Source organism: Peptoniphilus stercorisuis (genome assembly GCF_017874395.1).
GTDB classification, from domain to species: Bacteria; Bacillota; Clostridia; order Tissierellales; family Peptoniphilaceae; genus Anaerosphaera; species Anaerosphaera stercorisuis.
Map to the genome: position 1 here is coordinate 1 of NZ_JAGGLJ010000005.1, position 115,343 is coordinate 115,343.

At 26.8% G+C, this 115,343-nt stretch carries 109 protein-coding genes, 5 tRNA genes and 1 CRISPR repeat array (1 of these 115 running past the window's edge); of the genes, 103 read left to right on the forward strand and 11 right to left on the reverse strand.

What is annotated here, in order from left to right; all coding sequences use genetic code 11:
• Nucleotides 1-112 precede the first annotated feature (112 nt).
• Nucleotides 113-838: a peptidoglycan editing factor PgeF gene (gene pgeF / locus J2Z71_RS03155; protein WP_210060408.1), complete on the reverse strand. Its 726-nt coding sequence runs from the start codon at nucleotides 836-838 to the stop codon at nucleotides 113-115.
• Nucleotides 839-915: 77 nt separating this feature from the next.
• On the opposite strand from pgeF, the gene J2Z71_RS03160 reads away from it, so the two are divergent.
• Nucleotides 916-991 (forward strand) — tRNA-Arg (locus tag J2Z71_RS03160).
• A 22-nt stretch (nucleotides 992-1,013) separates the two neighbouring features.
• Nucleotides 1,014-2,048 (forward strand): 3-hydroxyisobutyryl-CoA hydrolase, encoded by a 1,035-nt coding sequence (locus J2Z71_RS03165; RefSeq protein WP_210060409.1) that lies wholly within the window; start codon nucleotides 1,014-1,016, stop codon nucleotides 2,046-2,048.
• 23 nt (nucleotides 2,049-2,071) lie between these two features.
• Here the strand turns inward: J2Z71_RS03165 and J2Z71_RS03170 are convergent, their stop codons facing one another.
• Both J2Z71_RS03170 and J2Z71_RS03175 read right to left on the reverse strand, forming a co-directional pair.
• A complete protein-coding gene (locus J2Z71_RS03170) occupies nucleotides 2,072-2,959 on the reverse strand; it encodes an NAD(P)-dependent oxidoreductase (protein WP_210060410.1) in 888 nt (295 codons plus the stop codon).
• 18 nt (nucleotides 2,960-2,977) lie between these two features.
• A complete protein-coding gene (locus J2Z71_RS03175; RefSeq protein ID WP_210060411.1) occupies nucleotides 2,978-4,405 on the reverse strand; it encodes an aldehyde dehydrogenase family protein in 1,428 nt (475 codons plus the stop codon).
• Nucleotides 4,406-4,845: 440 nt separating this feature from the next.
• Here J2Z71_RS03175 and cas6 point away from each other — a divergent pair, with 440 nt between their 5' ends.
• The 8 genes from cas6 to cas2 are packed head-to-tail and all read left to right on the forward strand — an operon-like array spanning nucleotide 4,846 to nucleotide 13,012.
• Entirely contained in the window at nucleotides 4,846-5,574 is a 729-nt protein-coding gene (gene cas6 / locus J2Z71_RS03180) for a CRISPR-associated endoribonuclease Cas6 (protein ID WP_210060412.1), read from the forward strand.
• Nucleotides 5,575-5,595: 21 nt separating this feature from the next.
• The gene (locus J2Z71_RS03185) at nucleotides 5,596-7,290 is read left to right on the forward strand and encodes a Cas8a1 family CRISPR/Cas system-associated protein (protein WP_210060413.1); all 1,695 of its coding nucleotides are present in this window, start codon (nucleotides 5,596-5,598) and stop codon (nucleotides 7,288-7,290) included.
• On the forward strand, nucleotides 7,290-8,159 hold the full coding sequence (cas7i, locus tag J2Z71_RS03190) for a type I-B CRISPR-associated protein Cas7/Cst2/DevR (RefSeq protein ID WP_210060414.1): 870 nt from the start codon (nucleotides 7,290-7,292) through the stop codon (nucleotides 8,157-8,159). Before J2Z71_RS03185 ends, cas7i begins: the two co-directional genes overlap by 1 nt.
• Entirely contained in the window at nucleotides 8,146-8,877 is a 732-nt protein-coding gene (cas5b, locus tag J2Z71_RS03195; RefSeq protein ID WP_210060415.1) for a type I-B CRISPR-associated protein Cas5b, read from the forward strand. Before cas7i ends, cas5b begins: the two co-directional genes overlap by 14 nt.
• 42 nt (nucleotides 8,878-8,919) lie before the next feature.
• Nucleotides 8,920-11,220 (forward strand): CRISPR-associated helicase Cas3', encoded by a 2,301-nt coding sequence (gene cas3 / locus J2Z71_RS03200; protein WP_245311159.1) that lies wholly within the window; start codon nucleotides 8,920-8,922, stop codon nucleotides 11,218-11,220.
• A 10-nt stretch (nucleotides 11,221-11,230) separates the two neighbouring features.
• A complete protein-coding gene (gene cas4, locus J2Z71_RS03205) occupies nucleotides 11,231-11,719 on the forward strand; it encodes a CRISPR-associated protein Cas4 (RefSeq protein ID WP_245311160.1) in 489 nt (162 codons plus the stop codon).
• Between the two features lie 9 nt (nucleotides 11,720-11,728).
• On the forward strand, nucleotides 11,729-12,718 hold the full coding sequence (cas1b, locus tag J2Z71_RS03210; RefSeq protein ID WP_210060417.1) for a type I-B CRISPR-associated endonuclease Cas1b: 990 nt from the start codon (nucleotides 11,729-11,731) through the stop codon (nucleotides 12,716-12,718).
• Between the two features lie 15 nt (nucleotides 12,719-12,733).
• Nucleotides 12,734-13,012, forward strand: coding sequence for a CRISPR-associated endonuclease Cas2 (gene cas2 / locus J2Z71_RS03215; protein WP_210060418.1), 279 nt, complete (start codon nucleotides 12,734-12,736; stop codon nucleotides 13,010-13,012).
• A gap of 176 nt (nucleotides 13,013-13,188) precedes the next feature.
• A CRISPR array of direct repeats spans nucleotides 13,189-21,048; the repeat unit is 30 nt; unit sequence CATTTAATAGAACTAAACTAGAATGTAAAG.
• 91 nt (nucleotides 21,049-21,139) lie between these two features.
• Here the strand turns inward: cas2 and J2Z71_RS03220 are convergent.
• The gene (locus tag J2Z71_RS03220; protein WP_210060419.1) at nucleotides 21,140-21,334 is read right to left on the reverse strand and encodes a hypothetical protein; all 195 of its coding nucleotides are present in this window, start codon (nucleotides 21,332-21,334) and stop codon (nucleotides 21,140-21,142) included.
• Between the two features lie 186 nt (nucleotides 21,335-21,520).
• On the opposite strand from J2Z71_RS03220, the gene J2Z71_RS03225 reads away from it, so the two are divergent.
• Genes J2Z71_RS03225 through J2Z71_RS03245 form a run of 5 tightly spaced genes read left to right on the forward strand, consistent with a single transcriptional unit; the run spans nucleotide 21,521 to nucleotide 25,023 of the window.
• Nucleotides 21,521-22,261: a YebC/PmpR family DNA-binding transcriptional regulator gene (locus tag J2Z71_RS03225; protein ID WP_210060420.1), complete on the forward strand. Its 741-nt coding sequence runs from the start codon at nucleotides 21,521-21,523 to the stop codon at nucleotides 22,259-22,261.
• Nucleotides 22,262-22,263: 2 nt separating this feature from the next.
• Nucleotides 22,264-22,869, forward strand: coding sequence for a flavodoxin family protein (locus J2Z71_RS03230; protein WP_245311161.1), 606 nt, complete (start codon nucleotides 22,264-22,266; stop codon nucleotides 22,867-22,869).
• Nucleotides 22,856-23,512: a deoxyribose-phosphate aldolase gene (gene deoC, locus J2Z71_RS03235; protein ID WP_210060421.1), complete on the forward strand. Its 657-nt coding sequence runs from the start codon at nucleotides 22,856-22,858 to the stop codon at nucleotides 23,510-23,512. Before J2Z71_RS03230 ends, deoC begins: the two co-directional genes overlap by 14 nt.
• Nucleotides 23,502-24,251 (forward strand): prolipoprotein diacylglyceryl transferase, encoded by a 750-nt coding sequence (gene lgt / locus J2Z71_RS03240; RefSeq protein WP_210060422.1) that lies wholly within the window; start codon nucleotides 23,502-23,504, stop codon nucleotides 24,249-24,251. Before deoC ends, lgt begins: the two co-directional genes overlap by 11 nt.
• A 28-nt stretch (nucleotides 24,252-24,279) precedes the next feature.
• Nucleotides 24,280-25,023, forward strand: coding sequence for a metallophosphoesterase (locus tag J2Z71_RS03245; protein ID WP_210060423.1), 744 nt, complete (start codon nucleotides 24,280-24,282; stop codon nucleotides 25,021-25,023).
• 13 nt (nucleotides 25,024-25,036) lie between these two features.
• On the opposite strand, the gene J2Z71_RS03250 is transcribed toward J2Z71_RS03245, so the two are convergent.
• The gene (locus tag J2Z71_RS03250) at nucleotides 25,037-26,269 is read right to left on the reverse strand and encodes an aminopeptidase (RefSeq protein WP_210060424.1); all 1,233 of its coding nucleotides are present in this window, start codon (nucleotides 26,267-26,269) and stop codon (nucleotides 25,037-25,039) included.
• Nucleotides 26,270-26,364: 95 nt separating this feature from the next.
• Here J2Z71_RS03250 and deoD point away from each other — a divergent pair, with 95 nt between their 5' ends.
• The 6 genes from deoD to panF all read left to right on the forward strand — a co-directional run bounded on the left by deoD (nucleotide 26,365) and on the right by panF (nucleotide 29,754).
• Nucleotides 26,365-27,063, forward strand: coding sequence for a purine-nucleoside phosphorylase (deoD, locus tag J2Z71_RS03255; RefSeq protein WP_210060425.1), 699 nt, complete (start codon nucleotides 26,365-26,367; stop codon nucleotides 27,061-27,063).
• A gap of 9 nt (nucleotides 27,064-27,072) precedes the next feature.
• Nucleotides 27,073-27,678 (forward strand): DUF655 domain-containing protein, encoded by a 606-nt coding sequence (locus tag J2Z71_RS03260; RefSeq protein WP_210060426.1) that lies wholly within the window; start codon nucleotides 27,073-27,075, stop codon nucleotides 27,676-27,678.
• A 52-nt stretch (nucleotides 27,679-27,730) separates the two neighbouring features.
• Nucleotides 27,731-27,806: transfer RNA gene (locus J2Z71_RS03265), tRNA-Trp, on the forward strand.
• 15 nt (nucleotides 27,807-27,821) lie between these two features.
• Nucleotides 27,822-27,898: transfer RNA gene (locus tag J2Z71_RS03270), tRNA-Ile, on the forward strand.
• A gap of 96 nt (nucleotides 27,899-27,994) precedes the next feature.
• Complete coding sequence (locus J2Z71_RS03275) at nucleotides 27,995-28,264, forward strand: YhdT family protein (protein WP_210060427.1); 270 nt, start codon at nucleotides 27,995-27,997, stop codon at nucleotides 28,262-28,264.
• 8 nt (nucleotides 28,265-28,272) lie between these two features.
• Nucleotides 28,273-29,754 (forward strand): sodium/pantothenate symporter, encoded by a 1,482-nt coding sequence (gene panF, locus J2Z71_RS03280; protein ID WP_210060428.1) that lies wholly within the window; start codon nucleotides 28,273-28,275, stop codon nucleotides 29,752-29,754.
• Here panF and J2Z71_RS03285 read toward each other — a convergent pair.
• The gene (locus J2Z71_RS03285; RefSeq protein ID WP_210060429.1) at nucleotides 29,737-30,660 is read right to left on the reverse strand and encodes a ribonuclease H-like domain-containing protein; all 924 of its coding nucleotides are present in this window, start codon (nucleotides 30,658-30,660) and stop codon (nucleotides 29,737-29,739) included. The two genes, panF and J2Z71_RS03285, sit on opposite strands and share 18 nt — an antisense overlap.
• A 124-nt stretch (nucleotides 30,661-30,784) precedes the next feature.
• Between J2Z71_RS03285 and J2Z71_RS03290 the strand changes: the two genes are divergently transcribed.
• The 22 genes from J2Z71_RS03290 (at nucleotide 30,785) to J2Z71_RS03395 (ending at nucleotide 54,093) form a co-directional block, all read left to right on the forward strand.
• Complete coding sequence (locus J2Z71_RS03290; protein WP_210060430.1) at nucleotides 30,785-31,933, forward strand: cysteine desulfurase family protein; 1,149 nt, start codon at nucleotides 30,785-30,787, stop codon at nucleotides 31,931-31,933.
• A 4-nt stretch (nucleotides 31,934-31,937) separates the two neighbouring features.
• Nucleotides 31,938-33,131 carry a tRNA uracil 4-sulfurtransferase ThiI gene (gene thiI, locus J2Z71_RS03295; RefSeq protein WP_210060431.1) on the forward strand — a complete coding sequence of 398 codons (1,194 nt, stop codon included), beginning with the start codon at nucleotides 31,938-31,940 and terminating at the stop codon, nucleotides 33,129-33,131.
• Complete coding sequence (locus J2Z71_RS03300; RefSeq protein WP_210060432.1) at nucleotides 33,118-33,678, forward strand: LemA family protein; 561 nt, start codon at nucleotides 33,118-33,120, stop codon at nucleotides 33,676-33,678. Before thiI ends, J2Z71_RS03300 begins: the two co-directional genes overlap by 14 nt.
• An 8-nt stretch (nucleotides 33,679-33,686) precedes the next feature.
• Nucleotides 33,687-34,499 carry a TPM domain-containing protein gene (locus J2Z71_RS03305; protein WP_210060433.1) on the forward strand — a complete coding sequence of 271 codons (813 nt, stop codon included), beginning with the start codon at nucleotides 33,687-33,689 and terminating at the stop codon, nucleotides 34,497-34,499.
• 192 nt (nucleotides 34,500-34,691) lie between these two features.
• Nucleotides 34,692-35,228 carry a helix-turn-helix domain-containing protein gene (locus J2Z71_RS03310; RefSeq protein ID WP_210060434.1) on the forward strand — a complete coding sequence of 179 codons (537 nt, stop codon included), beginning with the start codon at nucleotides 34,692-34,694 and terminating at the stop codon, nucleotides 35,226-35,228.
• A 10-nt stretch (nucleotides 35,229-35,238) separates the two neighbouring features.
• Entirely contained in the window at nucleotides 35,239-36,279 is a 1,041-nt protein-coding gene (gene potA / locus J2Z71_RS03315) for a spermidine/putrescine ABC transporter ATP-binding protein (protein ID WP_210060435.1), read from the forward strand.
• The gene (locus J2Z71_RS03320; RefSeq protein ID WP_210060436.1) at nucleotides 36,276-37,124 is read left to right on the forward strand and encodes an ABC transporter permease; all 849 of its coding nucleotides are present in this window, start codon (nucleotides 36,276-36,278) and stop codon (nucleotides 37,122-37,124) included. Before potA ends, J2Z71_RS03320 begins: the two co-directional genes overlap by 4 nt.
• Nucleotides 37,118-37,903 (forward strand): ABC transporter permease, encoded by a 786-nt coding sequence (locus J2Z71_RS03325; protein WP_210060437.1) that lies wholly within the window; start codon nucleotides 37,118-37,120, stop codon nucleotides 37,901-37,903. The genes J2Z71_RS03320 and J2Z71_RS03325 overlap by 7 nt, the downstream gene beginning before the upstream one ends.
• Nucleotides 37,903-38,961 carry an ABC transporter substrate-binding protein gene (locus J2Z71_RS03330; protein WP_210060438.1) on the forward strand — a complete coding sequence of 353 codons (1,059 nt, stop codon included), beginning with the start codon at nucleotides 37,903-37,905 and terminating at the stop codon, nucleotides 38,959-38,961. Before J2Z71_RS03325 ends, J2Z71_RS03330 begins: the two co-directional genes overlap by 1 nt.
• A gap of 124 nt (nucleotides 38,962-39,085) precedes the next feature.
• Nucleotides 39,086-40,105, forward strand: a complete 1,020-nt coding sequence (locus J2Z71_RS03335) for a hypothetical protein (protein ID WP_210060439.1) — start codon at nucleotides 39,086-39,088, stop codon at nucleotides 40,103-40,105.
• 144 nt (nucleotides 40,106-40,249) lie between these two features.
• Entirely contained in the window at nucleotides 40,250-41,332 is a 1,083-nt protein-coding gene (locus J2Z71_RS03340; RefSeq protein ID WP_210060440.1) for a BMP family ABC transporter substrate-binding protein, read from the forward strand.
• A gap of 121 nt (nucleotides 41,333-41,453) precedes the next feature.
• Nucleotides 41,454-42,983, forward strand: a complete 1,530-nt coding sequence (locus J2Z71_RS03345) for an ABC transporter ATP-binding protein (RefSeq protein ID WP_210060520.1) — start codon at nucleotides 41,454-41,456, stop codon at nucleotides 42,981-42,983.
• On the forward strand, nucleotides 42,973-44,091 hold the full coding sequence (locus tag J2Z71_RS03350) for an ABC transporter permease (protein ID WP_210060441.1): 1,119 nt from the start codon (nucleotides 42,973-42,975) through the stop codon (nucleotides 44,089-44,091). The genes J2Z71_RS03345 and J2Z71_RS03350 overlap by 11 nt, the downstream gene beginning before the upstream one ends.
• Nucleotides 44,084-45,034 (forward strand): ABC transporter permease, encoded by a 951-nt coding sequence (locus tag J2Z71_RS03355; protein ID WP_210060442.1) that lies wholly within the window; start codon nucleotides 44,084-44,086, stop codon nucleotides 45,032-45,034. The genes J2Z71_RS03350 and J2Z71_RS03355 overlap by 8 nt, the downstream gene beginning before the upstream one ends.
• Nucleotides 45,035-45,123: 89 nt before the next feature.
• Nucleotides 45,124-45,969, forward strand: coding sequence for an HAD-IIB family hydrolase (locus J2Z71_RS03360; RefSeq protein ID WP_210060443.1), 846 nt, complete (start codon nucleotides 45,124-45,126; stop codon nucleotides 45,967-45,969).
• Complete coding sequence (ylqF, locus tag J2Z71_RS03365) at nucleotides 45,966-46,805, forward strand: ribosome biogenesis GTPase YlqF (RefSeq protein WP_210060444.1); 840 nt, start codon at nucleotides 45,966-45,968, stop codon at nucleotides 46,803-46,805. Before J2Z71_RS03360 ends, ylqF begins: the two co-directional genes overlap by 4 nt.
• Nucleotides 46,805-47,422 carry a ribonuclease HII gene (locus J2Z71_RS03370; protein ID WP_210060445.1) on the forward strand — a complete coding sequence of 206 codons (618 nt, stop codon included), beginning with the start codon at nucleotides 46,805-46,807 and terminating at the stop codon, nucleotides 47,420-47,422. Before ylqF ends, J2Z71_RS03370 begins: the two co-directional genes overlap by 1 nt.
• A 117-nt stretch (nucleotides 47,423-47,539) precedes the next feature.
• Complete coding sequence (locus J2Z71_RS03375; RefSeq protein ID WP_210060446.1) at nucleotides 47,540-47,893, forward strand: YraN family protein; 354 nt, start codon at nucleotides 47,540-47,542, stop codon at nucleotides 47,891-47,893.
• An 11-nt stretch (nucleotides 47,894-47,904) separates the two neighbouring features.
• Nucleotides 47,905-49,425 (forward strand): YifB family Mg chelatase-like AAA ATPase, encoded by a 1,521-nt coding sequence (locus J2Z71_RS03380; protein WP_210060447.1) that lies wholly within the window; start codon nucleotides 47,905-47,907, stop codon nucleotides 49,423-49,425.
• Between the two features lies 1 nt (nucleotide 49,426).
• A complete protein-coding gene (gene dprA / locus J2Z71_RS03385) occupies nucleotides 49,427-50,533 on the forward strand; it encodes a DNA-processing protein DprA (RefSeq protein WP_210060448.1) in 1,107 nt (368 codons plus the stop codon).
• A gap of 12 nt (nucleotides 50,534-50,545) precedes the next feature.
• On the forward strand, nucleotides 50,546-52,621 hold the full coding sequence (gene topA, locus J2Z71_RS03390; protein ID WP_210060449.1) for a type I DNA topoisomerase: 2,076 nt from the start codon (nucleotides 50,546-50,548) through the stop codon (nucleotides 52,619-52,621).
• 71 nt (nucleotides 52,622-52,692) lie between these two features.
• Nucleotides 52,693-54,093, forward strand: a complete 1,401-nt coding sequence (locus J2Z71_RS03395; RefSeq protein WP_210060450.1) for a GspE/PulE family protein — start codon at nucleotides 52,693-52,695, stop codon at nucleotides 54,091-54,093.
• Nucleotides 54,094-54,141: 48 nt separating this feature from the next.
• On the opposite strand, the gene J2Z71_RS03400 is transcribed toward J2Z71_RS03395, so the two are convergent.
• Together J2Z71_RS03400 and J2Z71_RS03405 are read right to left on the reverse strand one after the other, a co-directional pair.
• Complete coding sequence (locus J2Z71_RS03400) at nucleotides 54,142-55,575, reverse strand: aldehyde dehydrogenase family protein (RefSeq protein WP_210060451.1); 1,434 nt, start codon at nucleotides 55,573-55,575, stop codon at nucleotides 54,142-54,144.
• Between the two features lie 12 nt (nucleotides 55,576-55,587).
• Entirely contained in the window at nucleotides 55,588-56,754 is a 1,167-nt protein-coding gene (locus J2Z71_RS03405; RefSeq protein WP_210060452.1) for an FIST signal transduction protein, read from the reverse strand.
• A gap of 166 nt (nucleotides 56,755-56,920) precedes the next feature.
• Between J2Z71_RS03405 and J2Z71_RS03410 the strand changes: the two genes are divergently transcribed.
• The 50 genes from J2Z71_RS03410 to J2Z71_RS03650 all read left to right on the forward strand — a co-directional run bounded on the left by J2Z71_RS03410 (nucleotide 56,921) and on the right by J2Z71_RS03650 (nucleotide 105,422).
• Complete coding sequence (locus J2Z71_RS03410) at nucleotides 56,921-58,087, forward strand: type II secretion system F family protein (protein WP_210060453.1); 1,167 nt, start codon at nucleotides 56,921-56,923, stop codon at nucleotides 58,085-58,087.
• 187 nt (nucleotides 58,088-58,274) lie between these two features.
• Nucleotides 58,275-59,525, forward strand: coding sequence for a sodium/glutamate symporter (locus J2Z71_RS03415; RefSeq protein WP_210060454.1), 1,251 nt, complete (start codon nucleotides 58,275-58,277; stop codon nucleotides 59,523-59,525).
• A 96-nt stretch (nucleotides 59,526-59,621) separates the two neighbouring features.
• Nucleotides 59,622-60,683: a sodium ion-translocating decarboxylase subunit beta gene (locus tag J2Z71_RS03420; protein ID WP_210060521.1), complete on the forward strand. Its 1,062-nt coding sequence runs from the start codon at nucleotides 59,622-59,624 to the stop codon at nucleotides 60,681-60,683.
• Nucleotides 60,684-60,693: 10 nt separating this feature from the next.
• Complete coding sequence (locus J2Z71_RS08980) at nucleotides 60,694-60,822, forward strand: OadG-related small transporter subunit (protein WP_280954004.1); 129 nt, start codon at nucleotides 60,694-60,696, stop codon at nucleotides 60,820-60,822.
• Nucleotides 60,823-60,947: 125 nt separating this feature from the next.
• A complete protein-coding gene (locus tag J2Z71_RS03425) occupies nucleotides 60,948-61,310 on the forward strand; it encodes a prepilin-type N-terminal cleavage/methylation domain-containing protein (protein WP_210060455.1) in 363 nt (120 codons plus the stop codon).
• A gap of 1 nt (nucleotide 61,311) precedes the next feature.
• Nucleotides 61,312-62,010 (forward strand): prepilin peptidase, encoded by a 699-nt coding sequence (locus J2Z71_RS03430; RefSeq protein ID WP_210060456.1) that lies wholly within the window; start codon nucleotides 61,312-61,314, stop codon nucleotides 62,008-62,010.
• 9 nt (nucleotides 62,011-62,019) lie between these two features.
• Complete coding sequence (locus J2Z71_RS03435; RefSeq protein WP_210060457.1) at nucleotides 62,020-63,399, forward strand: type IV pilus biogenesis protein PilM; 1,380 nt, start codon at nucleotides 62,020-62,022, stop codon at nucleotides 63,397-63,399.
• On the forward strand, nucleotides 63,400-64,386 hold the full coding sequence (locus J2Z71_RS03440) for an AIR synthase family protein (RefSeq protein ID WP_210060458.1): 987 nt from the start codon (nucleotides 63,400-63,402) through the stop codon (nucleotides 64,384-64,386). It abuts the gene before it with no gap.
• An 11-nt stretch (nucleotides 64,387-64,397) separates the two neighbouring features.
• Nucleotides 64,398-65,669 (forward strand): N-acetylmuramoyl-L-alanine amidase, encoded by a 1,272-nt coding sequence (locus tag J2Z71_RS03445; protein ID WP_210060459.1) that lies wholly within the window; start codon nucleotides 64,398-64,400, stop codon nucleotides 65,667-65,669.
• Between the two features lie 40 nt (nucleotides 65,670-65,709).
• Nucleotides 65,710-67,005, forward strand: coding sequence for a ribonuclease PH (gene rph, locus J2Z71_RS08985; RefSeq protein WP_210060460.1), 1,296 nt, complete (start codon nucleotides 65,710-65,712; stop codon nucleotides 67,003-67,005).
• Between the two features lie 73 nt (nucleotides 67,006-67,078).
• The gene (locus J2Z71_RS03455) at nucleotides 67,079-67,801 is read left to right on the forward strand and encodes a hypothetical protein (protein ID WP_210060461.1); all 723 of its coding nucleotides are present in this window, start codon (nucleotides 67,079-67,081) and stop codon (nucleotides 67,799-67,801) included.
• 76 nt (nucleotides 67,802-67,877) lie between these two features.
• Nucleotides 67,878-67,954 (forward strand) — tRNA-His (locus tag J2Z71_RS03460).
• 84 nt (nucleotides 67,955-68,038) lie between these two features.
• Nucleotides 68,039-68,115: transfer RNA gene (locus tag J2Z71_RS03465), tRNA-His, on the forward strand.
• 114 nt (nucleotides 68,116-68,229) lie between these two features.
• Complete coding sequence (plsX, locus tag J2Z71_RS03470; RefSeq protein ID WP_210060462.1) at nucleotides 68,230-69,219, forward strand: phosphate acyltransferase PlsX; 990 nt, start codon at nucleotides 68,230-68,232, stop codon at nucleotides 69,217-69,219.
• Entirely contained in the window at nucleotides 69,216-69,437 is a 222-nt protein-coding gene (acpP, locus tag J2Z71_RS03475; RefSeq protein WP_210060463.1) for an acyl carrier protein, read from the forward strand. Before plsX ends, acpP begins: the two co-directional genes overlap by 4 nt.
• Before the next feature lie 21 nt (nucleotides 69,438-69,458).
• A complete protein-coding gene (gene rnc, locus J2Z71_RS03480; RefSeq protein ID WP_210060464.1) occupies nucleotides 69,459-70,163 on the forward strand; it encodes a ribonuclease III in 705 nt (234 codons plus the stop codon).
• Nucleotides 70,156-71,202 (forward strand): elongator complex protein 3, encoded by a 1,047-nt coding sequence (locus J2Z71_RS03485; RefSeq protein WP_210060465.1) that lies wholly within the window; start codon nucleotides 70,156-70,158, stop codon nucleotides 71,200-71,202. The genes rnc and J2Z71_RS03485 overlap by 8 nt, the downstream gene beginning before the upstream one ends.
• Nucleotides 71,203-71,212: 10 nt before the next feature.
• The gene (gene smc / locus J2Z71_RS03490) at nucleotides 71,213-74,761 is read left to right on the forward strand and encodes a chromosome segregation protein SMC (protein ID WP_210060466.1); all 3,549 of its coding nucleotides are present in this window, start codon (nucleotides 71,213-71,215) and stop codon (nucleotides 74,759-74,761) included.
• 9 nt (nucleotides 74,762-74,770) lie between these two features.
• Nucleotides 74,771-76,069, forward strand: a complete 1,299-nt coding sequence (gene ftsY / locus J2Z71_RS03495) for a signal recognition particle-docking protein FtsY (RefSeq protein WP_210060467.1) — start codon at nucleotides 74,771-74,773, stop codon at nucleotides 76,067-76,069.
• A 14-nt stretch (nucleotides 76,070-76,083) separates the two neighbouring features.
• Nucleotides 76,084-77,247 carry an alanine racemase gene (gene alr, locus J2Z71_RS03500; protein ID WP_210060468.1) on the forward strand — a complete coding sequence of 388 codons (1,164 nt, stop codon included), beginning with the start codon at nucleotides 76,084-76,086 and terminating at the stop codon, nucleotides 77,245-77,247.
• A gap of 116 nt (nucleotides 77,248-77,363) precedes the next feature.
• Complete coding sequence (gene ylxM / locus J2Z71_RS03505; RefSeq protein WP_210060469.1) at nucleotides 77,364-77,714, forward strand: YlxM family DNA-binding protein; 351 nt, start codon at nucleotides 77,364-77,366, stop codon at nucleotides 77,712-77,714.
• A complete protein-coding gene (gene ffh / locus J2Z71_RS03510; protein WP_210060470.1) occupies nucleotides 77,714-79,051 on the forward strand; it encodes a signal recognition particle protein in 1,338 nt (445 codons plus the stop codon). The genes ylxM and ffh overlap by 1 nt, the downstream gene beginning before the upstream one ends.
• Before the next feature lie 58 nt (nucleotides 79,052-79,109).
• A complete protein-coding gene (rpsP, locus tag J2Z71_RS03515) occupies nucleotides 79,110-79,403 on the forward strand; it encodes a 30S ribosomal protein S16 (RefSeq protein WP_210060471.1) in 294 nt (97 codons plus the stop codon).
• Between the two features lie 24 nt (nucleotides 79,404-79,427).
• Nucleotides 79,428-79,664, forward strand: coding sequence for a KH domain-containing protein (locus J2Z71_RS03520; protein ID WP_210060472.1), 237 nt, complete (start codon nucleotides 79,428-79,430; stop codon nucleotides 79,662-79,664).
• A complete protein-coding gene (rimM, locus tag J2Z71_RS03525; RefSeq protein WP_210060473.1) occupies nucleotides 79,648-80,166 on the forward strand; it encodes a ribosome maturation factor RimM in 519 nt (172 codons plus the stop codon). The genes J2Z71_RS03520 and rimM overlap by 17 nt, the downstream gene beginning before the upstream one ends.
• On the forward strand, nucleotides 80,156-80,884 hold the full coding sequence (gene trmD / locus J2Z71_RS03530) for a tRNA (guanosine(37)-N1)-methyltransferase TrmD (protein WP_210060474.1): 729 nt from the start codon (nucleotides 80,156-80,158) through the stop codon (nucleotides 80,882-80,884). Before rimM ends, trmD begins: the two co-directional genes overlap by 11 nt.
• 5 nt (nucleotides 80,885-80,889) lie before the next feature.
• On the forward strand, nucleotides 80,890-81,237 hold the full coding sequence (rplS, locus tag J2Z71_RS03535; RefSeq protein ID WP_210060475.1) for a 50S ribosomal protein L19: 348 nt from the start codon (nucleotides 80,890-80,892) through the stop codon (nucleotides 81,235-81,237).
• A 108-nt stretch (nucleotides 81,238-81,345) separates the two neighbouring features.
• Nucleotides 81,346-82,992 (forward strand): glycosyl hydrolase family 18 protein, encoded by a 1,647-nt coding sequence (locus tag J2Z71_RS03540; protein ID WP_210060476.1) that lies wholly within the window; start codon nucleotides 81,346-81,348, stop codon nucleotides 82,990-82,992.
• Nucleotides 82,993-83,065: 73 nt separating this feature from the next.
• The gene (locus J2Z71_RS03545; RefSeq protein ID WP_210060477.1) at nucleotides 83,066-83,704 is read left to right on the forward strand and encodes a zinc dependent phospholipase C family protein; all 639 of its coding nucleotides are present in this window, start codon (nucleotides 83,066-83,068) and stop codon (nucleotides 83,702-83,704) included.
• A gap of 61 nt (nucleotides 83,705-83,765) precedes the next feature.
• Nucleotides 83,766-84,764: an aspartate--ammonia ligase gene (gene asnA, locus J2Z71_RS03550; protein WP_210060478.1), complete on the forward strand. Its 999-nt coding sequence runs from the start codon at nucleotides 83,766-83,768 to the stop codon at nucleotides 84,762-84,764.
• A 95-nt stretch (nucleotides 84,765-84,859) separates the two neighbouring features.
• Nucleotides 84,860-85,621 carry a hypothetical protein gene (locus J2Z71_RS03555; protein WP_210060479.1) on the forward strand — a complete coding sequence of 254 codons (762 nt, stop codon included), beginning with the start codon at nucleotides 84,860-84,862 and terminating at the stop codon, nucleotides 85,619-85,621.
• A 46-nt stretch (nucleotides 85,622-85,667) separates the two neighbouring features.
• The gene (ruvC, locus tag J2Z71_RS03560; protein ID WP_210060480.1) at nucleotides 85,668-86,159 is read left to right on the forward strand and encodes a crossover junction endodeoxyribonuclease RuvC; all 492 of its coding nucleotides are present in this window, start codon (nucleotides 85,668-85,670) and stop codon (nucleotides 86,157-86,159) included.
• Nucleotides 86,160-86,161: 2 nt separating this feature from the next.
• The gene (gene ruvA / locus J2Z71_RS03565) at nucleotides 86,162-86,752 is read left to right on the forward strand and encodes a Holliday junction branch migration protein RuvA (RefSeq protein ID WP_210060481.1); all 591 of its coding nucleotides are present in this window, start codon (nucleotides 86,162-86,164) and stop codon (nucleotides 86,750-86,752) included.
• Nucleotides 86,753-86,757: 5 nt separating this feature from the next.
• Nucleotides 86,758-87,774 (forward strand): Holliday junction branch migration DNA helicase RuvB, encoded by a 1,017-nt coding sequence (gene ruvB, locus J2Z71_RS03570; protein ID WP_210060482.1) that lies wholly within the window; start codon nucleotides 86,758-86,760, stop codon nucleotides 87,772-87,774.
• Nucleotides 87,771-88,904: a SpoIID/LytB domain-containing protein gene (locus J2Z71_RS03575; RefSeq protein WP_210060483.1), complete on the forward strand. Its 1,134-nt coding sequence runs from the start codon at nucleotides 87,771-87,773 to the stop codon at nucleotides 88,902-88,904. Before ruvB ends, J2Z71_RS03575 begins: the two co-directional genes overlap by 4 nt.
• A gap of 15 nt (nucleotides 88,905-88,919) precedes the next feature.
• On the forward strand, nucleotides 88,920-89,942 hold the full coding sequence (gene queA / locus J2Z71_RS03580) for a tRNA preQ1(34) S-adenosylmethionine ribosyltransferase-isomerase QueA (RefSeq protein ID WP_210060484.1): 1,023 nt from the start codon (nucleotides 88,920-88,922) through the stop codon (nucleotides 89,940-89,942).
• Between the two features lie 8 nt (nucleotides 89,943-89,950).
• Entirely contained in the window at nucleotides 89,951-91,066 is a 1,116-nt protein-coding gene (gene tgt, locus J2Z71_RS03585) for a tRNA guanosine(34) transglycosylase Tgt (protein ID WP_210060485.1), read from the forward strand.
• A gap of 15 nt (nucleotides 91,067-91,081) precedes the next feature.
• Nucleotides 91,082-91,381 (forward strand): preprotein translocase subunit YajC, encoded by a 300-nt coding sequence (yajC, locus tag J2Z71_RS03590; RefSeq protein ID WP_210060486.1) that lies wholly within the window; start codon nucleotides 91,082-91,084, stop codon nucleotides 91,379-91,381.
• Nucleotides 91,382-91,392: 11 nt separating this feature from the next.
• The gene (gene scfA, locus J2Z71_RS03595) at nucleotides 91,393-91,542 is read left to right on the forward strand and encodes a six-cysteine ranthipeptide SCIFF (RefSeq protein WP_210060487.1); all 150 of its coding nucleotides are present in this window, start codon (nucleotides 91,393-91,395) and stop codon (nucleotides 91,540-91,542) included.
• A gap of 65 nt (nucleotides 91,543-91,607) precedes the next feature.
• A complete protein-coding gene (gene scfB, locus J2Z71_RS03600) occupies nucleotides 91,608-92,957 on the forward strand; it encodes a thioether cross-link-forming SCIFF peptide maturase (protein WP_210060488.1) in 1,350 nt (449 codons plus the stop codon).
• A gap of 108 nt (nucleotides 92,958-93,065) precedes the next feature.
• Nucleotides 93,066-94,838: a single-stranded-DNA-specific exonuclease RecJ gene (recJ, locus tag J2Z71_RS03605; protein ID WP_210060489.1), complete on the forward strand. Its 1,773-nt coding sequence runs from the start codon at nucleotides 93,066-93,068 to the stop codon at nucleotides 94,836-94,838.
• Nucleotides 94,832-96,976, forward strand: coding sequence for a RelA/SpoT family protein (locus J2Z71_RS03610; protein WP_210060490.1), 2,145 nt, complete (start codon nucleotides 94,832-94,834; stop codon nucleotides 96,974-96,976). The genes recJ and J2Z71_RS03610 overlap by 7 nt, the downstream gene beginning before the upstream one ends.
• 14 nt (nucleotides 96,977-96,990) lie before the next feature.
• The gene (dtd, locus tag J2Z71_RS03615) at nucleotides 96,991-97,440 is read left to right on the forward strand and encodes a D-aminoacyl-tRNA deacylase (RefSeq protein WP_210060491.1); all 450 of its coding nucleotides are present in this window, start codon (nucleotides 96,991-96,993) and stop codon (nucleotides 97,438-97,440) included.
• An 8-nt stretch (nucleotides 97,441-97,448) separates the two neighbouring features.
• Nucleotides 97,449-98,078 (forward strand): MBL fold metallo-hydrolase, encoded by a 630-nt coding sequence (locus tag J2Z71_RS03620; protein WP_210060492.1) that lies wholly within the window; start codon nucleotides 97,449-97,451, stop codon nucleotides 98,076-98,078.
• On the forward strand, nucleotides 98,075-99,460 hold the full coding sequence (gene hemZ, locus J2Z71_RS03625; protein WP_210060493.1) for a coproporphyrinogen dehydrogenase HemZ: 1,386 nt from the start codon (nucleotides 98,075-98,077) through the stop codon (nucleotides 99,458-99,460). The genes J2Z71_RS03620 and hemZ overlap by 4 nt, the downstream gene beginning before the upstream one ends.
• A gap of 11 nt (nucleotides 99,461-99,471) precedes the next feature.
• On the forward strand, nucleotides 99,472-101,007 hold the full coding sequence (locus J2Z71_RS03630; RefSeq protein WP_210060494.1) for a Mur ligase family protein: 1,536 nt from the start codon (nucleotides 99,472-99,474) through the stop codon (nucleotides 101,005-101,007).
• 204 nt (nucleotides 101,008-101,211) lie between these two features.
• Nucleotides 101,212-102,990, forward strand: coding sequence for an aspartate--tRNA ligase (aspS, locus tag J2Z71_RS03635; RefSeq protein ID WP_210060495.1), 1,779 nt, complete (start codon nucleotides 101,212-101,214; stop codon nucleotides 102,988-102,990).
• Nucleotides 102,991-103,000: 10 nt separating this feature from the next.
• Complete coding sequence (locus J2Z71_RS03640) at nucleotides 103,001-103,423, forward strand: SoxR reducing system RseC family protein (RefSeq protein WP_210060496.1); 423 nt, start codon at nucleotides 103,001-103,003, stop codon at nucleotides 103,421-103,423.
• Nucleotides 103,424-103,432: 9 nt separating this feature from the next.
• On the forward strand, nucleotides 103,433-104,281 hold the full coding sequence (locus J2Z71_RS03645) for a hypothetical protein (protein WP_210060497.1): 849 nt from the start codon (nucleotides 103,433-103,435) through the stop codon (nucleotides 104,279-104,281).
• Nucleotides 104,265-105,422, forward strand: a complete 1,158-nt coding sequence (locus J2Z71_RS03650) for a hypothetical protein (RefSeq protein WP_210060498.1) — start codon at nucleotides 104,265-104,267, stop codon at nucleotides 105,420-105,422. The genes J2Z71_RS03645 and J2Z71_RS03650 overlap by 17 nt, the downstream gene beginning before the upstream one ends.
• 4 nt (nucleotides 105,423-105,426) lie before the next feature.
• On the opposite strand, the gene J2Z71_RS03655 is transcribed toward J2Z71_RS03650, so the two are convergent.
• Both J2Z71_RS03655 and J2Z71_RS03660 read right to left on the reverse strand, forming a co-directional pair.
• The gene (locus J2Z71_RS03655) at nucleotides 105,427-105,879 is read right to left on the reverse strand and encodes a threonine/serine exporter family protein (protein ID WP_210060499.1); all 453 of its coding nucleotides are present in this window, start codon (nucleotides 105,877-105,879) and stop codon (nucleotides 105,427-105,429) included.
• A 7-nt stretch (nucleotides 105,880-105,886) separates the two neighbouring features.
• Nucleotides 105,887-106,663: a threonine/serine exporter family protein gene (locus J2Z71_RS03660; protein ID WP_210060500.1), complete on the reverse strand. Its 777-nt coding sequence runs from the start codon at nucleotides 106,661-106,663 to the stop codon at nucleotides 105,887-105,889.
• 122 nt (nucleotides 106,664-106,785) lie between these two features.
• On the opposite strand from J2Z71_RS03660, the gene der reads away from it, so the two are divergent.
• Genes der through pyrR form a run of 10 tightly spaced genes read left to right on the forward strand, consistent with a single transcriptional unit; the run spans nucleotide 106,786 to nucleotide 114,881 of the window.
• A complete protein-coding gene (gene der / locus J2Z71_RS03665; RefSeq protein WP_210060501.1) occupies nucleotides 106,786-108,102 on the forward strand; it encodes a ribosome biogenesis GTPase Der in 1,317 nt (438 codons plus the stop codon).
• Nucleotides 108,102-108,704 carry a glycerol-3-phosphate 1-O-acyltransferase PlsY gene (gene plsY, locus J2Z71_RS03670; protein ID WP_210060502.1) on the forward strand — a complete coding sequence of 201 codons (603 nt, stop codon included), beginning with the start codon at nucleotides 108,102-108,104 and terminating at the stop codon, nucleotides 108,702-108,704. Before der ends, plsY begins: the two co-directional genes overlap by 1 nt.
• A complete protein-coding gene (locus J2Z71_RS03675) occupies nucleotides 108,701-109,705 on the forward strand; it encodes an NAD(P)H-dependent glycerol-3-phosphate dehydrogenase (protein ID WP_210060503.1) in 1,005 nt (334 codons plus the stop codon). The genes plsY and J2Z71_RS03675 overlap by 4 nt, the downstream gene beginning before the upstream one ends.
• A 54-nt stretch (nucleotides 109,706-109,759) precedes the next feature.
• The gene (locus J2Z71_RS03680; RefSeq protein WP_425351658.1) at nucleotides 109,760-111,016 is read left to right on the forward strand and encodes a biotin/lipoyl attachment domain-containing protein; all 1,257 of its coding nucleotides are present in this window, start codon (nucleotides 109,760-109,762) and stop codon (nucleotides 111,014-111,016) included.
• A gap of 10 nt (nucleotides 111,017-111,026) precedes the next feature.
• A complete protein-coding gene (locus J2Z71_RS03685) occupies nucleotides 111,027-111,722 on the forward strand; it encodes a YggS family pyridoxal phosphate-dependent enzyme (RefSeq protein WP_210060505.1) in 696 nt (231 codons plus the stop codon).
• A 16-nt stretch (nucleotides 111,723-111,738) separates the two neighbouring features.
• Complete coding sequence (locus tag J2Z71_RS03690; protein WP_210060506.1) at nucleotides 111,739-112,182, forward strand: cell division protein SepF; 444 nt, start codon at nucleotides 111,739-111,741, stop codon at nucleotides 112,180-112,182.
• Nucleotides 112,176-112,955, forward strand: a complete 780-nt coding sequence (locus J2Z71_RS03695; protein WP_245311163.1) for a YlmH family RNA-binding protein — start codon at nucleotides 112,176-112,178, stop codon at nucleotides 112,953-112,955. Before J2Z71_RS03690 ends, J2Z71_RS03695 begins: the two co-directional genes overlap by 7 nt.
• A gap of 31 nt (nucleotides 112,956-112,986) precedes the next feature.
• Nucleotides 112,987-113,448 carry a signal peptidase II gene (gene lspA / locus J2Z71_RS03700; RefSeq protein ID WP_210060507.1) on the forward strand — a complete coding sequence of 154 codons (462 nt, stop codon included), beginning with the start codon at nucleotides 112,987-112,989 and terminating at the stop codon, nucleotides 113,446-113,448.
• 12 nt (nucleotides 113,449-113,460) lie between these two features.
• Nucleotides 113,461-114,363, forward strand: coding sequence for an RluA family pseudouridine synthase (locus J2Z71_RS03705; RefSeq protein WP_210060508.1), 903 nt, complete (start codon nucleotides 113,461-113,463; stop codon nucleotides 114,361-114,363).
• Entirely contained in the window at nucleotides 114,360-114,881 is a 522-nt protein-coding gene (pyrR, locus tag J2Z71_RS03710) for a bifunctional pyr operon transcriptional regulator/uracil phosphoribosyltransferase PyrR (protein WP_210060509.1), read from the forward strand. Before J2Z71_RS03705 ends, pyrR begins: the two co-directional genes overlap by 4 nt.
• 173 nt (nucleotides 114,882-115,054) lie before the next feature.
• On the opposite strand, the gene J2Z71_RS03715 is transcribed toward pyrR, so the two are convergent.
• Nucleotides 115,055-115,343 carry the 3' portion of an MTAP family purine nucleoside phosphorylase gene (locus tag J2Z71_RS03715; protein WP_210060510.1) on the reverse strand. The gene runs 464 nt beyond the window's last position, so 289 of the gene's 753 nt are visible here — the last part of the coding sequence; its start codon lies off the right edge, out of view — the gene reads right to left on this strand; it ends in the stop codon at nucleotides 115,055-115,057.

A 115,343-nucleotide genomic window follows, 5' to 3' on the forward strand; every position in this document is an offset into this window, starting at 1 on the left:
GTAAGAAATAGCAAGTGACAGGCTCATTTTTTACGCCTTTTGAGGCGTAGCAAGTAAAAAAGGGCCTTGTGCCCGTAAATTAAAAACCACCGGCTAGGCCGGTGGATATTTATTACTTAATTATAGAAATTATCATATTAAGTCCATAATTTGGACTATCACGCCTAGCTGAATGAAGTTTATTATTAGTAAAAGTATTATAATCAGATACTTCTATATTTTTTTCAATGATTCCATTATCTAATAAAATCTCTTTATTTATTCCCTTCATATCGAGTATAAATTTATTATTTTCTTTAGGAGTAAAAAACTTATCTCTATTTCTAAAGTCAGAAAACTCTTCATATACATCATTTCCAACTTCATATAAAGAAGAATCAATAGATGGTCCAATAAAAGCATAGATGTTTTCAGATTTACAATTAAAATCATTTTTCATTTTATTTATTGCTACTTCTGAAATTTTTTTAGAAGTACCTCTCCAGCCTGAGTGAACTGAGGCTTGAACTTTATTAATAGGATCAAATAATATAATTGGCGTGCAATCTGCAAACTTAGTAACTAATGCAATATTTTTTTCATTAGTAATAAGTCCATCAGTATCTAAAATAATTTTTCCATAAACAAAATCTTGGAAACTTTCATTATTAATATTTTCTACTCTATTAGAATGAATTTGATAACAAGAATATATTTCATTGGGAATAATATTAGATTCTTTTAAAATTTCATCCATATATATATTAACTTTCTCTCCAACTGTTTTATATCTAAAGTTGTAATTAGTACCAGCTGTATAGTTAAATAGGCCAATACTATTTAATAATTTTGAATTCATTTATATCACCAAGATGAGTATAACATAAGAATACAGTATAGTTTACAATTTTATAAAAAAAGTATAAGATATATTATGCATCTATAGATCATTGGATAGAGTGCTAGTTTCCGAAACTATAGGTAGTGGGTTCGAATCCCACTAGATGCACCATTTTAAGTTTGGGAGTGATATATTGATAAAACATAAAATAGTAAATAATATTGGAATTATAACTCTTGCAGATAAGAAAAATTTAAATGTTTTAAATCAGAATTTTATGGATGAGTTAAATAAAAGGTTTGATGAATTTATTGAAAATGATCTAATTAAATTAATAATAATAGACTCTGAAGGTCGTGCATTTTCTGCAGGAGGAGATATGAGATATTTATATTATGAAATACTTCAAAAAAAAATTTCTCCAAAAGATTTTTTTAATAGTGAATATGAATTATTAAAAAGATATCATAATTCTAAAAAGCCAATTATATCATTTATAAGTGGTATAGTAATGGGTGGAGGAATTGGAATAACAATAGATTCGGATATAAGAGTAGTTGATGAAACTACAAATTGGTCTATGCCTGAAGCTAGAATTGGATTTATTCCTGATATAGGAATAGGTTATTATTTTTCTAAAATGGAAAAACATATAGGCTTATATTATTCTCTTTTAGGAGAGAGTATAGATGGTTCTGATTTAACTAGACTTAATTTAGCAGAACATTTTATAGAAAATAAATATTTTAAAAATGCAAAAGAAGATCTTAAAAAACTTAATATTGAAAATGATAGTAGATATGAAATAATAAAAAAATCTAATGAAATATTAAATAAATATAGAAGTAAGTTAGAAAAATCAAAAATTGAAGAAAAGGAAGAAGATTTATTAAAATATTTTAATAAAGATTCCTTAGAAGAAATTTTTGATGAATTAGATAAAGATAAAAATAAAAATGAATTTGCTAAATTAACTTTATTAGAATTAAATAAAAGATGTCCAGTATCACTACAAATTATATTTTTAAAATACTTTGCTGGTAAAAATTGGGATAGAGAAGAAACAATAAATTATGATTTAAAACTTATTGAATATTGTTATAAAACTGGAAATATGATAGAGGGGTTAAGAGCATTTTTTATAGATAAAGATAATCTTCCGAAATGGAGCCCTGATAATATATATAAAGTTGATAAAGATGAAATAAAAAAGATATTAGCCTTTTAATAAGCTAATATCTTTTTTATTTATTATTTGATTTTTTGATTAGCTAAATCTTCAAGTATTATTGCTACAGCTGATTGATCCTTAGGTCCAAGACCTTGGTTCATAGCAGCATTGAAGAATTGATAAGTTGTATTTGCAATAATAGATGGCATTTGTAAATCGTCAGTTAATTTTGAATATAAATTTATATCTTTGTGCATATGACTAAGAGCAAATATAGTATTATCAAAATTACCATTTATTAGATTATCTCCAAATAAATCTAAAGTACCACTTTTTGCAACACTTACTTTATAAATATCAGCAAGTTTTTGAGGATCCATTCCAGATTTAACTCCAGTAATAAAAGATTCTGTAAGAGCTACTGTAGTTACAGCTAAAATCATATTATGACAAATTTTAACGATTTGACCAGATCCAGACTCACCAATATAGAAAATATTTTCTCCAATAGCATTAAAAACTTCATTTGCTTTTTCAAAAACATCCTTATCTCCACCAACCATAATAGATAGAGTTCCATTATTAGATCCAGTTGGTCCACCACTTACAGGACAATCTAAATATCCTATTCCTTTTTCTTTAGCTAATGAATATAATTTCTTTTCAAGAGCTACATCAGTTGTACTCATATCACATATTATAGTATTTTCTTTTAAAGTACTTAAAGCACCATCTTTTCCTGAAACAGCATTTTCAACAGCTTCAGAAGTAGGCAATGATGCAAGAACAATATCTGAATGTTTTCCTAAATCTGCTGGACTATTACAAGGAATAGCTCCAAGCTCTTTTGCGTTTTCTAATGCTCCACTAAAAGGATCATAAGCATAAACAGTAAAATTATTTTTTATTAAATTTTTAATCATGCCTTTTCCCATAGCGCCAGCACCTAAAATTCCAATATTTTTCATAATTATACCTCCATATATTTATGCGTTTTTATTTAAAAACTTTGCTCCAAATAACTCTTCATCAGTAGGTTCAGTAGATGGAATTGGAAAAGAAACATAAGTGTAATTTAATAAATCTTTCCAGTTTACATTATGAGAAACAGAGTTTCCACCCCAAGTACTACAACCAACAGTCATTGACATTGGCATACCATTAGTCCAAGAACCACTATTTCCTAAACTTTGTGCTTGATTAACAAGCATTCTAGAAGCTTTAACTTTCTCAGCCATTTCTAAAACATGATAGTCTAAAGAAGTGTGGATTCCACAGGAGTGTCCACTACCTTGGTACTTAAGAATTTCAGAAACCTTATCTACTGCTTCACTAAAATCATCATACTTATGAATTGTAGTAACAACAGAAAGTTTTTCTCCAGAAAATGGATATCCTTTTCCTACACCAGATTCCTCAACCATAATAAATTCTTTTTCCTTTGGAATATTAATACCAGCTGCTTCTGCAATTACATTTAAAGGTCTTGCTATAATATCTTTATTTAAACCATTGTTTTTTGGAAAATTAGGCCATAGTGCTTTTTGTAGCATTTCTTTTTCTTTGGAATTATCCTTAATTAAATATCCACCTTCATTTTCCATAGCTTCAATAAATTCATCATATACTTTTTTATTTATAATACAGTTATTTTCAGAAGAACAACTTGTAGCATAATCAAAAGTTTTTGATCTTTTAATCATATTAGCAACATTTTTTAAATCAGTAGTTCCATCTACAATAGTTGTTGAATTTCCAACACCAACACCAATAGCTGGAGTACCTGAACTATATGCAGCTTTTACTAAATCAGAACTACCAGTAGCTAAAATAAAATCAACATTTTGCATAAGTGCATCAATTGCTTCTAAAGATACATATTCAGGGTCAATCGAAATAACTAAATCTTCAGGAGCACCGTATTCTTTTAGAACTTCTCTAATTTTATTTACTGCCATCATATTTGTCTGTCTAGTCTTTGGATGAGGTGCAAGTATAATGGAGTTTCTTGATTTAATTGCAAATAAAGACTTTACAAAAGGAGTAGCTTCAGGGTTTGTAGATGGAACAATTCCAGCAATAACTCCCATAGGTTTAGCTATTTTCATAATTCCTTTTTTATTGTCAATATCTATAACTCCTACAGATTTTTCACCCTTCATATCTCTATAAGCACCTTTAATTTTTGTAAACATTTTTGCTTTTTTATCTTCAGCTCGTCCAAATTCTCCTTCTTTTACAGCAAATTCACCTATATTTTTAGCGAAATCTTCACGTGTACCATAATAGGCAATAGCAGCTGTAAGTTCATCAACATCTTCTTGAGAATATGTCTCTAAAATTGCTTGAGCCAATCTAGACTTTTCAACTACTTCTAAAACATAATCATTAATTTCTTTTATATCCTTACTCATAATATTACCTCCTGTTTGTATATACTAAAAATAATTTAGTTAAATATTCTAAATAGCTTTGTATTATACATATACCTATAAAATACAATATTATACTAAATTAGTACAAATAAGTCATAATCTTAAAAAAGTTTAAATAGCAATAATGAATAATAGAAGATTATTGTAGGTAATTATTTTAAATAAATATGTGATATAATTAACTTTTAATAGAATTAAATTAAAATGTAAAAATGTGATTTAAAATTATAATTAAGACATTAAATTAATAGAACTATATTAGATAAGAAATTAGATACCAGAAGGTATCTTTTTTATTTTATAAAAACATCCAATGTGATTTAAAATTATTGAATTTTGAAAATCACTTGATTTTTTTAATTAATGTGATAACGTATAGATATAAGAATAGTAAATTTATTAATATATGGAGGTGAATTATGAGATTTACAGTAGAACTTTTGTTAAACGAAAATACAATACCAAAGGATAAAAATAGAATTATTTTATCATTACTTAAAAATGTAATAGAAAGTTATGATGAAGAGATTTATAGAGATATGTATATAGATAATAAAACTAAAAGAAAAAATATGACTTTTTCTATATATATGAAAAATGCTAAATTTTTAAGAGATACAATAGAAATCCCAGATAAGAGGATAATATTAAATATTTCTTCATCAGACTTAGAACTTGCCATTACAATTTATAATTCCTTTATGCTTAGTAAAAATAAAGAAATAAAATTAAAAGATGGACTTATAATAATTCCAACAAAAATTCAAATGAAGAAAAAAGAGATAATAAGTGATAATTATATTTTAGTAAGGACATTATCACCAATTTGTATTAGAGATCATAATGGAAATAATAAAGATACTTGGTACTATAGTTTAGATGAAACTAAGGGCAAAGAAATATTTTTAAGAAATTTAAGATATCAACTTTTAGAAGAGTTTGGAGAGACAAGAAAAATAGATATTGATAATTTAAGATTTGAAGTACTTGAAAATAAAAATATTAAAATAAAATATTATGATATTGTAATACCTTCAAATAAAGCTATTTTGAAATTATCGGGAAAACCTTATCTCTTAGAATATATGCTTGATTCAGGTATTTTAAATTTGAAATCATCAGGTTTCGGAATGTTAGAGAGATTATAAAAATTATAAGGAGGTGATATTTTGGAATATTTAGAATTTAGACTAGATGATTGGCGTAGTAATGTTAGTATTATAGGCCTTATGAATATTTTAGATAATGATAAAGAAGGTCAATATGAAATAGTAAAAAATGGCTTTGATGAATATTTAAAAGTTTCAATTAAGTCATTAGAAAACTTTGAAGAAAAGTATTTTAAATATTTTATAGATACTTATGAAAAAAATCTTCCTTGGTATAGAATGATATCTTATAAAAATGAAGTAGAGAAATTTATTAAAACTGATTTATCTGAATTTAAGAAAGATGATTTTGAAAAATTAAATAACCAGATTGATCTAGTAAAAGATTATCTTAAAAGACCTAACTATACTAAAGTCTTTGAATATATTGAAAGTGATATAGAAATAACAAAATTAATTAAAGATATAAAAAAAATAAAGCTTAGAAAAAAAGAAGAAATATCAGATAGAAAAGAAGAAATATTAGAAAACTTAAAAATAATGCAAGAAATAATTAATTATTGTAATACTGAAACAGGTAGAAAATATCTAGGTGCAAAAGGAGCTATTTTTACTTTTATAAATAAAGGTATAGGTGGTGTTAGTTTTTTAAATAAGCAAACAAAAGAGAAAGATATATACAAAGATTATAAGGAATATTTTTTAGATACTTTAAATAATTATTTAGAAGAAGATAAGAAAAAATATAAATATAATTGTTTTAATTGTGATAACAAAATTAAAAATTTAAATACTGGTATTGGAATATTAAATGATACAGGATTTGACCTTACAAGAAAACCAACACATGTGTGGTTTGAAGAAAATGATGTTGGGATTTGTGATATTTGTAGTTTTTTATATTCATGTTTTCCTGCAGGATTTAATTATTCTTCGTATGAAGGGATATTTGTAAATGCAAATAGTAGTATTAAAGAATTAAAAAGAGTAAATAGTCAAATCTCTATGGAAGTAAATAAGGTAAAAGATACTAGAGGAATAAGTTATAGGGCACTTGTAAATACAATTTCTAAAAAAAGTATAGAAGAACTTAAATATGAACTTGATGATGTTCAAGTAATAAGATATAAAAATGAAAAATATAATTTTAATATCTTATCAAAATATTCTTTAAGTATAATAAATGATTCAATAGAAGATTTAGAGAGTCTTTCAAATGCTGGATACAAAATAGGAAATGATTATATAAGTATATATGATGAGGTCTTAGATAGACTTTTTAACAATCAAAATATGTATACATTAATATATAAATTATTTAGCTATAAACTTACAAATACAAGTTTCGTAAATGCTTATTATAATACTTCACATATTTATAGAATAATTAGAATAAATACTAGAAAGCTTAAGGAGGTAATAGATTTGGGTAATGAAAGTGCAAATGCATTTGTAGAAAAATATAGAAAATATGGATATTTTTTAGCTTTAGAATATAAGAAAAAAGATTCTAATTATGAAAATAAAATTAGAGGAATATCTTATAGAATGTTAAATGCTTTAAAAACAAGAAACGCAGAAAATTTTATGCATAATTTAATAAATAGCTATATGTATATGTCAATATCTATTCCAAAGGGAATGGTAAAAGCATTAGAAAATGATGATAATTTAGGAACTATAGGATATGCATTTGTTGCAGGATTAAATAGTTATGGTATATCAGATGATAATAAAACTAAGGAGGAAGATTAATGAAACCAATGGGACTAACTATATCAGTAATATTTCAAGCATCTAGCTTAAACTATGGAGAAAGTATAGGAAATGTTGCATCACTTAAAAAAATCTCAAGAGGTAAAGGAGATCAATATACCTATATTTCAAGACAAGCACTAAGATATAATATTGTAAATCAAATGGGCGTAGATAATACTCCAATAGGATTAGATGGATCTGTTTTACAATTTGATAAAGAAGCAAAAATAGATAAATATCCTGAAATAGACTTGTTTGGATATATGAAAACGTCAAAAGATTCTAAAATTCGTTCTGCTATAGCTAGACTTTCTAATGCAGTTTCTCTTGAAACTTTTAAGGGAGATGTGGATTTTTTAACTAACAAAGGGCTTTTAGATAGATATAAAAAAGACAACAAAAAAGATGGAGGAAATATTTCTCAATCAGAAATACATTCTTCTTTTTATACTTACACACTTGCAGTTGATTTAGATAGAGTAGGAATTGATGAAAATGACAATATAGAAATAGAAAATAGTGAAAAAGCAAAAAGAGTAAATAGTTTGCTTGATTCTATAAGATACTTATATAGAGATATAAAAGGTAGACGTGAAGATTTAAGTCCAATATTTATAATAGGTGGAGTTTATGATATTAAAAATCCGATATTTATGAATGCAATTGGAGTTGAAGAAAATAGGCTAAATGTAAATAGAATAGAAGATAAAATATCAAAAGAAATAGAAAAAGATACAATATCAGCATTAGTAAAAGGAATATTTGAAAATGATGAGGAAATAGAAAATTCATTAAAATCAAAAAATATGAATGAATTCTTTGAAGAACTAAAAAATAAAGTAAGTGATTACTATGAAGGCAATTAGATTAAAGTTATATCAAAATATGCCAAATTATAAAAAACCTAATTCTTTTCAGCTAAAAGAGAGTTATCCATTACCACCACCATCTACAATTATAGGAATGGTACATTATCTATGTGGATTTACAGAATATAAAGAAATGGATATTTCTATAGCGGGAAATTATAATTCAAAAATAAATGATTTATACACAAGATATGAATTTAAATCTGAAACAAAATTTGAAGAAGGAAGACATCAACTAAATGTTGGAGGATATGGTATAAGTAGAGGAGTGGCTACTCAAGAGCTTCTAGTAGATGTGAATTTAATAATTCATATAGTTCCACAAGATGAGAGTCTAATAGAAGAAATATATAAATCATTAAAATATCCAAGAGAATATCCATCATTAGGAAGAAGAGAAGACATAGCATTAATAGAAGAAGTAAATATAGTGGAATTAGAAGAAAAAGATTTAGAAGATATAGAAGATCCAAAAGAATATATTAATTATTATATTCCTATTAAAAAAATAAATGAATTTGATTTTCATGGGAATTATACAAATATTCCTGGAACTAGATTTAAACTTACAAAGGATTATAAACTAGAAAAAGTAGCAAAAAATAAAGTTTTTAGGAAATGGAATAAAGTAGATGTTCTATATACTAGTGGATTTGGATATTATGATGTAAATGCTTTAGTAGATGAAGAAGATAATGCAGTATTTTTAATATAAGTATAGGGCATAAGCTCTATACTTAATACATAGGTGATAAAAATGAAATATTATGCAAAAAGCAATCCGAAGGAAACTATACAAGAACATACTGATAATTTACTTAAAGAATATAATAAATTGAAAGATATATATCCTAGTATAAATGTTAATTGGGATCTGTTAAAACTTGCTTGTATATATCATGATTTTGGAAAAATAAATAAAAAATTTCAATATAAAATTGGAAATGACTTAGTAAAACTATCAACTGAAGAAAAAAATGAAAAGGAGATACCTCATGGAATATTAAGTATAGCATTTATTAATACAAAATTTCTAAAAGAGAAAGGATATACAAGTGCTGATTTAAAGATTTTAATAAACACAATTGCATACCATCATGAAAGAAAATTTAATATAGGAGAAGAAAAGGAACTTATAAATAAAGAAATTGAAAGTATAAAAGATTTTAGTAAAGATTTTTCTTATTTAAAAAGAGATGATTATTATAAAGACATTAACAATAAATCCTTAAGAAGAATTAATAAATCAAGAGTTCAAAGAAGTGATGGATTAGAAAATTATGATCAATATATTATGATAAAGGGTCTTCTAAATAAAATAGATTATGCAGCAAGTTCCTATGAAGATGTAGAAATCAAAAATGATTATTTAATGAATTCTCTAAATGAAATGGTAGAAGAAGTGTGGAGTACAGAAAATAAAAAAGCAGAATTTAATAAACTTCAAAAATATGCTATTAAAAATCAAGAAGAAAATTTAATATTAATTGCAGAAACAGGAATGGGAAAAACAGAGGCAGGATTATTATGGATAGGAGATAATAAAGGTTTTTTTACATTGCCATTAAAATCTGCGATAAATGCAATATATGACAGAATAAGATTAGATATTATAAAAGATGATATTGAAAATAAATTAGGATTATTGCATTCAGATGCAGTAGGAGAAATATTATACAGACAAGAATTAGATAGTAACAAACTTGAATTAAAAAATATGACAATAGATAAATATAATACAAAAACTAGAAATTTATCTATGCCACTTACTATCTCAACAATAGACCAAATATTTGATTTTGTATATCAATACGGAGGATCAGAAATAAAACTTGCAACATTATCTTATTCAAAAATAGTAATTGATGAAATACAAATGTATTCTTCTGATTTAATATCATATTTAGTCTTAGGTCTTAATGAAATAAATAGACTTGGTGGCCAATTTGCAATAATAACAGCAACATTTCCGCCTTTTATAGGAGAATTATTAGAAAAAGAAGGAATTAAGTTTGAAAAGCCAGAACCTTTTTTAGATAAAAATAGAATAAGACATAGTTATAAAATAATAGAAGAAGAAATAAATGCAAAATTTATATATGAAAAATATAATAAGAATAAAGTACTTGTAATAGCAAATACAGTTAAAGAAGCTCAAAGATTATATGAAGAGATAAAAGAAAAATATGATTTATATGAAGAAGAAATAAACTTATTCCATAGTGGTTTTATAAAAAAAGACAGAAAAGATAAAGAAAATAGAATTATGGAATTTGGGAAGAAAAGTGATGAAAATAATAGAAATTATAATACTGGAATTTGGATATGTACGCAAGTTGCAGAAGCATCTCTAGATATAGATTTTGATATATTAGTTACAGAACTTTCAGATATAAATGGTTTATTTCAAAGAATGGGAAGATGTTATAGATCTAGATCATTAGATAAGGATTACAATATATTTGTTTTTGACGGTGGTGAAAATAAAACTAGTGGAATAGGCCATGTAATAGATAGTGATATATTTATATATTCTAAAGAAGAGCTAAGGAAGCAGGGAAATGGAAAAATTTCTGAAAAAGATAAAATTGATATGATAAATAGAATATATACAAGTGAAAAACTAAAAGATACAAAGTATTTAAAAGATATTAAAGAAACTATAAATTATATTAATAATATTAGAAGTTATGAAATGAAAAAAAGTGATGCAAAACAATTATTTAGAGATATTAATTCAATCACTGTAATACCTGAAATAGTATATGAAGAAAATCTTGAAGAAATAGAAAGTGCTATAGAAAAATTACAAGAAAAAACAAATTCTAAATTAGAAAAAAAAGAAGTAGAAAAATTAAGAATTGAAAAAATAAAAGCTAGAAATACAATTAATAATTATTCTATTTCAATACCTTTTTATAAAGTGAATAGTAAAAACACAGACTATAAAAAAATCAATGATTATGAAGAAATAATTATATACAAATGCGAGTATGACAAATTTATAGGGATAAATCACGTAGAGATAGATATTGAGAAAAGAGATAATTTCTTTTAGGTGATAAATTATGATAATAACAGGAACAATGATTCATTATTATTTTGTGTGTGAGAAAAAATTATGGTATTTTTTGAATGGAATAAATCTTGAGAAATATGATGAAAATATTAAAATAGGAACTTTAATAGATAAATATTCCTACGAGAGAGAAAATAAAAATTTAATGATTGACGAAAATATAAATATTGATTTTATTAGAGATTGGAAAATAATTCATGAAATTAAAAAATCTGATAAATTAGAAGAATTATTTATTTGGCAAGTTAAATATTATATATATATTTTAAGAAAGTATGGAGTAAATATAGAAAGTGGACTATTAGATTATCCAAAGCAGAAAAAAAGAACAAAAGTCTTTTTAGATGAAGAGGATGAAGAAAAACTTGAAAATGTATTTAAAGAGATAGAAAAAATAAAAAATCAGAAAAATATACCAATAGTAAAATATAAAAACTATTGTAAGAAATGTGCTTATTATGAGTTTTGTTATATATAGGTGAATAAAATGAATGAAAAATTTTATATATTTAGCAATTGTAGGTTAAAAAGAAAAGATAATAATCTAAGATTAGAGACAAAAGAACTTAAAAAAGATTTGAAGGTAGAAATAATAGATGAAATATATATATTTGGTGAAGTTGATTTAAATACAAAAGTATTAAATTTTTTAGCTCAAAATGATATATCTCTACATATTTTTAATTATTATGGTTTCTATAGTGGAAGTTTCTTTCCAAGAGATAAAAATATAAATGGGGACTTATTAGTAAAACAAGTAAAAAACTATTTAAATAAAAGTGAAAGACTTGCAATAGCTAAAGAAATTGAAAAAGGTGCAGCTTTTAATATATTTAGAAATTTAAGATATTATAATTCCAGAGATAAAAATGTAAAAGAAAGTATGAATTATATAAAAATACTTTCAGAAAAAATAGATAGTGCAGAAAGCATAGAACAATTAATGGGATATGAAGGAAATATAAGAAGGGAATACTATTCGTGTTGGGAAGAGATAATAGATCAAGAAATTGACTTTAAAAAAAGGGTGAAAAGACCACCTGATAATATGATTAATAGTTTAATATCTTATTTGAATTCAATGATGTATACAACAGTTCTTTCAGAAATATATAAAACACAACTAGATCCAACAATTAGTTATTTGCATGAACCAGGAACAAAAAGATTTTCATTGTCTTTAGACCTAGCAGAATTATTTAAACCATTAATTGTTGATAGATTAATATTTAGTTTGCTTAATAAAAATCAAATAACAGAAGATGATTTTGTAGAAGAATCAAATTTCACCTATTTAAAAGAAAATTCAAGGCAAAAAATAATATTAGAATATAATTCTTATTTAGAAAGAGTAGTAAAACATAAAGAATTAAATAGATATGTGTCATATACTTACTTAATAAGATTAGAATGTTATAAATTAATAAAACATATAATTGGTGAAAAAGAATATGAAAGTTTTAAGTTTTGGTGGTAAATAAGAGGTGTAAACATGTATATATTATTGATATATGATATAATTTCAGATGAAAAAGGTCCATATGTATCAAGAAATATTTTTAAAACTTGTAAAAAATATTTAACGAATATACAAAAATCTGTATTTGAAGGAAACTTAACTATATCTCAGTATTTAGAGTTGAAATTTGAACTTAATGAGTATATTAGAAAAAATAAAGATTCAGTAGTTGTATTTAAAAGTAGATCAGAAAAATGGACTGAAAAAGAATTTTTAGGAAAAACAGATGACAAAACATCAAACTTTTTTTAATTGTCGACTTCTAATATAGTAAAATGTATAAGGAATCGACAAATGGCTTAAAATTAACATTATATACGAATATTTTAGAGAAATACTTTTTATAAAACTAAATTTATTAAAAATATTCATAGGTAGACAAAGTATGAAGAAACAAGCCTGTAAAATCAACTCTTATAAGAGACAGGCATTTAATAGAACTAAACTAGAATGTAAAGATTGAACTTGCTAAGTCTGTTAAATTAATACCTAACTCATTTAATAGAACTAAACTAGAATGTAAAGCAGCTTGGGCATTTATATAATTTGGTATTTGTATTTTTCATTTAATAGAACTAAACTAGAATGTAAAGATATGTCTAACTATCTTACAATACTAATATAAGCCTTCATTTAATAGAACTAAACTAGAATGTAAAGCGTATACCATTGGTGTGTTTAATAAGTTATCAGTTTCATTTAATAGAACTAAACTAGAATGTAAAGTAACTCCCTTAAAGTTTTTAATTATAAGTCTATCTACATTTAATAGAACTAAACTAGAATGTAAAGAAGAAGAAGAAAAAGATGTATATAAAAAATTTGAAGACATTTAATAGAACTAAACTAGAATGTAAAGTTTTTCAATTCTTTGATACCGTCACGGTCATAAATGACATTTAATAGAACTAAACTAGAATGTAAAGAAAACTTTCCACTTGATCCAAAGCCTGTTATTCCTCCATTTAATAGAACTAAACTAGAATGTAAAGTAATATCCTTGAATATTGCTCATCAGCATCTTGAATTCATTTAATAGAACTAAACTAGAATGTAAAGGCAAATTCTTGTTGCCTAACGAATAAATATAACTATCCATTTAATAGAACTAAACTAGAATGTAAAGTCACTTGCCATATGCTCACCCCCTTATAGGTTACTTACATTTAATAGAACTAAACTAGAATGTAAAGTGTGTTATAGGCTGTCCTACATCTTTCGCCATGACCCATTTAATAGAACTAAACTAGAATGTAAAGAGCTGTGCAGGAAATAAAATCTGCTGTTGGTTGATTTCATTTAATAGAACTAAACTAGAATGTAAAGCTGTGAAGTCCACTATTACTATTTCTCTTGTTGCATCTCATTTAATAGAACTAAACTAGAATGTAAAGCTTTCTATAAGCTTTCTTATATTCTGTCTTTCCTGCCATTTAATAGAACTAAACTAGAATGTAAAGTTTACTCTGGAAATGCTTTTAGAGGACTTTTCAGAACATTTAATAGAACTAAACTAGAATGTAAAGTATTGGAGAGAAGAAAGAATAATGTGTACAATGCCGGCATTTAATAGAACTAAACTAGAATGTAAAGTTTTTCATGTAGTTCGCTATAAGTTCTGCTGTTTTATTCCCATTTAATAGAACTAAACTAGAATGTAAAGTTCTTTTAGTGTCATTGGGATATTAAGTTCTTCTTTAACATTTAATAGAACTAAACTAGAATGTAAAGAGTGTAGCAGCTGTTGCAATAGCTGCATCTATAGCATTTCATTTAATAGAACTAAACTAGAATGTAAAGTGTAGTCGTTCTTTGATACTGTTGTCTTTGCTTGCACATTTAATAGAACTAAACTAGAATGTAAAACTCGTAAGAAGTTTCAAATTCTTCTCCTATTTCCATTCATTTAATAGAACTAAACTAGAATGTAAAGAGGCTAGTTGGTAGTCCACTTTCAAACGCTCTATTGGTCATTTAATAGAACTAAACTAGAATGTAAAGAGTAGTCCGCGTAAATGATAAATGCAAATTGATACTGCATTTAATAGAACTAAACTAGAATGTAAAGCATCATCTGCGTCAATTCCTGCTAAGGCTATATAATTCATTTAATAGAACTAAACTAGAATGTAAAGATAATTTCGTTGTCAATTATTCCTGCTAAATCTTCGTCATTTAATAGAACTAAACTAGAATGTAAAGATGCCTCATATCTTCGCTTCCATAGTCGGCTGTGTCCATTTAATAGAACTAAACTAGAATGTAAAGGTTATTTCCGATTTAAGTTCTAATGTCGCAGTTCTTCATTTAATAGAACTAAACTAGAATGTAAAGACCTATAAAATCTTCTTAATATTGTATAACTGAAGTACATTTAATAGAACTAAACTAGAATGTAAAGTGATATACCAACGCTTGAACGTATTTCTCTTCTTTCCACATTTAATAGAACTAAACTAGAATGTAAAGTTTGTTCTTGTTCTGTTATGCCTTTTCTGAAATGTATCATTTAATAGAACTAAACTAGAATGTAAAGCGTTATGTCCTTGTAGGTAGTTTTCCAGTCTAGACCCCATTTAATAGAACTAAACTAGAATGTAAAGACATTACACACATACAGCCTAGTACTGTCTTAAGTGTCATTTAATAGAACTAAACTAGAATGTAAAGAGTACAAAATGATAAGGTACAATAGCAGCAGTCGAACCATTTAATAGAACTAAACTAGAATGTAAAGTTGCTAACTTATAATGATAATTTCTTCTATTGTTGCCATTTAATAGAACTAAACTAGAATGTAAAGATTTCTATCTCAGAATATTACAAAGAATTTATAAAGCATTTAATAGAACTAAACTAGAATGTAAAGATCCTTGGACGTGGGTTATCATAGGCTTAAGTGTAGCCATTTAATAGAACTAAACTAGAATGTAAAGGTTGGTTACTAAATGAATTTGATTTTTTGAGATATGGCATTTAATAGAACTAAACTAGAATGTAAAGAAACTTTTATTTTTCGTATTGTATTACTCAAAGTTTTCATTTAATAGAACTAAACTAGAATGTAAAGTTCTTTCTACTTATCTCGTTTACTTCTCGTTCATCATTTAATAGAACTAAACTAGAATGTAAAGACGATTTAATACTATGATTACTCGTAAATATCAAACTCATTTAATAGAACTAAACTAGAATGTAAAGAAACCTTTTGGGACATATTTGCTAAAATCTAATCAATCATTTAATAGAACTAAACTAGAATGTAAAGATTTCTAACGCTAAAATATAAACAAGTGTCATACTTCATTTAATAGAACTAAACTAGAATGTAAAGCATCATTAATAGTAACTACTGCTTTAACAGTTGCTACATTTAATAGAACTAAACTAGAATGTAAAGACCCACTTTCGTGAATAGCTTGCGCAAGGCTCACCATTTAATAGAACTAAACTAGAATGTAAAGGCATTACAAGGACTACAAAGTATAATTCAAGCTATTGCATTTAATAGAACTAAACTAGAATGTAAAGCTAAATCCTGTTGGTTTTTTAAAATATAAATGAACTCCATTTAATAGAACTAAACTAGAATGTAAAGTCATCTTGTCTTTTCTTAAACAGTTCGAAATTTCCATCATTTAATAGAACTAAACTAGAATGTAAAGAGACTTTCAATAATGATGGAAAACAAAGTACAACTTACATTTAATAGAACTAAACTAGAATGTAAAGTCTGTTTATATACTTCATCTACGTACCTTGTTTTTTCATTTAATAGAACTAAACTAGAATGTAAAGCCTTCACAGAAGTTGTAACCATATTCCCTCTGGTTGGCATTTAATAGAACTAAACTAGAATGTAAAGTGCATGAATTGCATACAAAGAGATCTATATTGTCATACATTTAATAGAACTAAACTAGAATGTAAAGCTATCTTTTTTAATCCCGGTCTTGAAACATCTATTTGTCATTTAATAGAACTAAACTAGAATGTAAAGATTCTATGAAGAATTTAAGGACCAACCTTACGAAGACATTTAATAGAACTAAACTAGAATGTAAAGCACAATATAGTTTTTCTTCACCTGAAAAGTCTTTAGCATTTAATAGAACTAAACTAGAATGTAAAGATATTCCATAGTTAAGTAATAATGTTGCAATCTCTTCCATTTAATAGAACTAAACTAGAATGTAAAGCATATTGAAATAAGATACACTCTGCTACTAACATTTCCATTTAATAGAACTAAACTAGAATGTAAAGTTTCTTTTCTTCTAGTTCTTCTCTATCTCTTATCTTCATTTAATAGAACTAAACTAGAATGTAAAGAAGGTTAAGTTAGATGATTTTGAATACTCAGAAGATGCATTTAATAGAACTAAACTAGAATGTAAAGCTCTTGATACACCTCCTAAATGGTTTGGGTCTATACTTGGACATTTAATAGAACTAAACTAGAATGTAAAGAGCATTCAAAGTATGATAGTTAAGTTTGGGGCATTAGCATTTAATAGAACTAAACTAGAATGTAAAGATTGCTGGTACTGGCGGTAGTGCGTTTGTAACTAAACATTTAATAGAACTAAACTAGAATGTAAAGGCTTGTTCTCCTATCTTGTCTAGATAGTAAGCTATGCATTTAATAGAACTAAACTAGAATGTAAAGCGGAACGGTAGACAATGGTTATAGGGGCGATATAACACATTTAATAGAACTAAACTAGAATGTAAAGTATTTAAAACTCCAATCCGATATTTTTAAATTCCTTTTCATTTAATAGAACTAAACTAGAATGTAAAGTATAATGCACAAGTCTTTCATATCTATGGCAGGAATCATTTAATAGAACTAAACTAGAATGTAAAGAACTAGAGAGTCTAATCGTAATGAACAAGGACATTTTCATTTAATAGAACTAAACTAGAATGTAAAGACTTCTCCACTCTTTGATGCTGTAGTCATTTCTTAGACATTTAATAGAACTAAACTAGAATGTAAAGCCATTTAAAAATGGAGCGGAGCATCTATTAAAAGCCACATTTAATAGAACTAAACTAGAATGTAAAGTGTCATTATGATTATTTGTTTATTAAGTCCTTCTAGCATTTAATAGAACTAAACTAGAATGTAAAGACTGCCCATTTTTAACTATTTTTAAATCGTTAAGATCTTCCATTTAATAGAACTAAACTAGAATGTAAAGTCTGCTATCCCGGATTCGTTAGCTAAGCCAACTTCTGCATTTAATAGAACTAAACTAGAATGTAAAGAGTGCATATAATGATATTTGTTTCCTGATGTACCAGGCATTTAATAGAACTAAACTAGAATGTAAAGAGGAACTAAAGAAGATTTAGATAATGCAGGCGGAGACGCATTTAATAGAACTAAACTAGAATGTAAAGCAATATGTCTTTGCAGGAATAGTCTCATCTTCAATTGCATTTAATAGAACTAAACTAGAATGTAAAGATGAATTTTGAGTATATGAATACTCCCACATCAAACATTTAATAGAACTAAACTAGAATGTAAAGACTATTTCACTTGCACTTTTGTTTATATCTTCCATATCATTTAATAGAACTAAACTAGAATGTAAAGATTCTTGCCCGTATGACGCACCGTTGTAAGGAACATATCATTTAATAGAACTAAACTAGAATGTAAAGAACAAATAGCGGCAGAGTTTAACAAAAGGTTTAATCTCATTTAATAGAACTAAACTAGAATGTAAAGTTTTCAACTACTTCTGCTTTATCATCTTTCATTTGAACATTTAATAGAACTAAACTAGAATGTAAAGAAAAACATTACTAAAAACATTAGAGGGAGTATTCCTACATTTAATAGAACTAAACTAGAATGTAAAGTTTCAATAGTCTTTAGAACTTGTCTAGAATGGATTACCATTTAATAGAACTAAACTAGAATGTAAAGAGTGCAGGAAAAGGGGATTTAATATCTTCATTCCTGCCATTTAATAGAACTAAACTAGAATGTAAAGTTTATTACAAGATACAAAATGTAAAGGCAGATACACCATTTAATAGAACTAAACTAGAATGTAAAGAACTGTTTAGGATTTGACCTCATAGCAGATGATGTAACATTTAATAGAACTAAACTAGAATGTAAAGGTTGTATCAAGACCTGCCGCTCTCATACTTCTTAACATTTAATAGAACTAAACTAGAATGTAAAGTATCATATTGAAATAGGTTCTACACTAGATATTCCTGCATTTAATAGAACTAAACTAGAATGTAAAGATTTTTTTAAACGTTCTGCACACAATCTGCACATGTTCATTTAATAGAACTAAACTAGAATGTAAAGGAATACGTTAAACATTAGTAAGAAACAGCCTACTACCACATTTAATAGAACTAAACTAGAATGTAAAGTGATTCAAAATATGTATGATGAAAGATATCTATTGAGTCATTTAATAGAACTAAACTAGAATGTAAAGGCTAATGGGGTGATAAATAGATGGGAAACACGTTTGTAACATTTAATAGAACTAAACTAGAATGTAAAGCTGAAAAACTATCAAGAAGCTATGTTAGATATGTATCATTTAATAGAACTAAACTAGAATGTAAAGTAATAAAGGAGGTTATCTCTATGAATGTAACATATACATTTAATAGAACTAAACTAGAATGTAAAGTTTTATATAAGAACTTTAATCTCTCATAATATTCTCCCATTTAATAGAACTAAACTAGAATGTAAAGAGTAGTGATTATTATTTTCTAGAAAGTAGTGATGTTACATTTAATAGAACTAAACTAGAATGTAAAGTTTGTAGTCACTGTTTCAGGTGATGAATGAGAAAACATTTAATAGAACTAAACTAGAATGTAAAGTAATTTGAAGTCAAACTTAACAATTCTAATTGCTTTGTCATTTAATAGAACTAAACTAGAATGTAAAGTACTCTATCAAGCAGTTTTCAAGCAAGTTTCAATTCCCATTTAATAGAACTAAACTAGAATGTAAAGTTTATAAGTTTATTCGGTGGCGGAGTCGGAAATCAAATCATTTAATAGAACTAAACTAGAATGTAAAGTGATAAGATTTCACTCTCACTGATCGTACAGATTCTTCCATTTAATAGAACTAAACTAGAATGTAAAGTTGTAAGTTTTCATCACTACATTACCTTCAGAGTCTCTTCATTTAATAGAACTAAACTAGAATGTAAAGGCTCTTTTTTATATATTAGGAAGAGGTGAGCAATGGACATTTAATAGAACTAAACTAGAATGTAAAGAACTCTTTACATACTGAACTAGCAATAGATGAGCAACATTTAATAGAACTAAACTAGAATGTAAAGCTGGAACTCAATTAATAGTAACAGTAGATGAAAATGCATTTAATAGAACTAAACTAGAATGTAAAGACTCTATCAAGCAGTTTTCAAGCAAGTTTCAATTCCCATTTAATAGAACTAAACTAGAATGTAAAGTTCTCATCTTCTGCATAGATTTTAATTGTGTTTATTTCATTTAATAGAACTAAACTAGAATGTAAAGACGTTCTGCTAGTTGTTTAGTAGTTAAAATATGTTCACATTTAATAGAACTAAACTAGAATGTAAAGTTTAGGCTGATTTCCTGCTGCAGCAGTGCCAAGACGGCATTTAATAGAACTAAACTAGAATGTAAAGAGTAAATCAGAATTAGTAGAATATAAATATAGCGATAAACATTTAATAGAACTAAACTAGAATGTAAAGAAAAGTTATCACAAATGATTGAGTTGTTAAGTAAACCATTTAATAGAACTAAACTAGAATGTAAAGGATAAAACACAAGGACTTATAGATTTCGGTCTGACACCATTTAATAGAACTAAACTAGAATGTAAAGTTTTGTAAGGCAATTTAAGGCACTTATTAAGGCTTATTCATTTAATAGAACTAAACTAGAATGTAAAGAGACTTTTCCAATTCTGAGCAAATAGCAAATATGTTACATTTAATAGAACTAAACTAGAATGTAAAGTGATAAACAAGGTAGAAATTATTTACTTAAGTGTGCATTTAATAGAACTAAACTAGAATGTAAAGGGCACTTAGTAGAGAGTGGCACAATAGAGTACACCAACCATTTAATAGAACTAAACTAGAATGTAAAGATTTTTCTAAACTATATTGTTGACTTAGATAGTCAACATTTAATAGAACTAAACTAGAATGTAAAGAAGACAGGCATAGATTGTTCAGGCTTTGTTATGTGGTCATTTAATAGAACTAAACTAGAATGTAAAGTTGCGAGACAAAACTTATCTCACTCGGTCGCCTCGCTCATTTAACAAAACTTAATTAGAGCAAATAAAAAAGCTACTCAAAAGGGTAGCTTTTAATATTCTATTTCATTAAATTTTAAGTCTTCTAATTTCATAACTCCTACTACATGATGTGGATAACAGAAGTTTGGACCTCGTGATGTATTTGATTCAAATCTTATTTTATTTTGATTCCAATAGGATATTTCAAGTAATCCATGGTCTGTTTTAATAATATATCCTTTGTTGTGTTCTAATTTTTCTTTCATATTTCACCTCGTTTATGTATTTTTAAATTATATCATAAAAGTGTAGTTTAATTAAGTTTTTTGTAATTAATTAATTTTAGTTAAAATCCTTTATAATATTGCTCATAGTGATTATAATAGAATATGCATATAAACCTATTTTGTGATAAAATAAAGGTTCAAAATTATAGAAAGGTGCGTGAACTAATGTCAGGTCACTCAAAGTGGAATAACATTAAAAATAAAAAAGGTAAAGAAGATGCTAGAAGAGGTAGAGTCTTTACAAAACTTGGTAGATATATAATGGTTGCTGTTAAAGAAGGTGGACCTGATCCGGAATACAATCCATCATTAAAGGCTGCAATTGATAAGGCTAAGGCTGAAAATATGCCTAATGACAATATTGAAAGAGCTATTAAGAAGGGTTCAGGAGAAGGTGCTGATTCAGTATTTGAAGAAATTATCTATGAAGGTTATGGCCCATCTGGTACTGCTGTTATGGTTCATTGCTTAACTGATAATAGAAATAGAACTGCTCCAGATGTTAGACATGCTTTTGATAAATATGGTGGAAATTTAGGTCAATCTGGTTGTGTTGCTTTTATGTTTGACAAAAAAGGCCAACTTGGTATTGAAAAGACTGATTCTATTGATGAAGATGAGTTAATGCTAGGAGCTATTGATCTTGGAGCTGATGATGTCATTGATAGAGGAGAGGCTTTTGAAATTTTAACTCCACCAGAGCTATATGCTGAGGTGCGTAATGGTCTTGAAGATCAAGGATATGATTTCATTAAGTCTGAAATAACTTATATTCCTCAAAATTATACTGAATTAACTGATGAAAAAGATCTTATAAATATGGAGAAATTAATTGATGCTCTTGAAGATAATGATGATGTTCAAGAAGTTTATACTAATTGGGAAATGCCTGAAGAGGATGAATAATATTGAAGATTTTAGCTATTGCAGGAAGTTCTAGAAAAAATTCAAATACGGATAATTTTCTGGATTTATTTCTTGAAAACTTTAATCTAAAAAATGAGGATATAACTTATCTTACTTTAAAAGATTTAGATTATTCTTATTGTATATCTTGTTATGGATGTGCAAAGGTTCCAAGGTGCATTTTAAAAGATGATTTAACAGATATTTATCCTATTATTGAAGAGTCAGATATGATTATTTTTTCTACTCCAATATATTTTAATTCTGTGTCTTCTATTTCGAAGAGTTTTATAGATAGAATGCAAGTTTATTGGTCTAGAAAGTTTCTTTTAAAACTTCCTCCAATTAAGGAGAAATTTGGAATTTGTCTTATTAATGGTGGTGCAAAATATACTGAAGAACAATTTTTAGGTTCAGAACTTGTTTTTGATCATTTTTTAAAGGTGACAAGTTGTAAAAATCATTTAACTCTTAAGGTATCTAATACTGATGAAAATCCTATTAATAGTGAGAATGAAGATTTTATAAGATTTTTAAATAGTATTAATTTAGATTTTAATGCTAGGAAGTCTTATGTATTAAAGGAGAAGAATTATGGAAATAAATAGAATGATTGATCACACTTTATTAAAGCCTGAGTCAACTAGAGAACAAATTAAAAGTCTTTGTGATGAAGCTTTAGAGTATAATTTTAAGTCTGTTTGTATAAATCCTTTTTGGGTTTCTTATGCAAATGATATTTTAAAAGATAGTGAAGTTTCTGTATGTACTGTTATTGGATTTCCACTAGGTGCAAATACTACTTCTATGAAAGCTACAGAGGCTAGAGAAGCTATTTTAAATGGCGCTGATGAAGTTGATATGGTTATTAATGTTGGACTTTTAAAGTCTAAGGAATATGATCTTGTAGAAGAAGATATAAAAGCTGTTGTAGAAGAATCTAAAGATAAAATTGTGAAAGTTATTATTGAAACTTGTCTTTTATCTGATGAGGAAATTGTAAAGGCTTGTGAAATATCAATGAAATCAGGTGCTGATTTTGTAAAGACTTCTACTGGATTTAATTCAGCTGGTGCAAAGGCACAAGATGTTAATTTAATGAGAAAAACAGTAGGAGATACATTAGGAGTAAAGGCTTCTGGTGGTATTAGAGATTTAAAAACAGCTAGAGAAATGATTGAAAATGGAGCTGCTAGACTTGGTGTAAGTGCTGGTATTGAAATTATTAAGGAACTAGAAAATGAAAATTGATCCTGTTGCTTTTACTCTTTTTGGTATAGATGTAAAGTGGTATGGGGTATTAATTGCAATGGGAGCTTTGCTTGCAATATTTTTTGCTGAAAAACTTGCTAAGAAAAAAGGTCTTTATGATGAATTAGTAACAGATTTTTCATTTTTTGTTATTATTTTTGGAATAATTGGTGCAAGATTATATTATGTCCTATTTGAATGGGAATATTATAGTTTGCATAAAGATGAGATTTTTTCTATTAGAAATGGTGGTCTTGCTATTTATGGAGGCATCATTGCAGGAATAATAGTTGCAATTGTATTTTCAAAGATTAAGAAAGTTGAGTTTTGGGATATTGCTGATATAGCAGCTCCTGGACTTGCTTTGGCACAGGGAATAGGACGCTGGGGCAATTTTATTAATGGAGAGGCTCATGGTGGAGTTACGAATTTACCTTGGGCAATTCTTGTAAATGGTCAAAGAGTTCATCCTACTTTTTTATATGAATCAATACTTGATATTGGAATTTTCTTTTTTCTATACTTTTATTTATCTAAAAATCAAAAGTTTAAAGGTCAACTTTTTACAACTTATATGATAATTTATGGAATTGGAAGATTTTTTATTGAAGGACTAAGAACAGATTCTCTTTATATAGGTATTTTTAGAGTTTCACAACTTGTAAGTCTTTTAATGGTATTAGTTGGAGTAATAGTAACAATTAGAAATAAAAAAATATTAAAGGAAAAAGAGGACTAATAAGTCCTTTTTCTTTTTATGGAGATATATGAAAATTTTAATAATAGTATTTTTATTGATTTATAATTTTTATGAGTTGTCTTGTTTTAAAGTTGAAAAATTAATTTTAAAGAGCAATAAAATTAATAATTTAAAAATCACACAAATATCTGATTTTCATAATAATATATTTATTAATGAGAGAAGGTTAGTAAAATCAATTAAAAAATTTAATCCAGATTTTATATTTATTACAGGAGATTTAATTAGTAGAAATACAAAGGATTTTTCTAAAGTGGAAAATTTATTACAAAATCTATCAAATTTTAAAATATATTTTGTTGAGGGAAATCATGAAAGAGAAAATATTAATAATAAAAAGTTCTATAATATTTTAGACAAGTATAATGTAATTAATCTTTCTGGAGATTTTAAGAGGATAGAAAATGTAAATATATATGGAAATAAGTTTGGAACATCTTATGATTATACATCTGATTTAGATTTAAATTTTTATAATATTTTGCTAACACATGATCCAATAGATTTTCTTGGAAATATTAAAAAATATGATTTGGTATTATCTGGACACAAACATGGAGGACAGCTTAGACTTCCATATATAGGTCAAATAATAGATCATGGTCCTAAGTTTTTTCCTAAGTATAGTAAGGGTTTGTATAATATAGAGGATATAAACTTTTATATTAGTTCAGGACTTGGACAAAGTATTTGTTTGAGATTTTTAAATAGGGTTTCTTATACTAATATAGAAATAAAAAATGGAGGATAAGTCCTCCATTTTTTTATATTACAAAATCTCCATTTTCAAAGATTTGAATTTCTTTATTATCATATGTTATACCTTTAATATTAGTAGTTTCATCACCAATCATAAAGTCAACATGAATAACAGAGTCATTTACACCATGTTCTAATAATTCTTCATCACTCATATCTTCTCCACCTTTAATGCAAGTTGGATAAGCTTTACCAAGTGCTAAATGGCATGATGCATTTTCATCATAAAGTGTTTCATAAAATAATATTTTAGTATCTGAAATAGGTGAATGGTATGGAACAAGAGCTACTTCTCCAAGTCTTCTAGCACCTTCATCAGAATCTAGCATATTTTTTAATGTGTCATAGCCTGTTTTTGCATCAAAATCAACTACTACACCATCTTTAAATTTAAGGTAGAAATCATCTATTAAATTTCCATTATAATTAAGTGGTTTTGTATTATAAACAATTCCATTAGCTCCATCTCTATGTGGCATTGAAAAAACTTCTTCTGTTGGCATATTTGCTATAAATTCTTCTCCGTGACGATTGAATTCTGAACCACCAGCAAAAATATAGTTTTTAGGAAGTCTAATTTTAAGATCAGTTCCTTTTTCTGATTTATATTCTAAATATTCGAATTGATGTTTATTTAAAAATTCATACCATCTTTCTAAGTTGGTTGTATGTTTTTCCCATTCTAAAACAGGATCTTCTTTATCAACTCTAACTGTATAGAATATTAAATTCCAAAGTTTTTCCATAGCTTCATCTATTGGAAGTTCTGGAAATACAACTTTTGCCCAACTAGGAACAGCAGCTCCTATAACACACCATGAAGTTTCGTTATTCATCATTTTTGCGCTAAAGTCTTTTAAAGCTTTAGAATTTGCAAGAACAGATGCTTTGATTTTATCAGGATTTACATCTGATAGTAGATTTGGATCATTTCCAACAATACTTAGTATTTTAGCTTTTTTATTTATATATGAATTTTGTTCGTCTATAAAATATTGTGGAACTTCTTCTAATGTTTCAATACTTGCATTTTGAAATCTCATTTTAGAAATATATTCATCTCTAAAATTTATTTTTACATCTTTAGCTCCAAGTTCGAAAGCAGTTTCAGTAAGAAGTCTTATAAAATCAATCATTTCTACTTGAGCTCTAATAACTAAAAGATCATCTTTTTTTATTTTTAAACCTTCTTTTAAAACAAGGTTTGCGTATTTTTTTAAATTATCATTTAATGTCATCAAATCACCTCTTAAGCATTATAACATATCTTGAATCTAATTTATTTATATTATAAGATTAAAGTATTAAATGATTATTATAAGGAGGTATTTAAATGACACCACATATTAGAGCTGAAAAGAGAGATTTTGCAAAAACTGTTCTTATGCCAGGAGATCCTTTAAGAGCTAAGTTTATTGCCGAGAATTTTTTAGAAGATGTAAAACTTGTAACTGATGTTAGGAATATGCTTGGATTTACTGGAAAGTATAATGGCAAGGAAGTTTCTGTAATGGGAAGTGGTATGGGTATGCCGTCAATGGGAATATACTCATATGAATTAATAAACTTCTATGATGTTGAAAATATAATAAGAGTTGGATCATGTGGAGCATATGGTAAGGATCTTGATTTATATGATGTTATTTTAGCTCAAGGTGCTTGTACTAATTCAAGTTATATAAATTCATTTGATTTAAATGGAATATATTCTGCTATTTCTGATTTTGAATTATTAAATGAAGCTTTTAATGTAGCAAAAAAACTTAATATACACACTAAAGTTGGAAATGTGCTATCTTCTGATGTTTTTTATCAAAGTGATATGGAAGATTATAAAAAATGGCAATCTTTAAATGTACTTGCTACAGAAATGGAAACTTATGCGCTTTATTTAAATGCTGCAAGATATAATGCAAATGCTCTTTCTATATTAACTGTTTCTGATTTAATTGGAACTGATAAAGAAACTACAGCAAAGGAAAGAGAAGTTGCTTTTACAAATATGATGAAAATAGCTCTTGAATTAGTATAGGAGGAAATTTTGGATAAAATCACAAAAAGGGAGAAGATGATTGTAGCTTTAATTATGCTGATAGTTTTAGTGTTTTTTATGAGTAAGAAGAAGTCTAAAGAAAATATAAACCTTAGTGATTCTAACAATATTAATCAAGAAGTAAATATTAAAAATAATGAGATATTAGAAGTTGAAAATGATAATTTTAATGAAGAGATCTATGTTCACATATGTGGAAGAGTTAAAAATCCAGGACTGATTAAACTCAGTAGTGATTCTAGAGTTATTGATGCAGTAGAAGCATCTGGAGGAGTATTTGAAGATGCAGATCTTGATAAAATAAATTTGGCTAAGAAACTTAAAGATGAAGAGAGAGTTTATATTCCAAAAATAGAAGAACAAACTAGCTCAGTAGATATAGGTGATGGAAATTTAGAAGGTGGACAAATTAATATAAATACTGCAGAAAAATCAGAACTGGAAACTTTACCTGGAATAGGTCCTAAAATGGCAGATAAAATTATTGAACATAGACAAAATGAAGAATTTAGTTCAATTGAGGATATTAAGAGTGTTTCAGGCATTGGAGATAAGAAGTTTGAAGAAATAAAAAAATTAATTTGTATAAATTAGTATTTTCTATTGATATTTATGTAAAACTTTGGTAATATATATATTGTTGTTAAGGGGTATAGTTCAGTTGGTAGAACACTGGTCTCCAAAACCAGGTGTCGTGGGTTCGAGTCCTGCTACCCCTGCCAATTAATTTTATATTAGGACCTGTAGCTCAGCTGGTTAGAGCGCACGCCTGATAAGCGTGAGGTCGGAGGTTCGAGTCCCCCCAGGTCCACCAGAGTAACTGCATTTAGATGCAGTTTTTTTTATGCTTAAAACTTTTGATTATTAAAATAAATTTGATATAATTATTAAGATAAAAAGGAGGAGAAGTGTGAATTCATTAAAGACAATAGAAGAAAAAAATAGACAAATAAATAAAGAGACTAAAATATCTATATTTCTTTATATTCTTTATTTTTTGTGGTGGTACTTAACGGGATATGGTCTTTCTAATACAGATCCAAGTGAATATAAATATATACTTGGCTTGCCACTTTGGTTCTTTTTAAGTTGTGTTGTTGGATATATATGGTTTTGTATAGCTACTATAATAGTTACAAAATTCTTTTTTAAAAATTTTAATTTAGAAGATGAAGATTAGGGGTTAATATGAGTTATAATTTTATACTTATAAGTGTTTTAGTTGCATATATGTTGTTAAACTTATATATAGGTTTAAGAATAAGTAGAAAACAAAATAATAAAGATAAAGAAAAGGGAACAAGTTTTATAAATAACTATTTTATAGGTGGAAGATCTATGGGAGGATTTGTACTTGCTATGACTTTAGTTGCAACATTTACAAGTGCTTCTAGTTTTATAGGTGGTCCTGGAATAGCTTATTCAAAAGGATTGTCATGGGTATTTTTATCTATGATTCAAGTTCCTACAGCATTTATAATACTTGCAGTTCTAGGCAAAAAGTTTGCAATAATAGCAAGAAGAACAGATTCAGTTACAGTTACAGATTTTTTAAGACATAGATATGATTCACCAATTGCAGTTATAATACTTTCAATATGGCTTATAGTTTTTTCAATAGCTCAAATGATGGCTCAATTTGTAGGAGGAGCAGTGTTATTTCAAAGTGTAACAGGACTTCCCTATGTAGTTGGACTTTTATTATTTGGAATAGTTGTAATTGTATATACAAGTTTTGGTGGATTTAAAGCAGTAGTTACAACAGACACTATTCAAGGTGTAGTAATGCTTATTGGATCAATAATATTTCTTGGAACAATTATAAAAGTCGGCGGAGGACTTGATAATATAGTTCTTAAATTAAATGAAGTAAATCCTGGTTGGAATACTCCTGATGCAGGAGGAGAAGCACCAAAACAATTTATAATGAGTTTTTGGATACTAGTAGGTATTGCAACAATAGGTCTTCCTCAAACAGCAGTAAGAGCAATGGGTTTTAAAGACACAAAGTCTTTACATGATGCAATGGTATATGGAACAATAGTACTAGGAGCTTTAATGCTTATAATGCATATTAGCGGAGTGTTTGCTCCTGCTGTAATATCTCCAAGTGAGTTTCAAAATACTGATTATATTGTGCCAAATATTGTTTTGAAATATTTAAATCCCTTTATTGCAGGAATATTTATAGCAGCGCCAATTGCAGCTGTTATGTCCACAGTGTCATCACTTTTGATTATGACATCAGCTGCAATAGTTAAGGATTTATATTTAAATTATATTGTAAAAGATGTAGAAAATATAAGTGAAAAGAAAATAAGTAACTTAAGTATGATTACTACATTTCTAATAGGAACATTAGTATTTATTCTAACGATAAACCCACCAGAACTAATAGTTTGGATAAATTTATTTGCAATGGGTGGAATGGAATGTGCATTTTTAGCATCTATAATATTGGGATTATATTGGAAGGGTGCTAATTCAACAGGAGCAATATTATCAAGTTTATTTGGACCTATAATATTTATTTTATTAAAACAATTTAAATTTGATTTCTTTGGATTTGATCCAATAGTCCCATCTATTATAATAACTCTTATATTATTTGTAGTAGGAAGTTTACTTGGCAAAAAAACAAGTAAAGAAAAATTAGAAGTTTTCTTCTAAAATTCTCTTTACTATTTCATAGACATTTTTAAATAATATTCCATCTAACTTTAGAATTAAAATTTCTTTAGGAGATGGAATTTTTATTTTGTTTTGGACATTTGGAAATTCGCTTTTTAAAACAAAGTTACAAAATCTATTATTATCATATTTTGCTCTATGTGTTGGAATGGTGATTGTAAAATATTTATTTTTGCTAATTAAAGAGTAGTTAAAATAATTGAAATAAGAAGTAGTTTTAAAATTTGTTTTTCCATTAATAATTAAAGTATTTTTATCAAAATTAATTGTATTTATAATAAAAAGTTTTTCTTTAATTTCAATTGAATTGATTTCTTCTATTTCCTCTACAACTTTTAAAGAATTTGTAAGTCCGATTATATCGTCACGATTGTGTACTATTACATCTTTAAAGTTTTCGTAATCTTTATTTATAAGATAATCTCTATAACTACTTACAACCTCAGCCCCAGATATAAATTCATCACGATTAATATTTAAATATTCCTCTAGAGATTTTTGTTTATAATTTTTAAGATTTAGTATATGTTTGTAATTTTTAATATATCTATATAAATCAAAGCCTTCAACTTGTGGAAAATCCATATTATAAAAATCATATTTTTCTTTAATAAAGGGAATATCAAAGGAATTTCCATTAAAAGTAATTATGTTTTTGTCTAAGTAGGGTTTTATTTCTTTTAAAATATCATATTCTTCCCCTAAATCTTCTGCAAAGAAAAGTTCTACGGAAGAATTTTTTTTGATTTCACAAAGTCCAATTAAAAAAATATTATTATATTTTCTTGAAAGTCCTGTAGTTTCTATATCAAGAACTACTGAATTTTGAAATTTATTTAAAATAAAGTCGTCATTTATATTAAAATCATAATTTAATTTTTTCATTTTTTTTAAATCGCCACCTTTAAATTATTCTAATTGTACTCTATAATAATATTATTGACAATAATTGAACTTGCTGTATATTAGTATAGTTAGTTATTTTATGAAAGTTATAAAAGGTGATAAAATGATTTATTTAGACAATTGTGCTACAACAAAACCAAGGGAAGAAGTTGTAGATGTAATGATTCAAGCATTAAAGGAAGATTTTGCAAATCCTTCTTCATTACATTCACTTGGATTTAGCGCAGAAAAAAAGGTAGAAGAATCTAGAAAGAATATAGCGAAACTAATAAATGCAGCACCAGATGAGTTATATTTTACATCTGGAGGTACAGAAAGTAACAATATTGCATTACATGGTCTTATTAAGAAAAACAAAAGACTTGGAAATAAAATAATAACAACAAAAATAGAACATGCTTCAGTTATAGATCAACTTAGAAGTTATAAAGAAAAGGGATTTGATATAGTTGAAATACCTGTTGATCGTTATGGAAATTTAAATACTGAAGAATTATATAATGAAATAGATGGTAAAACTATTGTCTTAAGTCTTTTTCATGTAAATAATGAAGTTGGATCTATTAATGATATTGAAAATATTATAAAAAAAGTAAAAAGTATAAATAAAAATGTATTAATACATGTAGATGGAGTTCAAGCCTTTGGAAAAATTCCAGTAGATGTTAAAACTTTAGGTTGTGATACATATTCTATGAGTGGACATAAAATTTATGGTCCAAAGGGAATTGGAGTATTATATCTAAAAAATTCTTTAAAAATCAGTTCTCTAGTAATTGGTGGAGGGCAAGAAAGTGGATTAAGATCTGGAACTGAAAATGTTCCTGGTATTTTAGGGCTTGGAAAGGCTTGTGAGATTACTTATAAAGAGTTTAATAAAGAATATGAACATGCTCAAAAGATAAAGAAGTATTTAATTGAAAAAATAAATGAAAAATTTGGTGATTATGAATTTAATAGTACTGATTATTCTTCTCCATATATAGTTTCAGTTTCATTTAAAGATGTAAGAGCAGAAGTGCTACTTCACTTTTTAGAGCAAGATGAAATATACATTTCAACAGCATCTGCTTGTACTTCAAATGGAACTCATAAGTCACATGTTTTAGAGGCAATAGGAATTAACGAAAAGCTATCAGAGGGAACTATTAGAATTTGTATATCTAAAGATATAGATGAAGAACAAATAGATGAATTTATAAAGGCATTAGAAAAATATGTATCTGAAATAAGAGAAATAATGAAAAGGTGATTTAGTGGAAAGAGTTATAAGTTTAAGTTTAGGCGAAGTAGTATTAAAAGGAAAAAATAGAAAACATTTTGAAAATAAATTAATTGGTCAAGTTAAAAAATCAATTGCTGATATAGGATTTAAATCAGTATATAAAGATATGGGAAAAGTTTATATTGCAGCGGATTATGAAAATTTTGATCAAATTATAGAAAGAGTTAAACATGTTTTTGGAATAGTTTATATTAGTCCATGTATAAAAATAAATAGAGATATTGAAGAGATTGAAGAAGGAGTTAAACTTATAACAAAAGAAGCTCTTGAAGATAATCCTTCAATTAAAACATTTAAAGGTGTAGCAAAAAGAGCAGATAAAAATTATCCATTAGTTTCAATGGAAATAAATAATAGAATTGGTGGAGCTGTACTTAAAAACTTCCCAATAAAAGTAGATGTTCACAATCCTGATTTATATATTTATTGTGATATTAAAAAAGAAGCTTATTTATACACTAAAAGATATAAAGCTTATGGTGGTCTTCCAATGGGTACAAATGGTAGAGGACTTCTTTTATTATCAGGAGGAATAGATTCACCAGTAGCAGGATTTTTAATGGCAAAACGTGGAGTGCAAATAGATTCTGTGCATTTTCATTCATATCCTTTCACATCTGAAAGAGCTGAAGAAAAAATGTTTAAACTTGCAGAAATACTATCTGCTTTTACAGGTAATATGACAATTTATTCTATAAATTTACTTCCTATACAAAAGGAAATAAATAAAAATTGTCCAGAAGATGAAATGACAATTATATCTAGAAGATTTATGATGAGAATTGCTGAGAGATTATCTGAAAAAAATGAGTATAAATCTATTATTACAGGTGAAAATTTAGGACAAGTTGCAAGTCAAACAATTGATGGACTTACTGTAACAAGTGCAATACCAAATAGACCAGTATTTAGACCATTAATAGGAATGGATAAGGTAAATATTATTGATTGGGCTAAGAAAATTGGAACTTATGAAACTTCAATACTTCCTTTTGAAGATTGTTGTACAGTATTTTTACCAAAACATCCATCACTTAGACCTAGACTTAAGGATATAGAAAAATCTGAAGAACCTCTTGATATAGAAGAACTTGTAGAAAGTGCTATAGCAAATATGAAAATCATAAAAGTAAAAGAGGGTGAAGTTCAAAATGAAGAAGAATAAAGGACTTATTATAGTTCTTGCAGTAGTTGTTTTAATTATTGCTATGATAGTTCCGAAATACAATAAGTTAGTTGCTTTAGACAATGATGTAGATGCAGCTTACTCACAAGTACAAATTGTAGTAAAAAGAAGAGCTGATTTAATTCCTAATCTTGTAAATGTTGTAAAAGGATATGCAACACATGAAGAAGAAACTTTTACAAAAGTAACTGAAGCAAGAAGTAATGTAGAAAAAGCTAAAAATGCTGAAGAACTTGCTAATGCAAATAATGAATTATCAAGTGCTATTAATGGATTAAATGTAGTAGTAGAAAGATATCCAGAACTAAAAGCAAATACAAACTTCTTAGATCTTCAAGCACAACTTGAAGGAACTGAAAATAGAATATCTACAGAAAGACAAAGATATAATGAAAAAGTAAAAGAATATAATAAAGAAGTTAGATCATTTCCTATGAATATTTTTGCAAAAATGTTTGGATTTGAAAAGAAAGCTTATTTTGAAATAAGTGCAGAAGATGAAAAAGTTCCAGAAGTTAAGTTCTAGGTGATAGTATGAAAAAAAAGAATTTCATCATATTGTTTTTATGTTTTATACTAAGTTTTACTACAGTTTTTGCAGACGATTTAAATAGTATAATTCCAAAACCTGAAGATGCAGATCATTATGTCTATGATGAACTCGATATACTATCTAGCGAAAGTAAAAAATATATAAATAATACAAATAGAGATCTAGAAAATAAAACTAAAGGGCAAGTTGTAGTTGCAATAGTAAATTCTTTAGAAGGATATACTATTGAAGAATATGCAACTAGAATCTTTGAAACATGGCAAATAGGAGATAAAGAAGAAGACAATGGAGTTCTTTTACTTCTAGCAATGGAAGATGGAAAAGTAAAAATTGAAACAGGATATGGATCAGAAGGTTATATTCCAGATGTAATAAGTGCAAGAATAATTAGAAATATGGTTATGTATTTTCCAGAAGGAGATAGAACTGGAAAAGATAAAAAAGCCTATGAATATGGAATGGTAGAAGGCTATAATGAATTACTTGAATTTATTTCTAATGAATATGGAGTTGAAATATCTGATAAGATAGATCCTGAAGAATCCTATGAAAATAACAATGGAATGAGTTTAGGCGAAATAATAATGATTATTATTTTACTTATAATTATTTCTAATATGTTTAATAGAAGACCACCTACTAGAAGAAGAAATTATTATGGTGGATATAGAGGACCTTATGGAGGCGGAAGTTTTGGAGGATTTGGTGGTGGATCATCAGGTCGTTCAGGAGGCGGAGGCTTTTCAGGAGGTGGAGGCTCTTCTGGAGGAGGAGGCTCATCAGGAAGTTGGTAAAAATAGGCGATTCGCCTATTTTTTTTACAAAGATTTAAATTAGGTAATTTTAATTTTAAGAGGAAGTTTAAAATATAAAACAAAAAGTAAAATTTTTTAAATATTATTGACAAAAAATAACAAAAAAATTATAATATCTTTGAAGTTTAATAAAGTAAATAATAAGTTTAATATATATTTAAAGGAGGAACTATGGATATTGGTTATAAATTGAAAAACTTAAGAGTTCAACAAAATTTAACTCAAGAAGAATTAGCAGATCGATCAGAACTTACAAAGGGTTTTATATCACAAGTTGAGAGGAATTTAACATCGCCTTCTATAGCGACTCTAATTGATATTTTAGAAGCTCTAGGTATTACTCCTCTTGAATTTTTTAAAGATGACACAGAAGAAAAAATAGTATTTACTGAAAATGATTATGTAGAAAGTATAAAAGAGGATTCTTATACTATAAACTGGATTGTTCCCAATGCTCAAAAAAATATAATGGAACCTACTATTATAGAAATTGAGCCAAAAGGCATGTCAAAAGAGGTTTTGCCTTTTGAAGGAGAGATAATGGGATATATTATAGATGAGGAGATAATTTTAAATTATGGAAATAAGAAGTTTGAGGTCAAAAAGGGCGAAACTTTTTATTTTAGAGCTGATAAGCTTAGTTATATAGAAAATGTTAAAAATAAAAAGGCAAGGGTGATTTGGATTAGTTCACCACCTAATTTTTAAGGGGGTTAATATGCAAAACGTAATAGAACTTAAAAACATTAATAAGGCATATGATGATGATATTATTTTAAATGATTTTAATTTAACTGTAAAAAAGAATGAGTTTTTAACTCTTTTAGGACCAAGTGGATGTGGAAAGACAACTACACTTAGAATTATGGCAGGTTTTGAGACTCCTGATTCTGGTCGTGTAATATTCGAAGATAAAGATATTACTGAACTTGAACCCTATGAAAGACAACTTAATACAGTTTTTCAAAAATATGCTCTATTTCCTCATTTAAATGTTTTTGACAATATAGCATTTGGATTAAAAATAAAAAAGGTAAATCCAAGAGAAATTGAAACTCGTGTAAAAGAAGCGCTAAGACTTGTAAATTTAAAAAACTTTGAAAAAAGAGAAATTGAATCACTTAGTGGTGGTCAGCAACAAAGAATTGCAATAGCAAGAGCTATTGTAAATGAGCCAAAGGTTATACTTTTAGACGAACCTTTAGGAGCTTTAGATTTAAAATTAAGACAAGTTATGCAATTAGAACTTAAAAAGATACAACAAAGTTTAGGTATAACTTTTATATATGTAACTCATGATCAAGAAGAAGCTCTATCAATGTCAGATACAATAGTTGTTATGAATAATGGAAAAATTCAACAAATTGGAAGTCCTATGGATGTATATAATGAGCCTAAAAATGCTTTTGTAGCAGATTTTATTGGGGAGAGTAATATTATTCCAGGCATAATGCATGAAGATTACTTAGTTGAATTTTTAGATACTAATTTTAAATGTGTAGATAAGGGATTTTCAAAAAATGAAAAGGTAGATATTGTAGTAAGACCAGAAGATGTTGAGCTTGTAAATGAAGATGGAATGTTATCTGGAATTGTAAAGTCTGAAATATTTAAAGGCGTACATTATGAAATGACAGTTGATGTAAATGGATACAATATGATTGTTCAATCAACTGTAAATAAAGATGTTGGTTCAAAGGTTGGAATAAATATTAAACCAGACCTTATTCATGTAATGAAAGCAGGTGAGAAGAGTTGAAAAAATATTCCTATATCTATGTATTGTGGGCAATGATTTTTTTAGTATTTCCTTTAATTTTAATTCTAGTATATGCATTTAATGGAAACACAGGTATGGGACTTGAAAATTATAGTTTTTCCTTTAGTAATTTTCAAAGATTTTTTGAACCTCTTTATTTAAAAATATTATTTGTTTCTTTAGGAGTTGCATTACTTTCAACTATAGTTTGTCTTTTAGTTGGATATCCTGTTGCATATATTATTTCAAGATTATCAAGTAAATGGAGAGATAGTTTAATTTTATTATTTGTAATACCAATGTGGATGAACTTTTTATTAAGAACATATGCATGGCTTACATTATTAGGAAACAATGGATTAATAAATAAATTTCTAGCGCTTTTTGGAGTAGCTCCATTAAATATTATGTACAATATGAAAGCTATAATGATTGGAATGGTATATAACTTTTTACCATTTATGGTTCTTCCAATATATACAAACTTATTGAAAATGGATAAGTCTTTAATAGATGCAGCAAAAGACTTAGGAGCAAATGATTTTAAAGTATTTTTAAAAGTAATACTTCCTTTATCTCTACCAGGAGTATATACCGGTATTACAATGGTATTTATACCAGCTATATCAACATTTATAATACCAAACTTACTTGGTGGAAATAAATTTTATTTAATTGGAAACTTAATAGAACAACAATTTACCTTTACTGGAAACTGGGCCTTTGGTTCAGCAATTTCAATGGTATTAATAGTGATTATGATTATATTCTTAGCAGGATCAAATAAATCTAGTAAAGAAAAAAATAAAGTTAAAAGTGGCTCAAGTGGAGGTGGATTATGGTAAGAAAAATTATTGATAAATTATATTTAGCTTTAGTATTTATCTTTCTATATGCACCTATTGCAGTATTAATTGTTTTTTCATTTAATGATTCTAAACTTAGAGGTTCTTGGGCAGGATTTACATTAAAATGGTATAAGGAATTATTAGATGATCCAACAATATTAAAAAGTTTATATAATACAATTTTAATTGCAGTAATTGCAACAATTGTATCTACAATACTTGGAACAATAGCGGCAATTGGAATAAATGATTTAAAAGGTCATAAGAAAAACTTAATATTAGATGTGAATTATTTGCCAGTATTAAATCCAGATATAGTAACAGCAGTTTCTCTAATGGGACTTTTTGGATTTATGGGACTTGAGTTTGGATATTTGACTATGATAATATCTCATATAGTATTTTGTACACCATATGTTATATTATCAGTACTTCCAAAATTAAAACAAATGGATAAACATACACTAGAAGCTGCAATGGATCTTGGAGCAACTCCTTTTTATGCAATTAAAAATGTAGTTATTCCTCAAATAAGACCAGCTATATTTACAGGTGCATTAATGGCTTTTACACTTTCTGTAGATGATTTTGTAATAAGTTTTTTCAATACAGGTCATGGTGTTACAAATTTATCTATTACAATTTATTCAATGGCAAAAAAGGGAATAAATCCATCAATTAATGCCATATCTGCATTGATGTTTACATTTTTACTAGTACTTCTTTTAATTATTAATAAAAGAAAAGACACTCAAGTACAAAAGAAGGTGAAATAATGAAAAAGAAAATTTCGTTACTTATAATATTAGTTATTTTACTTTTCACTACTTCATTTTTATCTTCATGTAAAAAAACTGATAGTGCAAATTCAATTAATGTATATAACTGGGGAGAATATATAGATCCAGAAACTATTAAACTTTTTGAAGAGGAAACTGGGATAAAAGTAAATTATGAAACTTATGCATCAAATGAAGATTTATATGTAAAATTAGTTCAAAATTCTGATTCTTATGACATAGTAGTACCATCAGATTATATGATTGAAAGACTTATAAAAGAAGGATTAGTTCAAAAGATTGATTTTAATAATATTCCAAATTTTGCTGGAGTTGAAGAAAATATAAAAAATCCAGGCTTTGATCCAACAAATGAGTATTCAGTACCTTATTTTTGGGGAACTCTTGGCATTGTATATAATGATTCTATGATAAAAAATGAAATTACTAGTTGGAGTGATTTATGGAATGAAAAATATAAAAATCAAATAATTATGTATAATTCACAAAGAGATTCAATAGCAATAGCTCTTAGAAAACTAGGATATTCTATGAATAGTGTAGATATTAATGAGCTACAAAGTGCAAAAAAAGAATTAATAAAACAAAAACCACTAGTATATGCATATCTTACTGATGATGGTCGTGATGTTTTAGTTCAAGCAGATGCAGCAATGGGAGTAATGTATTCTGGTGATGCTCTTTTAATGATGAGTGAAAATAAAAATTTAAAATATGTCGTTCCAAAAGAAGGTTCTAATATTTGGTATGACTCCTTTGTAATACCAAATAGTGCTAAGAATAAAAAAGGAGCAGAAGAATTTATTAATTTTATGTCTAGACCAGATATAGCTGCTATAAATGCAGAGTATTGTGTAGGATATACATCACCTGTAGTAAAAGCTAAAGATTTACTTCCAGATGAAATTAGGAATTCTTATGTAGCATATCCTAATATGGAAGACCTACCTAATTTAGAAGTCTATAGAGATTTAGATAAAATGGTCGCAGTATATGATAGAATCTGGACTGAGGTAATAGCAACAATGAAATGATAGAAGGTTTTAACCTTCTATTTTTTTATATTAATATATTATCTTATACATATTTGTTTATTATTTCTTTAGCATATGATATCATTATATTATAAAATGTTTTCATAACTATGGAGGTTAACTAATGAGTAAAAAATTAAAAAATTTTATATTATTTGGAATTTTTATTGCAATTTTATTTATCTCCACATTAAGCTCTCAATTTGGAACAGAAATTTTATGGTCTAATGAGAATAAAGATGGTGACGGATTTAATGGATTATTATTTAAAAATCCAGTAGAAATTTCTGATTTAGTAGTTTCAAGAAGTATAGAAAATAAAAACTCAAAAGAACTAGTTAGATATGATGTTGAGTTTGATTTTTCGGGCGAGGAATCTAGTCTTAGAATTTTAGGAACACCTGTAAGACAAATATTTTTTGATGAGAACATAACACCAAGTCATAGTATAGTAAAACTAAAAGGTGATTATGATAAAGTTAATGATCAATTATTTAATGAAAAGCTAAAGCATTCACAACTTTATAAAAATGTAAGCAATTATAAATTTAAAGCAAATTCAGAAATAAGAGTTCCATTATCAAAAGACATTGAAAGATATTCTTTTTCAATTTATTATGAACCAAGAAACTTAGTTTATAAAGGAAAAGAAGATGTTGCTAAAAATACTGTATTTATTACAAATGCTAGAGTAGATAAATTTGTGAATTCAGAAAAAAACATTGAAGGAGAAAATCCATACTTTAATCAATCAGGATTTTATGTAAATGCACAAGAAATATTAAACAAAAGCGCAATATCCAGAATTTCAATTATAAATAATGTATCTTCAGTGGTATTTGTAGCATCTATAATTATTGTACTTATAATAACTTGGTTAGATAAAAAGAAATTAAAAAGTTTATATACATTACTATTAATGTTTATATTATTGACATTTTATAGATTCTTAGGACTTGGAGAGTCCACTTTGGCAATACTTACTATTTATCCAATACTTGCATTTATTGGAGCTTGTATTGCAAAATTAATGGCAAAAAATGAACTTAAACTTTCTAAAAAAGATTTAAAACAAAATTTAGGTTATACAATTTTATTCTTTGTTGTAACTTTAATTGTTTGTATAATACCAAGAGCTATGTAATAAAGCCTGATATATCAGGCTTTATTTTTTTATGTGTTATTATATAAAACTCTGTAAACGTTTTATTTTAAAGACAAATTATTTGAAAATATATAGGGTATATTATATAATGTACTAGAGATTAAAAGTAAATAGGAGGATACTATGAAAAAGAGAAATTCATTAATTGCTCTTACATTAGTTATGGCATTAGGTTTAGTTGGTTGTGGAAAGTCTGCACCAAATAATGCTGCAAATGCTAATGAAGGCAATAACGCAACAACAGAAGCTGCAGCTTCTGATTTAAAAGTAGGATTTGTTACAGATGAGGGTGGAATTAATGACCAATCATTTAACCAAGGTGTTTGGGAAGGACTTGAAAAAGCACAAAAAGATTTTGGAGTAAGTGTTGAATACTTAGAATCAAAAGATGCTAATGCTTATAAACCAAACCTTGAAACATTACTTGACAATGAAGACGATCTAATTGTAGGTGCAGGATTTAAAATGGGAGATGCAATCTCTGAAGAAGCTAAAGCTAATCCTGATGTTAAATATGCAATTGTAGACGTTGCACCAGAAGATGCACCAGATAACTTACTTGGAATTATGTTCAAACAAGAAGAACCTTCTTTCTTAGTTGGTTATATTGCAGGACTTACTACAGAAACTGACAAAGTTGGATTTGTTGGTGGACAAGAAAGTACTATTATCTGGGGATTTGAATATGGTTACAAAGCTGGAGTAGATTATGCAGCTAAAGAACTAGGAAAAGAAATTGAAACTAAAAGCCAATACATTGGTGGATTCTCAGACGTTCAAAAAGCTAAAGCTATAGCTACTCAAATGTATCAACAAGGATGTGACGTAGTATTCCATGCAGCTGGAGGCGGTGGAGACGGCGTTATTGAAGCAGCTAAAGAACAAGGTAAATGGGCTATTGGTGTAGATAGAGACCAATACGAAATGGCACCAGAAAATGTTTTAACATCAGCTATGAAAAATGCAAATGTTGCAGTTCATAATTTAGTTAAAGATTTAGCTGAAGGAAAAGAGTTTGAAGGTGGAACTACAATTTCACTTGGACTTAAAGATGAAGGAGCAGTAGGAATTGCACCAACATCAGATAAGAATGTTAAAAAAGAAATTTTAGACAAAATGCCTGAAATTGAAAAGAAAATAGTTGAAGAAGAAATTAAAGTTCCATATGATAAAGAATCATATGAAGAATACAAAGCTAATTTATAATCAACTTAGATTCTAAAAAAAGTGTGTGTAAGCAATTGTTTACACACACTTTTTTATGTGTATTTATATAAAAAGTATAGTATAATAGAATTTGAGAAAGGGAGATGAGAAAGTGAGCGGAATGGAAAGTACTAAACTGGCAGTTGAAATGAAAAATATTACAAAAAAGTTTGGAGACTTCACAGCCAATAGTAACATTGATTTAGATGTAAAACAGGGCGAAATTCACGCGCTTTTAGGGGAAAATGGTGCGGGTAAATCCACACTAATGAATATTTTATATGGACTATATACTCCTACTGAAGGAGAAATTTTTATAAATGGTGAAAAAAAAGATATAAAAGATCCTAATGACGCAATAGACTGTGGACTTGGAATGGTACATCAACATTTTATGTTAGTGGAACCATTTACAGTAGTAGAAAATATAATATTAGGAATGGAACCTACTAAAAGTGGTGGAGTAATCAATATTAAAGCTGCACGAAAAAATGTTTTAGATATTTCAGAAAAGTATGGGCTAAAAATTGACTTAGACGAAAAGGTTGAAAATATTTCTGTAGGTATGCAACAAAGAGTGGAAATCTTAAAGGCTTTATATCGTGGAGCTGATATACTTATTTTTGATGAGCCAACAGCAGTGCTAACACCACAAGAAATTGATGAACTTATTAATATAATAAGAGGTCTTGCAGAACAAGGTAAGACTATTATAATAATAACTCATAAACTAAAAGAGATTAAGGCAATGGCTAATAGATGTACTATTATTCGTCGTGGTGAAAAAATTGAAACTGTTGATGTGTCTAAGGTCAGTGAATCTGATCTTGCAGATATGATGGTTGGTAGACAAGTAGAACTTAAAGTAACTAAAAAAGAGCAAGAACCAGGAGATACAACACTAGATATTAAAGATTTAGTTGTAAAAGACATTAGAAAAATCAATAAAGTAAATGGACTAAATCTAGAAGTAAAAGCTGGTGAAATTCTAGGTATTGCTGGTGTTGATGGAAATGGTCAATCAGAGTTATTAGAAGCTATTACTGGTTTAAGACATACTGAATCTGGAAATATTACTATGAATGGGGTAGATATTACAAATAAAACTCCAAAAGAAATTCAAGAATCAGGATTAAATAATATTCCAGAGGATAGACAAAGAAGAGGACTTGTACTTGAGTTTACAATTGCTGAAAACTTAATACTAGAAAACTTCAATAAAGATGAATTTTCAAAAAGGGGAATTCTTAAAAAAGACAATATAGATAAATTTGCAGAAGAACTTTCTGAAAAATTTGATATTAGACCTAGAAATATAAACTATCTTGCAGGAGATTTATCTGGTGGAAATCAACAAAAAGTAATTATTGCGAGAGAAATTACTAATAATCCAGATTTATTAATTGCAGCTCAACCAACAAGAGGACTTGATGTTGGTGCTATTGAGTATGTTCATAAATATTTAGTTGAACAAAGAAATAAAGGAAAAGCTGTACTTTTAATTTCTTTTGAACTTGATGAAATTTTAAAACTATCAGACAGAATTTCTGTAATTTATGAAGGTAAGATAGTTAAGACAATGAAAAGAAAAGATACAAATGAAAGAGAGATAGGACTACTTATGGCAGGAGGTAGAGATAGTGAAATCTAAGGGGAAAAGTAGGTTCTTTTATACCTTTATTTCTATTTTATTCGGTCTTATTTTTGGATCAATAATTCTAAAAATAAGTGGAACTAGTCCAATAGAAGCTTATAAAGTAATTTTTAAAGGAATCTTTGGTAAACCAAGTTATATAGCTTGGACAATGATAAATGCAGTTCCAATAATATTAACAGGTATATCAGTAGCCTTTGCATTTAATACAGGGCTTTTTAATATAGGAGCAGAAGGACAATATATAGTAGGATCAATAGGAGCAATTTTAGCAGGTTATCTACTAGAATTACCACCTATAATTCATCCAATAGTAGCACTTTTAGCTGGTGCACTTTGTGGAGGAATCTGGGGAGGTATTGTAGGGTTTTTAAAAAGTAGATTTAATGTAAATGAAGTTATTTCATCAATAATGATGAACTGGATAGGTTTTTATCTAAGCAATTATTTATTAAGCTTTTCATTTTTAAGAAAACCTGCAAGTGATAACTCTTTTACAATAAGACCAACTGCAAGTATTGAAATATTAAAAGAATGGAAAGTTTCAAAAGAGGGACTTGCATTTTTAAAAGAGCATGCTTTTTTAAAACAGTTTTTAAGACCTAATGTAAACTGGGGATTTATTATAGCAATAGCTATGGCATTTCTTATTTGGTATATATTAAAAAAGACAACTTTAGGATATCAACTAAAAGCTGTTGGATTTAATAAAGATGCTGCTGAATATGCAGGTATAGATATTAAAAGAAATCAAATTATTTCTATGACTATAGCAGGAGCATTATCAGGACTTGCAGGAGCTATAACTGTATTAGGTGTTGCTGGAAATATTGGTATGATGGCTACACAAGAAGGATATGGATTTGATGGAATGGCAGTTTCATTAATTGCAGGAAATAATCCTCTTGGATGTATATTAGCAGGACTTTTATATGCAGGACTTATGTATGGTGGAGGAAAACTTACAATCCTTGGAACATACTCTGAAATAATAAATATTGTAATAGGTGTAATAATTTTATTTATTGCTATGCCTAGAATTTTAGATTTGATTTATGATAAAGTATCAAGAAATAAGAAAAAGGATGGTGCAAAAGATGAATAATATTTTGGGAATAATAAGTACAACTCTTTTATATTCTGCACCTCTTATATATGCAGCTCTTGGTGGAGTAATTAGTGAAAATGGTGGTGTTGTAAATATAGGTCTTGAAGGAATGATGACTTTAGGAGCTCTTGTAGGTGCAACAGTTGGTTTTTATACGGGAAACCCATGGTTTGCATTCTTATGCGGTGGACTTGCGGGAATGGCCCTTGCACTTCTTCATGCAATAGCAACTATAAATTTTGCAGCTGATCATATAGTTTCAGGTATTGCAATAAATTTAATTGGTCCTGGTATGGCACTTTTCTTATCTAGATTATTCTTTGAAGGTGCTGCTATGACTAAGCCAATTCCTTTTGACAACAAACTTCCTCAACTATTTAAGGGATTTTTTACAAGAGAAAGAGTTGCAGCTTATCCATTTTTAAATGGTTTTAAAATAGTTTTTCAACAATATATAGTTGTATATATTGCTCTTATACTTGTTTTTGTAATGTGGTTTGTACTATACAAAACAAAACTAGGACTTAGAATTAGAGCAGTAGGAGAACATCCAAAAGCAGCGGAAACACTTGGTGTAAATGTATATAAAATAAAATATATATGTGTTTTAACATCAGGATTTTTAGCAGGACTTGGTGGAGCAAGTATGAGTCTTGCTATAGTATCAAATTTCAGAGAAACACTTATCTCTGGACAAGGATATATAGCTCTTGCAGCTATGATATTTGGTGGTTGGAAACCACAAGGTGCATTATTTGCTTGTTTATTATTTGGAGCAGCTCAAGGATTATCAGTAACACTTGGTAATATAGGAGTACAAGTAGATCCTAATTTACTTGCTATGCTTCCATATATTATTACAATAGTTGTTTTAGTAGCTTTTGTAAAAGGTGTAAGAGCTCCAGCAGCAAGTGGTAAGCCATATGAAAAAAATCAATAATTAAAAGCATCTGAAAAGATGCTTTTTTTAATATATAGAACTATTGTAAAAATAAAGTTTATTATGATATTATTTTAGGTGGTGAGATAGTGTATAAATTAGTTGGATTTGATTTAGATGGGACATTACTTACAGATAGTAAAGAAATAAGTAATAAATCCTATGAAAATTTATATGAATTATTAGATAGTAAAATTATTACTCCAGTTATTATAACTGGTAGAGGATATAGATCTGCTAATAAGTTTTTTAAAGATAAAGATATTAATATAGATATTATTTCAAATAATGGAAATATTATAAGAAACTCTATTAGTGATGAAATTTTATATATAAATGAAATTAAAAAAGATTTTGCCTTAGATATAGTTTCAAATTGTAATAATAAGAATATATATCCTTTATTTCACATAAATAGCTATGAAGATGGATATGATATAGCAACGATTAAAAAAGATGCTTCTAAGCATGTTAGAACTTACCCAGAGGGCTTTGGAGATAGAGCATTATATCTAGATAACTTAAATAATGTAGATAGTTCTATTCTTTCTATTGTTTTTGCAGGAGAATATAGTGATTTATTAGAGTTTAAAAAAATTATTGAAAAAAAATACAGTAAAAATTTCAATATTCATTTACTAGAAGTAAAGACTAAGGGACTTTATATTTTAGAGGTTTTGCAAAAGACTGGCGATAAATGGCATGGCTTAAAAAGATATTTAGAATTAAACAATATTTATTCAGATGAAACTATTACAATAGGTGATGATTCTAATGATATTTTAATGATTAAAAATTCAAAAGTTGGAATAGCAATGAAAAATGCAATTTGTGATGTTAAAAAAAGTGCAGATATAATTTCTAAGTATAATAATAATGAAGATGGTGCAACTAAAGAAGTTTTAGAAATAATAAGAAACAAGGTGATATATTGAATATAAATTGGTACCCAGGTCATATGAAAAAGACCATAGAAGAAATAGAGAAAAAATTAAAGTTAGTTGATTTTGTAATAGAAATAGTAGATGCGAGAATTCCTATTGCAAGTAGAAATCCATTATTAAATGATGTGTTGAAAAATAAAAAAAGACTTATTTTATTGAATAAATCTGATCTTTCAGAAGATGAACAAAATAAAAAATGGATTGAAAAATTAAGTACAGAAAATAATAATGCAATACTTTATTCAGCAGCAAATCCAAATTCAAATTTAATTATTAAAGAGTCTTTAAAATTAATGGATGAAGAAATAAATAGATTTAAGGAAAAAGGTGTAAATCATGGTCCTTTAAGAGCAATGATAGTTGGAATTCCAAACTCTGGTAAATCTACTTTTATAAATGGAATTTCAAAGAGAAAATCAGCAAGAGTTGGAAATAGACCAGGAATAACTACATCTAATCAATGGATTAAATTAAATCCTAAATTACATCTTTTAGATACTCCAGGAGTATTATGGCCTAAATTTGAAGATAAAAATATAGGGCTTAATCTTGCTTTTACAGGTGCTATTAAAGATGAAATATTAGACACAGAAACACTTTGTTTAAAGTTAATTGAACTTTTAGATAATTTAGATCCTAAAATTTTAGAAAGTAGATATAAAATTGAATCTAATAATAAAGCTCCAATTGAAATAATGGAAGAAATAGGATTAAAAAGAGGAGCAAAATTAAGAGGAAATGAAATTGATTATACAAAAGTGGCTAATATAGTTCTTGATGAATTTAGAAAAGGAACTCTTGGAAAGATAACATTGGAGAGATTATAATGCACGAAAATTTTGAGGAGCAATATAGTGAAAAAGGATATAAATTTATAGCTGGAATTGATGAAGTTGGAAGGGGCGCTCTTTTTGGAGATGTCTTAGCTTGTGCTATAATTATGCCAGTAGATGAAGAACATATTGATGGAATAAAAGATTCTAAAAAACTTTCTGAGAAAAAAAGAGAGAGGTTTTATGAGGAAATATTAAATGAATCAGTTGCAATAGGTATAGGACGAGTTGAACCTGAAATAATTGATCAAATAAATATTAAAGAGGCAACTCATCTTGCAATGTTAAGAGCTATTGAAAACTTAAGAGATTCAGATGGCAATAAAATAGTTCCTGATATTTTGTTAATAGACGCTGAAACTATTAATACAGATATAGAACAAGTTCCAATAATTAAAGGTGATGATAAATGCTACACTATATCTTGTGCATCTATTGTTGCAAAAGTATATCGTGATAGACTTTGTCAAAAATGGGCTAAAAGATATGAAAATTATGGTATAGAAAAGCATAAGGGATATGGAACTAAACTTCATAGAGATGCAATAAAAGCCTATGGACCATCAGAAATGCATAGACTTAGTTTTTTAAAAAACAGAAAAGAATGGTAGATTTTATAAAAAAATACAAGGTACTAAGATATTAGTGCCTTTTATTTTGAAAAAAATTTTTTATAGTGTATTATATTATTAGGTTAATTTAAAAAATATTAAATAATAGGTGATTTATTGAACAATAAAGAAGTTGGAAATATAGGGGAGTTATTAGCAGAAAAATATTTAAGAGAGAAAAATTATGAGATTTTAGAAAATAATTATAGAAATTTATATGGTGAGATAGATATTATTGCTAAAAAAGATGATATTATTATATTTATTGAAGTTAAAAGTAGAAATTCTAATAAATACGGATATCCAAGAGAAGCTGTAAATAATGTAAAGATTGAAAAAATCTATAATACTTCTTTAGTTTATATATCAAAAAATAATTTTAGTGATATTCAATTTAGATATGATGTAATAGAAGTATATTTAAATAAAAATGAAATAAATCATATAGAGAATGCTTTTTATATTTCATAGGAGGTGCTAAATTGTATTCTTGTATTAATACTTGTACGTTACAAGGCCTTGATGGAGATATTGTAAATATAGAGGCAGATCTTAGTAATGGTCTTCCAAAGTTTCTTATAGTAGGACTTCCTGATGCCGCAATTAAAGAATCTATTGAAAGGGTGAGAGCTGCAATTAAAAATAGTGGATTTGAATTTCCACTAAAGAGAATTACAATAAATCTTGCTCCTGCAAATCTTCAAAAAGATGGATCACAAATGGATCTTGGAATTGCCATTGCAATACTTAGTGCTAATGGAATAATTGATTTTAAAGAAGATGAATACATAATACTTGGAGAATTATCTCTAGATGGAAGTATAAACTCTATTAAAGGAGCTCTTCCCATGATAATTTCTCTTAGGGAAAAAGGATTTAAAAAATTTATAGTTCCAGAAAAAAACAAAGTTGAATGTGCAGTTATATCTGATGTTTTAATATATCCTGTAAAAACTTTGTCAGAAACTATTGACTTTCTTCGAGGAAATAGTAATATAGAAAAATATACAGGAGAATATATAAATGAAGAAATTGATTATGATATAGATTTTTCTGATATAAAGGGACAACGATTTCTAAAAAGAGCTTTAGAGGTTTCAGCAGCAGGAATGCATAATTTACTTATGATTGGAGTTCCAGGAAGTGGGAAGTCAATGGCAGCAAAAAGATTTCCTACAATTCTTCCAAGTCTTGATTTTGAAGAGGCGATTGAGGTTACAAAAATATACAGTATTGCAGGACTTCTTGAGAATAATACATTGGTGACAATTCCTCCTTTTAGGTCTCCTCATCATACTGCTTCAGCAGTATCTTTAATAGGTGGAGGACGTATTCCAAAACCTGGAGAAATTTCTCTTGCTCACAATGGTGTATTATTTTTAGATGAACTTCCAGAGTTTTCAAAAAACGTTTTAGAAGTTTTAAGACAGCCTTTAGAAGATAAGAAAATAAATATAGCAAGAGCAAATGCAACATTATCTTATCCTGCAAAATTTATGTTTCTTGCAAGTATGAATCCTTGTCCTTGTGGATATTATGGATCTGAAAATCATGATTGTACTTGCACAATGAATTCTATAAATAGATATTTATCAAAAATTTCACATCCTCTTCTTGATAGAATAGATATTCATATAGAAATTAGTGCTGTTAAATATGAAGAAATTTCAAAAGAAATTAAAGAGGAATCCTCTAGTAGCATTAAAGAAAGAGTTTTAAAAGCAAGAAATATTCAAAAAGAAAGATTTAAAAATAGTAATACTTTTACAAACTCTGATATTAAAGATAATGAAATTGCAAAATATTGTAAATTATCTGAAAAATGTCAAAATATAATGGATATAGCTTTTAATAAATATAAATTTTCTGCAAGAACCTATAATAAAGTTTTAAAAGTATCTAGAACTATTGCTGATTTAGATGGAAAAGAAAATATTAACGAAGCTCATATATTAGAAGCTATTCGATATAGAAGTTTAGATTCTAAGTATTGGGGAGTTTAAAATGTTTGATTATAGTAATATGTTAATCTATCTAAATTCAATAGGGATAAGAAATACTCAAATAGCTAAAATTGAGAATATAATAAAAGAGGAAAACTTAGAAACTAAGGACATTTTAGAGAAGAAGTATATTAGTTTATTTGAAGATAAGATAAGTAAATCTTCCTTTGAAAAGCTAAATAATTTAGAAAAAAATAATGAATTATATAAAAATCTTTATGAAAGAACTTGTAAAAATAAAATAAATGTTATAACTTATAAGGACTGTAATTATCCTCAAAGATTAAAATATATTGAAAATTTTCCAAGAGTTATATATTTTAGAGGAGATATTACTACTAAGGACAATCTTTCTATTTCAATAGTTGGATCAAGAAAACATACTAATTATGGAAGTGCTGTAGTAAGATATATAGTTGATGAGCTTTCCAAATTAAATGTAACTATTATAAGTGGTATGGCATATGGGATAGATTCACTAGCTCATAAGAGATCTCTTGACAACAATAATCGAACTATTGCCGTTTTGGGAAATGGAGTAGATGTTGTATATCCTATAAAAAACTCTAATTTATATATGAATATAATTGAAAAAGGAGCAGTTCTTAGTGAATATCCACTAGGGACAAAATCTATGCCCTATCATTTTCCAGAGAGAAATAGAATTATTTCAGGACTTAGTCTTGGGACTATAGTAATAGAAGCAAAAGATAAAAGTGGTTCTCTTATTACTGCAAAATGTGCAGCTGAGCAAGGACGTGAAATATTTGCAGTTCCTGGTAATATTAATTCTGTGTATAGCGAAGGTACAAATATGCTAATAAGAGATGGAGCAATACCTTTTTTATCAATAGATGATTTACTTTATTCAATAGAGTCAATAAAGGATAATTTTAAGAAAGAACAGTCTGAAGAAATTATGAATAACTTAACAGATGATGAGAAAATTATTTATAATTTAATATTATCTGGTACAAATGATATAAATAATATTTGTATAAATTCTAAATTTGATATATCTTATACAAATAGTCTACTTACGATTTTAGAGTTAAAAGAATTAATTGAAAGCAATAATAATAAAGATTTTTATATAAAAAACATATAAGGAAGTGTAACTTTGGCAAATAATCTGGTAATAGTGGAGTCACCCACTAAAGCTAAAACTATAAAAAAGATGCTTGGAAGTAATTATAAAGTAGTAGCATCTGTTGGACATATTAGAGATTTACCTAAGAGTAAACTTGGGATAGATGTGGAAAATGACTTTGAACCGCATTATATAAATATAAGAGGAAAAGGTCCTTTAATAAAAGAACTTAAAAAAGATGCAAAGAAATCCAAAAAAATATTTCTTGCAACTGACCCTGATAGAGAGGGAGAAGCTATATCTTGGCATCTAAGTCATATACTTGGAATAGATCCAAATGATGCTCTTAGAGTAACTTTTAATGAAATTACAAAAGATACAGTAAAAAAACAAATTAAAAACCCTAGAGCTATTGATATGGATCTAGTAGATGCACAACAGGCAAGAAGAATGCTTGATAGACTTGTTGGATATAAAATAAGTCCACTACTTTGGAAAAAAGTTAAAAATGGACTATCAGCAGGACGTGTTCAATCAGTAGTACTTAAAATAATCTGTGATAGAGAACATTTAATAGAAGAGTTTATACCTGAAGAATACTGGACAATAGAAGCAAATTTAAAGAAAAGTAGAAAAAGTTTTGATGCAAAATATTATGGAACTTTAGAAAATGGAAAAGTAAAAAAAGTAGAATTAAAAAATGAAAAAGAAACAGATGAAGTTTTATCTAGAATAGATGAAGAAAATTTCAAGGTTTTTGATATTAAAGAGGGAACTAAGAAAAAAAATCCTTACTTACCTTTTACAACTTCAACTATGCAACAAGAGGCTTCAAAAAAATTAAACTTTTCAACTAGAAAGACTATGATGATTGCTCAAAGTTTATATGAAGGTATAGATATTCCAAAAGAAGGTTCTGTTGGTTTAATAACTTATATGAGAACTGACTCTACTAGAATTTCAAAAGAAGCACTAGGTGCATGTCTTTCATTTATAGAAGATAACTTTGGAAAAGATTATATGCATCCAAGAACTAAAGTAAAGAAAAATGATAATGTTCAAGATGCCCATGAGTGTGTTAGACCTACAAATGTATTTAGAACTCCAAATAGTATAAAAGATTCTCTTTCAAGAGATGAGTTTAAATTATATAATTTAATTTGGAAGAGATTTGTAGCTTCACAAATGGAATCTGCAATATACAATACATTAAGTTTAAACATATTATCAAATACTGAAATATTTAAATCATCAGGTTCACAAATTGCCTTTGAAGGATTTTTAAAGGTTTATGATTATTCAATTGAAAAAGATAGTATATTACCAGACCTTTTAGTAGATGATATATTAAAAGTAAATAAAATTGAAAAAAATCAACATTTTACTCAACCACCTGCTAGATATAATGAAGCTTCATTAATAAAGCTATTAGAAGAAATCGGTGTAGGAAGACCATCTACTTATGCTCCTACAATAAGTACATTATTATCAAGATATTATGTAGTTCAAGAAGAAAAAAGACTTGTACCAACAGAACTTGGTATAACTGTAAATGAAATTTTATCTGAGAATTTTTCGGATTTAGTAAATGAAGAATTTACAGCTCATTTGGAATCAGAGCTTGATAAAGTAGCTGATGGAGATTTGTTCTGGAAAGAATTATTAAGAGTTTTCTATAAACAACTTGCACATGATCTTGAAATAGCAGAAAAAAACATTGTAAAAGTTGAAATCAGAGATGAAGAAACTGATGTTATTTGTGAAAAATGTGGAAGAAATATGGTTATAAAAATGGGAAGATATGGTAAGTTTTTAGCATGTCCTGGTTTTCCTGAATGTAAAAATGCAAAACCTTTAATAGAAAAAATAGGACTTAAATGTCCAAAATGTAAAACTGGAGAAGTTGTAGTAAAAAGAAGTAAAAAGGGAAGAAAGTTTTACGGATGCTCAAATTATCCAGAATGCGACTTTGTTACTTGGAATAAACCAATAGATAAAAATTGTCCTGAATGTGATGCGATACTTACAGTTGTTGAAAACAGACGTGGAAGCTATGTAAAGTGTAGTAATAATAACTGTGGATATAGAGAAAAAACAAAGGAATAAAAAACAAAAGAAATCCTAAAAGGGTTTCTTTTATTTAATATTCCAGGAAAAGGATTTCATTAGGAGGAGAGATGAATTTAAATAAGAATTTAATAAATAGAGAGGAAATAATAGAAAAAGGAATAATTCCTATTTATAATGAAGAAATATTAGATAAATTAATAATAAAAGAAGATGTAAATATTGAAGAAATTTATTTATATAGTCAAAATACCAATATTTTAAAAGTAGATAATGAGGAATTTAAAAAATTAAAATCATTAATATTAATAAGAGAAAAGGCAAGTGATATTGCAAAAATTATAGAAAAAATTGAAAATAATATTAAAAAAGATGATTTGTTATTAGTAAAATTAATAGATTATATAATTGAATATGCTATTTTAACAAATAGTTCAGATATACATTTTGAAGGATCAAATGATGATGTAGTAGTTAGAGTTAGAACAGATGGTGTTTTAAATAATTTATGTAAATTAAAAAATACACATCATCAAAGATTAATTTCAAGAATTAAAATTCTTTCGAATTTAGATTATACTATAAAAAATATTCCACAAGATAGTAGATTTACATATAAATTTAAAAATGAAAGTATAGATATAAGAGTTGCAACTACTCCTACAGTTTTTAATGAAAAAATTGTTCTTAGAATATTAGACAAATTAAAAATTGAATACACTAAAGAGGGGATAGGGCTTTTTGGAAATAATTTAGAAAAGGTAAATAAATTAATAAATCAGCCAAGTGGAATAATCCTTTCAGTAGGTCCTACTGGATGTGGAAAATCTTCAACTATATATACTCTATTAGAAGATATAAAAAGTGAAGATATTAATATTATGACTATAGAAGATCCTGTTGAGTATAAAATATCTGGAATTAATCAAATAAATATTGATGAGAAATCAGGATTTACCTTTGAAAAGGGATTAGAGGCAATATTAAGACTTGATCCAGATAAAATAATGATTGGTGAAATAAGGAATGCACAAGCTGCAAGAACAGCCTTTAGAGCATCTATTACAGGAAGAATGATATTTAGTACTCTTCACACATCAGACTGTCCATCTACTATAATAAGGCTTCAAGATATGGGCATTGAAAATTATTTGATTTCAGCAGGGCTTATGGGAATAATATCGCAAAGACTAGTTAGAAAATTATGTACTTGTAAGAAAAAAGTAGTAGAGTATGTAGATATATATAATGAGGAGTTAACTTTTTATAAACCTGTTGGATGTGAAAAGTGTAAAAAAGGATATTTAGGAAGAATTGCTGTTTTTGAAATATTAATTTTAAATCAAAAACTAAAAGAAGCTATTAATAAAAATAAATCATTAGATGAATTAAATAAAATAGCTTTAGATTCAGGAATGGTTCCATTAAAAGAGGAACTTAAAAAACTATTATTAAATGGAGAAACTTCTTTAAATGAAATTTATAAAAATATTATTACTATAAATGAATAAAATAAAAGCACTTTTAAACAAAGTGCTTTTACTTTTTAATTATAAAACTTAAGATACAATATCCTTTAATACTATTGTTTTTGATAAAGTCATTTCTTCAAAAGTGGAATATACTCCTTCAGTTCCAATTCCACTGTGTTTCCAACCACCAAAAGGCATCTCGAAAGAACGGAAGAAACTTGCTCCATTAATTACAACTCCTCCAGCTTCCATTTGAGAAGCTATATTATAAGCACGTTTTTGATCTTTAGAAAATACACAGCTTGATAGTCCATATATTGAACTATTTGCAATTTCAACTGCTTCATCATCATCATCAAAAGAAATTACAGAAATTACAGGTCCAAATATTTCCATATCTTTTGCAACATCTGCATCACGTGGAATATCAACTATTACAGTAGGTTCATAACAAGAACCATTTCTATTTCCGCCAAGGACTATTTTACCACCTTGTTCTACAGTCTTATTAACTTGTTTTTCTATTTCTTTAGCAGCTTTTTCACTAATTAAACAAGCTATTTCTGTATCTTCCTCACTAGGATCTCCGAATTTTAATTTTTTAATATTAGAAATTACTTTTTCAACAAATTCATCTTTTATAGAATTATGAACTATAAATCTCTTACTAGCACAACAAACTTGTCCTGTATTATACATACGTCCCCATACAATTTCTTTAGCAGCTAAATCAACATCTGCATCATCAAGAACAATAAAAGCATCATTACCACCAAGCTCAAGAGCAATATGTGTTAAATTTTCTGCTGCAACTTTTGCAGATTGAATACCAACTTCTGTACTGCCTGTTAAAGTAACAAGACCAACTCTTTTATCTGCAACAGCATTACCTTTAACACTTCCTGGTGCAGTAATACATTGGATAACTCCATCTGGAATACCTGCATCAACTAAAAGTGAAGATAGTTTTAATACTGTAAGTGGGTTTTCAGAAGAAGGAAGAACTAAAGCAGAGTTTCCCATTAATAAAGCTGGTGCTACTTTTTGGTCGAATAAATCACAAGGGAAGTTAAAAGGAATAATACATACAACTACTCCAATAGGAGCTCTTGTAATAAATTGTATATTTTTTTCTTGTCCTTCTTCAGTTCCTGCAGGAATAATTGTTCCATAATAGTGTTTAGCTTTTCCTATAAAGCCTTCAAAGGAAATAAATACATTGTTTATTTCTGCTCTAGCTTCAGTAATAGGTTTTCCATTTTCAGCACAAAGAGTTTGTGCTAAATCTTCTTTATTTTCTTCAACTAAATCTAAAAACTTGTATAAAATTTTTGCTTTTTCAGAAATTGGAACTTTTGCCCAACTTTTTTGTGCAATAACAGCCTTAGTAATTGCTTCATCTATATCCTCTGCATTTGCTTTAGGTACAGAATCAATTAGATTATTATTAAATGGATTAATTACATCAAAAGTTTCTTTACTAAAACTGTCCACTTTCTTACCGTTAATTATCATTTTCATAAAATATTCTCCTTATTTTCCAAAAGCTGTAAAAGATAGCATTAAGCCGCCACAAGTATTAATACCATCATCTTCATATCCATATTCTCCAAAAGTAAATTCAACAATAAAAGGAATATCTCCAATTGTATTTTTTACTTTTTCATATACTTCATCTATTCTATCTGCAATTCCTGCCTTTCTACCTCCGCAATGAACTAGGTGAAGACCTGCAATTGGACCATTAACTCTATTTTTTAGTTCGATAAGAGTATCCTCTACAGAATTTATTAACTCATCAGTAGTAGATTCTAATTGAATAATAGCAGTTCCAATAGCTAAATTATTTCCAATATCCATAGAACCATCTTCATTTCCATTCATAGGATGACGAACAGCTACTAAATCTCCAAGTCTATCTTTTACACCAAGAGGTTTGTTAATACAATAGGCAAGTAAATTTCCGCCTATAGTATCTTCATAAGTTGCATTAGTCCATTCTCTATATTGTTCGATTGCGGTTTTATCATTGATTTTTACAAGAGTTCTATTATTTTTAATTTCTGTTATTATACCAACATTACTAGTTTCATTATAAGCACCAGTAAATACATTAGTAAATTCAGAATCTGTGTAGAAAAAGGCAACAGCAACGCCATTAGATACTACAAGTTCATCTGTAAATAAACTCCATTTTCCCGCAATTTCATTATCAGCAGCAGATCCACCAAAAAATGGAACTCTACCAATAACTTCAGTAATACCCTTTAGATAAAATTCCTCTTCTCCAGGAGATGCAACCATATAGAAGAAATCTGGAGATTTAGTCATATTAGCAGATTTTTTGGCAATTTCTGCAACTTTTCTACCAATATCACGAGGAGAATCGCCACCTTCTAAAATAGCAACACCTACTTTTAAATCAGGATCTATAAGACCCATAATCCCAACAAAACCATCATCACTAGATATAAATCCTTCAGGTGTAATAACACCAGTAAAAGAAGTATTTCCAATTAAAGGTATATTTGGTAGTTCCTTAGATATTGACTGAATTAATTTGTTTTGTTCGTATTGAGCCCCGCTATATACAAAGGCCATTTTCATATCTGGTAAAGAATCTTTGAATTTATTAGCAGCATCCTTGCCAGCTGTAACTACGTCTTTATTAATACTTGAACTAGTTTTAATTCTCAACATATTCCTCACTCTTTATTTCCCGTATACCCTTATTTTTTTAAATAACTATGAAAATAAAGCCTTTTAGTGTATTTTATTTAATTATTTGAAGAAAGTATTGTATAATTGACTAAAAGGATAAATAATTAAAGTTTTAAGGATATGAAATTTTTGAAAAGGAGGATTTATGAAATATAAATATAAAGCTTTAAATACTAATAATGAAATAGTAGAAGAATTTATATTGTTAAATAGTGAAAAAGAAGTTTTAAAATATTTGAAAAATTTACACTTAAGGCCAATAAAAATAAGTATAGTTGAAGATACTAAAATTAAAAAAATAAAACTAAAAAAAGAAAAGTTAGGCGATATTTTTTATAAATTACATATATTGACATCTTCAAATATAACACTACCTAATGCTATAAGTATAATATCTAAAAATGAAAATAAAAAAGAAAAACTTTTTGCTGATTTTATTATAGAAATGTTAGAAGATGGATCTAATTTAAGTGATATTTTAAAATATTTAAAATCTAGAAAAATAATTATAAATATGGTGGAAGTAGGAGAAAATTCATCTAATTTGCCAAAAACTTTTAAAAACTTAAGTGATTATTATAGAAGTGAAAGTAAATTTGAAAGAGAAATTAAATCGGCAATGTATTATCCAATTTTATTGATTGTAATTTCTTTTATATTAGTAAATTTTCTTATTATTTTTATAATGCCTTCTTTTTTAGATATGTTTTATGAAAATAGAGAGTCTTTACCTTTTATAACGAGATTTTTAATTAAATTTGCAGAATTTTTAAATAGTTATTTTGTAATAATAAACATTACTATATTTTTATTTATAATATTTATGTTTTTATATTTGAAAACAGAAAATGGAAAGAGAGTTTTTGATAAAATAAAACTTAAGTTTAAATTATATAAAAAGATAATTACTAAAAAATACATATCTATGATGCATCTATTAATAGAATCAGATATAACAGTTGCAAAATCAATAAATATAATTGCAAGTTCTTTTGAAAATATAATTTTTCAAGAAAAACTTTTAAAAGTTGAACAGGATCTAAATAATGGCATCAGTCTTTCTAAAAGTTTAGAAGACAATAATTTATTTGATAAAACAGCAATTTCTTTAATTGAAACTGCAGAGGAAGCTTCTGCTATGAAGAAAATATTAAATACTATGAATGAGTATTATGATTATGAAGTTAAAAATTATCAAAAAAATTTTATAACATTTTTTGAACCTCTGACAATAGTAGTACTGGCTCTTATTGTTGGATTTGTAATAATTTCAATATCAGTTCCAATGTTTGATGTAGTAAATAGAGTTTAAAATTTAAAAATAAATTTAAAAAATTTATATTTTTTTTAGATTAAGCTAATCAAAATTGGGAATATATACCCTGTAACAAAATTGAGTTTTTAAAATACAATATTATCCTTGATGCTTTGTACTTATAAATTAAAACCTAGGAGATATATTAAAAACTTAAAAAATTATTATATGGAGGGTAAATAAAATGTTCGAATTTAATTTTGATATGTTGCAATCAGCATGTTTAGGTGTTTTAGTATTTCTATTAGGAAAATTTATAATTAAAAAAGTACCTTTTTTTAACAGATTTTGTATTCCGGCTCCAGTAGTGGGTGGACTTATATTTTGTATAATACATTTAATTGGAAGACAAACTGGATTATTTTCATTTAACTTTGCAAATGAACTAAAGGACTTTTTCATGGTTGGATTTTTTGCTACAATTGGTTTTTCTGCAAGTTGGCTTGTTGTAAAACAAGGTGGAAAAGCAATATTAATACTATCAGTTGTTTCGATAATTTGTTTAGTAGGACAAAACTTTTTAGGTCAGTTTATTGCAGAAGCTTTCGGTGAAAGTGGATTAATGGGACTTTGTGCAGGAGCAATATCTTTAATGGGTGGAGTAGCATCATCTGCAGCTTATGGACCAACAATGGAATCCTTGGGACTTCCTAATGCAACATTAATTGCAGTATCTGCTGCAGTATTTGGACTTGTTGCTGGTGGAATAGTATCTGGACCGATAGCTAAATTTTTAATAGACAAAAATGATTTAGTAAATAAAGCTAATAAACAAGATAAATTAAATGGAAAAGACAGCATTGATTATGAAAACTTAGAAACAGGAGAAGAAGAAATTAAAGTAATGAATGTTTCTAAATTTACAAGTGCATTTTTTATATTAATTATAGTAATGGGACTTGGAACAATAGTTAAAGCTTGGTTAGATATTCCAATTAAAAATCTAAATCCTAATGCAGCATTACCTGCTTATATAGGAGCTGTAATTGTAGCTGCAATAGTAAGAAATGTAGCAGATGTTAAAAAAATCGAGCTTCCAGTTGGAGAAATTGGAGCAATAGGAGAAGTATTTTTAAGTATATTTTTAGCAATGACAATTATGCAATTAGAACTTTGGAAATTAATAGATATTGCAGGACCTTTATTTGTAATATTAATAGTACAAGTTATTGCATTAATTATTTATGATATATTTATAGTATTTAGAGCAACAGGAAAAGATTATGATTCAGCTATGATGGTTGCAGGATTTTTTGGATACGCAATGGGTGCTACTCCAAATGCAATAGCTAGTATGAATGCTGTTAAAGATCGTTATCATAGAGATTCACCTAAAGCATACTTTGCAATACCTATGGTAGGTGGTTTTATAATTGATATGTTAATGCCTATTTTCTTATTAACACATGCAAATTTCATAGTAAGTGGTTTATAATAGAAAGGTATTATAAATTTAGGAGGGATATATTTGAATGATTTATGGGATGGATTGTTACAAGGAATTGTAAATTTAAGTTATGGTAATTTAATTATGTTTGTTATAGGAGGTATTTTAATATATCTTGCTATAAAAAAAGATTATGAACCAGCATTATTATTACCAATAGGTTTTGGAGCTATATTATCTAATATTCCATTATCTTCTGCAGTGGGACAAGAAGGGTTTTTGACAATACTATATGAAGCTGGAATAACAACAGAGTTATTTCCTGTTTTAATATTTATAGCTGTAGGTGCAATGATTGACTTTAAACCTTTAATAGCAAGTCCGTCTATGATTTTCTTTGGAGCTGCAGCTCAATTTGGTATTTTTGCTACTATGTTATTTGCTTTATCAACAGGTATATTTTCACTAAAAGAAGCAGCAGCAATAGGTATTATAGGAGCAGCAGATGGACCTACATCAATATATGTGGCAAAAGAATTTGCACCAAATTATTTAGGGGCAATTTCAGTAGCAGCTTATTCATATATGTCTTTAGTTCCTATTATTCAGCCTCCAGTAATAAAATTACTTACGACTGAAAAAGAAAGAAAAATTAGAATGAAATATACACAAGTTGAAGTTCCAAAGGTAGTAGAGGTATTATTCCCAATAGTAATAACTATAATTGCAGGAATAATTGCTCCTATGAGTGTAGCTTTAATTGGAGCTTTAATGTTTGGTAACTTAGTTAGAGTTTGTGGAGTATTAGAAAGACTTTCTAAATCTGCACAAAATGAATTGGCAAATTTAGTAACATTATTATTAGGAATTACAATAGGTTCTACTATGAGTGCAGAAGCATTTTTAAATAGTAAAACTTTAATGATAATGGGAATGGGACTTGTTGCATTTATATTTGATACAGCAGGTGGAGTATTATTTGCTAAATTATTAAATATCTTTAGAAAAGAAAAAGTAAACCCTATGATTGGGGCAGCAGGTATATCAGCTTTTCCTATGGCAGGAAGAGTAGTCCAAAGAATAGCAACAGAAGAAGATCCTACAAACTTTATATTAATGCAAGCTATGAGTGCAAATGTTGCAGGTCAACTTGGATCAGTAATTGCAGGTAGTTTAATTCTTGCATTAGTTCCAATATTTGGATAGGAGGATTATTATGAAAGCAGAATTATTACAACAAGGCGTTGAAGTATCTATTTTTGGGTTAGCAGGTGTATTTGCAGTATTAATATTATTTTATATTTCAATAAAATTATTAATGTTACTTTTTAGAAATCATAAATAAATAGATTATTAAAAACACTCTTAGAGAAATTTAAGGGTGTTTTTTTATATATGCTTTACTGGAGTAAATAAAATACTTATGATATGATAAACTTAAGTATACTTAAATATTTAAAAGGAGGATATATGAAAAATAAAAATAAGAAATTAAAAGGATTTACTTTAATTGAACTTGTCGTAGTTGTTGCGATTATTACAATACTTATAACTATTGCAGTTCCTAGATTTGGAAAGGCAAATCTTGCAGCAAAATCATCAGCTCATAATGCAAATGTTAAAACTTTAAAAAATGCAGCTATACTTTATTATAATGAAACAGGTAATACAGGAAATGTAAAAGAAGAATTAAAAGATTATTTAGATGGAGAAAATATAGAATCTGCAATAGAAGGTAAAGAATTTTCAGTAAATATAGATGATGATGGAAATATTACTGTGACACCAGGTATGGTAAAAGTTGATGGTAAAAAAATAAGGGAAGTAAATTAATATGGAATATTTATTTAGTTTTTTTATAGGAAGTATTTTTGGATCTTTTATAGCAGTTATTTTATATAGAAGGCCGAAAAATATCAAATATGTATTTGGTAGATCGAAATGTGAAAACTGTAATTATACAATTCCATATTATTATAATATTCCTATTATATCTTTTCTAATTTTAAAAGGAAAATGTAAAAATTGTAATGTTAAAATTAATTATAATAATTTATTTTATGAAATACTTTGTGGATTAGTAAGTTTATATATCTTTAATATATATGGACTGTCTTTTAATTATATTTTAAGGTTTTTTCAGATGTTAATTATAGTATTAATAATTTTTTCAGATATTTTAGAAAAAGATATATATATTATAGATATGTTTTTGTTATTTATAATAGAATTTATTTATAAAATTTATAATAATAATCTAAATATAAATAATTTAAAATATGCTTTAATATTTTTCTTTATTATGCTTTTATTATATATTTTGACGAAATCTATTGGAATGGGAGATGTAATTCTTTCTTTTGTAATAGGGTTTTTCTTTGACAATATATATTATGTATTTTTAATATTTAGAATGAGCTTTTTCTTAGGAGCTATAGTATCTATTGTATTAATTTTAAGTAAGAAGAAAACTAAAAAAGATTATATTGCCTTTAGTCCCTATTTATTGATTTCATTATTATACTATTTATAGAGGTGAGCGATGGATTTTTTTAAAAGAGAATTAAATATTTTAATAAGTGATATGCAAATTACAATGAAATATCTAGATTTTAAAAAAGAGATAATTCTTGAACATTCAATAATAAGAAATGGATATATTTTAGATGAAAATTATTTATTTTATCTTTTAAATAAATTTTTAAAGGAGAATAAGATAAAAAATAATATAGATACAAATATTTATATTATTTCATCAGATATTTTAAATATAAATTTAGAACTTCCTATTATAAATGATGATGAAATCAATAGTATGATTTTTTATGAAATAGAAGATAAATACCTATTGAATTTAGAAAATTATAAATATAAATTTAAATATATTAAAAATGAAGAAAATATTAAAGTAGAAGTAATTTTACTTCCAAAGGAAATAATAATAGATTATATAGATCTATTTAAAAAGTTAAAATTAAATTTAATAGGAATATATTCATATACTGAGTATATAAATAGTAAATTAAAAGAAAATATAATAATATATTTAAACATATCTCACTGTATAATTTTAATTAATGATTTTGAAAAAGTTTATATTAATACAATATTTAATGAAGATATTTCAAATTTAATAAATGAAAATAGTTTAAATATAGAAGATTTTTTAGAGATTTTAGAAATAAATGAAAATAGAGCAGAAGATAAAAGCTTTAATGAACTTAGAAATAGAATGATTAATCTTAAAGATAATCAAGTTAATTTAATAAATTCTTATATAAATAAATATAATTTGCCGATTTTCTTCACAGAAAATTTATATTCTGTTAAAATAGTAGAGGACCTTGAAAAATATAATGAAATAAAATTGAATTTTTTAGATATTGAAGTTTTTCCTAAAGATAATTTACAACTATTAAATTTTATTGAATTTAAGATAAAAAAGAATACTTTTAAGAGAGAATATGTATTTATAATTTTATTTTTAGTGATTTTTAATGTATTAATATTTAAAAATATAAATAATAAAAATAAAAAACTAGAAAATGAAATTGTTTATTTAAATGAAAGTATAAATAATAATAAAAAAATCTTAAATACAATGAATCCTGAAAAAATCATATCTGAAAATAAAAGGTTAAAAAGCTTAAAAGAGGAAGATGATAATTTAAAGAAATTAAGTAAAAACAATAAATACTTTGAAAATTTAGTAATTTATTTTGAAAATTTAGACAAAGAAGATATTTTAGTTACAAACTATGAGTTTAATGAATCGTTAATTTACATAAAAGGTATTGTAAACGATATCAATATTTTAGATAATATAAAAAAAGATATTGAATATAAAACAAGATTAATTGAAAAAAATGTTCAAGATGACTTAATAGTGAATTTCAAATTAGAGATAGAGTTAGGTGATTAAATGGAAATCGGCAAAGTATCAAATAATGATTTAAATAATTATGTTTTTAAAAATATCAATAAAAGAAGGAATGAAGTCTTATCTGGACCTAATATAGGAATGGATACATCAGTATTAGATTTTAATGGAGATTTAATAGTTTTATCTACAGATCCAATAACTGGAGCAACAAAGGACTTGGGAAAACTTGCAATACATGTATCTTGTAATGATGTTGCATGTGAGTGTGCAGAACCAATAGGAGTTTTGATGACTATTTTACTTCCGCCAAGTGCAACTTTAGAAGAACTTGAAGAAATTGTAAAAGATGCAAATACTGAGTGTGAAAGATTGAATGTAGAAATTATTGGTGGACATACTGAAGTAACAGATGCAGTAAATAGAATTGTAGTTGCAACTACTGTTATTGGTAAGGTAAAAAGAGAACATTTGCCACAAAGGGAAAAAATTGAAGTTGGAGATGTAATTGCAATTTCAAAATATGTGGGAATTGAAGGTACATCAATTATATTTAATGAAAAATATAATGAATTAAATAGTCTTTTTAATGATGAAGATATTAAAAAATTAAAGAATATGTCAAAGAGTTTTTCTGTATTAGAAGAGGCTCTAATCGCAAAAAATTATAGAGTAAAACATCTTCATGATATAACAGAAGGTGGGATTTATGGAGCTATTTGGGAAACTGCAAATGCAATAAATCAAAAAGTTATAGTAGATTTTGAATCAATTCCTGTGTTAGACTTTACAAAGAAGATAGCAGATCATTATAATATAAATTTATATAGACTAATATCTAGTGGTAGTATGATAATGGTTGTAGCAAAGGATGATTTTATAAATTATAAAAAAGCTTGTGAGAAAGAAAATATAAAAATAACACAAGTTGGTGTTGTTGAAGAAGGTAGCGGAGCTTTTGTAAAAAAAGATAATGAAATTCATCCAATTGAAGAGCCAGGTTCAGATGAACTTTACAAAGTGGTATAGTGGAGGATTTAATGAAGAAATTATTTTGTTTTTTTAGCATATTATTAATGTTTTTAAGCTCAAATGTATATGCAGAAAGTTTTAAAGTAAAAATAGACAATAAAGATGTAAATGTAAGTAAGGTTGTTGTCGAAATAAACGAAAAGGAATTAAATACTAAATTTGATTCTTATACACTATCTGGCAGAACATTTGTCCCAATTAGAGAAATTACAGAAAGTTTAGGCGCAAAAGTTGATTGGGATAATAAAACAAGAAGTGCGACAGTATCTATGGAAAACAAACAAGTTAAATTACAAATTGATAGTGATATTGTTTATGTAGATGGCAAAAAAACAAATATTGAAGAAAATTCTATTCCTAAATTTGCAGTATATTTAAATCCAAAGAGAGAAGTTAAAACTATGGTACCACTTAGATTTTTATCTGAAACTTTTGGATATGAAGTGAAATGGGATCAAGAAACTTATACAGCATCTATTTATACAGAGGACTATAAAAAAGATGAAAAAGAAAAAGTTGTAACTACATCATCTACAACTACAGAAATAGTTAATAATTCTAATAATAGATTTGAATCTAAATTTGAAAAAGAAGAAAGTAAATCTATTAATAATAGTAATGAAGAAGAGTTTAAGTCTGCAGGAATAGATTTTAAAGAAGAGAAAAAAGAAGAGAAAAAAAGAAATATAACTAAGAAAATAAAATCAGATGGTCCTGTTACTATTGTAATAGATCCAGGGCATGGTGGAAAAGATCCAGGTGCAATTGGAGCGGACAAAACAAAGGAAAAAGATTTGACATTAGAAATCTCTACTAAACTTTATGATAAGCTATTAGATGATGGAATAGATACTCATATTACTAGAAGTAAAGATGAGTTTGTAGAATTATTAGATAGAGCTGGTATGGCAAATGATTTAAATGCAGAAATCTTTTTATCTATTCATATAAACTCAGCAGAAAGTTCTACTCCAAATGGGATAGAGGTATTTTATCCTAATGAAGAAGTTGTTCAAATAAAAACTGTTGAACAAAAACATTTGGCAAATTGTCTGCAAAATGCATTAATAAAAGAGACAAATGCAACAAGTAGAGGCGTTAAAAATGGTTCTAGGCTTATAGTTCTTAAAAAGACTAAAGGGGTTTCTGCACTTGCAGAACTTGGATTTATTTCTAATAGTAATGATGTTTATAATTTAAATGATGAAGAATATCAAGAAAAATTAGTTCAAGGGTTGTATAATGGATTAAAAGATTATATAGATAATTATGTTGAATAAGAGGTTGAAAAACCTCTTTTTTATTGAAAGGAAGAATTAGATGAGGAAAGACAGAAGAAAAGACGAAATGAGATATACCGAGTTTGTACTAGATTATACTGATATTCCAGATGGATCAGTACTTGTTAAATGTGGACAAACTAAAGTTATTTGTACAGCTATGATAGAAGAAAAAGTTCCATTCTTTTTAAAAGGAAAAAATTCAGGATGGCTATCATGTGAATATTCAATGCTTCCAGGAGCTACTCCTAATAGAAAAGTAAGAGATATTTCAAGAGGAAAAATAGATGGTAGAACTCAAGAAATACAAAGATTAATAGGTAGAGCTTTAAGATCTTGTATTGACTTAAATAAATTAGGTGAAAAGACAATCTGGATAGACTGTGATGTAATATCAGCAGATGGTGGAACAAGAACAGCAAGTATAAATGGAGCTTTTATGGCACTTTCACTTGCAATTAAAAATGCCTTGATTGAAGGAAGTTTAAAAGAAAATCCTATTAAAAATAAAGTAGCGGCAATAAGTGTAGGTTCTGTTAATGGAGAAAAATTATTAGATTTAAAATATACAGAAGATTCATCAGCAGATGTAGATATGAATATTGTAATGGATGATAATTTAAATATTATAGAAATTCAAGGAACTGCTGAAGGAGAAACTTTTTCAAGAAGTGAATTAAATGAATTTTTAGATTTAGCTGAAATAGGAATTAATGAAATTTTTAAACTTCAAGAAGAAAAATTAAGCTTAAAAAATATAGTATTATCTACAAATAATAAAAATAAAGTTGTTGAAATAGAAAAAATATTAGAAGACAGCAATGTAAATATTGTATCTAAAAAAGAAATAGGACTTGAAGATTTTGATGTAGAAGAAAATAAAAATACATTAGAAGGAAATGCAACTCTAAAGGCAGAAGCTATAAAAGAAAAGACAAAATTTGGAGTTTTAGCTGATGATACAGGACTTTTTGTAAATGCATTAAATTTAGAACCAGGAGTTCATTCTGCAAGATACTCAGGCGATCATGATGATGCTAAAAATAGAGAAAAATTATTAGAAAATTTAAAAGATAAACAAGATAGAAGTGCATATTTTAAAACTGTAATAGTATATATAGATGAGGAAAATAAAAAACATGTCTTTGAAGGAATATGTGAAGGAACTATTTCAAAAGAAATGAAAGGCAGTAGAGATTTTGGATATGACTGCATATTTATACCAGATGGATATGACAAAACATTTGGAGAAATGGATCCAAAAGAGAAAAATAAAATAAGTCATAGAAGTAGAGCATTAGCGAAGTTACAAGATTTTTTTAAGGGAAATAATTAAGCTGAAAATTCTATATTGATAAAAGAACCTCTCTAAGGGTATAATCATAACAATATACGGAAGAGGTGAAATTATGTTTTTAACGACTTATGATGTAATGAAAAAAGAAAAAGGAATTAAAGTTCCTAGGACATTAGGTGCAAGATGGATTGAACCACATGAATTAGATGAACTCTATAAGTTTATGGAAAAAATTAGAAATGAAATGGGTGATAACAAAAATTTTGCATTAGAGCCTCAAGATACAATATTTATACCTTATGAAATGGGTGGAAAAATATTAGGTCTATTTGATGAAGAAGGAAAAATAGTTGGTGAAAGATATATTACGCTAATAGATCATGGAAAGAGTGATTTATTAATAGATGCATCAATAGATGCAAGACCTGATGAGGTGTTGTATCTAAAATCAACTGTTATAGACACAGACTATACAGGTAATAGTTTGCAATACAAGACTCTTATATATGCAATAGATTATTTGAAAAAACATAATATGACTAAATTTATGTCTACAATATCACCATATAATGTTTTTAGTTTAAACAGTGCAATTAAAGGAAATTTTAAAATCAGAGCTTTAAAGAAAAAATATCCAACTGAGGAACACCCAAATGGTCTTTGGAGATGTATTTTATATTTAGATACAGAATCTGAAGAAAAATATGATACAGATTATATTTATGTAAATAGAAAAGATGTAAATAGACAAGTAGAACTTCTTGAAGATGATTATGTTGGTATAATACTGTCTGATGACAAAGAAGAAATTGGCTATGCAAAAATTTTAAAATAAATGTAAATATAAAGTAAAAAAATCGTTGACAGATTAACTATAATTTGTTAAAATTTATTTATTGCTGATAAATGTGGTGGGTATGGCCTAGTTGGTTAGGGCGCAAGATTGTGGCTCTTGAGGTCGTGGGTTCAAATCCCACTATCCACCCCATAATAAATTTATTAGTAATTAACAAATTAATATTGACAATTCTTTTTAGAGTTGTTATAATTAATATCGTTGCTGATTAGTATGGTGGGTATGGCCTAGTTGGTTAGGGCGCAAGATTGTGGCTCTTGAGGTCGTGGGTTCGAATCCCACTATCCACCCCATAATAAATCAGCAATTTTTGTTTTTAAAATCAATTATTTTTTGGACTAGTGTTCAAAATTAATTGATTTTTTTTTCGTTTTACTATATATTTATTTAAGGATAAGGAGGTCATTATGAGAATATTATTTGATGCTTTAGGTGGAGATAATGCACCGCTAGAAATCGTAAAAGGTGCAGTACTTGCAGCTGAAGAAATGGATATAGATATAAGTTTCGTTGGAAATGAAATTGAAATAGAAAAAATACTTAAAGAATTAAATTACAATAAAAAAGTAGAAATTATAAATGCTACAGAAAAAATAGAAAATAATGAAGAGCCAGCTTATGCAATTAGAAGAAAGAAGAATTCAAGTACAGTACTTGGACTAAAATCTCTAAAAGAAGATAAGGTAGATGCTTTTGTGTCAGCAGGAAGTACAGGTGCACTTTTAGCTGGAGGACTTTTTATAACAAAGAGAATAGACAATGTAAAAAGAGCAGCACTTCCTACAGAGCTACCAAGTTTATCTGGTGGAACATTAGTAATAGATTCTGGTGCAAATATGGATTGTGATGCCGACTTATTACTACAATTTGCATTAATGGGAAAAACTTATTTACAAGGAATAAAAGGAATAAAAAATCCTAGAGTAGGTTTATTAAATGTAGGAACTGAAGAAGGAAAAGGAAATGCCTTAACTAAAGAAGCTTTTACATTACTTAAAAACTCAGATTTGAATTTTGTAGGAAATATTGAAGCAAGAGATGTTACTATGGGAAAATGTGATTTAGTAGTATGTGATGGTTTTGTTGGAAATGTATTACTTAAAAATACAGAAGGTGTTGCAAAATTTTTAATGCATACAATACAATCTGAGATAAAAAAAGCTGAATTATCAAAAGAGACATTACTTGAAGTAGGTTCTTTATTTTCTAAAATGTCAAAAAATTTAGATTATAAAGAAGTTGGAGGAACTATTTTATTAGGACTAAAACAAGTTGTAGTAAAAGCTCATGGTGATTCTGATAGCATAGCTATTAAAAATGCAGCCAAAGCCGCTGTAATGGCTTTAAATAATAATATAATAGAAACATTAGAAAGGGATTTTAAGGAGAAAATATGAAAGAAAAAGTATTAGAACTTATTGCAGAACAATTTGATAAAGATATAGATGAATTAAATGAGGAAATGTCTTTTATAGATGATTTAAATGCAGACTCAGTAGATATTGTTGAGCTTGTTATGAGTATAGAAGATGAATTTTCTGTAGAAATAGAAGATGAAGAATTAGAAAACTTAAAAACTATTGGAGATGTTTTAGAATTTATAGAAGAATTATAATTTAAAAGTAGGGTGATCTAAATGCCGAAAGGAGCAAAGGAGCTTCTTAAAAAATTGGAATATGATTTTGAAAATATTGAATATTTAGATATAGCTCTTACACATTCATCCTTTGTAAATGAACATATATCAAAAACTAATAATGTCAGTAATGAAAGATTTGAATTTCTAGGAGATGCAGTATTAGATTTAATTATAGGTGAATATTTCTTTAGAAGTGATGAGAGTCTAAGAGAAGGAAAACTTTCAAAACTAAGATCAGAAGTTGTCAATGAACAAAGTTTAGCTAAAGTTTCAAATGAGTTAAAATTAGGATCCTTTATAAAGTTTGGGAAAGGTGAACTTAAAAGTGGTGGAAATCAAAGAGAATCTATTTTAGCAGATGCTTTAGAAGCTCTAATAGGAGCTATATATTTAGATTCAGATTTAGAAACAATAACTAAAATTGTACTCAAATTATTTGAAAATATTTTAAAAGAAGCTGAAAGCAAAAAAAACTTTACTGATTACAAATCAAGACTTCAAGAAAACTTACAACAATACAATAAAAATGTAGTTGAATATGTATTAGATAAAGAAGAAGGACCTGATAATAATAAACTATTTTATTCATCAGTTAAAGTAGATGGAGAAGTAGTTGGTTGTGGAAGTGGAAAAACTAAGAAAAAGTCAGAACAAATAGCAGCGAAAAGAGCATTATTAAAACTAGGTGAAAAAAATGTCTAAAAAAAATATAATTCCAATCTTTGTTCCTCATTATGGTTGTCCAAATGATTGTGTTTTTTGTAATCAAAATAAAATAACTGGATTTAGTACAGATACAACTGAAGAAATTGTAGAAGATAGAATAGAAGAATATCTATCTTATTTTAAAGATAAAACAAACACAGAAGTTGCTTTTTATGGAGGTAGCTTTACTGCAATTGAAATAGAAACACAAAGTAAATTACTTAATGTAGCTAAAAAATATAAAGACATGGGATTAGTAAAAGAAATTAGACTATCTACAAGACCCGATTGCATTGATGCTGAAATTTTAAATAATCTAAAAAAATATAAAGTAGATACAATTGAGTTAGGTGTTCAAAGTTTAGATAATGGAGTTTTACTCTTATCTAATAGGGGACATAATAGCAGTTGTGTCTATAAATCTGCAGAACTTATAAAAGAATATGGATTTAAACTAGGTCTGCAACAAATGCTAGGTCTTCCAGGAGATAATTTAGAAAAAGCTTTATATACAGCTGATGAATTTATAAAACTAAACCCAGATTGTTTAAGGATATATCCAACGCTTGTAATAAAAGATACTAAACTAGAATTTGATTATCAGTCTGGAGAATATGATGCTTTAAGTATATCTGAGGCAGTGTATCAAAGTAAGGAAATATTAAAAAAATATATTAAAAATAATATAAATGTAATTAGAGTGGGACTTCAACCTACAGAAGATATTCAGTTAGGTGCTTCAGTGGTAACAGGTCCCTTTCACCCTGCCTTTAGACAATTAGTTGAAAGTGAAATTATAAAAGATGTAATTTTAGAGTATTTTGAAAATAAAAAAATAAAAGATGAATTATTAATTAAATCATCAGGTAAAAACATATCTAATATTGTAGGGCAAAACTCTAAACAAAAGAAAATTTTAATGGAAAAGTTAAATATAAAAAAACTAAAATTGAAACAAGATAAATTAGACAATGAAACTTTGGAATTTTACTATAATGGATTAAATGAGACGATTAATATAAAAGATTATATATAATGGAGTAAAAATGTATCTAAAATCACTATATATTCAAGGATTTAAATCCTTTGCGAATAAGACGAAAATTGAATTTAATAATAAAATAACAGGAATTGTAGGTCCTAATGGTAGTGGTAAAAGTAATATTTCAGATGCCATTATGTGGGTTTTAGGAGAGACAAGTGTAAAAACTCTAAGAGGATCAAAAATGGAAGATGTTATATTTTCAGGTACTGATAAAAAGAAACCTTTGGGATTTGCACAAGTTACTATTGTATTTGATAATTCAGATAGGTCGCTTCCTATAGAATATAACGAAGTTTCTGTTACTAGAAAGATGTATAGATCTTTAGAAAGTGAATTTTTAATAAATAATGTTAAGTGCAGACTAAAAGATATTAAAGAGTTATTTATGGATACAGGAATTGGTAAAGATGGATACTCTTTAATAGGTCAAGGTAAAATTGAAAATATTTTAAGTTCTAAACCTGAGAATAGACGAGCTATTTTTGAAGAGGCAGCAGGAATATCAAAATTTAAAATGAAAAAAGCTGAATCCGAAAGAAAACTTGAAAAGACAAAGGATAATTTAATTAGATTAAATGACATTATTTTAGAAATTGAAAAAAGAAAAAACTTACTAAAAGATCAATCTGAAAAAGCTATTAAATATAAAGAAATATATAAAAATTTAAAAGACTTAGAAATTAGTTTGGTTTTTTTAGAGGTTGAAAGTAAAAAAGAAAAAAACATAAAAATAAGTACTGAAATTATTGATTTAGAAAATGAAAATAAAAATCTTTTAATTCAAATAGAAGAAAATGAAATTAAACTTAAAAACTTAGAATATGAAATTTTAAATTTAGATATAGAAATAAGTGATAATCAAGAGCTTAAAATTAAAAAAAGTAGCGAATATGAAGAAGTTAAATCTAAGATTGAAATATCTAAGGAAAGAATATTAAACTTAAATACTAATTTAAATAATAATTTAACTTCAATAGAAGAGCTAAATATTCTAAATAATAGACTAAAAGGTTTAAATGAAGAAAAAGAAAATAATCTAAAGTGTTTAAATGAGAGTTTAATAGTTCTTAATAATGATTTAAAATCTTTAAAAGAAGAAATTAATTTAAGTACGAAAAAACTTTCTGATTTAGAAAAAGATAGATCATTAAATAATGAAAATTATTTATTAATACATAAAAATATTTCGGATTTAGATTCTAAAATTGAAGTAAAGGAATCTTTAATTAAAGAGAAAAAAGAAAGAATAAGTTCTATTAATAAGAACTTAGATATTTTAATAGATAATAATAAGGAACTTTTAGAAAGTATATCTCTTAAAGAAGAAAAGTATGAAGAGTTATTACAAAAACAAAAAGAGAATTTAGAACAAAAAACTATAAAAAATAATTATTTAATTGAATTAAATAAATTAGCTATTAAGGACAATGAAAAATATTTAGAATTAAAAAATGAATTTGAACTTATAAATGCCAAACACAAAGCTATGAAAAATTTATCGGAAAACTATGATGGATATTCAAAAAGTGTAAAAAGTTTTATGAATTTTACACAGAGAAGGAATTTATTTGATAAATCTTTAATAGGTACAGTTGCAGATAATTTATCAGTAGATGAAAAATATGAAAAAGCCATATCAGTTGCCCTAGGTGGAAGCATACAAAATATTATTATAAAAGAGGAATCCTCTGCAAGAGATATGATAGCTCTTTTAAATAAAGAAAACTTAGGAAGAGTTACTTTTTTACCTTTAGATAGTATTAGATTTTTTGGAAATCAAGTAGATCTTTCTAATTATGATAAGCAAAAAGTCCTAGGATATGCAAATGAGCTTATTAGCTATAATGCTGAATTTGACAATATATTTAAAAGTATATTGGGAAAAACCATTATTACAATTGATTTTAATACTGGAGTAGAATTATCTAAAAGACTAAATAGAAAATATAGAATAGTAACTCTATTAGGAGATAGTTTAAATGTTGGTGGCTCTATAACAGGTGGAAGTATATATAAAAATAATATTTCTATACTTGGAAGAAGTAATGAGGTTAAAGAACTTGAAAGTTTAAAAGATGAATATTTTTTAAATTTAGAAAAAATTAAAGAAAATATTTCAAAAAGAAATTCTACTATAGAAGAACTTGAGTTTTTAGTTAGAAATTTAGAAAATATAAATAATAATTTAAATCTTGATGTCTCAAAGATGAAAGGCTCTATTGAAAATTTAAAATCATCTAAATCTACAAATCAAATTTATCTAGATAGATATGAAAGTGAAAAAAATAATTTAAAATCATCTATTGAAAAAGATTATAGTGAAATAGAAAAAAATATATCAGATAAAAAAGAACTTGAAATCAAAGAGATTAATTTTAAGAATAAGTCTAATGATTCAGATGGAGAATTAGAAAGTTTAAAAGAAAAAATTAATAAACTTAAAGAAGAAGAGTCTGATAAAAAAATTGATTTAGTTAAATTAAATAGTTCAGAAAGTACAATGAAAAAAGAATTAAGTGATAATAACTTAAGAATAGATGAAAATTTAAAGAAAATAGAAAATTTACATTTAGAAATAGAAGAGTTTAAAGTAAATATTAATTCTTTTGAAAATACAAATCTTGAATTAAATAATACTTTATTAAAACTAAATGAAGAAATAGAGTTATTAGAAAAAAATATAGATGAAAAGAAAGATTTGAAAATAAATCGAAGTAAAGAGTTAGAAAGTTTACGAGAAAATATAAATTCAAGTAATAAAAAACTAAATGAATTAGAAAAAAATATCAATAAAAAAGAATATGAACTAGAAAAAAATAATTACTATATTGAAAATATAAAAGAAAGTTTAATTAGTGATTATGATTTAATAGAAAGTGATATTAAAAAAATAGTAGAAATAGATTCTATTAAAAAATCAAAAGATGAAATAAAGAAATATAAAAATAAGTTGAATTCTTTAGGTGATGTAAATATACTTGCAATTGATGAGTATGAAGAAGTAAATGATAGATTAGAATTTAATTTAATGCAAAAGAAAGACCTATTAGATGCAATTGAGGAAATAAGAAATATATTAAATAAACTAGATGTAGAAATGAAAGAAAAATTCAATAGCTCTTTTAAATTAGTTTCAAAGTATTTTGATGAGATTTTTCGTATTTTATTTAATGGAGGACGTGCAGAAATTGAGATACAAGGCGATGATGAACTAACAGGAGGTATTGAGATTAAAGCACAGCCACCAGGAAAGAGGTTCCAAACATTATCATTATTATCTGGTGGAGAAAAATCTTTAACTGCTGTTGCGCTTTTATTTGCACTTTTAAAGGTAAGACCTGCTCCGTTTTGTATATTAGATGAAATAGATGCAGCTCTTGATGATGCTAATATTAAAAGATATGCCAATTATTTATTAACTATTGAGGATATTCAGTTTATAATGATAACACATAGAAAATTAACTATGGAAATTGCAAATAAATTATATGGTGTTACAATGGAAGAAAAAGGAATAAGTAAACTTATTTCTGTAGAGTTAACTAACTAGGAGGAATAGATGTTTAAGTGGTTTAAAGATATTTTTTCAAATGAAGAAGAAAATATTGAAAAAAAAGAAGAAGATATATTAGAGAAAGAAAAAGAAGAGATTTTAGAGGAAAATGAACCTATTTTTACAGAAAAAGAAATTGAGAGTTTAGAAATAAAATCAAACTACAATGAGCCTTTAATGCCTGATGAAATTGAGGAACTTGAAGAAAAGTTTGAGGAATTTGAAGAACTTGAAGAAAAAATAGATGAAATAGAAGAACAACAAAAAGAGATTCAAGAAGAAATATCAAAAATTGAAATAGAAGAACTTGAAGATGCAAAAGAAGATATTGAAATTGAAGATAGTTTTATAAAAGTAGAGCAAGAAGAAAATATAGAGGAAGAAAAACCTAAGAAAAAATCTATGTTTCAAAAGTTATTTGATGGACTTTCAAAAACTAGAGATGATGTAAGCATTAAAATAAATACTATGCTAGGAGCATATGTAAAAATAGATGATGAAATGCTTGAAGATCTTGAAGATATTTTAATATCTGCTGATATAGGAATGGATACTACTATGAAATTAATAGATAATCTAAGAGAGTCTATTATAAAAGAAAAAGTAAATGATCCAGCTCAAGTTATACCTATGTTAAAAAATGAAGCTAAAAAACTTATGAATGAAGAATTAGATAATAAAGTAAAAACAGATGCTCCTACTATAATTTTAGTAATAGGAGTAAATGGAGTAGGAAAGACAACTACTATTGGAAAGATGTCTAATAACTTCAAGAAAGAAGGTAAAAAAGTTTTAGTTGCAGCAGCGGATACTTTTAGAGCAGCAGCAATTGATCAGTTGAGAGACTGGGGTAATAGAGCTGAGGTTGATATAATTGCTCATAACGAAGGATCTGATCCAGCAGCAGTAGTTTTTGATGCTATTTCAGCTGCAAAATCAAGAAAAACTGATGTTTTAATTTGTGATACTGCAGGAAGACTGCATAACAAAGCAAATCTAATGAAAGAACTTGAAAAAATAAATAGAATAATAGATAGAGAATATCCTAGTGCTAATCGTGAAACTTTATTAGTACTTGATGCAACAACAGGACAAAATGCAATGAATCAGGCAAAAACTTTTAAAGAAGTTTGTGATATAACAGGTATAGTTCTTACTAAATTAGATGGAACTGCAAAGGGAGGTGTAGTAATAGCATTACAAAGCGAATTACAAGTTCCTATTAAATTAATTGGTGTAGGAGAAGGAATAGATGATTTACAACAGTTTAACATTGATACATTCTTAGACGCAATATTTAACTAACTGGAGGGATAATTGTGCATTTAACAAGACCAGCCTGGGTTGAAGTAAACCTAGACACTTTAAAGAAAAATGTAAATACAATCAAAGAACAGGTAAGTGACGGAGTTGAATTAATTTCAGTAGTAAAAAGTAATGCTTATGGCTACGGAGCAGTAAAAATAGTAGAAACTATAAAAGAACTAGGAATAAATAATTTTGCAGTAGCAACACTTAGCGAAGCAATAAGTCTTAGAAATCACTATGATGATATAAATATTCTAATACTTGGATATACTCCTGATTATTTAATGGAAGATTCTATAAAAAATGGAATTACAATGACAGTTTATAATTTAGAAAATGCTAGGGAAATTTCTGAAAATGCAAAAAAATTAAATTTAACTGCAAAAATAAATATAGCAGTAGATTCTGGAATGAATAGAATTGGATTTAAAGTTACAGAAGAAAATGCAGATAAAATAAAAGAAATTTCAAAACTGGATAATATTAAAATAACAGGTATGTTTACTCATTTTGCTGCAGCTGATGAAAATAGAGAATATACTGCATTTCAATTTAATAATTATATGAGAATGTATAATATGTTAAATGAAAGAAATGTGGAAATACCTTTAAGACATGTAAATAATTCTCAAGGAATAATAAATTATAGAGAATATGATTTAAATGCTGCAAGACCAGGTTTAGTTCAATTAGGTCATACTGAAGGTGTTGAAAGTAAATATGAAGGTTTTAAAGTTGAATATATAGGTGAAGTTAAAGCGCAAATTGCCAATTTAAAAATTGTACCTAAGGGAGAAAAAGTTAGTTATGGACTTACTTATGAAACTTCAAAAGAAACTAAAATAGCAACTTTACCAATAGGATATGCTGATGGAATAATAAGACAATTAAGTGGAAAAATAGATGTTCTAATAGATGGCAAAAGATGCCCTCAAATAGGAAGAATCTGTATGGATCAAATGATGATAGATGTAACAAATATTAATTGTAAAATAGGTGATGAAGCCGTTATAATCGGAAAACAAGGCGAAGAGGAAATACCTATTTTAGAAGTGGCTTTAAAAGCTGGAGAAATAGCAACTTCTTATAGTTGTCATTTTTCATCAAGACTTCCAAGAGTATATATAAAAGATGGAAAAATCGAAAGTATACATGATGAAATCTTATTAAGATAAAAAAAGACCAATTTTGGTCTTTTTTTTGTTTAAAAACTATTGACAAAGAGTGAGATAAAAGTTATTATAATAGAGGTCAAGGAAAAAGCTTGACCTTGAAAAGAATTGGTGATATTATGATTGAAAATGTTCTTGAAATGAATACTCTTTTAGATTTTTATGGAAAACTCTTATCCTATAAGCAATATAGAGCTATGGAAATGTATTATTTCTATGACTATTCTCTAAATGAAATTGCAGAGGATTTAGATATTAGCAAACAAGCAGTTTCTGATAATCTGAAAAGGGCAGAATCTAATCTAAAAGAATTTAATGAAAAATTACAATTAATAAGTTCTTATGAAAAAAGAAAAAGTAATAGAGAACAGTTAAAATCACTATTAGATTTATTAGAAAAAAAATCTAAAGATATAGACATAGATACATTAAATAAACTTAAGACCATAATTAATGAGGAGGTGTATTAATGGTATTTGAATCTTTATCGGATAAATTACAAAATACACTATCTGCACTTCGTGGGAAAGGTAAGCTTTCTGAAAAAGATATTGATGTAGCAATGAGAGAAGTTAAACTTGCTCTTTTAGAAGCAGATGTTAACTTTAAAGTTGTAAAAGATTTTATTAAAACTGTAAAAGAAAGATCTTTAGGATCTGAAGTTTTAGATAGTTTGACACCAGGACAACAAGTTATAAAAATTGTAAATGAAGAACTTACAAAATTAATGGGAACTGGTGAAGCAAAAATTGATTATTCAAAAAAGCCTACTATTATAATGATGTGTGGACTTCAAGGTGCTGGTAAGACTACTACATCTGGTAAGCTTGCGAACATGATGAAAAAAAATGGTAAAAGACCATTATTAGTAGCATGTGATGTTTATAGACCAGCTGCAATAAAGCAACTTCAAGTTGTTGGTGATAGTGTTGATGTACCTGTATTTTCCATGGGAGACAAAATAAGTCCTGTAGATATTGCTAAAGCAGGAGTTGAACATGCAAAAAGAAATGGAAATGATGTTGTATTAATAGATACGGCAGGTAGACTTCATGTAGATGAAAATCTAATGGAAGAGCTTATAGAAATAAATAATGAAGTAAATCCATCAGAAATACTATTAGTTTTAGATGCAATGACAGGACAAGATGCTGTAAATGTTGCTGCTTCTTTTGATGAGAAACTAAGCTTAACAGGAGCTATCTTAACTAAGCTAGATGGAGATGCAAGAGGTGGAGCTGCTCTTTCAATAAGAACAGTTACAGATGTGCCAATTAAATTTATAGCTATGGGAGAAAAACTAGATCAAATTGAAGTATTTCACCCAGACAGAATGGCATCAAGAATACTTGGTATGGGAGATGTTTTAAGTCTAATTGAAAAGGCTCAAGAAGCTGTAGATGAAGATAAGGCAAAAGAATTAGAAAAAAAATTAAGAGAACAAAGTTTTACATTTGATGATTTTTTAGATCAATTAGAACAGATGAAAAACTTAGGACCAATAGAAGATATTCTTGGTATGATACCTGGAATGGATAATAAAATGCTTAAAAATATCAATGTAGATGAAAAAGAATTTGATAAAGTTGAAGCAATTATAAAATCAATGACAAAGGCTGAAAGACAAAAACCAGAAATTATTGATATGTCTAGAAGAAAGAGAATTGCTGCAGGTAGTGGAACTTCACAAGCTGATGTGAATAAGTTATTAAAGCAATTTAAAGACTTAAGAAAAATGATGAAGCAGTTTGGAAATATGGGCAAGAGCATGAAAAAAAGAAAGTTTAAAATGCCTTTTCCATTTTAGTTAATTAGTTAAAATTTATATAATATATAGATTTATTTTATTTATGGAGGTGAACAAATTGGCAGTTAAAATTAGATTAAGAAGAATGGGAGCTAAAAAGAACCCTTTCTATAGAATAGTTGTTGCTGATTCTCGTAGTCCTAGAGATGGTAAATTCATCGAGGAAATTGGATATTACAATCCACTAACAGAACCTAAAAAGGTTGTTGTTGACGCAGAAAAAGTAAATAATTGGATTAAAAATGGTGCTAAACCTACAGACACTGTTGAGAGATTATTTGTTGAAAATGGTGTTTATGAAGCAAATGGAGAAGTACAAGAAGAAGTTAAAACAGAAGATGTTACAAAGTAGTAATCTTTTGTATGGAGGATTCAAATGGTTGAATTAGTTGAATATATTGCTAAATCTTTAGTTGATGATCCTAATTCAGTAAATGTTACTTCCAAAAAGGAAGAAGATGAGTTAAATATTTATCTGACAGTTGCTGAAAAAGATATGGGAAAAGTAATAGGAAAGCAAGGTAGAATTGCAAAAGCGATTCGTTCCATATTGAAAGCTACTTCTCTAAAGGAAAATATAAGGGTTAGTTTAGAAATTGAAGAAAATAAATGATTTTACAATAATAGGCAAAATAATAAATACAAGAGGCATAAAGGGAGAACTTAAAGTATTTCCAATGACTTCAGTTGTTGAAAGATATTCTGATCTTGATTATGTTTTTGTAGGAGAAGAACTTGAGAAGTATGAAATTTCAAAGGTTTCTTATACTGATAGATTTGTTTATATAAAATTTAAAGAATTTAATAATATTAATGAAGTTTTAAAATTTAAAGAAAAATTTCTTTATGTTGAGGATGAAAATAGAATAAAATTAGACGAAGATACATTCTTTATAAGTGATTTAATATCTTCAAAGGTATATAATACAGAAAAAGAATATATTGGAGAACTAGTTGATGTCATGGAGAATCCTGTTAATGATGTATATATTGTTAAAAGTGATGATGGTGATGAATATTTGATTCCAGCATTAAAACTTTTTGTAAAAAAAGTAGATGTAGAAAACAAAATTATTATTATTGACCCAATTGAGGGGATGTTAAATGAAATTTAGTATTTTAACATTATTTCCAGAATTCTTTGACTCACTTAATGACTATAGTATTATAGGAAGAGCGATTAAAGAAGAAAAAATAAAAATTGAATCAGTTAATATAAGAGATTTTTCTGAAAATAAACATGGACAAGTTGATGATTATTCCTATGGAGGCGGTCCAGGTATGGTTATGCAACCAGGACCTATTTATAGAGCTATAAAAAGTGTAAAACAAGAAAACTCAAAAGTAATATATTTATCTCCTCAAGGGAAGGTTTTAACTCAAGAAAAGTTAAATGAGTTATCAAGATTAGAGCATATAGTACTTCTTAATGGACATTATGAGGGAATAGATAATAGAATAGTGGAAAATTATGTTGATGAAGAGTTATCTCTTGGAGATTTTGTCTTAACAGGTGGAGAAATCGCCTCTATGACATTAATTGATGGAGTAACAAGACTTCTTCCTGGAGTTTTATCTAGTAAGGAATCTTATGAATCTGAATCGCATTATAATGGACTACTTGAGTATCCTCAATATACTAGACCACAAAATTTTAATGATTTTGAGGTGCCTGAGGTATTATTAAGTGGCAATCATAAAAAAATTCAGCAGTATAGAGTGTACCAATCTATAAAAGTAACATTAGAAAAGAGACCTGATTTAATTAATAGGTCAAAACTATCTGACTTAGAATTAAAATATTTAAAAGATATATTGGCCGAAGGGAGGTAAACTAAGTGGATATAATTAAAGCAATAGAACAAGAACAAATTAGAAATGATTTACCTAAAATCAATGTAGGAGATACAGTACAAGTACATTATAGAATAATTGAAGGTTCTAGAGAAAGAGTTCAAGTTTATGAAGGAACTGTTATTAAAATTCAAGGCGGAAGCTCAAGACAAGCATTTACAGTAAGAAGACTTTCTTACGGAGTAGGTGTTGAAAGAACATTCTTAATGAACTCACCAAGAATTGCTAATTTAGTAGTAACTCGTAAGGGTAAAGTTAGACGTTCAAAACTATACTACATTAGAGATAGACAAGGTAAAGCTGCAAAAGTTAAAGAAAAAACTAACTACTAAAAGATGGGACTATTATAGTCCTATTTTTAGTATATAAAGATTTTTCTTTTAATTTCAATCTCTAGACTATATAATAGTTTATATTATAAATATGACGAGGTAGATTAAATGAAAAAATTTTTTATAAGTATCCTTGCAATATTACTTATAGTTGGCGGAGTATTCTTCTTTTTAAACTCTAGAGGATCAAGTGATTCATCTAATAAATATAATCAATTTAGTTTTATTTGTGAAGGTGATGATATAGATAAAAAAGATTTTGATAGAATTGATGGACAATTTTATCTATCACTTGATTTTATAAAAGAAAAAATTGATGAAAATGTTAATTATGATAAAAATGAAAATGTAGTTATTTTTGCCAATGAAAAGGGAACTAAAAGATATACTTTAAATGAAAAAGAAGGACTTTTTAATTCTAAAAAAATTGAATTAAGAGATCCAGTTATAGAAAAAGATGGAAAAATAATGGTTCCAATTGAAGGATTTATCTATGACTATTCAGTAGATTTTAGATTTATTAAAGATAAAAAACTTCTTTTAATGGATTACAAAAATATTGATTATTCAATAGGCACTCCATCTGGTAATGGTGTAAATATTAGAGAAAAAGACAGTAAGTCTTCTCCAATAGTTAAGACTATTAATAAAGAAGATAAAGTATATGTATATGGAGAAATAGGTGATTTTTATAAAGTCCGTGAAATAGATGGTTACGCGGGATATATTAAGAAAAACCTATTAAATGTTGAGTTTCCAAAAGATAAATTTAAAATAGAAAAAGAAGAAAGTAAAAAAGAGGCTGAGAAGCCTCTTAATTTAACATGGGATTATACATATGGCCCACATAAACAAGAATCAATTAATTTAATTACAGGTATTAAGGGTCTTGATGTAATAGTTCCTACTTGGTTTTCTGTTTCAAATAAAAGTGGGGATATAATAGATCGAGGAAATAAAGAATATGTTTCTAAATATAATAATCTTGGAATTGATGTTTGGGGTTATTTAGACAATTCTTTTAATCCAGATATAACACATGAAGTTTTATTAAGTAGTAGTAAAAGAGAAAAAGTTATCTCTAAAACAATGGAACTACTTAACAATTATAACTTAAAGGGAATTAATATTGATTTTGAACATACTAAAATAGAAGATAGAGATTTAATAACTCAATTTGTAAGAGAACTATCTGCTCAAGCAAAGGCAAATGGTAAAGTTACATCTGTAGATGTTACTCCTCAAATAACAAATAATGTAGAAAAAGAACCTTATAATAGAAAAGAACTTGCAGAGGTATGTGATTATGTAATTGTAATGGCATATGATCAGCACTGGGCATCTTCTGAGAAGGCAGGATCTGTTGCTGAGTATAAATGGGTGGAGAGCAATATAAATATGCTTTTTAAATCAATTCCTAAAGAGAAATTAATACTTGGAGTACCATTTTATTCTAGAATATGGACAGAAGAAAATGGTAAAGTTAAATCTTCAACTATATCAATGGACCAGTCAAATAAATTATTAAATGAGAAAGATTTAATACCTAAATGGGATGATGTTTCTAAGCAAGATTATGTAGAATACACTGAAGGAAATAAAACATATAAAATATGGCTAGAAGATTCACAGTCTATTAAGTGGAAAGTATCTCTTGTAAATAAATATAATTTAGCTGGTGTAGGAAGTTGGAGAAAAGGGTTTGAAACTCAAGATGTTTGGGAAACTATATACAGAATAATTAATACAAAATAAATAAATATAGTAAATACTATTGACATTTGAGTCTTACTGTTTTAGAATTACTGTATATTTCAAAGAAGGGGAAGTGTTTAAAATTCTAGCACAAACACATAAAACTATTGCACTTGAAGTATATGACAAAATCGAAAAAAATTATAATATAAAATTAGATATAAAAAAATTATCTTGGGGAAGTATTGCTCCAGATTATTTACCATACTATAAATTAATAAGACATTACAAAAAAGAAAGTTTAGATTATATAGCAAATGAAATAGTGAAATTAATATTTCTTTGTAGATATTCAAGCTTAGATGAAGAAATAAATCCAGTATTATTAAAATATGTAAGTAAAAAGATGGGAGTTATTTCTCACTATTTATGTGATTATACATGTTATCCACATGCTTATAGAAAAACTTTTATGGGAAGTATGAAGAGTCATATTAAATATGAAGCTGATTTAAATCAATATGCTATTGGATATGAATTTATAAAAGACATTACAAAAACTCAAAAAATAGATCTATATGAAGATAGTAATTTAAAATTAGTTGAGAAAATAAAAGACTATATTAACTCTGTTGTAGATGAATACATGAATGCAGAAAGGTCTTTTGATACAGATCTTAATTATGCACTTGATTTAAGTCAAAATATTGCTTGTTTTATAGTTGAAACTGTTCTTAATTATTCTGAAGATATGGAATATCAATTTGTATAATAAGTTGTTAATTTAATTCTCTCATGTTAAATGAGAGAATTTTTTATTATTGGAGGTATATATGAGAAACAACTCGGAAGTTACAGTATTAAATTTAAAAGAAACTCAAATGGCTATAAAGTCATTAAAAGATTATTTCCAAAGAGATTTAGCAAATACATTAAATTTAGCTAGAATTTCAGCTCCATTATTAGTAAGACCTGAAACTGGACTTAATGATAATTTAAGTGGTGTTGAAAAAGCGGTAAATTTTGATATTAGAAAACATGATATAAATGTTGAAATAGTTCAGTCATTAGCTAAATGGAAAAGATATGCCTTAAAAGAGTATGGATTTGAGTGCTATGAAGGTTTATATGCTGATATGAATGCTTTAAGACCAGATGAAGTTTTAGATGAAATACATTCTGTATATGTGGATCAATGGGACTGGGAAAAAATAATAAAAAAAGAAGATAGAACAGATACTTACTTAAAATTTATTGTAAGAGAAATATATGAAGTTTTTAAAAGAGCAGAAGAATATATAAATCAAGTATATCCCTTTGCGCTTTCAAAAAAATTACCAGATGAGATATTTTTTATAACAGCACAAGAACTTGAAGATATGTATCCTGACTTTACAGATAAAGAAAAAGAAAATGCAATTTGTAAAGAAAAAAAGGCTGTATTTATTCAAGGAATAGGAAAAATATTAAACTCAGGAAAACCACATGATATGAGAAGTCCAGACTATGATGATTGGGAATTAAATGGAGATATTCTTTTTTGGAATCCTGTATTAAATAAGGCTATGGAATTATCTAGTATGGGAATTAGAGTAGATGAAGATTCTCTTGTAAAACAACTTAAAATAGCAGGCAAGGAAGATAGAATGACTATGCCATACCACAAGGCTCTTATTGAAAAAGAACTACCTTATACAGTAGGTGGAGGAATAGGTCAATCTAGGTTATGTATGTTCTTTTTAGAAAAAAGACATATTGGTGAAGTTCAGGCAGCTATTTGGGATGATAAAACAAAAAAAGAATGTTTGGAAAAGGGAATTAGACTGCTATAATTCAATATTATATTTGTAGTTTTATTTATAAAAATTGACAAAATAGTTAAAATTTATAGTATAATAATCATATAAGAATTTTTGGAGGAATGAATATGGAAGCAATATCAAAACTTAATATTAATGACAATAGTAATTATTGTTTCAAGGATATAAAGTCTTTCCTTATAAAAAAATTCTTATATGAGAATGATATTGAATGTATAAATATACTATTAAATATTTATAATATTGAAGATTCTATAGAAAATATTTGTCCATCATATATTTCTTTAAAACATTTAAAAAGAGATATTATTAGATTTTTAAAAAATAAAGAAGGTAAAGAGCTTATAGCTTATAATCTTAGTAATTTAATACATGATGATATAAATAGATTTGAACTCTTTATGTATCTAGAAGGATATAGACTTGGATTTAATGCAACGAAAAGTGCAAATAAGTTAGAATGTATAACTTTTAAGTATTTAGATCTTGAGGATATTTATAAGAGAAAAAAATTATTTAATTATGAAATGAATAATTTAGAAATATTAAATTTAAAAGAAAAGTTTTTAAGAACTTTAATAAAAGATGAAAAAGTAAAAAAACACATTCATGATATTGTCTATGGATTTGAGTTACATATATTAAAATCAAAAATTTATAATTTAAACTCACACTTAGACAAACAATTGGTTTTTGATTTTGAATCTTGTGGTTATATGTTTAAAGAGATGAATTCTTATTTAAGTAAAAAAGAATTATATGGACTAAATAAAAAGATAATTAAATTCTTATATATTGATGGTATAAGAGTTTTTCAAAATGCCTATTGGGATGGAATAAATGATCGAGTTATGAAGAGATATAAGTAAAAACTAAGTGTAAAAGCTTAGTTTTTTTTAAAAGTAAAGGAAGTTTATGAGAATATTAGGAATAGACCCAGGAATAGCAATTGTAGGATATGGAATTATAGATGTAGTTGGAAATAAATATAATGTTTTAGACTATGGAGCAATAACTACAAAAAGCGATATGCAATTTCCTCATAGATTAGAAAAAATCTATAGAGATTTAGATGAAATAATAAAAAAGTATGAACCTGAAGATGTTGCTTTTGAAGAGCTGTTTTTTAATAAAAATGTAAAAACAGCAATAACTGTAGGACAAGCTAGAGGTGTAGAAGTTCTTTGTGCTAAAATGAATAGTAAAGAGATTTTTGAATATACTCCTCTTCAAATAAAGCAAGCTGTTGTAGGTTATGGTAGAGCAGAAAAAAGACAAGTTCAAGAAATGGTTAAATTTATGCTGCATTTAGAAAAGATACCTAAACCAGATGATGTTGCAGATGCATTAGCTGTTGCTATTACTCATGCAGCCTCTTTAAAGTTTAAAGAAAGTTTTAGGATGTAGATATGATAGATTATATATTTGGTGAAATAGTAGAAAAATATAATGACAATGTTGTTGTAGAAAATAATAATATGGGATATTTAATTAGAATGCCTTTAAGGGATTTAAATGATTATTCAATAGGAAATAGCGAAAAAATCTTTACTAGAATGATAGTTAGAGAAGATGATATATCATTATATGGTTTTAAAAGTACTGATTCTAGGATTTTATTTGATTTGCTTACAACTGTTTCTGGAATTGGTCCAAAAGTTGGTATTGGAATATTATCAAATTTAACAGATTCTGAAATTAGAACTGCAATTTTAAATGAACAAAAAGAAATTTTAATGAAAGCTCCAGGAATTGGTAAAAAAACTGGAGAGAGAATAATACTAGAATTAAAAGATAAAATCTCTAAATATGAGTTTGATGAAAATATAGAATTAGATGAAGTTGAAACTATTAAAAATAATGATGATTCTCCAGCTCTTGAAGCACTTTTAACTTTAGGTTACAATAGTTATGAGTCTAAGAAAGCACTTGAAAAAGTAGATTCATCTTTAGATATTTCATCTAAAATAAAAGAAGCACTTAAATTACTTGGGAGGTAAATTTATTGGAAAACAATAGAATTATAGAACCCACATTAACTAATGAAGATGCTCCTATAGAAACTAGCTTAAGACCTAAATGGCTTGATGAATATATAGGTCAAGAAAAAGTAGTTGAAAAGTTAAAAATTTTTATAGAAGCTGCAAAAAATAGACATGAACCACTAGATCATTGTTTGCTTAATGGACCACCAGGGCTTGGAAAGACTACATTAAGTAATATTATAGCAAATGAAATGGGTGTAAATGTAAAAGTAACAAGTGGACCAGCAATAGAAAGGCCAGGAGATCTTGCAAGTATTCTTTCTAATCTTCAAGAAGATGATGTTTTATTTATTGATGAGATTCATAGAATAAATAGATCTGTTGAAGAAGTATTATATCCTGCAATGGAAGATTTTGCATTAGATATAATTGTTGGTAAAGGTCCATCAGCAAGATCAATAAGACTTGATCTTTCAAAGTTTACATTAATTGGAGCAACAACAAGAGCAGGACAGTTAACTTCTCCTTTAAGAGACAGATTTGGAGTTATTTTAAATCTAGAATTATATGATGTTGAGAGTTTAACTGAAATAGTTATAAGATCTGCTTCTATTTTAAATATAGGAATAGAAAAAGATGGAGCAATAGAAATTGCAAAACGTTCTAGAGGAACTCCAAGAATAGCAAATCGACTTTTAAAAAGGGTAAGGGATTATGCAGAAGTTAGAGAGAATGGTGTAATTACTAAAAGAGTTGCTATTAGAGGATTAAATCTTTTAGAAATTGATAAATACGGACTTGACAATGTTGATAGAAGAATTATTTTAACAATGATTGAAAACTTCTCTGGAAGACCTGTGGGAATAGATGCAATAGCAGCATCCATTGGAGAAGAAAGAATCACTGTAGAAGATGTTTATGAACCTTATCTTATGCAAATAGGTTTTATAAATAGAACACCTAGAGGTAGAATTGCTACAAAATCTGCTTATGAGCACTTTGGTATAGAGTATAGAGAACAGGAGAGTTTATTATGAAAAAAATAATTGTATTAGCTGTCTTATTAATTACATGTATTATTCCAATTAGTACTTATGCACAAGAAGGTAATTACTTAGATGTAAAAATAGGAAAAAGTTATTTAAACAATGAAACTGCAAAGATAAATTCAACAAAAGATATATATATTGTAGATTCAGATTTAAATAAAATTCAAAATTTAAATACTAAAGAAGTTTTAGTTACATTAAAAAATAATAAAATTGAATTTAAAAGTAATAATCAAGTATTTTCTAGTGATTTTCCACAAAATGGAAGTTTATTAATAGGAACAGATGATTATTTTAAAATGACTAATACTTATAGAGGCTATATCTCTTATAGAGTGGTAAATAATAAGCTTGCAATAATAAATCATGTTGAAATGGAAGATTATTTAAAAGGAGTTATTCCAAAAGAATTATCTCCAAGCTATCCAGAAGATGCATTAAAAGCTCAAGCAATATGTTCAAGAAGTTTTGCACTTAAAAATATTAACAAATATAAAAAATATGGTTATAATTTAGATGATACTACTAATTCTCAAGTGTATAGAGGAAAAACTGTAGAAGATATTAGAACAAATAAAGCAGTAGATGAAACTAAGGGTCTTGTAGCAAAATACAATGAAGAAATAGCAAATACAATATTTGGAGCTTCTTCAGGTGGAAAAACTGCAAATGCTCAAGAAGTTTGGGGTGGAAATTCTGTACTTTATTTAAGTTCAATGGAGGATCCTTATTCAACAAAATATATTTGGGAACACAGTGTAGATAAGAATAAAATAAATGATGTTTTATTAAAAAATAAAATAAATGTTGGAAATTTTTTAAATTTCAATGTAGCTGAAAAAGATGTTTCAGGAAGAAATAAAACAATTGAAATTATTGGAACGGAAAAAACTGAGAAGATAACTGGTAATAAATTTAGAAATATTTTTGGAAATACCAATTTAAAAAGTACTCTATTTGATATTATTAACTCTGATGAAAAAATAACTTTTAGTGGAAAAGGCTATGGCCATGGAGTTGGTATGAGTCAATATGGTGCTGTTGAAATGGCAAAACAAGGGAAAAACTATATAGATATTATCACTTTCTACTTCCCAGGAGTTACATTAAATAAATAAGTAGAAGGAGAATAGATGAGAACAAGCGATTTTAATTATGAACTTCCAAAGGAATTAATAGCACAACACCCTTTGGAAAATAGAGTAAATTCAAAACTTCTTTTGTTAAATAAAGAAACTGGAGAAGTTAATCATGAACATTTTTATAATATTATTGAACATTTAAAAGAAGGAGATGTTCTAGTATTAAATAATACTAGAGTTATGCCTGCAAGATTATATGGTCATAGAGTAGGTAGGGAAGAACATATTGAATTTTTGCTATTAAAAAGAAATGATGATGATATTTGGGAATGTTTATGTAAACCAGGTAAGAAAGCTAAGATAGGAACAGTTGTAGAATTTTCCGATAAACTTTCTGCAGAGGTAGTTGATATATCAGAAGATGGAAGTAGATTTTTAAAATTTAAATATGATGGTATTTTTGAAGAAATACTTGATGAATTAGGTGAAATGCCACTACCTCCATATATTACAGAAAAACTTGAAGATAAAGAAAGATATCAAACTGTCTATTCAAAAGTAGAAGGATCAGCAGCAGCTCCAACAGCAGGACTTCATTTTACTGAAGAATTATTAAAAAAAATTAAAGACAAAGGTGTAGAAATATGTTATATTACTCTTCATGTGGGCTTAGGAACATTTAGACCAGTTAAGGTAGATGATGTAGAAAGCCATCAAATGCATTCAGAATTTTATATGATTAGTAAAGAGGTAGCAGATACTATAAATAAAGCTAAGGATGAAGGTAGAAGAGTTGTAGCAGTAGGTACGACTTCTATAAGAACACTTGAAACTGTTGCAGATGATTTTGGAAAAGTTTCTGAAAAAAGTGGATGGACAGATATATTTATATATCCAGGATATAAGTTTAAATGTGTAAATGCACTTATTACAAATTTTCACTTACCAGAGTCAACTTTAGTAATGCTTGTATCAGCCTTTGCTTCAAAGAAGTATATAATGAATGCTTATAAAATTGCAGTAGAAGAAAAATATAGATTCTTCAGTTTTGGAGATGCAATGTTTATATATTAGGAGGAGCAATGTTTCAATTTGAATTATTAAAAGAATCAAAAGAATGTAAAGCAAGACTTGGAAAAATTAAAACTAATCATGGAGAAATAGAAACTCCAATTTTTATGCCAGTAGGAACAAGAGCTACGGTAAAAACTATGACACCAGAAGAATTAAAAGATTTAAAAGCTCAAATAATTTTATCTAATACCTATCATTTATTTTTAAAGCCAGGTACAGATATAATTGAAAAAGCTGGTGGACTTCACAAATTTATGAATTGGGATAGACCGATTTTAACTGATAGTGGAGGATTTCAAGTTTTTAGTTTAAGAAATAATAGAAAAATTACAGAAGAAGGAGTAGAGTTTAGATCTCATATAGATGGTTCTAAAAAATTCTTATCTCCTGAAAAGTCCATGGAAATACAAAATATTTTAGGTTCAGATATTATGATGGCCTTTGATGAATGTGCGCCATATCCTGCAAGTCACGACTATGTAGAGCACTCAATGCACAGAACTACTAGATGGGCTAAAAGATGTAAAGATTACCATACAAATACTGACAATCAAGCTCTTTTTGGAATTATTCAAGGTGGAATGTATAAAGATTTAAGAGAAGTAAGTGCAAAAGATCTTATTGAATTAGATTTTCCAGGCTATGCAGTAGGTGGATTAAGTGTTGGAGAGCCAAAGGATTTAATGGTTGAAATACTTGATTATACAACTGACTTAATGCCAAAGGATAAGCCTAGATATTTAATGGGTGTTGGAACTCCAGATTATCTATTTGAAGCAGTAGAACATGGAATAGATATGGCAGACTGCGTATTACCTACAAGAATAGCTAGAAACGGAACTTGTATGACATCAAGAGGAAAAGTTGTAGTAAAAAATGCAAAGTATAAAGAAGATTTTACACCACTTGATCCTGAATGTGATTGTTATGTATGTAAGAACTATACTAGAGCTTATATGAGACATTTATTTAATGTTGATGAGATTTTAGGACTAAGACTTGCATCAATACACAATCTACATTTCTTAATAAATCTAATGGAAAATATTAGAGAAGCTATAAAAAATGATTGTTTCTTAGAATTTAAAGATGACTTTTATAAAAAATATGGTTATAATGATTAAGAAGGGAGTTTTTATATGGATGCACAAAAGCAACAAATGTTAGCTACTTTTGTACCACTAATTATTCTTTTTGTAGCTTTTTATTTTATGTTAATAAGACCACAAAAGAAGAGAGAGTCTAAAGTCAAAGACATGAGAGCAGGAATTAAAGTCGGAGATGAAATTATGACTATTGGCGGTATCAAAGGTAAAGTTGTTCTTGCAAAAGAAGATTATGTTGTTATCGAAACTTCTGGAGAAAAATCTAGAATTGAAGTAATGAAATGGGGTATAAACTCAATAGTTACTGATAAGACGGATCTAAAAGCGGAATAATGGAGGTACTTATGAAACACATAAAAACATTAACTGGAAAAAGCTTAAAAGATACTTTTGCTAAAGGTGGATGTGGTGAATGTCAAACATCTTGCCAATCAGCTTGCAAAACATCTTGTACAGTTGGAAACCAAAAGTGTGAAAATACTGAAAATAAGTAATAAAGTAAGAGGGTTGGTACATCCATCCCTTTTCTTTTTGTTTAATAATGGGGAGTAATATAAAGATGGAAAGAATTCATAAATTTTATTTAAATGATAAATATATAATTTTAGATATAGCAAGTGGTTCTGTTCATGTAGTTGATCAGATAATTTATGACTTAGTAGATGACTATAATGAACTAAGTGAAAATGAAATAATAAATAAGTTTTTAGAAAAATATTCTGAAACTTCAATAAAAGAAGCTTTAGAAGAAATAAAAGAATTAAAAGAAGAAGGGCTTCTATTTACTGAAGATGAGCAACTAATGAAACCTATTTATAATCCTGAAAATGTTGTTAAGGCAATGTGTCTTCATGTAGCTCATGATTGTAACTTACGTTGTCGATATTGTTTTGCATCTCAAGGTGACTTTAAAGGTCAAAGACTTCTAATGGATTATGAAGTTGGTACTAAAGCATTAGACTTTTTACTTAAAAATTCTGGAAATAGAAGAAATCTTGAAGTAGATTTCTTTGGTGGAGAGCCACTTATGAATTTTGAACTAGTAAAAAAACTAGTTGACTATGGTCGTAAAGAAGAAAAAAAATATAACAAAAACTTCAGATTTACAATAACTACAAATGGTGTCTTATTAGATGATGAGACTATTGATTATATAAATGAAAATATGGATAATGTTGTATTATCTTTAGATGGTAGAAAATGCATAAATGATCATATGAGACCTACTGTAAATGAAAAAGGTTCTTATGATTTAATAGTTCCAAAATTCCAAGAACTAGTAAATAGAAGAGGAGATAAAGATTACTTTATTAGAGGAACATTTACTAATAAAAATCTTGATTTTTCAAATGATTTATTAGATTTTTATAATTTAGGATTTAAGAAAACTTCTATTGAACCAGTAGTAACTGATGAAAAAGAAGAATATGCAATTAGAGAAGAACATCTAGATACAATTTTAAAAGAATATGAAAAAATGAGCAAAAACTATATAGAAATCAGAAAGAAAGATAAGAAATTTACTTTCTTCCACTTTATGATTGATTTAACACAAGGTCCTTGTATTATAAAAAGAACTGTAGGATGTGGAGCAGGATCTGAATATGTTGCTGTAACTCCTGAGGGAGATATATATCCTTGTCACCAATTTGTTGGAGAAACAGAGTTTAAACTAGGTGATGTAAATACTGGCATTGTAAATAATGACTTAAGAGACAAATTTAAATGCTCTAATGTATTTACAAAAGAAGGATGTTCAACTTGTTGGGCAAGATATTATTGTAGTGGTGGATGCCATGCAAATGCATATTATTCAAATAATGATTTTAAAAAGCCATATCATGTTGGTTGCGAAATGGAAAAGAAAAGAATTGAATGTGCAATTTCAGTTTTAGCAAATGAAGCATAATAATAAAGGGGTCTCTTAGAGGCCCCTTTATTGCTACATATTTAATATTATGTTCAATATAATTATTTTATGTTATACTTTTAAATATATAAATGGTATGGTGATTAAATGGAAAAATGGTTTATAAAGAATACAAAACCTGAAAATATTGATTATGAAAAATTTAACTTAAATAAAATTTTGTATAAAGTACTTGTTAACAGAGATATTAAAACAGAAGATGAAATAGAAAGGTATTTAAATCCATCTTTAGAAGATTTAAATACCTCTTTATTACTACCTGACTTAATAAAAGCATCTAATTTAATAATGAAAAACATTGAACAAAATAATAAAATTAGAATTGTTGGAGACTATGATGTAGATGGGGTTATGAGTACTTATATCTTATATAATGGTCTTTTAAGATTAAATGCAAATATAGATTTTGATATCCCAAATAGAATTACAGATGGATATGGTATTAATAAAACTATAATAAATAGAGCAAAAGAAGATAATATAAACTTAATAATTACTTGTGACAATGGAATTGCAGCTTTTGATGCAATATCTTATGCAAAAGAAAATAATATAGATATTATCGTTACAGATCATCATGAGGTTGTTCGAAATGAATTAAAAGAAGAAGTATTACCTTTAGCTGATGCAATAATAAATCCAAAAAGAGATAATTCAAAATATCCTTTTAAAGAAATATGCGGTGGAGTTGTTGCATATAAATTAATAGATTATCTATATAAGATTAATGGTATAAATGAAGATGAACTGTATAATTTTCTACTTCCTTATGCAGCAATAGCAACTGTATGTGATGTAATGCCATTAATTAATGAAAATAGAATAATTGTATCTAATGGACTTAGATATTTAAATAATACAAGTGATATAGGATTAAGTGCATTAATAAAATCGGCAATGTTAGAAGATAAGAAAATAGATGTCTATCATTTAGGTTTTGTCCTAGGACCTACTATAAATTCTAGTGGAAGATTAGAAGATGCAAGTATTGCTATTGACTTATTACTTGAAAAAGATGAAAATAAGGCGCTAGAAAAAGCTAAATATTTAAGAGGTTTAAATGTAGAAAGACAAGTCCTAACTGATGATGGATATAATAAAATAGATAAACAAATTGAAATCAACAATTTAATGAGTAAACAAAAAGTATTAATAGTTTATGATGATGATTTAAATGAAAGCGTAGTAGGCATAATAGCAGGAAGAATAAAAGAAAAGTATAATAGACCAACAATTGTATTAACATATTCAAATGGCATCTTAAAAGGCTCAGGAAGAAGTATAGATGTATACAATATGTTTGAGAAGGTATCTGAACATAAAAATCTATTAGAGAGCTTTGGTGGACATGCTATGGCCTGTGGTTTGAGTTTAAAAAAAGAAAATTTAGAGGAATTTATAAACTTAATTAATAAAGATGCTGATTTAACAGAAGAAGATTTGATTAAGAAAGTATATATGGATTTAGGTTTAAGTTTATCAAATACTGATTTAAATTTAGCAAAACAATTAGAAAAATTTGAACCTTATGGAACAGCAAATCCAAATGCTGTTTTTGGGACTAAAAATTTAAAAGTTATTAGATTTTCTGTCTTTGGAAAAAATAAAAATGTAATAAAAATGATTTTAACAGATGGTATGACTTCAAGAGAAATATTATTATTTGAAAGTATAGACGATTTTATTTTAAAATTATCTAAAGAATATCCTATTAATGAAATTAACAATATGATTAATAATTTAAATAGTAATATATTTTTAGATATTGTATATACTCCAAGTATTAATAGCTTTAGAGGAAATCAAAATCTTGAATTAAAAATCAAAAATTATAGAGTAAGTGAGGGAGCAAGATGTTAGAGGAATTATTAGATAAAATAAAAGAATATAATCCCAATGTTGATGAAGAACAAATAACTAAGGCCTTTAAAATGGCTGAAGAACATCATGCTGGTCAAAAGAGAAACTCAGGTGAAGACTATATTATTCATCCATATAATGTAGCTTTAATATTAGCTGATATGAATATGGATACACCTACAATAATAGCAGGACTTTTACACGATACTATTGAAGATACTGATGTAACTTATGAAGATGTTCAAAAGGAATTTGGAACAGAAATAGCAGATTTAGTAGATGGTGTAACAAAACTTAAAAAATTAAATTATAAAACAAAACAAGAAAAACAAGCTGAAAATATAAGAAAAATGGTTCTTGCTATGGCTCGTGATATTAGAGTTATAATTGTAAAACTTGCAGATAGACTTCACAATATGAGAACTTTAGAGTATATGACTGATGAAAAGAAGAAAGAAAAAGCTTTAGAAACAATTCAAATATATGCTCCTATAGCAGATAGACTAGGTATGAGTAAGGTTAAATGGGAATTAGAAGATTTATCTCTTAGGTATTTAGATCCTGAAAATTACTATAAATTAGTTGATATGGTAAATAAAAGAAGGAATGAAAGAGAAGATTTAATAAATTCAATTATAGAAAAATTAAATGAAAATCTTAAAAAAATTGGAATAGAAGCAGATATACATGGAAGACCAAAAAACTTTTATAGTATTTATAAGAAAATGGAATTTAAGGGAAGAACCTTTGAAGAAATTTATGACTTATCTGCTGTAAGAGTTTTAGTAGATGATGTTAAAGATTGTTATGGTGTTTTAGGTGTAGTTCATACTTTATGGAAACCTATACCAGGTAGATTTAAAGATTATATTGCAATGCCTAAACCAAATAAATATCAATCTCTTCATACAACAGTAATAGATAATAATGGAGAGACTTTTGAAGTTCAAATTAGAACTTATGATATGCATAGGACTGCTGAATATGGTATTGCTGCTCACTGGAAGTATAAATCAGGAGCAAATAAAACTACATCTTTTGATGAAAATCTTACATGGCTTAGACAATTATTAGAATGGCAAAAAGATTTAAAAGATCCAGATGATTTTATGGAAACTTTAAAAATAGACTTTTTTGCTGATGAAGTATTTGTATTTACACCTAGAGGAGATGTAATAAATTTACCAGAAGATTCAACTCCAATAGACTTTGCTTATAGAATTCACTCTGATGTAGGTAATTCTTGTACTGGAGCTAAAGTAAATGGAAGAATAGTTCCATTAAATTATAAACTTAAAAATGGAAATATAATTGATATTATTACAAACCCAAATTCTGGCCCTTCTTTAGATTGGTTAAATATAGTAAAAAGTCCTCAAGCTAAGAAGAAAATCTCTCAATATTTTAAAGTTAAAGATAGAGATAAAAATATTGAACGTGGAGAAGAAGTCTTAGAAAAAGAAATAAAAAGATTGGGATATAAACCATCAGACTTAATGAAAGATGAGTGGTTAGAAGATATAAAAGAAAAAATGAGTCTAGGTTCTGTTGAGGATTTATATGCAGCTCTTGGATTTGGAAGTATTACAATAAATCAAGTTCTTTCAAAACTAATTGAAAATTATAAAAAAGAAAACAAAGAAAAAGAATTTATATTACCAGAACAAATTCCACAAAGAACTAGAAGACAATCACAAGATGGAATAGCTGTAAAAGATGTTGATAATTTAAAAATAAGATTTGCAAAATGTTGTAATCCTGTTCCAGGTGATGACATAGTAGGATATATTACTATAGGACGAGGTATTTCTGTTCATAGAAAAGATTGTGCTAATATGAAAAACTTAACTGATAAAGACAGAATAATAGATGTTTATTGGGATAAGGAAGAGGGAGCATCTTATAATACTGAAATAGAAGTCAAGGCCTTAGATAAATCAAATGTAATATCAGATGTTGCAAATAAGATTAATGATTTAAAATTAAATTTAAGTAGTTTAAGTGCTAGAACAACAAGAGATGGAGATTTAATTTTAGATATTGTTGTAGAAATTCAAAGTAAAGAAGAACTTAAGAGTTTAATTTCTAAAATTAAAAAAGTTGATAATGTTCTTGACGCATATAGAGTGAAAGCATAATTTAGGGGGATAATATGAGAGCAGTTGTTCAACGTGTAAATAGTGCAAGCGTAAAAGTAGATAATGAATTAATTGGAGATATAGATAAAGGAATATTACTTTTTCTAGGTGTAGAAGCTGAAGATAAAGATAGTGATTTTGATTATATTTTTAAAAAAGTTACTAATTTAAGAATATTTGACGATGAAGATGGAGTAATGAATAAAAGTTTACAAGATGTAGATGGAAGTATATTAGTTATTTCACAATTCACACTTTATGGAGATGCTAGAAAAGGTAATCGTCCAAGTTATATAAGAGCTGCTAAGTTTGAAGATGGAAAAGATTATTATGAAAGATTTATAAAAGAATGTAAAAATTTAGGAATAAATACATCTCATGGATCTTATGGAGCAGATATGAAAGTAGAACTTATTAATGATGGACCAGTAACAATATTGTTAGATAGTAGTAAGATTATATAGGAGGAATTATGAAGTTTAAAATTATGAGACTTGCAGTTGGAAGCTATCAAACTAATTGCTATATAATATTTGATGAAGACAAAAAAGCTATTATTGTTGATCCAGGTGCTCAAGCTAAAGATATTTTAAATGCAGTTGAAAGTGAAGGGCTAAAGGTTGAAAAAATTCTTTTAACTCATGCTCATGAAGATCATATAGGTGCTCTAGTAGAAATAAAGAATGCTTTAAATGTTCCAGTATATATGGGAGAACATGAAGTATCACTATTAGAAGAAGGATTAAAAAACTTAAATATGCTAATGAATGAAAAAAATGAAAAATTTAAAGTAGATCATTTAGTAAAAGATGCAGAAATTATTAAGTTTAATGATTTAGAAATAAAAGTTATTTTTACACCAGGACATACAAGAGGTGGAGTTTGCTATTTAATAGATAATATTCTATTTTCAGGAGATACATTATTTATGGGATCTATTGGAAGAACTGATTTTCCAGGTGGAGATTATGAAACTATTATGGATTCATTAATGAATCTTATGAAACTTCCTAATGAAACAATAGTATTGCCAGGACATGGACCTGAAACTAAAGTAGCTTTTGAAAAAGTAAACAATCCTTTTATACAAACAAGATTATGATAAAAGTTATATTTCATGATGAAGATATTTGTAGAAATATATTTGAATTTATAAGAACTCAACTACCATCTTATGAAAATAAAAAAGATATGGAAATTTCTATTAGGGATAATATAAACTATCTAGAAATATTAATTTCATCTAAAGAAATAAATAAAACAATTTTAGTTAAAAAAGTAGAGGATAAAAGAGAATTAAAATTTAATATAAAAAGAGAGTTGTATAAAAATCTATATAATTATTTTGATAATGAAGATCCTTGGGGCATATTAACAGGTGTAAGACCAGTAAAACTAGTTTTAAGTTTATTAGAGAAAAATTCTATTGAAAAGACTAAAGAAATTTTAAAAAATTACTATCTTTTAAATGATGATTCTATAAATTTATGCTTAGATATTGCTAAAACTGAATTATCTTATTTATATCCAGTTAATAGGAATAGATATAGTTTATATATTCATATTCCTTTTTGTCCAACAAAATGTAGCTATTGTTCTTTTTTAACTTTAGATAATAATAAGAAAAATACTAAAATTTATACAGATTATTTAATAGAGGAATTAAAATATTATTCTCAATTTGTAAAGAATCCTCCTCATACAGTTTATATTGGAGGAGGAACTCCCACTTCAATAGATATTAAAGAGCTAGAAGAGATTATTAGAACTGTTAATATCTATTATAAAAAGCCATTAGAGTTTACAGTAGAGTGTGGAAGACCTGATACAATAAATAAAGAGATACTTTTAATGTTAAAAGAAATGGGAGTAAATAGAATTAGTATTAATCCTCAAAGTATGAATAATAAAACCTTAAAAAATATTGGAAGATCTCATAGTGTTGAAGATATTTTATTAAGTTATGATATTGCAAAGAAAATAGGTTTTGAGTCTATTAATATGGATTTGATTTTAGGACTTCCTGGAGAAAGTGTTGAGGATGTAAATTATTCTTTAAATAAAGTAATAAGTTTAGATCCAGAAAATATTACTATTCATACTTTGTCTTTAAAAAATGGATCTGATTTGTATAAAAATAAAAATTTTTCAAATTGTAATGATATAGATGAGATGTTAAAGCTAACAAAAAGTTTAACTAAAAAAAATGATTATATTCCTTATTATATGTATAGACAAAAAAGAATGCTTGGGAATGGAGAGAATATAGGATACTCTAAAGTTTCTAAGGAGTCTATTTACAATATGGTTATGATGGAAGAAAAAGAGACAATACTTGGGTTTGGAATGTGTAGTACTTCTAAGTTTTACTATCCTGAAAAAAATAAAATTTTAAAAACTATGAATTATAGAAATTTAAAAGATTATATAAATAAAAATAATAAAGTAAGTAAGAGTAAGTACATTAATGATTTTAAATTTTAAGGTGGAGTGAATTGATACTAAAAGATATATTTGAAAATGTAAAAATAATAAATAGTAATAGAGAAATAGATTTTAATAGTGAAGTTGATAATATTAGTTTTCATACTGATGATGTAACAAAAAATAGTATATTTGTTGCAATTAAAGGATATATTACAGATGGACATAAGTATATATCTGTAGCAAAAGATAAGGGCGCAAAATATATAGTAGTTGAAAATTTTGTAGATGTAGATATAGCTCAAATAAAAGTTGAAAATTCTAGAATTGCTCTTGCAGATATTGCAAATAATTTTTATAAAGAGCCATCAAAAGAATTGAATATAGTTGGAATAACTGCTACAAATGGTAAAACTACAACTTCATTTATGACTGATAAAATATTTAAAGATGCAGGATATAAAACAGGAATTATAGGTACAGTATATACAAAATATGATGGTGTAAATATTCCTTCTATTTTGACAACTCCAGAATCTTTAGAACTTCAAGGATTTTTTAGAGATATGGCAGATAAACAAATAGAAAAAGTAACTATGGAAGTATCTTCATCATCAGAGGAGCTATATAGAGTAAAAAATGTGGACTTTGATGTAGTTACATTCAATAACTTTAGTAGAGAGCATATAGACCAACATGGTAGCTTTGAAAGGTATTATGAAGTAAAGTCAAAGCTTATAAAAGAAGCATCAGAAGATGCTGTTGCTGTTTTAAATATTGATTTTGATAAAATTAAAGAATTAAAAGATAAGACAAAGGCTCAAGTTTTAACATACTCTTTAAAAAATAAAGAAGAAGACTTTGCAATTGATAACTTAGATTTATCAACAGGTAAGGGAAAATATACTTTTATAATTAATAGAGATATAAAATATAAAGATATAATTATAGAAAAAAATTCCTTTGATATTGAGCTTGATGTAGCTGGATATTCATCTGTTATGAATTCAGTAGTAGCAATAATAATTGCACTTTTAAATAATATTGATATTAAAACAATACAAGATTCTATAAATAGCTTTGCAGGAGTTGAAAGAAGATTTGAGATGATTTATGATGAAAACTTTAAAATCATTGATGATCATTATGCAAATGTTAGAAATATAGATGTAACTTTAAGTACTTTATCAGAAATGGAATTTAATAATTTCCATATGCTATATGCAATTCGTGGAAATAGAGGAGTTAATTTAAATAAAGAAACTGCAGAAAAAACTGCTGAATGGTTAAAAAAATTAGATCCAAAAACTTTTTATGCAACATTAAGTAAAGATGTTGTAATGAAAAAAGATGAGGTTTCAAAAGAAGAATTAGAAATATTTTTAAGTGTTATGAAAGAAAATAATATAGATGTTAAAGTTTTTGATACTCTTGAAGAAAGTGTTAAATCTATAATAGATAATGCTAAATCTAATGATGTAGTATTACTTGCAGGATGCCAAGGAATGGACAAAGGAGCAGGTTTTGCAGTAGATGAGCTTATAAAAAATAATGAAACAAAACACAAAGAAATATTATTAGATAAGGTTAAAAACAGAATTTGTTAGACTTGACATGATTTTTAAAAAACAATATAATCAGATTAATGTAAAAGAGACAAATTTAATTGATTTAGAGTTTAACTCTTTTAAATAATAAATCGTACACCTCTTTTATTTAGGTAATAAGTTTTATTAACTAAGGGTGTTACAAGGAAAACAAGCCTCGTCCCTTAAGACGAGGTTTATTTATTTTCATATGGAGGGATAATTGTGGCCGAGAAAATGGGCAATTTAAAACGCAGTATGTACTGCGGTGAAATACGTGAAGAAAACATAAATGAAGAAGTAACTCTTATGGGATGGGTTGCTAAAGAAAGAAATTTAGGTTCTATAATATTTGTTGATTTAAGAGATAGAGCAGGAATAGCACAAATCGTTTTTGATGATACAGTTGATAAGGACTTATTTAATAAAGCAACAAAATTAAGATCTGAATTTGTAATTGCTATAAAAGGTATAATAAGACAAAGATCATCAATAAATGATAAAATACCAACTGGTAAAGTAGAAATTTTAGCAAATGATCTAAAGATACTTAATGAATCAGAAGTGCCACCAATTTATATAAAAGATGATGATAATGTTTCAGAAACTATGAGACTTAAAAATAGACCATTAGATTTAAGAAAACCATTTATGCAAAATAATCTAATGATGAGATCAAAATTTTATAAAGTAACTAGAGATTTCTTTGCAAATGAAGGATTTATTGAAGTGGAAACTCCAATGCTTACAAAGCCAACTCCAGAAGGAGCAAGAGACTATTTAGTACCTAGTAGAGTTAATGATGGACAGTTTTATGCACTGCCTCAATCACCACAACTTTTAAAACAACTTTTAATGGTTTCAGGTCTTGATAGATATTTCCAAATTACAAAATGTTTTAGAGATGAAGACTTAAGAGCAAATAGACAACCTGAGTTTACACAAATAGACTTAGAGATGAGTTTTGTAGAAATAGATGATGTAATATCAATCAATGAAAAATTCCTTAAATATGCTTTTAAAGAAATGGTTGATGTAGATATAGAACTTCCTATTAAGAGAATGAAGTATAAAGAAGCTATGGATAGATTTGGAGTAGATAAACCTGATTTAAGATTTGATCTTGAACTTCAAGATATTTCATCTATAGTTAAAAATTGTGGATTTAAAGTTTTTGAAAATGCTACAGAAGAAGGATATAGCGTAAGAGGAATAAATATTAAATCTGGAGCTGACTTTTATTCAAGAAAGGCAATTGGTAAACTAGAAGACTTTGTAAAAGATTATGGTGCTCATGGACTTGCTTGGATTAAACTTGTAGATGGAGAAATAAATTCACCTATTGCAAAATTCTTAGATGAAAAAGTATTAGATGATATTATAAAAACTATGAATGCAGAAGATAAAGATTTATTAGTATTTGTAGCTGATAAAAATAAAGTAGTATATGATAGTTTAGGAAATTTAAGAAATAAAGTTGCAAAAGATATGGAATTAATCAAAAAAGGTGATTATAAATTAGTTTGGATCACAGAATTCCCACTATTTGAGTATGATGAAGAAGATGAAAGATATGTTGCAAAACATCATCCATTTACATCACCTATGGATGAAGATTTAGATATAGTTTTAACTGAGCCTCAAAATGCAAGAGCAAAAGCCTATGACATAGTAATTAATGGAGATGAAATGGGTGGAGGAAGTATTAGAATAAATGATAGAGAAATTCAAAAAACAATGTTTAAAGCTTTAGGATTTACAGAAGAAGAAGCTCAAAATAAATTTGGATTTTTATTAGAAGCATTTAAATATGGAGCACCACCTCATGGAGGACTTGCATATGGACTTGATAGATTAATAATGTTATTTACAGACTCAGATAATATAAGAGATGTAATAGCATTTCCTAAAACTCAATCTGCAACTTGTCTTCTAACAGGAGCACCAACTAGACTTACAGAGGAACAGTTAGAAGAAGTGCATATTAAGGTTATTGAAAAGTAAGGAGGATCTTATGGAGCAAATAGGTGTAGTAGTAAAAGAAGATGGCGAGCATATAGAAATACTTGCAGTTAGAGAAAGTGCCTGTGGTTCCGATTGTTCAACTTGTTCTGCTAAATGTAGTGAATCAAAGCCTTTTAACTTAAAAACTATAAACACAATAAATGCTAAAGTAGGAGATCGTGTAAGAATAGAAATGAACTCTAAAGCAGTTTTAAGTTATATGGTATTAATATATGGACTTCCATTAGTATTTTTTATGGCAGGATCTGTAATATTCTTTTCAATTTTTAAGAATTTAAATTATCTACATGCTGAGCTATATAGTCTTATTGCAGGACTATTGGTAATGTCAGTAGCATATTTAATAATTAAAAAAGTAGATAATAAATATGGAAAGGCAGGAAATAATAATCTAGTTTTAAGTAAGTTTTAGGAGATAGATATGGAAAAAAATTCAAAATTTTTAAAAATATTATCTATTTTATTGATTATTATTTTAGGAATAAGTATTTTATTTTTTGGATATACAACACTTAGTATTAAAAATATTGAGGCTATTAAAAAAGATAATAATACTTTAAATGAAGAGCTTAAGATAAAAAATATAGAAGAAGAAAAATTATCTATAGAATATAATGAAAAAAAAGATAAACTAGAAAACTCAACTTATGAGTTTTCTAGTTTATATGGATATAATTTAAAAGATAAAAAAGAGAATATTCTATTAAATACAGCAGATAGACTTAAAAGTGAAAATAAAAATATATTAAAGCAAATAGAATCTGCAGTCTTAAAATATAATGATTATTTTAATGGAGCTTATTATAATGATGAAAGTTTTATAAATTTAGTAAGTGATTTTTCGAGTCTTATTGATTTAAAGTCTACAGAGAGTTTATCTACAGATTTATATAGAGATATTAATTTTAATGCATTTAATGAAATATCTAAAGAAAATGGAACTATAAATTATTTAAATTCTTTAAATAGAAATTCTAAAGAAAATAATATTTTATATTTTTCAACAGCAATGTATTCTATAAAATTAAATAAAGTATTAACAGGTTCTATAGATATAGAAAAAAATTTAGATAGTATTTATGCTGAAATTATAAATTTAACGGATTTATATTCTAATTTAGAAAGATATGGATTAAATACTGGATATTTGACATCTTATAGACTATCAGAATTAAAAGAAGAAATATCTAGACTAAGTAAAGAGTATTACATGAATTTAGGAGTAATAGAAATATTAGAAATAGGTGATAATAATGAAAAGATTAAATAATAAAATTTATATTTTAACTATCATTATAAGTATCGCTTTGATTTCTGTATTTTCATATTATTCCTTTTTAAATATAAGCAAAAATCAAAGTGTTAATACTTTGTATAAAAATCAAAATAAGGTATTGAAAGAAAAAATAATAAAAATTGATGAAAATATTAATTCTTCAAAATCTAAACTTGAAGTAATAGATAAAAAAGAAGAAGAGATACTTGAAAAAATAAAATACTATGAAAATGTAAATATAGATTTAAGTAAATACTCTAATGATTATAATAGAGGACTTGTAAATTCTATAAAGGGAAACTTAGATCTTGATAGAAAAAATTCAATTAAAGATAAAAGTATCAGATATAGGAAATTAAGATCTGTATATTTTTCTGATGATGAAGTTGCCTCTAAAAGTGAAGCAATTAATAATATAACTATTAACTCTTTGATTTTAAATGATTATTTATATACAATTTTAAATACAAAGATAGTTAAAAATAATAATGAAGTTTTTAAAAATATAGGAGTATTAAATCAAATTGAAGAGAATAATAATTATATGATTAAAGACACTTTATATAAATTTTTATCGAAGGAAGAAAATTTAAAAAATAAAAATCTTCTCTTTGAAGAAACTAAAAATATTATAAAACTTAAAGAAGAGTCAATTCTTGCATATGATAATTTATTATATCCAAGTGAATATAATTATAATTACTTAAATCAAACTAAAAATAATTTGGAAATTGAAAAAAATAATATTGCATATAATGATAAATTTAAATTAAATGATGATACATTAGTTAATATTAAAAAAATTAATAAACAAGAACTTTTTAATATTGATGTTATTAGTCAAAATATAGACTATTTAAATAGTTTGGATATTTTAGATAAAACACTTGAAGAGGAAAGTGGTGTTCAGGTTTTAAGATATTTAGTTGATCATAGAAATAGATTGTATTTAATAGAGGAAAGACTAGATGGAAGTCCAATGACTTTGAATTACTATAATCCTCAAGGAAATGCTTTTTCTCAAATAGATATGAATAATTTTAAAATATATTATTTTTATGACAAGAGTAATAAGGAAAATTTAAATTTATATAATTACTCAATGAAATTATATAAAACTTATAAAAGAGACTGAATTATCAGTCTCTTTTTAATATATTATTTTTTATTGTAACAAAGGCTTTAGTAAAGCCTGTTGAAGCAACTACACCTAGAGACAATGCTATTAATGTATAGAATGTTTCTGAGAATGTAGCTCTAAAGATTTCGTAGCTTCCATAGATTAAATAATACATTGTATAATAAGTTCCAGCTCCTGGAATCATTGGAACTAAGCCTGGTAGAATAAATAATAATGCTGGAGTTTTAAATATTCTTGCACAAATTTCTCCTATTATACCAACACAAAAGGCAGATATAAAACCTGCTAAAATTACATTATTTGTAGCTAGTACAATATATTTAAATAGAACCCATATTATTCCACTAACTGAACAAGCAAAGGGTAATATCCTTTTAGGACAATTAAAGTACATAGAAAAACCCATAGTTCCAAAAAATGCTATAACAAATTGTGAAAGATAAAAGCTCATATAAACCTCACATAAAAATTTTAAGAACAACTCCTGCTCCAAGGGCAATAGAAGTTGCTAAAAATATAGCCTTAGTAAAACCGATTACACCTGATAAAAAATCTCCATTCATAGTTTCTCTTGATGCGTTTGTAGCTTCAACTCCAGGCACTAATATCATAATACCACCTATAATAACTTTATCGATATTAGTTGCTAGATTAAGCTTAATACAAACTACAGCTAGAAGTGAAACAATAAATGCTCCTATAAAATTATTGATTACAAAGGAGAGTTTTAAGTTAGATACTTTGTTAAAAATTTGTGACATAATAGCGGCTATAAAGAATGTAGAAACAAAGTCTTTAAAATTTCCACCAAATAAAATAGTAAAAAAAGCTCCAGCAATAGCAGCTGCTAAGTTTTTTTGCCAATTAGAAAGAATATTTTTTGTTTCAATTTCTTTTAATATTTCCATACCTTCATTGTAATCGATACCACCATCAGCAACGAAGTTACGAGAAAATGTATTAACTTTGTCTATTATGTCTAAATTAGTACCTCTAGGTTCTACTCTTTTAAAAGTAGTAAATGTCTCACCTTTATAAGTTATAGATACAAAAAGAGCTAATGGAAGTGCATAGGCATTTACATCATCAATATTTTCTTTAGATTCACAGATTCTTTTTACAGTATCTTCTGCTCTATAAATTTCAGCTCCACTTTTAATTAAAATTTCGCCAGCATATAAAGCTAAATTTGCTAATTTTTTTACATCATTAGTATTTTCAATTTTTTTAACCATAAATAACCTCATTCAATTTGATTATACTATCTTTAAGTGTCTTGTACAATCATAATATTAATTGAAAGTACTTTAATCTAATGATATAATGGAAATCGAAATTAATAGAATGGGGTGATAGTATGGAAAAACCCATAGTGTCAATTATTGGTACACCAAATGTTGGAAAATCAACACTTTTTAATAAAATTGTAGGAAGAAAAATATCTATAACAGAAGATACTCCAGGAGTTACAAGAGATAGAATTTATTCTGATGCCGATTGGTTAGGAAGAAATTTTTTACTTGTAGATACAGGAGGATTAGATCTAAAGGATCAAGATATTTTCATGTCTAGTATAAAAGCACAAGTAGATCTTGCTCTTGATACAAGTGATGTTGTTGTTTTTTTAACTGATGCGGTTAAGGGTGTTTCAGCTAACGATAAAGAGATAGCAACATATCTTAGAAAATCTAATAAAAAAGTAATACTTGCATTAAATAAATTTGATTCAAAAGCAGCTAATGATAATTATTATGATTTCTTTGAACTAGGACTAGGTGATCCTATAAGGATTAGTTCTGAGCAAGGAATGGGAGTTGGAGATTTATTAGATGAGATTATAGAAGGATTTCCAGCACAAGAAGAAGAGTATGAAGACGATAAAATCAGAGTTTCATTTATTGGAAAACCAAATGTTGGAAAATCTTCTTTAATAAATAATATTCTAGGTGAAGACAGAGTTATTGTAACAAATATACCTGGAACTACTAGAGATGCAATAGATACTAATTTTTCTTATAAAGATGAAGAATATATATTGGTTGATACAGCTGGACTTAGAAAGAAAAAGCGTATAGACGAAAATGTTGAAAGATATTCTGTAATAAGAACATTGACTTCAATTGAAAGATCAAGCGTATGTGTACTTGTAATAGATGCAAGTGAGGGAGTGTCTGAGCAAGATGCAAAAATTGTAGGATATGCTCATGACAATAATAAAGCTATAATAATAGCTGTAAACAAATGGGACTTAATAGAAAAAGATAATAAGACAATGCGTAAATTTGAAAAAGAAGTAAGAGAAAGACTTCCTTTCATAAATTATGCACCAATATTATTTATATCAGCTAAAACAGGTCAAAGAGTAAATAGATTATTAGAACTTATTTCAATAGTAAATAATAATTATAATCATAGAATTCAAACAGGTGTCTTAAATGATATATTAAATAGAGCAGTATTAATGAATCAACCACCATCAGATAAAGGCAGACGTGGAAAACTTTATTATGGTACTCAGGCTTCTGTTAGACCACCGAAATTTGTATTGCATGTAAATGATAAAGCTTTATTTCATTTTAGCTATGTAAGATATATTGAAAATCAAATAAGAGAATCTTATAGTTTCGATGGAGTGCCTATAGTATTAACACTTAGAAATAGAGGCGAAAATTAATGAAAAGCCTATTAGTCTATATACTGTCCTATTTATTAGGGACAGTATCTGGATCTTATTTAATAGGTAATATATTTTTAAAAGTTGATATAAGAAAACATGGCAGTGGAAATGCTGGAACGACTAATGCTTTAAGAGTTCTTGGTAAAAAATGGGGAGTTATAACCTTTGTTATTGATTTTTTAAAGGGAAGTTTAATAGTTTTTATTACTAAATACTTATTAAATCTTCCTGAACATGTAATAATATTATCAATACTTTTTTGTGTTTTAGGACATGACTATCCATTTCATATGAATTTTAAAGGGGGCAAGGGAGTTGCGACAACTATGGGCTCTCTTGCTGTTTTTAATTTTAAATTAACTTTTATAGCTTGGGCAATTTGGATGATTGTAGTTATTTTAAGCAAAATGGCTTCTTTAGGTTCAATATGTTTTTTCACTGCAATAATTATTTTGTTTACAATTTTAGAGAATTATTCCTATGATGTTTTAACCGTAATTTGGATTATTTCCATTCTTGGTATAATAAGACATAGATCAAATATTAAGAGGATTTTAAGCGGAAATGAAAATAAGTTAGGTAAGGAGAGAAAAAAATGAATATAGCAGTTCTTGGCGGCGGTAGTTGGGGAACAGCAGTAGCAAGACTTCTTTCTAATAAAGGACATGATGTAAAATTCTATATTAGAAATAATGAAATAGTCGAAGATATAAATAAAAATTTAGAAAATTCAAAATACTTACCAGGTATAAAATTTAAAAAAATAACTGCAACTAATAATATAGAGTTTGCAATAAAAGATTGTAAAATTATAGTATTAGCAGTACCGACAAATGCAGTTAGAACAGTTTTAAAATCAATTCAAAATGAAGTAAATGAACAGCAGATAATAGTTAATTTAGCAAAGGGTATAGAAGTTGATTCTCTAGATAGAGTTTCTGAAATATCAGAAGAAATTTTACCGAAAAATCACTTTGCTGTTTTATCAGGACCATCTCATGCTGAAGAAGTAGGACTAGATATACCAACAGCAGTAACAGTATCCTCAAAGGATAAAGAAACATCAAAATTAGTACAAGATGCTTTTGCAACAGAAAAATTTAGAGTATATACGAATCCAGATTTAATAGGTGTTGAATTTGGAGGAGCTTTAAAAAATATAATTGCACTTGCAGCTGGAATGAGTGATGGACTTGGATATGGAGATAATACAAAAGCTGCTTTAATGACTCGTGGAATATATGAAATGAGTAAACTTGGAATTTCACTTGGAGCAAATGCTCATACATTTAATGGTTTAGCAGGTATAGGGGATTTAATAGTAACTTGTACAAGTATGCATTCAAGAAATAGACGAGCAGGAATATTAATAGGTGAGGGATTATCTTCAGAAGAAGCAGCAATTGAAGTCGGTCAAGTAGTAGAAGGTGTTAAAACTACAAAATCGGCTTATGAATTATCTAAAAAACATAATGTTTCTATGCCTATTACTGAAAAACTATATGAAGTATTATATTTAAATAAAGATCCAAGAGATGCAGTAATGTCACTTATGACTCGTGATAACAAAGAAGAAATCGAACAAATCTTCTTTGAATAATAACCAAATTAAAAAACTTTATGTTATAATTATAGAGTAATTAGGTGGATGAACTTGGAAAATAAAAGAAAAAAAACAAACTATAAGTTTAGACGTTTTATTGGAATTATACTATTAATATTAATAATATTTTTTGTATATAAATCAATAAGAGGAAAAACATACACAAATCATAAAACAGCATTCCCTACATTTACACTCTATAAAGATGAAGTAGATGCAAAATCTTATAATATATTAAAAGAAAAAGTATATTATTCAAATGCTGATGGTATAGCATTATATAATGCTAGTGAAGGGCAAAAAGTACCTGTAATTTATGATATTGTAGTAATCAATTTAATGAATGATGTTTCTAGTTTAAAAGATGAATTAATAAAAGTAAATTCAGCTTTAAACTATAAATTAAATAAAAAACCAACTGAAAAAATTTCAGAAGAAGAAATTGAAAGTATTAAAAAAATTCAAAAGGATATAAGAGACGAAAACTTATTACAAGCGATTGAAGATATTAATAATCTTGATTTAAATACAAAACAAAGCATAAGTATCTCAGAATTAACAGAGCTTATGAATTTATCTGTAGAGGAGTTAAACTCTAAAAAACAAGAACTTCTAAAGCAAATATCTAGAAGTAACATTTATTATCAAGCGGAGTATTCTGGAATCGTTTCTTATAAAATAGATGGATTAGAGAAATATTATAAACCAGATGATTTATCAATATATACTAGAGATTACTTAAGGGAACATTCTAGAAGAATAGAGAATGAAACAAAAACTCAAGTTGAAAAAGGAGATATGTTATTTAAATTAATAGATAACTTTTCTTATAATATGGCTTTAAGTATAGAGGATTTAAGTTCCTTAGGTGATATAAAAATTGGAGATAAATTAAATGTGGAGTTATCAGAGAATAATATAATAAGAGGAAATGTTGCGAAAATCAACAAATCAAAGGATAAATCTGGAGTAGTAATTTTATACCTAGATGAAATGATTGATAAATTATACTCTGAAAGAATACGAAATGTAAAAATTGTTAAAAGTAAACAGAAATGTTATAAAATTCCTAAAAGTGCAATAATAAAAAGAAAGGGAATTTTTGGTGTTTATGTTCAGGAGATACATGGATTAGTAAAATTTGTACCAATAGATGTAATTCAACCATTGAATTCATCAAGTTATGTTTCTAGTGGAGATAAAAATGGTGTTATAAAAATATCAGACAAAGAATACAAAACTATAACTATAAATGACTCTATTGTTTTAAATCCAAAGACAGTAGATGACTCACAAATCTTAAATTAGGAGGAATATTGTGGCTATAAAAGATAATTTACGTGAAACTCTTGAAGAAATAGAGAGTGCAAGAAAGCATTCTTTAACAGGAGAAGAGGTAAAATTAATAGCTGTAAGTAAGACTCACAGTCCAGAAGAAATAAAAGAAGCAATAGAATGTGGCATTACAGATATTGGTGAAAATAAAGTACAGGAATTACAAGGTAAGATGGAAATTCTACAAGATAGTGTAAAATATCATATGATAGGAAACTTACAAAGTAATAAAGTTAAATATATATATGATAAAGTAGAGTTAATACACTCTTTAGATAGAAAATCATTATTAAAAGAAATTAATAAAAGAGCAAAAAATGACGATATTATAGTAAACTGTTTACTAGAGATAAATATTGCAAAGGAAGAATCTAAGGGTGGAATGCATTATAATGAAGTTGAGAAATTCATTGAAACTTGTTTAAATTATGATAATGTGAAAATCAATGGACTTATGACTGTAGCTCCAAATACTGAAGATGAAGCTTTTCTAAGAGAATGCTTTAGAAAAATGTTTAAGTTAAAAGAAGTAATTAACAATAAAAATTATGATAAAAATAAAATTGAAATGAAATATCTATCTATGGGAATGAGCCAAGACTTTAAAATAGCAATAGAAGAAGGTTCAAACATGGTTAGAGTTGGAACAAAAATATTTGGAAAAAGAGATTACAAATAAGTAGGAGGTATTTTTTATGGCAGATATGATGGAAAAATTTAAAAGTGTATTTGGTTTTTCTGATGAATATGAAGACGAAGACTATGAATATGAAGATGAAGTTGTAGAAAGTAATGAAGAAAATGAGGCACCAGTTGCTCGTACTGTAAAACCTAAAAAGGTAAATAGTTTAATGAGCTTAAAGGGAGATATGATAATAACAGTTCATGAACCTCTTTCTTATGATGAATCACCTAAAATAGTAGACGATTTAAGAAATAACAAAGCTGTAGTACTTAATTTTGAACAACTAGATATTGATGTTAAAAGAGAAATTTTTGATTTTGTAAGTGGTGCACTATATGCAATTGATGGAAAAATTCAAAAGGTAAATAAAGATATTTTTGTATTAGCACCAATGCCTATTGAAATTGATGGTCTAAAAGAAGAACTTAAAAATTCAGGGATGTTTCCTTGGTAAAAAAATTAAATAGAGAAAATTTACTAAATCATATTGATGATAATGAAAAACTATTAGAAATGAAAAAAATTATAGATAAAATTGAAATAGTGTTAAATGACTATGTGGAATTATCTACTGATTTTTTAGATCCCTATGAAGTCTATTTAGCTAAATCAATTTTAAATAGATTTGAGGATATTTCATATAGTGTAGATGGTGGGTATGAAGAATCTGAAAGAAAAATTATTTATATTTACCAATCATATTTATATGAAAATACAATAAATGATTTAGTGGCATTTCAATTTAATTTAGAAAATAAAATAAGCCATAAAGATATTTTAGGAAGCTTATTAGGTCTTGGAATAGAAAGAAGAAAAATTGGAGATATAATTATTTCAAATAATGTATATTCTTTCTTTGTGAAAAGAGAACTTTCGGATTTTATAGAATTTAATTTTAAAAAAGTTAATAAATATAATGTAAAACTTGAAAGAGTAAATAGTGTAGATATTCCTGAAAAAGATTATGAAATAAATAAACTTATTATTTCATCATTAAGACTTGATACTTTTTTAAGTAATTTACTTAGAATGTCTAGAGCAAATGCTCAAGAACTAATAAAACAAGAAAAAGTAAAAGTAAATTTCAAGAGTGAAAATAAATCTTCTTATATACTAGAAGAAGGAGATTTATTATCTATTAGAAAGTTTGGTAGATTTATTTTTTCTGAAATTGAAGGTACAACAAAAAAAGATAATTATATAGTTAAAATTAAAATCCCAAAATAATTATTTTGGGATTTTACTAAATGGAGGCAAAATGGCAGTATTAATATTTACAGTATTATTAATTGCAATGGATCAAATTTCTAAATTTTATGTTGTGAAATTTTTAAAAGATCAAGGTCCACTAGTAATAAAAGAAGATTTTTTAAATCTTTTCTATTTAGAAAATAGAGGAGCAGCTTTTGGAATATTACAAGGTAGAAGACTTATTTTTACTATAATAACTATAGTAGTTGTTTTTATTTTACTTAAGATACTATTTAAAAACTATAAAGAAAGTTCAATTTTTCTAAAGATATGTATTTCTTTAATTTTAGGTGGTACAATAGGTAATTTTATAGATAGAATAAGATTACATTATGTAGTTGATTTTATTAGTATGAGAATTTTTGGATATGATTTTGCAGTATTTAATTTAGCAGATGTATTTATAGTACTTGGAACAATTATATTAATAATTTATATATTAAAAAATGACACTGAAAACTTGCGATAAAAGAGGTAATAAATGGTTGATAAACTTATCATTATAGAAAAAAACAATGAATATATAGGTTCTAGATTAGATAAATTTTTATTAAATAAATTGTCTATAAATAGATCACAAATAAAAAAATATATATCAAATGAAAATATTTTGGTAAATGAAAAAAAAGTAAAAGCAGGTTATATTTTAAAAGAAAACGATCAGATATTTATATACTATGAAGATGAACTAAAATTAATTCCTCAAAAAATTGATTTTAATATATTGTATGAAGATGAATATATAGCGGTTATCTCAAAACCACAAAATTTAATAGTTCATCCAGGAGCAGGTCATTTTGAAGATACTTTAGTAAATGGTTTATTATATAGATTTAATAGTCTAGCAACAACAGGTGAAGAGTTCAGGCCTGGAATAGTTCATAGATTAGATAAAGATACAAGTGGACTTATGATAATTGCTAAACAAGATATAGCTTATGAAAGATTAGTAGATCAATTTAAAAACTCTGAAATTCATAAAGAATATCTTGCAATAGTTGAAGGGGTAATAGATTCTAAAGGACGAATAGAAGAGCCCATAGGAAGAGATCCTAGAAATCGTACAAAAATGGCAGTTGTATATGAAAATTCAAAAAATGCAATTACAGAATATGAAGTTTTAAAAAATTATAATTTATTTACATTAATAAAAGTTAGAATTCTAACAGGAAGAACACATCAAATAAGAGTTCATATGAGTTATATTAAGCATCCAGTTCTAGGAGATCTGACATATGGACATAAAAATAAATATAAAATTGATAAACAAATGTTACATGCTTATAAATTAATATTTAATCATCCTATAACTAATGAAAAAATAGAAATTACTGATGATTATCCTATTAGATTTGAAAAGTTTTTAAAAAGAGGTGACATATGAAAAATATTGTAATGGATGAAGTAGCAATAAAAAGAGCTATCTCAAGAATATCTTATGAAATTATTGAAAAAAACAAAGGAACTAAAGATATAATTTTTGTAGGTATATTAACAAGAGGAAATGATATTGCTAAAAGAATTTCAGAAAAAATATATGAAGTTGAAAATATAAAACTTCCGGTATATCCTATTAATATCACTAATTTTAGAGATGATATTAAAAATAAAAACCAAGAAATTGAAAATATTATTGAAGAGGATATTAATAAAAAAAAGATTATATTAGTTGATGATGTTCTTCACACAGGAAGAAGTGTTAGAGCAGCCATGGATGGGGTTTTAGAGCAGGGAAGACCATCTTCAATACAACTCGTCGTCTTAGTAGATAGAGGTCACAGAGAGCTTCCTATAAGACCTGATTATGTAGGTAAAAACATACCAACATCAAAAAGTGAAAATATAGAAGTGAAAATAAAAGAAATAGATGAAGTAGATCAAGTATATATAGAAAAGCTATAAAAAAGTGCCTTTTATAAGGTATTTTTTTATAGCTTTTATTTTTCATTTATATTAGTACAATAATTTCAAACGAACAAGTAAATATTATAAGTTTAAAGTGAAAATGAATTTATAAAGAATAAACTTCTGTTCTAAACATGAGTTCTTATTGCTTTAAATTCTATTAATAAAAATTAAAGCAATATTGAATTTGAAGTAATATTTAAAATGTCTTCATCGTTAAAAGAATCTAATATAGCATTAATGATGCCATTTTTATTAATAGAATTTTTATCAAAAGTTTCATTTGAAATTTTTGAAACAAGTCCTGTACAATAATTGGTTACATAAGAAATACAACTATAATTTATATTTAATTCATTTGCCAATAAAACCTCTGGGATATTTGTCATTCCTACAACATCACAATTTAGCATTTGATAAAGTTTTATTTCTGTTGCAGATTCAAATCTAGGTCCTTCT

Bases quoted from the DNA above. Each gene is read 5' to 3' on its own strand.
- potA (WP_210060435.1), top strand. From the start codon at position 35,239: ATGCAAAACGTAATAGAACTTAAAAACATTAATAAGGCATATGATGAT.
- J2Z71_RS03485 (WP_210060465.1), top strand. From the start codon at position 70,156: ATGTCTAAAAAAAATATAATTCCAATCTTTGTTCCTCATTATGGTTGT.
- J2Z71_RS03250 (WP_210060424.1), bottom strand. From the start codon at position 26,269: ATGACATTAAATGATAATTTAAAAAAATACGCAAACCTTGTTTTAAAA.
- J2Z71_RS03325 (WP_210060437.1), top strand. From the start codon at position 37,118: ATGGTAAGAAAAATTATTGATAAATTATATTTAGCTTTAGTATTTATC.
- ruvC (WP_210060480.1), top strand. From the start codon at position 85,668: ATGAGAATATTAGGAATAGACCCAGGAATAGCAATTGTAGGATATGGA.
- cas1b (WP_210060417.1), top strand. From the start codon at position 11,729: ATGAATGAAAAATTTTATATATTTAGCAATTGTAGGTTAAAAAGAAAA.
- asnA (WP_210060478.1), top strand. From the start codon at position 83,766: ATGAGAAACAACTCGGAAGTTACAGTATTAAATTTAAAAGAAACTCAA.
- queA (WP_210060484.1), top strand. From the start codon at position 88,920: ATGAGAACAAGCGATTTTAATTATGAACTTCCAAAGGAATTAATAGCA.
- J2Z71_RS03340 (WP_210060440.1), top strand. From the start codon at position 40,250: ATGAAAAAGAGAAATTCATTAATTGCTCTTACATTAGTTATGGCATTA.
- J2Z71_RS03290 (WP_210060430.1), top strand. From the start codon at position 30,785: ATGATTTATTTAGACAATTGTGCTACAACAAAACCAAGGGAAGAAGTT.
- J2Z71_RS03370 (WP_210060445.1), top strand. From the start codon at position 46,805: ATGCACGAAAATTTTGAGGAGCAATATAGTGAAAAAGGATATAAATTT.
- J2Z71_RS03405 (WP_210060452.1), bottom strand. From the start codon at position 56,754: ATGTTGAGAATTAAAACTAGTTCAAGTATTAATAAAGACGTAGTTACA.
- hemZ (WP_210060493.1), top strand. From the start codon at position 98,075: ATGATAAAAGTTATATTTCATGATGAAGATATTTGTAGAAATATATTT.
- ftsY (WP_210060467.1), top strand. From the start codon at position 74,771: ATGTTTAAGTGGTTTAAAGATATTTTTTCAAATGAAGAAGAAAATATT.
- plsY (WP_210060502.1), top strand. From the start codon at position 108,102: ATGAAAAGCCTATTAGTCTATATACTGTCCTATTTATTAGGGACAGTA.
- scfB (WP_210060488.1), top strand. From the start codon at position 91,608: ATGGAAAGAATTCATAAATTTTATTTAAATGATAAATATATAATTTTA.
- trmD (WP_210060474.1), top strand. From the start codon at position 80,156: ATGAAATTTAGTATTTTAACATTATTTCCAGAATTCTTTGACTCACTT.
- J2Z71_RS03175 (WP_210060411.1), bottom strand. From the start codon at position 4,405: ATGAGTAAGGATATAAAAGAAATTAATGATTATGTTTTAGAAGTAGTT.
- pgeF (WP_210060408.1), bottom strand. From the start codon at position 838: ATGAATTCAAAATTATTAAATAGTATTGGCCTATTTAACTATACAGCT.
- panF (WP_210060428.1), top strand. From the start codon at position 28,273: ATGAGTTATAATTTTATACTTATAAGTGTTTTAGTTGCATATATGTTG.
- plsX (WP_210060462.1), top strand. From the start codon at position 68,230: ATGAGAATATTATTTGATGCTTTAGGTGGAGATAATGCACCGCTAGAA.
- cas2 (WP_210060418.1), top strand. From the start codon at position 12,734: ATGTATATATTATTGATATATGATATAATTTCAGATGAAAAAGGTCCA.
- tgt (WP_210060485.1), top strand. From the start codon at position 89,951: ATGTTTCAATTTGAATTATTAAAAGAATCAAAAGAATGTAAAGCAAGA.
- J2Z71_RS03415 (WP_210060454.1), top strand. From the start codon at position 58,275: ATGTTCGAATTTAATTTTGATATGTTGCAATCAGCATGTTTAGGTGTT.
- cas6 (WP_210060412.1), top strand. From the start codon at position 4,846: ATGAGATTTACAGTAGAACTTTTGTTAAACGAAAATACAATACCAAAG.
- J2Z71_RS03675 (WP_210060503.1), top strand. From the start codon at position 108,701: ATGAATATAGCAGTTCTTGGCGGCGGTAGTTGGGGAACAGCAGTAGCA.
- J2Z71_RS03435 (WP_210060457.1), top strand. From the start codon at position 62,020: ATGGATTTTTTTAAAAGAGAATTAAATATTTTAATAAGTGATATGCAA.
- J2Z71_RS03555 (WP_210060479.1), top strand. From the start codon at position 84,860: ATGGAAGCAATATCAAAACTTAATATTAATGACAATAGTAATTATTGT.
- lspA (WP_210060507.1), top strand. From the start codon at position 112,987: ATGGCAGTATTAATATTTACAGTATTATTAATTGCAATGGATCAAATT.
- J2Z71_RS03655 (WP_210060499.1), bottom strand. From the start codon at position 105,879: ATGAGCTTTTATCTTTCACAATTTGTTATAGCATTTTTTGGAACTATG.
- J2Z71_RS03540 (WP_210060476.1), top strand. From the start codon at position 81,346: ATGAAAAAATTTTTTATAAGTATCCTTGCAATATTACTTATAGTTGGC.
- lgt (WP_210060422.1), top strand. From the start codon at position 23,502: ATGAAAATTGATCCTGTTGCTTTTACTCTTTTTGGTATAGATGTAAAG.
- rnc (WP_210060464.1), top strand. From the start codon at position 69,459: ATGCCGAAAGGAGCAAAGGAGCTTCTTAAAAAATTGGAATATGATTTT.
- J2Z71_RS03705 (WP_210060508.1), top strand. From the start codon at position 113,461: ATGGTTGATAAACTTATCATTATAGAAAAAAACAATGAATATATAGGT.
- yajC (WP_210060486.1), top strand. From the start codon at position 91,082: ATGGATGCACAAAAGCAACAAATGTTAGCTACTTTTGTACCACTAATT.
- J2Z71_RS03575 (WP_210060483.1), top strand. From the start codon at position 87,771: ATGAAAAAAATAATTGTATTAGCTGTCTTATTAATTACATGTATTATT.
- ylxM (WP_210060469.1), top strand. From the start codon at position 77,364: ATGATTGAAAATGTTCTTGAAATGAATACTCTTTTAGATTTTTATGGA.
- J2Z71_RS03220 (WP_210060419.1), bottom strand. From the start codon at position 21,334: ATGAAAGAAAAATTAGAACACAACAAAGGATATATTATTAAAACAGAC.
- J2Z71_RS03285 (WP_210060429.1), bottom strand. From the start codon at position 30,660: ATGAAAAAATTAAATTATGATTTTAATATAAATGACGACTTTATTTTA.
- dprA (WP_210060448.1), top strand. From the start codon at position 49,427: ATGTTTGATTATAGTAATATGTTAATCTATCTAAATTCAATAGGGATA.
- J2Z71_RS03425 (WP_210060455.1), top strand. From the start codon at position 60,948: ATGAAAAATAAAAATAAGAAATTAAAAGGATTTACTTTAATTGAACTT.
- ffh (WP_210060470.1), top strand. From the start codon at position 77,714: ATGGTATTTGAATCTTTATCGGATAAATTACAAAATACACTATCTGCA.
- dtd (WP_210060491.1), top strand. From the start codon at position 96,991: ATGAGAGCAGTTGTTCAACGTGTAAATAGTGCAAGCGTAAAAGTAGAT.
- J2Z71_RS03225 (WP_210060420.1), top strand. From the start codon at position 21,521: ATGTCAGGTCACTCAAAGTGGAATAACATTAAAAATAAAAAAGGTAAA.
- ruvA (WP_210060481.1), top strand. From the start codon at position 86,162: ATGATAGATTATATATTTGGTGAAATAGTAGAAAAATATAATGACAAT.
- J2Z71_RS03610 (WP_210060490.1), top strand. From the start codon at position 94,832: ATGTTAGAGGAATTATTAGATAAAATAAAAGAATATAATCCCAATGTT.
- J2Z71_RS03355 (WP_210060442.1), top strand. From the start codon at position 44,084: ATGAATAATATTTTGGGAATAATAAGTACAACTCTTTTATATTCTGCA.
- cas5b (WP_210060415.1), top strand. From the start codon at position 8,146: ATGAAGGCAATTAGATTAAAGTTATATCAAAATATGCCAAATTATAAA.
- J2Z71_RS03400 (WP_210060451.1), bottom strand. From the start codon at position 55,575: ATGAAAATGATAATTAACGGTAAGAAAGTGGACAGTTTTAGTAAAGAA.
- J2Z71_RS03690 (WP_210060506.1), top strand. From the start codon at position 111,739: ATGGCAGATATGATGGAAAAATTTAAAAGTGTATTTGGTTTTTCTGAT.
- J2Z71_RS03520 (WP_210060472.1), top strand. From the start codon at position 79,428: ATGGTTGAATTAGTTGAATATATTGCTAAATCTTTAGTTGATGATCCT.
- J2Z71_RS03455 (WP_210060461.1), top strand. From the start codon at position 67,079: ATGTTTTTAACGACTTATGATGTAATGAAAAAAGAAAAAGGAATTAAA.
- J2Z71_RS03430 (WP_210060456.1), top strand. From the start codon at position 61,312: ATGGAATATTTATTTAGTTTTTTTATAGGAAGTATTTTTGGATCTTTT.
- J2Z71_RS03440 (WP_210060458.1), top strand. From the start codon at position 63,400: ATGGAAATCGGCAAAGTATCAAATAATGATTTAAATAATTATGTTTTT.
- deoD (WP_210060425.1), top strand. From the start codon at position 26,365: ATGACACCACATATTAGAGCTGAAAAGAGAGATTTTGCAAAAACTGTT.
- J2Z71_RS03245 (WP_210060423.1), top strand. From the start codon at position 24,280: ATGAAAATTTTAATAATAGTATTTTTATTGATTTATAATTTTTATGAG.
- der (WP_210060501.1), top strand. From the start codon at position 106,786: ATGGAAAAACCCATAGTGTCAATTATTGGTACACCAAATGTTGGAAAA.
- J2Z71_RS08980 (WP_280954004.1), top strand. From the start codon at position 60,694: ATGAAAGCAGAATTATTACAACAAGGCGTTGAAGTATCTATTTTTGGG.
- pyrR (WP_210060509.1), top strand. From the start codon at position 114,360: ATGAAAAATATTGTAATGGATGAAGTAGCAATAAAAAGAGCTATCTCA.
- J2Z71_RS03345 (WP_210060520.1), top strand. From the start codon at position 41,454: ATGGAAAGTACTAAACTGGCAGTTGAAATGAAAAATATTACAAAAAAG.
- J2Z71_RS03420 (WP_210060521.1), top strand. From the start codon at position 59,622: ATGTTTGTTATAGGAGGTATTTTAATATATCTTGCTATAAAAAAAGAT.
- J2Z71_RS03305 (WP_210060433.1), top strand. From the start codon at position 33,687: ATGAAAAAAAAGAATTTCATCATATTGTTTTTATGTTTTATACTAAGT.
- J2Z71_RS03310 (WP_210060434.1), top strand. From the start codon at position 34,692: ATGGATATTGGTTATAAATTGAAAAACTTAAGAGTTCAACAAAATTTA.
- cas3 (WP_245311159.1), top strand. From the start codon at position 8,920: ATGAAATATTATGCAAAAAGCAATCCGAAGGAAACTATACAAGAACAT.
- rph (WP_210060460.1), top strand. From the start codon at position 65,710: ATGAGGAAAGACAGAAGAAAAGACGAAATGAGATATACCGAGTTTGTA.
- smc (WP_210060466.1), top strand. From the start codon at position 71,213: ATGTATCTAAAATCACTATATATTCAAGGATTTAAATCCTTTGCGAAT.
- J2Z71_RS03445 (WP_210060459.1), top strand. From the start codon at position 64,398: ATGAAGAAATTATTTTGTTTTTTTAGCATATTATTAATGTTTTTAAGC.
- J2Z71_RS03650 (WP_210060498.1), top strand. From the start codon at position 104,265: ATGAAAAGATTAAATAATAAAATTTATATTTTAACTATCATTATAAGT.
- cas4 (WP_245311160.1), top strand. From the start codon at position 11,231: ATGATAATAACAGGAACAATGATTCATTATTATTTTGTGTGTGAGAAA.
- J2Z71_RS03640 (WP_210060496.1), top strand. From the start codon at position 103,001: ATGGAGCAAATAGGTGTAGTAGTAAAAGAAGATGGCGAGCATATAGAA.
- J2Z71_RS03335 (WP_210060439.1), top strand. From the start codon at position 39,086: ATGAGTAAAAAATTAAAAAATTTTATATTATTTGGAATTTTTATTGCA.
- J2Z71_RS03330 (WP_210060438.1), top strand. From the start codon at position 37,903: ATGAAAAAGAAAATTTCGTTACTTATAATATTAGTTATTTTACTTTTC.
- J2Z71_RS03410 (WP_210060453.1), top strand. From the start codon at position 56,921: ATGAAATATAAATATAAAGCTTTAAATACTAATAATGAAATAGTAGAA.
- deoC (WP_210060421.1), top strand. From the start codon at position 22,856: ATGGAAATAAATAGAATGATTGATCACACTTTATTAAAGCCTGAGTCA.
- J2Z71_RS03300 (WP_210060432.1), top strand. From the start codon at position 33,118: ATGAAGAAGAATAAAGGACTTATTATAGTTCTTGCAGTAGTTGTTTTA.
- cas7i (WP_210060414.1), top strand. From the start codon at position 7,290: ATGAAACCAATGGGACTAACTATATCAGTAATATTTCAAGCATCTAGC.
- acpP (WP_210060463.1), top strand. From the start codon at position 69,216: ATGAAAGAAAAAGTATTAGAACTTATTGCAGAACAATTTGATAAAGAT.
- J2Z71_RS03645 (WP_210060497.1), top strand. From the start codon at position 103,433: ATGGAAAAAAATTCAAAATTTTTAAAAATATTATCTATTTTATTGATT.
- J2Z71_RS03660 (WP_210060500.1), bottom strand. From the start codon at position 106,663: ATGGTTAAAAAAATTGAAAATACTAATGATGTAAAAAAATTAGCAAAT.
- scfA (WP_210060487.1), top strand. From the start codon at position 91,393: ATGAAACACATAAAAACATTAACTGGAAAAAGCTTAAAAGATACTTTT.
- J2Z71_RS03395 (WP_210060450.1), top strand. From the start codon at position 52,693: ATGAATTTAAATAAGAATTTAATAAATAGAGAGGAAATAATAGAAAAA.
- recJ (WP_210060489.1), top strand. From the start codon at position 93,066: ATGGAAAAATGGTTTATAAAGAATACAAAACCTGAAAATATTGATTAT.
- J2Z71_RS03170 (WP_210060410.1), bottom strand. From the start codon at position 2,959: ATGAAAAATATTGGAATTTTAGGTGCTGGCGCTATGGGAAAAGGCATG.
- J2Z71_RS03620 (WP_210060492.1), top strand. From the start codon at position 97,449: ATGAAGTTTAAAATTATGAGACTTGCAGTTGGAAGCTATCAAACTAAT.